The following is a 114,686-nucleotide window of genomic DNA, read 5'->3' on the forward strand; positions in this document are numbered from 1 at the left end:
TGAAACTTGAAAAGCCGACAGAAGAGAACATGCGAGACTTTGAACAGCACATCGAAGTGATTGATGAAGTGTTAGAGTGCTTTCTAATGACGGGCAATCACGACTACCTATTGCATGTAGTCAGCGAGTCGCTAAAAAGCTACGAGCAGTTTATCCGCAAGCAATTAACCCGCCTGCCCAATATTGCTTCGATTGAATCCAGCTTCGCCTTCGGTCAGGTAAAAACAAAGACCAAGCTGCCAGTCAGGTAATGAGTGTCACGATAACTTGGGTTTAAAGACCTCTAGATCATTATCGGCACATATAGAGCTCTGTCCATTGCTACTGACTCAGTGCCACCTAATTTCCGCGCCTAAGCCATTGAGTTAATCGCTTGGGTCAACGTTTATTAACCAGTCTTGGTTGCTTCCAGTATATTGAGATGCCCTAGGTCTCATTGTCGTGAATTCGGTTTTCGATATCCCGAAATTTCCTTTATTTTCAAAGCTGTTTTGTTATATTCATGTGAAACATTACTAATATAAGAAATGGCTTAAATGATAAAACAAAGTTGTACTTTTTTAACGTCACTGTCGCTGCTGCTATCCGCTAGCACTTTTGCATACGATCTTGAGATAGAAGCTTTTGAAGGCGAAGAACTCGCACTTTTAAAGAACGCAGAAACGTCTAGCGATAACGAATTGCTAATGCAGGCTGCTAACCTTTTAATTGAAGATTCAATGTATGAAGAGAACTTACAACGCGGATATGAGTACATGAATCAAGTAGCGGAATCTGGTGAGGTAAAAGCGATGATTACCTTGGCAGATAATTATTACTACGAAGAGCAATACGAAAAAGCACTGGCTTGGTACCACAAAGCTGAAACCAGCAAAGACCCTTATGTGCTCTACTCATTAGGCGTAATGTATTTTGATGGTGAAGGTACACCTATCGACCTAAAGAAAGGCAACGATTATTACCTAGCTTCTGCAAAAGCGGGGTATTCTGACGCTATGTATCAACTCGCATTTTCATACGATGAAGGTCAAGGCGTCACTCAAGACTTCTCCAAATCTGCGTATTGGTTTGAGCAATCGGCTAACTTAGGCGATGCAAGTGCTATGTACAATTTGGGTATTTCTTACCTAAATGGACAAGGCGTTGAAAAGAGTTGCTCTAAAGCGATGCAATTATTTAGCAAAGCCATTGAAGAAGATGAACATACACTTTCTTATGTGAAGATGGGTGATATTTACTCTTCTACGCGATACAAAAAACCGTGTGGTTTCAAAACTACAGACGCAAAAAAAGCATTAGAGTATTACACTCACGCCGCAATGCAGGGCAACGATTATGGTCAATATTCCGTTGGTTACGCCTACCGTAATGGTCACGGTACATGGAGCGATTTTGTTAAAGCGCTAGCATGGTTTGAAGTCGCGCAGGAATACGGAAACTCGGATGCAGAGAAAGAGATAATCGACGTGAAACAGTACATGTCGAAAGAAAACATTGCCGCAGCTGCGCAGCTTAAAGACTCTTTAATCGAAGATATCTGGTAAGGATAGTAACGACTCTAATTGTCATGGACTAGAACACTTCTATCCAATTACCCGTTAGAGATCGGTTTATTGTAACAGCCTCAAAACTAAGGCCTCACACACACGAGGCCTTAGTTTTATCTATCGAAAGGTTGTCCCCCGACTCCACCAACTTAGCCGCTTTCATCAACTTTTCATTAAACTGCTTTGGTTGCTCTAGCATATGGACATAGCCTGAACCTTCAACGTAGCTAGTAATCAATGGCCTTGACAGAGATTAGTAGGATGAAAACTTTGAAAAGGTACAGCATAACGTGCCGACACATCATAGCGTCCAGACAAATGCTGAGTGACTAAATACTGACGTTGCTCCTCATTATAAAAGTGTTGTGTTGCTTCTAGTTCAATAGCATCTCCATCCCCAGCACAAATGAAATAGTCGTCGTCCATATCTCGAAATGCTATTGGGGTTTCATCTACCAATCCATATCTATCGGTCATCTTTCTTGACCTCCAAATATCTTTAAATGTACCTAGCTCAAAGCGTTTTAAATTTCGCCATTGTACGAACATATAAGTGTCTTGCGAGGGAATCGATGGAATGTCATTCATTGCCTCGTTCGGGCTTTTACAAGTATCAAACAAAACCACAGCATTGTTCTCAACTCTAAATGGCAATCTATCTTCATCTTGTACATAAGAATCCACCGTCTTCTTAGGCCAAGACTCATTTTTCAGGCTGAGATAAAAAGAAGGAAACCTTAGGTAAGACCCAAAATCATCAGTTTTATTAGCGTCAACAATTTCATAAACAGGATTATCATGAAGTGAGTCATAGCTCGCACTATAATCGAACTCAATTTTAAACAAAAAATCTTCCATCTCGGGTTTAGTAAGAGACGTGAAAGCTTTATCGACCGACGCTTTGATTTTCTCAATGGATTTGGGGTGAGTGAGGTAAATAGGAATGAGTCCGTGTCCAGTAATGTCTAATTTACTCGGTGCTATCGTGGTGTTGGGAGGCGGAACACTGCCTATCCCTGTAAAGTTAAGCAAATTAATCACAAGGTCTGAGGCCGATAAAATATAATCACTGTCTGGGCTAAGGGTTGGAGAAGCGGGAGCGATGTGAACGACGCGAATGTTATCGGCACTGTAACCGTATTGAGATGTAACATGCTTGTACGATTCGTTTACCCACAAGTTCCCTTGTGAATGCGCGATGTAAATGAGCTTTTTTCCTTTCCACGTAAGAGAGTCATTTAAAAGATGATGCTGCATTCTAGTTTGGCTGGTTTCGGGGGCATCAACAAGTGAGGCTAGTTCTTTTAAAAATGTCGTGATGGTTGCATTGATGGTTTGGTTTGTGAAGTCGAGAACGAATCCAGCAAACCAGGTAAATGTGGCGCTGATTTTTTTGATGATAGCGCTGTTTTGCCTACCGCTTACGATGTCCCAAAAGGCCTCCCACCGGTCGAATTGTTTCTGCTCTAACTCGGAAGTTCTTTGGTCAAAGGTTTCAGCAAAATCAGCCAGTACGTTAAGGCCACTTCCTTCAATATAAGAATCGTTATAGAAAAGCTGGTATTCGACAGACTCACTTTTGTATTGGCTGATACCTAAAGTGGCTTTGATCTTCTTTTGTCCCCTTTTAGCTTGTTCTTTGGTTGTTGCTACCCCATTAAAAAAGGCGATAGTGTAACCTTCTATTTTGCATGAGTTAGCGATTGCATTGAATGGCAGTAAAACCACTAATATGAGTAATATTGTTTGCCTATTCACAATATTTTGCCTCAGCAGGAAGGAGTGTACTTACAGATCCATCTTGTAAATGATTATAAGCTAAGTACGCCATAGTACGAGCTTTGGTGTTGTAGGTGAGAGATGTGATTGTGTTGGAGGTGTTTATGCCGTCATCAATATCAATTCCTACAAACTCTTCACAGGCGAGGACTTCGTCGTACTTGTATGAAATTTCGAGGGCTTTTTTGATGTTAGCATGGGTCTTCTGTGAAAAATCGTGATAGAGGTTTTCTTGTGTGTAACGGGCATTTTGTTTTAAGGCTTTTCGGACTGGCTCGGTCACTTCTAGCGCATCAATAAACGCCTCAATGTCATCGCGGATACCATCATTGTTTGCATCCGTACCAGTAAGAGAGTCACTGCGGTCAAGCATGGGTTCAAAACGCTCATAAAGCAGCCTAAGTTGATCATCAATTGTCTCTTGTGCCTTTAATTCCGCAACTAGCTCAGGTGTTTTCTCTATGTTTGATATGACAATCGGTTGTTCCACTCCATTTTCAATTGCCTTATTAGATCCTTTACATCCTACAATTAACATCACCGATAAAGTGCAAACTAACAAATTTTTCATTTTTGTTTCCCTAGTATTTCAAATAGACACCAGAGAATACGGACAAATTAACTCACTGAATAATAAAGAGTTTGCATAGGGGCATAACAAACAAAAATAGGAAATTAGATGTTGTTACCCTCCGCCTTTTCTGTGTTTCAAAAGAGGGTTAAAATATCAATTAAGGGGGAGATTTGAACGGGGTGACTAGCTTATTCACAATATTTTGCCTCAGCAGGAAGGAGTGTACTTACAGATCCATCTTGTAAATGATTATAAGCTAAGTACGCCATAGTACGAGCTTTGGTGTTATAGGTTAGAGCTGTAATTGTGTTGGAGGTGTTTATCCTGTCATCCACATCAATACCAACAAATTCCTTACAAGCAATGACTTTGCCGTATTTATCTGAAATATATAGAGCTTTTTTGATATTAGCGTCGGTCTTTTGTGAAAAATCGTGATAGAGGTTTTCTTGTGTGTAATGGGCATTTTGCTTTAAGGCTTTTCGGACTGGCTCGGTCACTTCTAACGCATCAATAAACGCCTCAATGTCATCGCGGATACCATCATTGTTTTCATCAGTACCAGTGAGAGAGTCGCTGCGGTCAAGCATGGATTCAAAACGCTCATATAGAAGCCTAAGTTGATCATCAATGGTCGGCTGTGCCTTTAATTCTGCAATTAGTTCCGGTGTTTTCTCTATGTGAGAGATGACACTCGGTTGTTCCACTACAGTTACGTTTGGCTCATTCGATTCTTTGCACCCCGCAATTAACATCACGGCTAATGCGCAGACTAACCCATTTTTCATTTCTGTATCCCCTAGTATTTCAAATAGTTACCAGAGAATACGGACAAATTAACTCACTGAATAATAAAGAGTTTGCATAGGGGCATAACAAACAAAAATAGGAAATTAGATGTTGTTACCCTCAATCTTTTCTGTGTTTCAAAAGAGGGGAAAAATATCAATTAAGGGGGATATTTGAACGGGGGTTGGCAGTATATTATCACGAGCTTCTGGCCAAGTTATTTCGCTCGCTAAACAACACAGAAAAAAGGCCTCGCACACGCGAGGCCTTAGTTTTATCTACAGAGCAGCTTATTCGCAACCCATTATTCAATTAACCAATCAACCGCTCCAAACCCACTGAATCACTCTCAGTCCATTCGGGTAATGAAGGTTTGTTCGTCATCGACAAAAGCCACATAGTCGCCGTGATAGATAAACACTCGACCTCGCCCTTCAACGATACACGCAAGCTGTGGGTTCAAATCTTCGTCAAGATTTTCACTTTGATACGTGCCGGTATCGGTGATCACACCGCGGAGTTTAGGTAAAAATCCATAGCTGCGCTTGGCTTGATCAATCAGGCTCAATTCACTGGCGGTCGAGAAGTAAGATGGGATTGGGCCTGCATCTTCGATAAACATAGTTTTCAGTTCTTCAAAAGCTGTAATCACCAGCCAGTCGATGCCGTTAACGTGATGGATAAACATTGTCTATAAATACCTAGATTCTCGATAATTCTGATGCGGGGATTCTATCACTATCAGACGCGATTTGCGGCAGAACCGTATTTTCTTTTGTCCTCCAACCTCTAAGAGGATACATAGCTGATCTTCCTCGCGAGTTGGACGTATAGGCTCCTTAAAAGGAAGGAAAACTATGGCCAACGTCTATGTCAGCATCGGAAGCAACATTAACCGCGAACACCACGTCACAGAATCTCTCAAAGCATTGAATGACCGCTTTGCACCGCTGCACATTTCTAATTTCTACGATTGCGAGCCTGTCGGTTTCGAGGGGGACAACTTCCTAAACCTTGTCGTTGGGTTTGAATGTGATCTCCCTGTCGCAGAGCTGGTTAAGGTTCTGCATCAAATCGAAGCAGAGAATGATCGCAAGCGTCAGACCAAAGCCTATGCTTCACGCACGATGGACATCGACATCCTTCTTTATGGTAATCAAGTGGGCGTTATTGATAGCGTAGAGCTGCCTAGAGGCGAAATCACCGAGTACGCATTTGTACTCAGGCCGTTAGTCGATGTTGCCGCGCAAGAACGCCACCCCACTCTAGACATCTCATTTCAGCAGCTCTGGGAAAACTTCGATCAGTTAAGTCAGAAAACCGAACCCATCCCGTTCGAGCTCAGTTTCACTTAGCCCGTACATGACTGAAAAAAGAACTGCTGCAATAGGAACAACGGCTAAAGGAGCGACTGAACTCTTAATCACCAGAGCTTTACTGATCTTTTCTTAAAACAAGCACGTAACTGATTTCACTTTCTAAGGATTGGACACTGTTATGAATCACAACGCCATTATCACTATTACGAACCTCAGACTAAGAACCTTCATCGGCTTCAACGAAGAAGAAAAGTCTAAGCAGCAAGACATCGTCATTAATGCAGAAATCCACTACCCCGCTAACAACCTTTGCCTCTCAGATGATGTGGAGAACGCACTCAACTACAAAAATATCTGCAAGAAGATCATTCAACACGTCGAATCCGGAAGGTTTCTGCTTTTGGAAAAATTGACCAGCGACGTACTCGGCATCTGTATCGATCATCCATGGGTGAAATACGCTCAAGTGAGAATCGACAAGCCTCATGCACTACGTTTTGCTGACTCTGTTTCGCTCACCCTGAGCTATGAAGCAGACAACGACAATAATTCATAAGGAGTGCGTCATGCTAAACACAGAAGCCGAAAAAGTAAGAGAAGCTTTGCTCGCAAGAGGACTAGAAACTCCAATGACACCGAGCGAAATGAATCCCAACCAGAAGTACAACCGCATCAAAGGACTGCTGACGGAAGTGGTCAGTACGCTTGGGCTGGATTTAACCGATGACAGCCTTGCTGAAACACCTCATCGCATTGCAAAGATGTACGTCCATGAGATATTTTCAGGGCTCGATTACGATAACTTCCCGAAAATCAGTGTTATAGAAAACAAAATGTCGGTTGATGAAATGGTCAAGGTATCGGATATCGATTTAACGTCGACGTGCGAACACCACTTCATTACCATCGATGGTTTAGCGGAAGTGGCTTATATACCTGAAAACAAGATTCTTGGGCTGTCTAAAATAAACCGTATCGTTCGATTCTTTGCTCAGCGTCCTCAGGTACAAGAACGCCTTACACAACAAATCTTGGTTGCGATACAGACTCTAGTCGAAACAGAAAACGTGGCAGTGACGATTAAAGCGACGCACTATTGCGTTAAATCCAGAGGCGTCATGGATGCAAACTCTGAAACCTCAACAACCGCTCTCGGTGGTATTTTCAAAACTAACCCTCAAACCAGAGCTGAGTTTTTACGATGAGTGAAACGATATTAATAACCGGTGTGGGAAAGCGACTCGGCTTCGCACTGGCGCAGCAACTTTTAGCGGATGGATTCAAAGTGGTTGGCACTTATCGCAACGACTATCCTCAATTGCAACTGTTGCGCGACAGTGGAGCCGACTTGCAGCATGTAGACTTTTATCAGCAAAGTAGTCTAGAGAGTTTTCTTCACTATGTTGGTCAAGAATATAAGACACTCCGAGCCGTCATACATAACGCTTCAGACTGGAAACCTGAGAACAAGACAAACCCCAGTGACAATGCATCCCAAATCATGCACCAGATGATGACGATTCACGCTACCGTGCCTTATCTGTTCAACTTAACACTCAAAGACCAATTGATGTCTGGCGATAAAACCTCAGACATCATCCACATCAGTGACTACGTTGCAGAAAAAGGCAGTAAAAAACACATCGCTTACGCGGCCAGTAAAGCGGCGCTCAATAACCTGACTTTGTCGTTTTCTGCGATGCTGGCTCCCAAGGTGAAAGTAAATACCCTCTCTCCAGCCATGATTAAGTTTAATGAGCATGACGATGAGGCATACAAAACCAAAGCGCTGAAGAAAGCTCTGATTCCCACAGAAGCGGGCTTTGAGGAAATAATCGATGGCATCAAGTTTGTGTTGGCCAGTCACTACATGACAGGAAGAACCTTACACCTAGATGGCGGCAGACATTTGAAGTAATGCGCTTACATTGTCTGCTACCTAAAACGGCTGCTATATAGCGAATGCGGTTAACTAGGAACCGCTATAAGCTAGAAATTCTTATAACCTAGAAGCTGCTATAAGAATGAGGAAGACGAGTTTCTTCGTCCCAGCCTAACAATTCAATATTGATTAGTGATTTACGCTTCTCATTACACAGTGAAGCGATGTTGATGATAGGGAGCTGGCTACGAAACTGCGCGGTAAGTATGACCTTTTTATTTTCACTCAGGCTGCTTCGGCATTGCGCCAAAACCGCTTCAGTATCTAGCTGGTGTGCGCTCTCGATAATCTGGATATCGGCGTTCTCTTGATAACACTCTATCAACCAAGATACGGCAGTTGCTTCTGAGCTAGTGAGCACGATGACATCTTTTGTTGCCATAAGCTCTTGAAGTTCAAGCTCTTTTAGTTCAGTTTCCATAAATACTCTCATTCAGCAGCAAATACATTAAAGTCGATTGCCCAATTTAGCCTGTGCCAAATGGTAGCCTCTATCTATCATCTCTTGTGAACGATCAAACTCTAAGGTGCCACAGGCATTACGTGGGATCTCAAGCGTAATATCGGCGGGATAAGCGGCCAGTTTTTGACGAGCAATGGTCGATTGCATCGCATCAAACGCTTGGTTGGCAATGTCGTAGGCTGCAAAATTGAAGCTCATTTTGCTTTTTACACTGCTACCGAGATTATCGATAAAATGAACAACCTTCTCATGCAGGTTACTCTCTTTTGTTGGTAGGGAAACCGGTATCACTTCCTGTTGAACAATTTCAGGTTCGCCGCCTAAGTTCACAGCAAGAGTAAAGTCTGTCTTATCACCAAAGGTAGGCGCAATCGGTACGGGATTGAGTACCCCGCCATCAATCAGAGCTTCGCCATTAATCACATGAGGAGTGAAGAACAATGGCAAAGAGATAGAAGCGCGAATGGCATCAAACAGAGAGCCTGATTGCAGCCAAACCTCTTTTTCATCGGCGACGTTGGCAGCAACTGCGGTATAAGGGATAGGCAGATCTTCAATTGAAATCTCGCCGATCAGCCCACGCAGCGTTTCGATGATCTTGTCCCCTTTGAAGATACCACTCGATTGCCATGAAAAATCCAACATCATCGCCATATCCGATTGGTCGATACTGGTGACCCACTCTTCAAATTCATCCAACTTACCCGCCGCATAGACACCACCGATAAGTGCGCCAATTGAACAACCAGAGATGGATTTTATCTGATAGCCATGCTCAATTAACCAACGGATGATTCCAACGTGAACCAAGCCTCTTGCGCCACCACTGCCAAGTACCAACGAGATCGTTTTTTCCATCGTACTCATCCTTTAATTCATTAGCTCTTCAAAGCTTTGGGCAAAAATTATATCACTTCGTGTCAGTGTAAGCTGTGTAATGCTTTGAAAACTGCACCACCTGCGTGCCTAAATGTGTCGCGGATTGAGATCGGGCAGCTTAAGTTGATTGCTGAAACTCATAGACTTTAGACTACCGCACTAAACTAAAAGTGAGTCATTCCAGCAAGCCTAAGCGCGACTAGGAATCTGGTTTCCGTTAGCGCTTGATACAAAAAAGTCGCCCACTTGAAAGGGAGCGACCTCTTATTATTCATTGTGTTTTTGAGCTCATTCTGTAAGTGAGAACAAAGAATTACAACACGCGTAAGCACTCTTCTGGCGACAAGCTCAAGAGCGTATTGGCGAAGTTAATCTTCTCATCACGCCATCTCAATGCTGCCTCTCGACCTTCTTGTGCGTGTCTGTCGGCCTCAAAATAGCTTTTTCTTGGAAGCCCGTCTGCTGGCGTCATCACCATAGACTGTTCATTCAAGCGAAGCGTAAACAAGAACTGACCACGTTGTCCGGTTTGCGCTGCAGGGTGATGCAATGTGGTATCACAGCAATAGCGCCTATCACGCAGTGCGCGGCATGTGTACTCAAAAGCATCTTGAGCACCACGTCCAGGGAACGCGGTATAAACACTGATGCCACCACGTTGCAAAGACTGCTCACCCGCCGCGAGTTGCACCGCATGTTGGATCATCCTAAAGCCCAGAACCACGCCACCAATGCTGTTCAATCCACTGTATTGAATTGCGCCTTCTAAGCTCAGATGAAGTTTGTCTTCCCCTTCATAGAGAAAGAGATCAGGCGATGTCCAATCGCTCTTTGGAATAAGCAGTTGAGTAATATCCGAGTGTTCCATGTTGGTCTCCGCAACAATGAGTGTGTTTGAGCCCACAAGGTAACGTAATGAGAATTATTATCAATAGTTTTTAACCAAAAACGTTACCCCAGAAAGCACTCGTCGATGGACGTTATCTGATGCTTTAACGCCAAGCATTTCTTGTTAGATATTCATTTATTACCAATAAAGCTCATCGCCTACAAATAAACAGACACATACTATCTACAGGGTCTAATACTAGTCGTCCGACTCTACGACTAATGTCTAACCGACTGAGTCTATTTGTTTTTTTTGGTTTGGTATAAGGTACTAACAACTAAATGTTAATGAATTTTTAATGATAAGTTGACGCATTGTTTTTCACTTCATGCCGTGAGTCAACAACGTTTGTTGGAATAACACACCTCAGAGTGTGAACGAAAGGAATCAAAATGAGCACTACTTTAGAGTCCGCACATATACAAACAGAGAAGCCTCAAGCCAATGAGGATGAACTCACCTATGAACAACAACATAAACCAAGATCGGAATTTGATTCCCGAGAACAGTATCTAGAACACGAATTGCAAATCATGTCGCCTAAGCGCTGGCGTCCAAATTTGCCGTTTAAAGATTATCGATTTGAGATAGAAGACACCATCCCAGCGATGGCGGCGACCATTGGTAAAGTGGTTATGGTGGGCGCTATTGCAGCCACCTTTGCTGGGGCTCTCGGATTAAATGAAGACTTCATTCTAGAAAACGTTCGTTATGAACTCCTCATCGCCTCTGTTTTCATTATTATTTTCTCTGGCTTCCTGTTGCCGACCGCGAACCTCGCAGGTACACACGGCCCACTCATTCCTTTAATTCCGATTGTGGTTGCAGCAGGCGGACACCCTATGGCGTTTGGATTGCTGATTGGCGCTTTTGGCCTAATCTTAGCCATCAGTAAAGGTGGCAGTATGTTGGCCAACCTCACCAGTAAAGGCGTATGTGGCGGATTATTGCTCTACCTTGGCTTTGTTGGAACCGCTTCTCAAGTGAAAAAGCTGTTCGCTTGGGCTGAAGGAATTGGCATGAGCCACATCGCGTTTGTCGTCATCTTTTGCACCATTATCTTGTACGCGTTATTGGAACACTTCCGCAAACGTTGGTTAGCCGTACCTCTTAGTTGTTTACTGGGTGGTACGATTGCATTTGCCATGGGTGCCCCATTCGCTTTCCACACTGAGCCAGGCTTACCTAACATGAACCCTATGTATTGGTGGGGAGAAGATACAGGCTGGATGCTTGGCCTACCGACGATTGAACACTTCATGGTGGTATTGCCGTTTGCAATTCTAGCCGTGGCGATGTGGTCGCCAGATTTCTTAGGCCATCAAGTATTTCAAAAGATCAGCTACCCAGAGCGTACCGAAAAAGTACACATGAACATTGACGACACCATGACCACGGCTTCAATTCGCCAAACGTTCGGTTCTCTGCTCGGTGGTACTAACTTTACGTCTTCATGGGGTACTTATATTGTACCGGCGGCGATTGCTAAACGCCCTATTCCTGCCGGCGCATTGCTCACAGCTCTGTTCTGTATCATCGCCGCAGTTTGGGGTTACCCAATGGATTTAGCTATCTGGCAACCTGTATTGTGTGTAGCACTGATTGTTGGGGTATTTGTGCCATTGCTAGAAGCTGGAATGGAAATGACGCGTGAAGGGAAAACCACACAATCAGCAGCGATTGTTGTATTTTCTTCAGCGCTCGTTAACCCTGCATTTGGTTGGGCTCTCACCATGCTGTTGGATAACTTAGGCTTAGTCGGTTGTAAAGAACGTAGTAGTGAGCTTAGTAAAATGAGCCGTTGGGTGTTGCCTGGCATTATGTTTATTGTGCTAAGTGGTGTAATGGCGTTGGTTGGCCTTCTACCGGGGATTCCAGCGATTATCCCAAGCTTTCGTTAAGCTCGATTAATATTGAGTTTTAGCTGGAACACAAAAAGGCCTCGCACACGCGAGGTCTTAGTTTTATCTATCGAACGGTTACAGCTAATCTTTATCAGCGGCAACACCCTACTGCACTGACTTCAACGCTTTCATCAACGTTGCGTTGAACGGAGCTAACATCAAAGCCTCTCAAATAAACTTAAACGATCTCTTTAGATTAACGTTCGAGGGGGAGAGCATTCTTTGCCATTGAACATATGGCTATAGTTGTAACGATCGATGTTCAGTCACTCCCCCCCTCTCCCATTAGCTTTTACCTATACTAGCTAGAAATTAGAGATGTAAATGACCAATCTAACACTTACAAAAAATGTAAGTTGTCATCAAACCTTAAACATTAGAGCAAAAACTCAGCTTAGATAGTTCAAGTTTAAATGTTAACGTAATGTTACACATAAAAACCAACAGTACGAGATATGCAGCACGTAAAACTCTTAAACCGCAACACCTTCGCTGGGCTCGCAGCAACATTAGTTGGGAACGGTATTGGTCGCTTTGCCTACATAGCATTAATGCCTGTGCTCATTCAAAGTGGGTGGTTCTCAAGCGAAGATGCCTCCATACTCGGCGCTGCAACACTGATTGGCTATATATTCGGAGCTCCTGCATCGAGCTTTTTACAGAGATATTATTCAACAGGCACACTCATACGCGCCTCTTTGTTGTTAAGTAGCTTTAGCTATCTCGGTTGTGCCTTAAAATCTGCCCCCTTTGAATGGTTTTTAACACTTAGAACCATAGCGGGTGTATCAGGAGCCGTACTTATGGTACTCGCTCCACCCGTAATCACCAGCCTTCACCCGCAAGAAATGAAAGCAAGAATCAGTGGCGTCGTGTTTTCAGGCATTGGCATTGGCGCGATGATTTCAGGAACCATCATACCTTTGCTTATCTACCAAAGTGTTGAAAGTGCATGGTTAGGTATGGGAGCGATCGCTTTTCTCGCAACTGTCCTGACGTGGAACACATGGGCTCTTGAAGCTAAACCAAACCATTGCGATAAAAGCCCATCGACGTTTGATGCCTTATCTAAGAATAAGCGCATTAGTATTAGCTGCGTACTTTTAGCCTACACCTTTAGCGCCATTGGTTATTTACCTCATACTCTTTTTTGGGTCGACTATATTGTTCGAGAGCTAAAAATGAGTTTTGCGAGTGGCGGTTTTTATTGGGCTGTGTTTGGTATAGGAGCAGCGATTGGGCCAATAGTAACTGGTATATTAGGTGATAAGTTTGGACTTAAAAAAGCACTATTAGCGGCGTTTATTTGTAAAGCTGCCGGGGTTGCTCTTCCACTATTAAGCACCAGTGAAACAGCACTTTTTGCTTCATCTTTGTTGGTAGGTATGTTTACTCCTGGCACCGTAACACTGGTATCAACCTACACCTTAGAAATCGTCGGGACTCAGCTCCATACGAAATCTTGGGGAGCAATGACAATGGCTTTTGCTATATCGCAAGGAATAGTCGGCTTCGTTATGGCTCACTACGCCCCTCAACTCACCAGTTATAACCTCTTATTTATGATCAGTGCGAGTGCACTGATTTTGTCGATACTCTGCATTGCATTTACATCAACCAAACAGCAGACATTAAACACTGCTCAAATAAGTTCTTAGCAAAGGAATCGCTCATGAAACTGTATTTAAACGACACCTCTCCATTCTCCAGAGCAGTGCTGGCAACGGCCTATATGTGTGATGCTCCAATGGTTCTTGAATGGGTCGACCCGTGGCAAACACCCAGCACATTGGTCGCCATTAATCCATTTAGTACCATTCCAGTTCTAGAAACCAGTGATGGGGTTGCACTGACCGAGAGTTTAGCGATCTGTGAGTTCCTCATGCAAGCATACCCAACAGAAAAACTAACAGTGACCAAGGCTAGCGACACTCAACGTATATCGTTATTGGGAGTGAGTAAAACGTTGATGGAAGTGGCCTTTCGGTGCGCTGCACTGAGCCGCTTCGAAGCTGAGCAAAACGTGCTAACGATTAGGGGAAAGGAAGGTATTAAAAGAAGCGTTAAAGCACTTATCGAGCAGTTGAATAACAATGATGATTTGCTTGAACCTGACTTCTCAACATTGTACCTGCACGTCGCATTAGATTACGTCTTATTCAGGCATGCTAATTTGCTTTCAGCAGAAGAGCGCGACATCCTCACTACTGCCTTACATAATTCGCCTTTTAAAGACACATTGGCAAAACTTAGCCTAGAGTCGCTTTCAAAAAAGCTTAACTATTGCGAATACAAAAATTCTTAATCACTTTGAACAGTGTTGTGTTGAACGAGTCTAACAAGGCCTCGCACATGCGAGGCCTTGTTTTATCTAAGTTTCAACGAACGATCACCGAAGCAATTGGCGATGATAAAACCAAATCAATTAGAGAGCCATTCGTCCAGTACTGTAATGAATTTAGGATTGATTAGATAACCGATGGAAGCATGCGGATTGCTTTTTCTGTTGCGAATATTAAGGTTATAGACTGGGTGGATATCTTTCATTCCGCCGGGTATCAGATCCAGTTTGAGCATATCCTTAAAGTCATTTCTAATTTTGCTGTCATGAGAGATAAAATCATCTTCTGCCGATATGTTTATCCATTGCTGAATGTTTAAAGGGTACTTCTTCTCATCTTTCAAGCGGCTCCCCTTTAGCCTATCTTTTACGTTTTCATCGCCTAACGGTGACCCGAGCGTCAGCAATAAGTTGACCTTCTTGCCTGCTCCATAGTCGTGTCTATACTCTCCGTAATGAGACAGCTTCCACAACACGTCATAACTGATCATCGACCCAAGGCTATGCGATACAATCATCACGTCATCCTGATTATCGAGCGCTTCCTTCAGTTCAACCATGAGCCTATGCCTGACATCGCTACCAAAATAGGTATCTTCATTCCAATAGTGCGCCATGTCCGGCGCGACCTTGGTTATGAGTGTCTCAGCCACACCTAGCTTTCCAAATAGCGATGAAAAAGTATCTGCTAACGCCTCTTTTAGAAAACCAATTTTAGATACCTTGTTATACGTTGTTCTATTGAACTGGCTTGTCTTGTACTTTTTGAGTTCAGACAACGCTTGCTGTCGACTTGCTGGGTCTTCCGTTGGTTTCTCTAACAATGTGTTTGATAGTTCACCGTAATAGACAAACCGTTTATCGACATCCTTAAAGGCTTGTAACGAACTTGAGTCTCCACAATCTCGCTGCAAGCCATGTTCTATAGCCTCGTACCAGAGAGCTTGAAGGGGAGCTTTATCGGGCTTTTGAGCGCGACCATGAATGAATATGATTTTCTTAGCCATAGCAGGACGTCCTAAACGCATAGTTAAAGTGATTATTACTAGAAAGCACCTACTAGATTCGGTCAGCCCTACTAATCACAGTGGTGCTAGTTACGTATCTAGAGGTGGTTGGTAGAGCATTTATATAACTATGAGGCCGTCGTTTAAGGACCATAAAGGAGTGAACGATGCGATCATTACTCGCAAATTGGGACTGAAATTAGCTAGCAATACCTCCAACCAACAAAAAGGCCTCGCAAACGCGAGGCCTTAGTTTTATCTATCAACGATTACATCCATCATTTAACAACTACAGCGCCCTACTTCACTGACTTAACCGCTTTCATCAACGTTGTGTTGAACGGCTGTCTAAGCTCCAACCGTGAATGAAGATCAGTGCCTTCTCCCCGCTCTCACTTTTGCCATACGCAATTTGCTCACCATCGTGAGATATCGCAATACCGTACTTAACCTTTGAATCATGAGCCATGGCACTAATACTACTAAGCGTCATGAATACCAAGAGTGTGATGTTCAGAACTAAACGTTTCATAGTGTCTCTCTACTTACTTTGGAGGGAGAACAGGAAATGGCCCTTTCAATCAATAAAACACTGATTTTTTTGACTAACTAGAGATAGTGACCAAGCGCAATGTAACTTAACTCATATGTGCTACCATCCATTCATTTCTTGAATGTGAGTAAGTGTTATGTTTATCAGTGAGCTTTGTATAGAGAACTTTAGATGTTTTGGGCAAGGGCAAGATAAGTTGGTTATGCCGTTACAGCTAGGGCTTAATACTTTAGTTGGTGAAAATGATGCGGGGAAAACCGCAATTATTGATGCCATTCGTATGCTTTTAGGTACTAGGGATCAGGAGAGCCTGAGACCTAGTATCGATGACTTCCATTACGCTGAATCAAAAGACCAAGCTAAAAGTCTTTCAATTGCGGTTACTGTATAGAGACTAATGATATGAACAATAAGTAGGGACTAGGGATCAGGCTGACCTTCAAGGGATCAAGTGGGATAAAATTAGGCTTGAAGCTAGATACAGTGCGGGGTTTGAGATTTTAGGTCTTGAGCCCCGCTTGCGTTTTTGGCTGTTGAGCAATTTTAGCTGATTTGAGCAATCCTTTCTAATTTATGTGATTTAGACTATCAAAGTGAGCACTGGCTGTTTTTGTTTGTTCGCTGTTTAAATCGAGTTTAAACATTTAAAACGTGAGGCGTTAAAGTCTAACCTTTCTAATCCTCGTCATCAGGACACGCACCGCTTCACCAATGACCTCAATATCATTTAGGTCATCTCCTGAGAAAAACATTTCGTCGTACTCTTTGTTATCGCTTTTTATTTTAAGTGTCTGTTTTACATGGTTGTATTGAATTCTCTTTATGAATAAATCATCTTTCAGACGAATGACATAAACCCCTTCATGTAAAAAGCTATCTAAATTTATCCGTTGTATTAGCACCAGGTCATCTTCATAGAGCGTGGGCTCCATGGAGTCGCCCTTTACAGGAAGAATGAATAGCTCTCTACGGTTCGTTACGCCATAGAGCGATAGAAGCTCTTTCTGGATTGCTACGTATTCATTAGCTTGGTCTTGTTCGTATGGGATGCAGCCATGCCCCGCAGACACAGTGACGTCGTAGACAGGAATCTTAATAGTATCACCAAGATAGGCAACGGAAGGCTCTCGTACCTCGTTGTTTTCCAAGGAGTCTATTACTGATTGAGGAAGGCTGCTTCTGTGGTATTCAAACGCTACGCCCTTTATTTTTGTTCGTTGACGTTTCTTCCACCCTTCTTTTGATGCCTTCCTAGTGACATTGCTTGCGGTGTTTGGCATTCCCTCAAGTTGTGAAATCTCTTCAGACGTAAACCATTCCTTCATGATTTTAAAAGCTCCTATTTGGAATCATTTTGATTTCAAAAAATATAAACAGATACCACCCTTTATAATCAATCACTTAGGTGGGGCTTGGCGATATTTATTGAAATCAACTTGAATTCACTATTGATTTCAAAAAGAATTCAAACCATTCTCTTCCTAACTCGTGAGCTACTTCATGGAGTAGCTCAAATTAATAGGAAGAGGATCGCATGATATGAGCCTTAATAAAAGAGATATGGCGCGAGAAGACATCGTTGCTGAATTAAAGAAACGAAAAATTTCATTACGTTCTTTAGGAAGACAGAACGGACTTTCTCCTCATACATTAAAAAATGCTTTAGATAAATCCTACCGAAATGGCGAAATCATTATCGCAAAGGCGTTGGGAATGAAGCCTGAAGATGTGTGGCCTTCACGATATCAATCTTTTCATAACGCAGCTTAAGTGGGTGGGTTATGACTAATTGGTTTACGACAAAAGAATTGGTTGGACTTCCAGGGTTGCCAGAGCACTCTCAAAATATATCGAGAATGGCAAAGAAAAATGGATGGGAGTTTAGACAAAAAGAAGGCGTTAAGGGTGTTGCTTACGAGTTCTCAATGAATTCACTACCAATACAAACTCAAACAGCTCTGATGAAAAAACAAGGCAAAGTTCAAGTTGGGGATCAGGTTCTTGAGTTGCCGAAAAAGAAAAGCGAGCAGTCGTATTGCCGTGAAGCGCTTTGGGCTCGTTGGAGTAAGAACAACAACGCTGCCAAAGAGAAAGCACAGCAAGCATTGCGCACCGTTCAAGCTGTCTTTGCACTTAAGAATAACGGCATCAAGTTGATGGACGCTTATCAATCGGTATCTGAAGAATATGGCGTGGCACTTTCTACTTTGCGCCGCAGCTGCGCGAAGGTGAAGGGAATAGACGAATGTGATTGGGCTCCAGCTCTGCTGCCTAAAAACTTTGAATCATCCCAAACTCAAAAGCCGAATCAGTTTGCTTACATCACACCTGAAGCGTGGGAGTTTTTCAAAGCTGACTACTTGAGCCTAGAGCAACCTGCTATGTCGGTTTGTTATGAGCGCCTTATTGATACGGCTCCATCTAAAGGTTGGAAAGTACCAAGCCTAAAAAGTCTAGGACGCCGCCTTGAACATGAAGTGCCTGTGCAACAACGCATCATGCTTCGTGAAGGTGAACACGCACTGCATCAAATGTTCCCACCGCAAGAACGTACCGTTGAAGGGCTTCACGCTCTGGAATGGATTAACGGCGATGGCTATCAACACAACGTGTTTGTGAAGTGGTTTAACGGTGAAATTCTTCGTCCTAAAACGTGGTTTTGGCAAGATATCTACAGCCGCAAAATTGTTGGCTGGCGTTGTGACATTAGTGAAAACACAGACAGCATTCGCCTTTCCTTAATGGACGTTTGTGAAAAGTTCGGTGTGCCTAAAGAGCTGACTTTGGATAACACCAGAGCTGCTGCAAATAAATGGATGACGGGCGGCGTTCCTAACCGTTACCGATTCAAAGTAAAAGCAGACGATCCCCTTGGCATCATCCCAATGATGAATATCAAGTTGCACTGGTCGAGCGTGATATTAGGCAAAGGTCACGGCCAAGCCAAACCGATAGAACGTGCGTTTGGTGTGGGTGGCCTTGAAGAGTACATCGATAAACATCCACTTTGCCGTGGCGCTTATACAGGCCCGAACCCAATGGCAAAACCAGACAACTACGGAAGCAAGGCGATCGACGCGGAAGACTTTCTACAAGCCATCGCTAAAGGCGTGGAAATGTACAACGCGAGAGAGAACCGACACACCGAAGTGTGCAAAGGGTTTATGAGCTTTAACCAAGCGTTCAATGCCAGCTATGAAACGGCAGCAATACGCAAGGCAACCACCGACCAATTGCAAATGATGATGCTACAAGCTGAGGCAGTAAGAGTGTCTAAACACGGCACCATTTCACTGGACGCTGGCGGAAGTTTGAAAGGCCGCAAGAACCGCTATTACAGCGAATCGATGATGAACCATGTTGGCCAAAAACTCGTGGCACGTTTCGACCCATTAAAGCTGCATGAATCTATCGAAGTTTACACCTTGAATGGCGTTCGAATTTGTACCGCTGAATGTCTCGATAAGACTGGATTTGGTGATACGCAAGCGGCAAGAGAGCACAAACGCAAGCGCACACAATTTACCAAAGCGAACAAGATTGCTGCGCAAGCTCAAACAGAAATGGATGCACTGGAAGTGGCCGCAATGATGAAGCCGCTTGAAGAAGAAGTGCTACCTGAAACCAAAGTGGTTGAACCATTCAGACCCGTTTCGATTGGCAACACGGCGGCTAAGGCCATAGCGCTAGAAGATGAAGAAGAAGACTACGAACAGAACTTCAGCCAAAGCGTTTCAAACCTGTTTGAACAGAAATTCAAAAACAAGCTTTAAACCCTATTTAAACCTTCCATAAATGGAGATTGATATGAATACAAACGTAGTTGAACTAGGCAATGCAGAAGCGAAGCAAACCGACATATTAATGCGCATTCGTGCATTAACAGAATCGAAGGCTGTTTCAGCGTCTCAGATTGCAAAAGAGATCAGCGTATCACCTGCCACGCTAAGCCAAATCTTGAACGGTTCATACAAAGCTGACCCAGCCAAGATGATTGAAAAACTGAACCAGTGGTTACGCATGAGAGAACAGCGTAATGCCACGCCAAGTAAAGACCCTGGCTTTGTGATGACCCAAACCGCAAAACAGATTATCGATGACCTGCGTTATGCGCATGGCTCGTCAGATATTGCTTGTATCTATGGAGCCTCTGGTGTCGGCAAAACGAAGACGCTTCGTAATTACATGCAGTCAAATAATAACGTATGGATGATCACGATTAGCCCGAGCATTTCAAGCTTAGTTGGTTGCCTTTACGAATTGGCGATGGAGCTAGGGCTAACTAACGCTCCTCGAAGAAAAGATGCCTTAGCAAGGGCGATTAGAAACAGGCTCATTGGGACGAATGGATTGGTCATTATCGATGAAGCTGATCACTTGAAATATGAAGCTTTAGAGGAGTTCAGAGCGATTCAAGAGTATTGCGAGGTTGGCATGGTGATGGCGGGCAATAACAAAGTTTACACCCAGTTTACGGGGGGGCGTCGTAATGAAGATTTTGCCCGTTTGTTTTCACGTATAGGCAAGAAACGTGGCATCCACAAAACCAAGCAAGCAGACGTTCGTGCCATTGCTGATGCTTGGAACGTAAACGGCGAGTCTGAACGCGGGTTAATGCTGCAAATCAGTGAGCGTCCAGGTGGCCTTAGATTGCTAAGCAAAACACTCAAACTGGCGACGATGTTTTCCAAAGACCAGACCATTAGTGAGCAAGTGCTGCGCAAAGCGTTTGCTGAATTAGAAACCAACGATTGAGGTGAGATATGAGCGTTCGCGAAATTGAATACAAAGGTGTTGCTGGAATACCAAGTATAGCAAGGGCATTTGGTATGAGCGTGCACACATTAAGGTATCGACTCAACCAAGGTTTGGGAATCAAAGAGGCTGTTGAAAAGCCATTGCTTGGAACTATTGCTAAGCCTTCTTTAGAAAAAAAGGCTAAGAAGATTGATGGCATCAAATCACCTGTAGGTCTTAGCAACTTATGGAAACTAGCACTTGGAATGGGGAAATACCAATGATGCATCTAAATGAAAAACGTCGCGCTGTGGCTAACGCCATGTCTCGACTAGAAACGGCAGGAAGCTTGATTGTGAATGTAAGCACTGGCATTGCCATCCCTGTAATTACCATCGAGTTTCCACCTGTATGGCTTGTTAGTAAATCAAACGAAGTGCGTGAACAGGCGGGTAAGACACTTAAAGTTTCACACATCGCAAAGCTTAGCGGTTGCCTAGTTCGTTGGGTAGAAAGTGAGACCGACAATATTAACGCGAAGTACATGACTCAGTACTTAAACCCATACGCACCTGAGCTTATTGCTGTGCAGCCTAAGAATTTTTAATAAGTGAGAACTAAATGAAAACCATTAGCAAAGAAAAATACCTAGAGCTTTTAGATACGCAACGTCTGCATTTAGAAAAGAAAGTAGACATCGCGAAAGACGATTTATTCACTCTTGAAACTGCCATTGAAGTTCTAGATGCAACAGACTTCGACGAAGTTGAAGTTACCGAAAAAGACGGCGCTTTTACATTCAATATCGTGGAGAAAAACAATGACTAATCAAACCCAACCACAAGACGGTTTCCGCTTCAATGGCCAAGGCCACCAAGTACCCGTAAGCCAAATCAAAGACGTTGATTTACTGCGTGATGATGTTGTTGCCGACATCGTAAAAAAAGCGATAGCGACACAAGAAATCCTTGCGCTGTTTAAGAAAGAAGCCATGCAGAATGTCGCGGATTTTGTAGACCTAAGCTCTGCTGAATTTGATGTGAAATACGGAGGCACCAAAGGCAACGTTACGCTGCTTTCGTTTGATGGCAAATACAAGGTGCAACGCTCAATTGGAGAGCACCGCGTGTTCGATGAACGCATCCAAGCGGCTAAGGCAAAAATTGACGAATGCATTAACCGTTGGAATGAAAATTCAAGCGATGAAATTAAAGCCCTGGTTGATTTATCTTTCCGCGTAAACAAGCAAGGTCACATCGATGTTAACCAAGTACTTAGCCTTCGCCAGTTAAACATTACCGACCCTGATTGGTTAGAAGCGATGGACGCCATTGCCGACTCAATCAAGGTTATCGGTAAAACACCTTACCTACGTATTTATGAACGCCAAGGTGACGGTCAGTACAAACAAATCGCCCTTGATATCGCCAAGCTATAGCGAGGTGTAAATGTTACTGATAAGCACCCGATATGGAGAGATAAACGTCAGTCGCCATGCTATCGAAAGATGGCGACAACGTACGGGTCGCAGCCTTCCACAACTTGTAGAGGCGGTGGCGAAAGCTAACCGCCCAAGCAAGAACAGACTGCGAAGAATAATGAAATGCGAATCAGGTTGGCAGCCAAAGCGAATTTTAGAAAGTGACTGCGCCTACTTCCTAATTCGAAACAACAACATTGTCACGGTGTACGACAAGCGAAAAGAGGGTTACTCCCATGCCTGAATCTAGCTACTACATGAAGCTTGCTGAAAAGGCTTCTGAATCTGAACAACTTAGTGAGTTTGGCGTTGCTGCTGAACAGTGGTTTCAAGCGTCTGAGGTGGCGTTATCAAAAGATAATCGCTACTGGGCCATCTATAGAAACCAGTACTGCCAACAACAATTGGCTTCACTGCTGAAAGAGGAATGTGAACATGACAATGCCTAACCCACTGCAACGTTCTTTCACTACTGCCCACACTCGCAGAGTGGTTGATCTAGAAATTGAAATGGCTGAAGCCTTAATTGAAAAAGACGGCACTGCATTTCCAGATAGCACGTTTGAAGAAGGCTATATCGCAGCACTGAAGTTCATTTTAAATCAGTCCAGTTCGAACGTTCGTGAAGAGTACGAAGACATGATGGATGAACTCAATGGAAAAGACGAAAGCGAAGCGGCCTAACCAGTTAATCAAATACATCATGAAGTTTCGCCGCTGCTCTCAAATCGAAGCAGAGCAATGGGCAGATAACCACTGCGGTGATTGGCGCAATACGCCACTGCCCAAAGCGAAGCGAGTGAAATCCATATCAAGCAATGAAAAGGAATATGAAGAATGAGCAAACCAATTACAAAAGAAATGTGGGCTGAGATTGAAGCGGAAATGGCAGGTGGTTGGGTTGCTATCGCTTTTAATTACAAAGGTCATGAAGTGTCAGTACAACGCGTTCGTGAGTCTGAATCGAAAACGTGTTTACAGGTTTATATTGATGGGTTCATCAAAGGCGAATGGACAAGTTTTAGTGAAGGTAAGAACGGTATTAGTGATAAGGCCCCTGAGATATTAGCTGACGTTTGGTGCTTAAAAACCAAAGCTAAATACTCCGCAAAGCACAAAAAGGATTTAGAGAAAATTTTTGGCAAGCGTCGAGTTAAAAAATTGTATCCAGACCTACATGAGATATTTGCCTTTCATGTCCCTCACTTCTCAAAAGCTTCTGTGCTGTGTCGTCAGTTCAAAAAGCTAGAAGGGTTAGAACTGACTAAAGCAACGTGCCTTGCGGCATAAGCGAAACAAGCAAGGTTCGCCTTGCTTGTCTGCCTAGCGTGGTTGCTAGGTACTGATGAGCAGCCAGTACAACACAAAGCTATAGGAGGTTTTTATTATGTTTGGTGAATACACACCACTAATGAAATCAGGTTTATTACAACGCCGCTTAGCGAATGGTAAAGCCATACTCGATGCTGAACTAGGCTTGCAGAAATGGTGCCCTCACTGCCAAGAGTATTGGCCGCAAGACACCTTGTTTTGGTCGCCATGCAGAAGAAACCCAGACGGGTTGCAGAGTTGGTGCAAAGCTTGTCAGTTGGAATGCAAGAACGCCAAACGTAAAGCGGCTTAGGAGGTTAAAATGCAATCTGACGATCTAAAGAAGGTTAAAGGGTTTGTCGATAACCTAAACATCGTGGTTGATAAGTACCCAAGTGGCGAGACTCATTTTTGGAAAGGCAAGTATGGTGACACCTTAGCGATTGTTGATGTATTTGAAACTCATCGCAATGTCGTATTTACAGCATCAGGTAAGCGTTGTTTAGCTGATGCTAGTAAGCAATCAGCAGATTAGGAGGATTTATGGCGACACTCACTAAACAAGAAAAGGCTTGGTTTAACAAGCTTCAAAAGGTACTCAATGAATGCCCTTTTGATACAAGTGACTTTGATAGTTTTACCATCGGTGATAACGACATTACCGTTTTTAAAAATAAATGTGAAGTCGATGCTCACCATTCAAAATATGAAACGGATTTAGGGACTTCAGTAAGTGAATTAGATGCCGAAGTGTTTGAATTACAATTTCCGTTTGGCGTTGCTTCGGCAGCAGGTTAAGGGATTAGGGGAAATCAAAATGTCTAACTTACTCAAACTTGTCCAAATCGCTAAGCGTGATCTTGCCATGGAAGATGATTCTTATCGTGACGTTCTTGAGCAATGCACAGGTAAGCGAAGTGCAAAAGGCTTGAACGACATTCAACTAACCAAAGTGTTAGACAGAATGAAATCGCTAGGCTTTAAACCAAAACGCAAGCCACAAGCAAGAGCACCAGAAGTAACAAAGATTCGTGCGATTTGGCATACCATGCACAAACAAGGCTTTATCCGTAATGCGAACGACGTTGCCATTGATGCTTATGTGAAACGCATGACTACTGCATCAAATGGACGTGGCATTGAAAAGGCGGTTTGGCTTAAGTCAGCTCAGGCCGCTGAAGTGTTAGAAGCTTTAAAGAAATGGCACTATCGATTGATGGCCGAAGTGATCACTAAAAGTGGTGGTCGCATTCCATCGAACAACGATTGCACAGGCCCAGCTGGTTACGAGCTATTAGCTGAACATTATGCAAGTAACTACTACAAAACTGGTTAACGTGCCCGACCAGTAAACACTGCCATATACTACAAACACCTCGCCAAGCGGGGTGTTTTTGTATTTATACTATGTGAAGGTATGCCATGTGGATGGGAGGCAGTGATGAGTGAAGAAAACCAAGACTTGTTTGGTTACAAGAATGTAAGCCTAGAAGAAGTTGAAAAACTAGCAGACGATGAAGAGCACCAACGATGGCCAGAAGCCATGCGCCAAATCTACTGCATATTTAAAGATGAACTCGTTAAGAACGAAACCGATCCAAAGCTTGCGGTGGTTTTACTGCATCGTATTTGCAAAGAGTTTGGTGGTGTTCAGCTTTACCTTCCACGCGGCAGACAGCTCGAATCTGAAATCATGAACCTGTCTATCTGGCGTGAGTTCAATGGTGCGAATGTTGAAGAGCTGTCACGTAAATACGATAAAAGTATGCAGCATATCTATCGCGTAGTGGCTAAAATGCGCAAGATAGAAGTTAAGAACCGTCAACCGAATTTATTTTAAGGAATTGAAAATGAAAGCCATTGCTTTATTACTATCATCATTATTTTGTATGCCCGTGTTGGCAAAGGACTTACCACCAGTAAATGAAATGCTCCATCGCTTAGATGTTGCTGGTTATAGCAACGCCGATAAATGGGAAGATATTGAAGGTACAAAAAAGCAAGATTTAGAAACTGGAACATTGTTTGTTAGTCAATCGAGTGTTTCATCTATGATTCCGGTCAGTGGTAGTACCGACAATGAGTTAGTGGCTGCATTCACATTGGCCGGAATACATTGTGTAAAAACGTCATTAGAAGCGATTGATATGGCGCACCATACAAGCTTGCCAAAGAGCATGTTTAATAGTATTAATGACGCGTTAAGATCGCCTAGTCACAAAGCATCAACTTTAGTTTGGGGCTATGATTTTGAAACGGAAATCACACCAGTTAAACAGGGGATCATTGTTAACTGCACATTGAAATAATCAACAATCCGCGTTACTTCCACAAGCTATTAAATAGAAAGCACAATCAGTTAAACGTAACCCCATTACTAAACTGGTTGTGCTATGAAAACCCTAACTCTCCATCGCAATTATTTCCCTCATGGTGTTTTTTCTTATCTGTGCGATGAGAATGGAAACGCTATTCTCAAGACCGTTGAACGACCTTGGAAAAATAACCAAGCTGGCATTTCATGTGTTCCAGAAGGCACCTACGACCTGCTGCCACATGACAGCCCGAAGTTTGGCAAATGCTACGCACTAGAAGCACCTACCCTTGGTGTTACTCGATTCGGCCCTTCTCAACGAACTCATATTCTTATCCACAAAGCAAACCGAGCAGCACAGCTTGAAGGTTGTATTGCACCAGGCATGGACTTTGGTGTGGTGAATAATGAATGGGCTGTTATCAATTCAGGCACGGCCTTCGATTATTTTATGGCTCACCTTGGTGGTGAAAAAGCCAAGCTTGTTATTCGTCGAGCGTAACCATGGGACGCAATTGGGACTTTGCCAAACAACGAGGGCGCAAACAGCGCCTCGATGCCGAGTTGAATGCTTTTCAAACAGGTGCTGAAGTCCCATTAAACCCGCCTTTATTTAGCCACGATGCCACCATGCAAAGTTACTTTTCGAAAGCGTGGAGCCGTGTCTCTCAAAATGAAATTGATCGCCACCTTGGTATTGCGAAAACGCCACAAGGGAATGACCTAGTTTCAAAAATCAGGAGCTTAAGAGAATGTCACTTTCAGTCATCGCGGGGGTAGCTTCGCTTGCCATGGAATATGGCCCTGCTGCTATTCGCGGCATATCCAGTTTGTTTGGTGGTAGTGAGACGGCAGACAAAGTAGCCGAAGCGGTAGAGCAAGCCGATTCAATGTTTGGTGCTAACAAGGCACAGAAAGAGTTGGCTGTTACTCGCGCCCTACAAAACTTGCCACCTGAATCTTTGGTTGAACTTGAGAAGATTAAGGTCGAGTTAGAAAAAGAAAAGACTCGCCGCCAAGAACTCACGCTTGGCGATAAGCAAGCCGAACATCACGAAACCCAAATGACGATTCGTGAAGGTGATAAGGCTGATGATGAATACGTTCGTCACACTCGCCCTTGGGGTTGCCGTTTGAGTTTGTATTCTGCCATTGCTTATATCTTCCTGTTTGAACTGCTCGAAGCCTTTGATAAAGGAACGGGGGCAAATTGGGAAATTGCAGCGGGTTTGATGGCACCATTTCTTACTTACCTTGGTTGGCGCTCTGCTGATAAGCGTGGCATGACCAAAGGCACAGGCTCAATGGTTGGTGATGCACTTAAGGCGGTGAAAGTAAAATGACCGACCAGTTCGATAAGGCTCAAGAGCTTGAGCAAACCTTCAGAGAAAAAGCCATTGCTCATCAACGTACACGCTGCATAGAACAGCCCGACGAAGATGAACACGGTAATCGCTATTGCTTAAGTTGTGGTGACACCATCCCAACTAAGCGATTAGAAGCGATGCCAAATGCGGTGCGCTGCGTCAGTTGTCAATCACATAAGGAGCCACATTAATGGAGTTGTGGATCAAAACTTATTGGCCTATCGCATGGGCTGCGTTGAGCACGTTGGGGATGTTAGTCCTTGCCTTGCTTTCTAAAACGTACGCCAAGCGAGAAGACCTAGAAAAGGTAGGACGTAAAGTGGACGAACTACAAACGCAGATTGACAATCTACCCACTCAGCAACAAGTCACGCAGCTATTGCTTGAAATGGCAAACACACGCGGTGAGATGAAAGAGCTACGGGCACAAATACAACCTGTAGAACACCTCGCTCAACTGCTATTAGAACAACGTTTAAAAGATGATAAATAGAGTGTGATTATGGAATACGTAAGCCCTAAAGATAAGTGGTTGTACTTAATTTTAACTCTTGGTCTGTTTTGTTTCTTAGGCTTTGGGTGGGTAGTAATAGAATCCTTGATATGGCTATTTTCTCATATCAGTTTTAATTTTTAACGGAGTACTTATGGGCTTTAAAGAGTTATTAAAAGAAGACCAGCGTCTTGTGATCTTGCGTTCACTTCATGACATGACAGGGTATGAAGCGAACGAATCTATCCTTGATTCTTGCCTTGATACTTACGGTCACAACATTAGCCGTGATGCAGTTCGTACGCATTTATCTTGGCTTGAAGAGCAAGGGCTAATTAGCATTCGTACTGTATTAGATTGCCAAGTCGCAAAACTTACAGGCCGTGGTGAAGATGTGGCAACAGGCCAAGCCATTGTTCCTGGCGTAAAACGTCCACGCGCTTAGGAGTGTTGTATGTCCATTGTTAACCGTTCAGCCAGTAATCGAAAATCAAAGATAGATTTGCTGCCTGATGAAATCCGTCAAACTCTGAATGCGTTTATTCGCAGTGGGAACATGACACAGAAAGACATTCGCTTGGCCGTGAATGAAATGATTGATGATGCGGGGCTTCCAGAAGATGTGAAAATCAGTCGCACTGGATTTAACCGATACGCCAAGCGCATGGAAGAAATGGGCCAGCGTTTGAAGCAGTCTCGCGAAGTGGCGGAAGTGTGGACAACCAAACTGGGTGAAGCGCCCACCTCTGATGTGGGTAAGCTGCTGCAAGAGTTTGTGCGTACCATGGCTTTTGAAACGTCCATGACCATGATGGAAAACGCCGCTAAAGACGATGAAGTGATTCCACCCAAAGCACTCGCGCAACTCGCTTTGGTTATTCAACGTATCGAGCAAGCTTCAATGGTGAGCCATAAGGTTGAAAAAGAAATACGCGCTGCATTTGCGGCAGAAGTGGCCGATGCAACTGAAGCCATTGTGAAGCAGGCTGGCGTGACCGCTGAAACCATTCAAGACATTAAGAAAGGCATATTGGGGATTGCATAATGGGAATTAAGAAACCGACACCACCGAAGATACTTCAGTATTTTAAATACTTGCATTTACCTGATCGTTTACAAACGGTTAGCAAACCCTTCAATGAGTTGGCTTACTTAATAGCTGAAGACCTACCTGATAATGAAGAGCGTGAAATCGCATTAAGAAAGCTGTTAGAAGCTAAAGATTGCGCCGTTCGTGCAATGCTTGGATAACGCTGATGGAAAATGAAACCACATCACAAAGTCGCAGTGCGATCTTTTCTGGCGAGTTTGATAAGAATGATGTATTGCTGCCTTATCAAAAGCGCTGGATAGCGGATGACTCTCAATTAAAGATTGCAGAGAAAAGCCGACGAACAGGCGTGACATGGGCAGAAGCGGCAGACTCAGCATTGAGTGCTGCCGCCTCTGCTAATGCAGGCGGTGAAGATGTCTTCTATGTTGGTTCAACCAAAGACATGGCGCGAGAGTTTATTGATGCTGTCTCGATGTGGGCCAAAGCTTACAGCTGCGCGTGTGATGATGTCAGTGAAGAAGTCTTCGAGAATGAAGATAAAGACATTCTGACTTACGTGATCAACTTTGCGTCTGGTTTCAAAGTCAAAGCTCTATCAAGTAACCCTTCTAACCTGCGTGGTATGCAGGGCACGGTTATCATCGATGAAGCGGCCTTCCATGAACGTTTAGCCGAAGTACTAAAAGCGGCCCTTGCCTTAACCATGTGGGGTTCAAAGGTTCGCTTAATCAGTACCCATAACGGCATCGAGAATTTATTCAACACCCTAATTCAAGACAGTCGTGCAGGTAAAAAGCGTTACTCGATCCACACCATCACTTTAGATGACGCTTGCGAACAAGGGCTATACAAACGTATATGCCAGGTTAAGAAGACACCGTGGACGCAAGAACTCGAAGATGAATGGAAAGCGAACCTGCTTCGTGACACGGCCACCGAAGAAGATGCACTCGAAGAGTACCAATGTGTACCGAAGAATGGCGGCGGTGCTTATATTAGCCGTGGCTTACGTGAACGTGCTGCGCGGTTAGATGGCCCAGTATTAAGCTTCACTGGTTCTAAAGCGTTTAACGAAGCGAAAGAGCACATACGCGAAGCTGAGATGAAAGAGTGGTTAGACGAACACGTTCAGCCAGAACTCGATAAGCTCGATCCTAAACTGCGCCATTGCTTGGGTGAGGATTTTGCACGCTCTGGTGACTTAACCGTTTATGCACCCATGGCTGTTCAAAATGATGTGAAGCGCACCGTTCCTTTCTTGTTAGAACTTGGCAATGTGCCATTCAAGCAACAAGAGCAAGCGCTTTACTTTATTTGTGATCAACTCCCAAGGCGTGATGGTATTTATCTTGATGCGCGAGGTAACGGCCAGTACCTAGCCGAGCAGGCTCGATACAAGTACGGCGAAGAAGTGGTTGAGGTAATGCTCTCTGTGGGTTACTACCGCGAGAACATGCCTTCATTTAAAGCTGCGTTTGAAGATGATGAAATACTGCTTCCAAGGCATGAGGACGTGATTACTGATTTGGGACAAATCCAAATTAAAGCTGGCGTTCCTAGTATTGATTCAACACGAACCAAAGGCGAGAACGGAAACAAACGACACGGCGATAGTGCTATTGCTATTTGGTTTGCTTACTTAGCTTCTAAGGCGGATTTAACGCGTTACGGCTTGCACACCATCAAGGCCAATGTCGATGAGAACCAACGCCGCTTTCATGGCTCTGCCGAAGAAAATAACCGATTTGATGATATGCCGAACCAAGACTTACGCGGCAAAGGAATTAGACTATGACCCAAATTGTTGATGTAAACGGCCAGCCATTAAAAGCCGATAAGACACTACTGTCTGAAGACATTGCCAAAGCGTACACCACCAGTGTGCGAAACCCTCGACCTGCCAGTGTCGCCTCTACTTTAAACCCGCTTCGATTAGCGGGATTACTTCGCAGTGTGGTAGATGGAAACAACCCACAAGATTACATGACGCTTGCCGAAGAAATGGAAGAGCGCGATTTGCACTACGCGGCGCAGCTGCGCACCCGTAAGTTGGCGGTTGCTGCTATTGAGCCTACCGTTGAACCTGCCAGTGATGAGCAAGTTGATCTCGATGTGGCTGATCGCGTTCGTGACATCATGGCCGAAGACCAAATACCAGAACTGTTTTTTGATTTGCTTGATGGCCTAGGTAAAGGGTTAGCCGTTGTACAAGTGCTTTGGGATACCAAACAAACACCATGGAAACCACAAGATTATAAATGGGTAGACCCTCGCTATCTTCGTGCCGACCAAGACACGCTTGAAGACATTCTATTGATTAGTGATTCTGCGCCAAGTGGCGAGCCGTTAGAGCCGTATAAGTTTATGGTGCATACGCCTCGATCTAAATCTGGCATTGTTTGGCGTAACGGTTTAGCCCGTTTGGTTGCCGTGATGTACATGCTTAAATCGTTCACGGTTCGTGATTGGTGGGCGTTTGCTGAAGTGTTTGGTATTCCGGTTCGTGTGGGTAAGTACGGCCCGAACGCCAGTACCGAAGATATCAGTACTCTGGTGAATGCCATTGGTCGTATTGCCAGTGATGCTGGTGCGGTCATTCCTGAATCCATGAAGCTAGAGCTTATTGAAACGGCCAAAGGCAAGGGCGGTAATACGCTGTTTGAAAATATGGCCCGTTGGTGTGATGAGCAAACCAGTAAAGCGGTACTTGGCCAAACCATGACGGCTGATAACGGCAGTTCGCAATCTCAAGCCAATGTTCATAACGAAGTACGTATGGATATTGCTAAGTGGGATGCGCGCCAACTTGAAGCGTGTGTGAATGAGTACCTGGTTAAGCCCTATGTGATCCTGAACTGGGGGGTGCAAGAGCGTTACCCTAAAGTTCGCATTCGAGTGCCAGAGCCAGAAGACTTGAAAATGTTGGTCGATAGCTTGAAGCCAATGATTGAAAGTGGCATGCGCGTATCTGCAAGTGAAGTGCGTGAAAAGTTTGGGCTACGTGAACCAACCGACGATGAAGATGTGCTGATGCCAGCAAGCGCGGTACTTGCTCAAAATCTTCCTGCGACCAACCGAGGTAAATCAAAGGTAGCGATTAACCGCATAAGCAAAACGGCTGAAGCGGAAATGAACGACTTAACCGATGAGGCCATGAGCGACTGGGAAGAAGTTGCGGAAGACTTCATGAACCCGATCATCGAACTGGCCAATGCGTCAGACAGTTATGAAACGTTCTTAGAAAAGCTGCCAGAGCTTCAAGAGACATTAGGCGCTGACGTGTTTGTTGAGCAGATGGCACAATACATGTTCCAGATGCGCGGCTATGGAGACGCTAAAGATGTCTAAAGCCCTTGCGTCTGAAAACATAGTCCCTGTTGAATCGCTAGAGTGGTTCAAGAGTAAAGGAATAGAGCCTGGCTTTGACTATCGCGACGTATGGAAGCAAGAGCACAACAACGCATTCACTGTAGCAAAGATGCTGAATGCCGATCTTCTTGTGGATGTGAAAGCCATTGTTGAAGAGGCCATCGAGCAAGGCCAAACGTTCAAGCAGTTTCAAGATATCTTAAAGCCACTCTTGGTTAAGTCTGGTTGGTGGGGCATTCAAGAAATGGTTGACCCACTGAGCGGAGATTCAAAGCCCGTTCAATTAGGCAGTGAAGGCCGTGTAAAGACCATTTACAAAACCAACATGAGAACGGCACGTTCAGCTGGGCAATGGGAACGCATCGAGCGAACCAAACGCGCCATGCCTTATTTGCTTTATCAGCTTGGGCCATCCATGGAGCATCGAGTTGATCACGTTAAATGGAAAGATACGCTGCTTCCTGTTGGTGACTCGTGGTGGGATAACCACATGCCACCGAATGGTTGGGGCTGCAAATGTTGGATACGCCAAGTATCGAAGTTTGAAGCTGAGAAGCTGATTGCCGATGATAAGGTATCGACCGACTCGCCAGAGGGTGGCACTAAGCAGTGGTTAAACAAGCGAACGGGTGAGGTGGAAGTGTTACCAGAAGGCATTGAACCAGGATGGAATTACAACCCTGGTAAATCACGCCAAGAAGCGATGCAAGAAGACCTATTACAAAAAGAAACAAGAATGCGTGAGACGCTCTCTAATGGCTCTTAGTTGTAAAATGGCTACAATGTGTCGTTTAAAAAAGTTCTAACAAATCTGAGTCGATTTAAACAGTGTTTAAACATGGTTCAGTAAACTATTTTAGGTGAGATTGCACAAGTCAGCTTGATAAGCTGATTTTTTCGGGTAATCTTTAAGCCCTCAAGAAAAGTATTTCAATTCATCCTTTCCTCCAAAATAGAGCAACCGACGTTATTTCTCGTCGGTTGCTTTTTTTTTGCATTCTTAACTCCACGAAACGAGTTCATACCAACTAATCCAATGAGGAGGTTGTTATGTAAGTTCTGATTTATGGAGCGAGTAATGAAAAAAACTTACCTGGCAATGTGTTTCAACTTATCGAACAGCATGATTGATGGCCTTGGTGAAGAACAAGGTACTAACAGCGTTTGGTTGCCAATGATTCCTGCGGGTGAAGTAAAAGGCCGTGATGGTCGCATGTGGATGAACACCGAACCTGATGCGATTGTTGCAGCCTTTGATGCAAAACTTCCTTTCGACATTGAACACGCTACCGAGATTCGTGGCCCAGAAGGTAAAGACGCTGATGCTGCGGGTTGGATTCTGGCACTAGAAAACCGCGAAGGTGAGATTTGGGCGCAAGTCGAATGGAACTATATCGGCCGCTATAAAATTACCGACAAGTTATATCTGTATTACTCCCCTGCTTTTAACTATGACCAGCAAGGCGTCATTACTGCGATGAGCAGCGCTGGCTTAACCAACAAACCTAACTTTTTTGTACCTGCCCTTAATCGACAAGAGGAAACCGACATGCCGCTTTCACAACTGATTGCAGCCGCGCTTGGCCTAGCCGCAGACGCGACCGAAGAGCAAGGTGTTACCGCAATTAATTCACTTAAGTCTGAGAAAGACATTGCGCTAAACCGTGCCGCTACGCCGGACTTAACTAAGTTCATCCCAATTGAAACACACACCGTTGCACTGAATCGCGCCACCACGGCTGAAGCTCAGTTAAAAGAAATTGACGATAAGAAAGTCGATGGCTTGGTTCAGGCTGCGATTGATGAAGGCAAGATTGCGCCAGCGAACAAAGAAATGTTTGTTGGTATGTGTCGTGCTGAAGGCGGTATTGAGCAGTTCGAAGCGTTCGTTGAAACCGCACCATCTATCGCAACCAATTCACAGCACAAGACGCCTAAAGAAAAACAAGGCAACGCAAAGCTTGAAGAGCACGAATTGGCAATGTGCCGAAAAATGGGCGTGACGGAAGATGAATTCCTCGCGGCAAAAACACAAATGAATGTAGGAGCTAAATAATGGCGACTGAAGCACAAGTAATTGAAGCACTCCAAGCAACGATGTCTGCGGCATATGTAAAAGGGCTTGGTGCTGCTAAACCACAGTGGTCAAAAATCGCCACTTTAGTTCCTAGTTCCGGATCGGCTAACTTCTACGGTTGGTTAAAAGACTTACCAGGTATTGTTGAGTGGACGGGAGACCGCCAGTTGGCTGATATGGGTAAGCACGGGTACTCAATTACGAATAAGACGTTTGAAAGTTCGATCTCAATTGGCCGCGACGAAGTTGATGATGACCAAATTGGTCATTACAGCGTGATTGCTCAGAACTACGGTGATCAAGTGGCTTACTTTCCTGACACTTTGTCTTACCCGTTGCTTGCAGCTGGCTTTACCACGCTGTGTTATGACGGCCAGAACTACTTTGATACTGACCACCCATTAGAAACCACACCTGCAACAACATTCTCGAACGTGGTGGGTGACCCATCAACAGATACGGGTGAACCATGGTTCTTGATTGACGATACAAAAGTGCTCAAGCCGATTGTTTACCAAGAGCGACGTCCGTTTGTGTTCAAAAACATGAACCCAAATGAAGAATACACCTGGTTCAACAACAAATATGCAGCGGGCGTTGATGGCCGTAGCAATGTTGGCTTCTCTTTCCCTCAATTAGCGATTGGCTCTAAAGCTGCGCTAACAGAAGCGAATTATGAAGAAGCTAAGAAGAAACTTCAGAAGATGAAAAAAGTAGACGGTACTCCAATTGGTGTGCGTGCAACCAAATTGGTTGTTGGTCCTGACAACGAAGCCGCTGCTAAGAAGTTGATTGAACGTATGTTAGTTGATGGCGGTGACTCCAACGTTTATTACAACGATGTTGAAGTTGTGATTTCACCTTTAATTAGCGCTTAACCAGCAACACAGATTGGCGGTAGCAATGCCGCCAACCTTTAGGGATTTATGCCATGACTGTAAAAGTTGAACTTAATCCAAACACTTGGACGCTTATTTCTTCTGCTGCGGCGGGTTATATGGACAACCAATCAGGCAGCGTTGTGAAGTACCGTGTTGAAGACTCAGCACCATCCGATGCTGAAACGTTTGGGCATCAACTGAAGCTTGAAAAAGGCATTGGTTGGTCTCGCGCTGTAGCGAAAAATATTTACGGAAGAACGGCCAGTGCAACAGGCGATGTCATCGTTACGGAAGGTTAAGTATGTTTTTTGAAAACTCGCCATTGATAAGTCAAAGCGCTTCGCCATTGCCAGTTGATAGCTTGATTATGCGTGCAAGCTTTGTGTCTCAAGGAAGTACGATAAAACAAACACTGTCTACTGATGATATTCCTGAAACCATTCTTTTTAATAAAGAATCCTTACCGTCTCAAGATATTACCGTTGACTTGGTTACTGGTGAGGTAACAGCTGTAAAAGACTTTGCAGGAATGGCAACTCTAAGTGTCATCGCTTTAAGAGAAGGTGGTGGTGGTGGCTCACCGTTGTGGGGGGTTTTTGTTGAAGTCTATGACTCAGGCTCAGGCCAGTGGATAGCAGCTGAAGACAGCTTAAGACCAATATCTTTAAGTCGTGATCTAGAAGACGAAGTTCGCCCTATCGATTACACGTTGTCTGTTGAAATCTCAGCTGGTCAGAAGTTTCGGTGGCGTCATTACACCACAGATGCAAGCAAGAATATCTCGATAGTGGCGTATGCACCATCAAATGGAATACCAGGCTCAGCGGCTGCAATTATGAGTTTCTGGGGCATTAAACCGTAATTTAATCGCCATTAAATATTCGTTTAAAGGAGTTCACAGTGAGTGGAACTAAAAAATCAACAACTGCAAAAGTTGGAAAAGTGGAAGGAAATTCCTCCACCGCTAAAGCGGAAGCCGAACAGAAAGCATTAGAAAACGCCGATGCTGAATTAAAGGCCGAAGCGGAATCTGAAACCAAGGCTAAATTGACAGCCGACAAAAGCAAAGGTGATCAAATTGTACAAGTGGATTCAAAGAAAGATGATGTGGTTCATCCTGGGGATGGCGTTGACGCTATCGGTATTCTTGGCGCTTTCAAAGTATGCGCTAAATCAGATGCTGGGTTTTGGCGCTCAGGCGTTCAGTTCCATCGTCTCCAAGAAAAGCTGGTGCTTGTGGTGGAGCAAGAGCCGGATGCGTCTGCGCGAGTTCATGCGAAAGATCATGAACCAGAGTGCGTGGTGTTCCTCTCTCCTGAAAAGGCGAAGCGAGTACACGACGAGCCGCACCTAACAGTTGAAGTTGTTGAGCTTGAAGACGTACTCGATCTTCAAGACATGCAGCAATAACGTTTTTAAAAGGTAGTAAATACGATGGCAACTTACGCAACCAAGCAAGACCTACTTGATCGTGATGAGCAGATGCTGTGGAACTTTGCGGTAGACCGCACCACAGGCGAACTCAACGATGTTTGGATTAAACAGGCATTAGACCAAGCCGATGAAGAGATTAACTCTTTCTTAGGTCGTCGTTATGTTCTGCCACTGCCGACTGTGCCAGGCATGTTGAATAAGGTTGCCATCACTATTGCGTTCTACTGGTTAGCCGACCGTGACCAACAGGCCACGAACCTACTAGAGGAACGCTACAAGATGCAGCTTGAAACCCTGCGTGAGATAGCCAATGGCAAGCGTGAACTTGGTTTGCCAACCATCGAAGCGCCAAGCGAAAGCAGCGTGGGCAAGGTTGAGCTGATTCAAGAGAACGAGCGCCAGTTCACCCGCAACAGTTTGAGAGGCGTCTTGTAATGTCGATTGGTGTTCAAGTTACGGGAACGCAAGAGCTTGAGCGCTATCAACAGCTGCTTGAAACCCTAAGCGACCCAAAGCACAAAGTTGAATTGCTTGATTCGTTGGGTGGAATTGTAGAGAGCCAAACCAGAAGAAGAATCGCCGATGAGAAAACGTCACCTGATGGTCAGCGTTGGGATGATTGGTCTAGCAGTTATGCGAAGACTCGACATGGAAACCAATCTCTTTTGCAAGGCGAAGGCGATTTGTTGGACTCAATCCAGTACCAGGTGCAGCGCAACCAAGTTCGAATTGGATCGCCGCTGGCCTACGCTGGCGTTCATCAAGATGGCTTTTCTGGTCCGGTTCAAGTGTCTGCTCATACGCGCCTTATCACACAAGCCTTTGGTAAAGCGTTGGCGTTTCCGGTCTATCAGTCTGTAGGGGCGTTCACTCGCATGATGAACATTCCACAGCGCGAATACTTAGGGCTAAGTACCGACAATCAATCTGAAGTGTATGCGGTTATCGGTGACTTCTGGAAGGAGTTAATGAATGTCTAGACCCGACTTTACCACCAGTGGTTCTACCGTTTGGGCTGTGAATGAAATCGTTCAGTACCTTAAGCCAAAGCTTGAAGGTGGTGTGCGTGAAATAGAAAAGATCCAAACCGTTGAGCGCCACATTGGCCGCTTTGATAAGGCGGATGATATTAAGCGCTGGATGTCGAACCGTGACGGTGGCGTTCGTATTGCTGCCTTACGTGTTCCGCAATATGAAACTGTGGGTAATCGCTTAATTGGTAACGTTAACCTGGTGGCCTATGTGTTTACCACTGACCAGTTCGGTTACGAAAAAGACCTACGTGCCGAAGTGGTCGCAGGAAAGTTGGTGCGTGAACTGGTGGATAGAAGCGCACTGCCAACGGCCTATGGTCGCGTTGAAAACGTACGCAGTGACAATTTATACAGCGGTGAAATTGACAAGCTTGGTATTGCTATCTGGTCTGTCACTTGGTCGCAGCAATGGTACTTAGATGAAGAGATTGATCTCAGTACGTTAGATGACTTCATTACCTTTGGTCTGAAAGGTGAAATCGCAGATGGCGCACCCACCATTGATGGTGAAGTGAAGCTGCCTCAATAAACCGTGACACAAATATAGGACTTAATCATGTCGTTAAAAAAGAATCTGATCCCCATTAAACCCAAGAAAGCCGAAGTGCCTGTACGCAAACCTGAAGGTGGTTTTGTTAACGCAGCTGGTGAAGAAGTCGAACGCTCAGGCTACTGGGTTCGAAGAATTAATGATGGCGACGTGGTGATAGTCCCTCAAGAAGATTGGGATGCAGCCAAGGCGGTACTGGCAAAAGAAAAAGCCGATGCCATCGAGCAACAAAAGAAAGCGCTGGCGAAAGAAGCCAAGGCTACAACCTCTAAAACTGAAGGAGAATAAGCATGTCATTGGGCTCTATTCCTAACGATATTCGAGTACCACTCGTTTATATCGAGATCGACAACAGCGAAGCGAATTCAGGTACACCCGCTTTGGCTCAGAAAGTATTAGTCCTTGGCCAACAGCTGGCAACGGGCACTGCTGATGCACTTACGCTGAATCGTATTACCACAAGTGAAAGCCAAATGGATGACCTTTACGGTAAAGGTTCAATGCTTTCTCGTTCGCTTAAGAAGCTCCGCAAAACCAATGAATATACAGACGTGTATGCATTAGGAGTGGCTGACTTAGCAGCAAGTGCGGCTAAGGGTGAGATTGCCGTTACGGCAACCACGGTTAAAGCAGGTGTGATTGCGTTATTGATTGCTGGCGAAAGCGTGCAGGTAACGGTGAAAGATACGGACGATGCTGATTCTATTGCGACGGCCATCATTGCTAAGGTGAATGCTGATACCAACCTGCCTGTTACTGCTGCTTTGAAAACAGCTGAGACAAATATTGTAGAGCTGACGTGTAAATGGACAGGTATTACGGGCGACGATATCGATATCCGTTACAACTACTACGACGGTGAGTTTTTGCCTAGTGGCGTGACTATTGCGATTACTGCCATGACAGGCGGTGCAGGAACGCCAGACATGAGCGCTGTTATCGCGGCTATTCCGAACGAATGGTACAACCATATCGTGATGCCATTTAACGATACCCAATCAATGAATGACCTACGTGACGAGCTGATTAATCGTTGGGGCCCACTCAAGATGATTGAAGGCATTGCTTATACCGCGTTCCGTGGCACCTTTGCTGAGACGGGTGCGTTTGGCTCTGCGCGTAATGACTTCTTGTTTACGTGTATGGGTACGAACAGTTCGCCAAACTCGCCTTGGGAATTTGCTGCGGCTTACGCAGGCCGAGCGTCTTACTCACTGGGCATTGACCCTGCTCGCCCACTTCAAACGTTAGTGCTAACCAGTTTGCTGCCACCGGCTAAAACCGCTCAGTGGGACATGACCGAACGCAATCTACTTTTGCACGATGGCATTGCAACCTATTCCGTTACGCCAGGTAATGAAATTGCAATTGAGCGTGAAGTGTCAATGTACCGTGAGAACGTGTATGGCGACCCAGACCCAAGTTACCTCGATATCACTACGCCAGCGACATTGGGTTACTTACGTTACTCACTTCGAACCATGGTGACGAACCGATTCCCTCGCCATAAGTTGGCAGGTGACGATGTACTTGATCGCCTTGACCCTGGTCAGCCAGTTGTGACACCAAAGATTATGCGCAATGCCGTGTTAGAGCTTGCCAATACTGACTGGGTGCCAAGTGGTTTGATGGAAGACTTCGATGGTTTCAAAGAGACGTTGGAAGTGTATCGAGACACAAGTGATCAGAACCGTTTGAACTGTGTGTTTAAGCCAGACATTGTGAATCAGTTCCGTATCTTCGCCGCACTAATGCAGTTCAAACTTTAATAGGGAGTACGCACCATGGGACAAATCCTTGGTCAAGTTGTTGTTCGTGCTAACAGCAAACAACTCAAAACAAAGAAGGGTTCTACTTTGAACCCAGGTGGTTTCACTCACGTTTCTCACGCAGGGCCAAACCGTATTTGGGGTAAGTCGAAAGAGTTCACGCCTTCTACTGTGTCGGTGGTGATTGCGGCGGATGAAGATGTCGATGTTGTTGAAATCAATAACATCACAGACGCAACGCTAACTTGGGAAGGCGACAACGGTGTTGATTACATGATTACAAGTGCCTCACCACAAGCACCGTTCCAGTTAAGTGACTCTGGTGATATTACGGGCACGTTCGAAGGTAACCCAGCGGAGCGCGTTTAATGGCCATCATGACCTTTGGATTGGATCATGGTTTCAAGGTGGGCGAAGCCGTCCACCATGAAGTTGGTCTAAGAGAGTTAAGCTCTGGTGATTACATCGATGCGCAGTTAGCGGCAGAGAAAGTGATCGTGAATGATGGTGTGGCCATGGCGTACACCTCTGATGTGCTTTATGGCATCGAGCTTCTTGTTCGTCAGGTTGAGTACATTGGCAGTGTTCAGGGGCCTATCTCTATCAAGGAGTTGAGAAAGCTGCACCAGGACGACTTTAAACTGCTGCAAGAAAAAGCAAGCGAACTCGATGAGCTGATTACCAAGGAGCTTGAAAACAGGGGGCGATCTTAAGGCGCTGCCGGAAGTCTGTGAAAACTTGCAACTTGCGATGTGTTCAAAGATTCCGTTAAGCGTCACCACTGCCATGCCTTTGCGGCGACTACTCAAAACCTATCGAAAACTAAGAGAACAATCCAATGGCACAGAAACTTGAAACCGATATTGTATTAAACCTTGCTGGCAACCTAGCGGCTAAGGCACGTCAGTATGGTAATTCGATGGGTGAGTTCGCCAAGAAAAATCAAAAAGCCATGACACTCGTTAAAACCTCGACCGCCGCAGCTGGTCGGGGTATCGATGCTTTAGGTAATCGCTATGTGGGTCTGGCGGCAACCTTTGTCACTGGTGCTACTGTTCGTAATGTAGCAGCGTTTGATGCTCAGATGGTTCGTATTGGCACCAATGCCAAGCTGTCTAGCGACCAAGTGGATGTGCTGACCCAATCTATTGAAGACTTTTCTACTCAAGCCGATATCCGTATCGATACAACCACTCTCGCTACAGGCGTTGATACCTTACTTGGCAAGACAGGTGATCTTGAATTCGTAATGGACAACCTAGAGAACATGGGTGTGTTCATGCAAGCCTTTGGCGCTGATGCTGAATCGACAGGTGCGTTGTTTGCTCAGTTCAGAGAAAAAGGCATTCGTGATTCAGAAGCGGTAATGAAAACCATTGATGAACTGTACGGCCAGTTCGCCATTGGTAGTGTGAGCGTTAAGGATTTGGCAGGGATATCAGAGCAGCTTTTTGCTACCTATCAGGCCAAAGGCCCTGAAGCGATTACACAAATGTCTGCCCTTGTTCAGTTATTTGCAAAGGCAAAAGGTAACGCCAACGAATCACTAACCTCTATTCAAGCCGTGTTCGCCACTTTCTCTGATAAAAAGAAAGTTGAGTTCCTAGACAAACAAGGCATCGCTGTATTTAAAGAAGGTACCAAAGAACTACGAGAGCCAGTAGAGCTACTGCTTGAAGTGTTAGACGCTGCAAAAAATGACCCGCTAAAGTTGGGCGATGTATTCGACCAGACTTCATTGCAAGGTCTGTCCTCTATTTATTCTCAAGAGAACAAAGATCTTCTTCTACAAATGACTTCAGGTACTGGTGAGCTAGGGGCAACGCAAGAAGCGGCAGCTAAGAATGCCGCCACGTTAAATAGTGCAATGACCTCTCTGAATAACTCATTCAATAAATTTGCCAATCAAAGGCTGGCTGAACCTATTCAAGAACTCGCTGATGCCATTAACAGTGTTGATGATGAAACCATTCAAAACTGGTTGAAGTGGGGTGAGACTGCGCTATGGGTTGTCGGTGGTTTGGTCGCTGCTAAAAAAGGATTAGACATTGCCGCTTCGGTTAAGACCGTATTTGGTAAAGGTGGCGTTCCTGGTGCAGGCGGTAAAGGTGGGTTTCAAGATTTAGGCGCGATGCCTGTGTTTGTTGTAAACATGCCAGGTGGTGGCATGGGTGGTCTAGGTGGTGATCTTCCTGATGGGAAAAGCCCTAAAGGAGGTAAGCCATCTAAGTCTAGGTTTATGAGCCTTTCTAATTTAGCAGCTGCGACCACTGTAGGTTATGGACTTTCTATCATTCCTGACTTCTCTCCTATTAATGTTCGTCGCCAATCTGAAGTTGATAGAAGTCAACTGCCTGAAGGTTTCCCTGTTTCGGCTGGATTGATGGATGTGGTAGACGACTTCAAAAGTTGGTTTTCGTCGAGTTCAAGTAATGAAGGGACGGTCAACAATCCATATTTGTCTTCTAACACGGGAGGAAATATAAACGTAGATGTTTCAGTCAGTGATGACCGAATCACAACAAAGGTCACTTCCTCTTCACCAACTATTCAAATCGACCCAGATACGGGCGCAAATTAAAGGGGCTTTAAATGGCATTTGAAGATCGTTTAACCGCCTCTATTCGTGGTGTTGAATTTTTCCTAGATGATGCAAGTGGTGACTTTGGTCGCCGTGCTATCCCTCATGCTTACCCTAAGCGTGAACAAGGCTATACCGAAGATAACGGTAAAGTACTTCAGCAAGAAATGATTAATGGCCGCACTGTGGGTGATGGCTACTTTGAGAAACTACAGCAAATCATTGAAGCGATTAATACACCAGGGCCGTGTGAACTGATTCATCCTTGGTTTGGCGTTCGTAAGGTTCAGGTTGGTAAAGGCAGCTTTAAGTTAGTCAATAAAACAGACGGCTTAGCCACGTTTAGCTTTGAGGTGTTTGAGCAAGGTGAAAACCTATTCCCGAATTCAAAGCGCGATACCGCAAGCCAGGTGCAAGGTGAATCAACCAAGTCACAAGATGCGGCTAATGATGCCTTTGAAAAGGACTTCGATGAGACGGCCACGGAAGGTGTGGGCGATATGGTTGACCAGTTCTTAGATGACTTGGATGAATTCACTCGTGGTTTGCCATCACTACCCAGTGAGCTGCGTGAGTGGACAGATCGCCTTATGCGCACCAAAGATTCCATTGGCAACTTATTAGCCTACCCTGGTGAGTTAGCGCGTGAAACCATGGGCCTGTTGGAAGACGTGAAAGGCGTGGTCACTGACCCTATTCGCGCCCTCGATGTTTACCAGAACGTGCAAAACCGTTGGGATGGTATGCGTGCTGAACTGGCTGTTACTGGTGGTTTAAGTCGTAACATCGATAGTGCTGATGGCTTCGCAAGTTCGGTGCCTAGTGTGGCTGACCCTGTGAAGCAGCAAGCCGTGCTAAACAATGCCGATGCGTACAAGCGTTTGATTATGAATTCAGCAACTGTATCTAAGGCTTCTGCAATGGGTGATGCGGATATTGGTGTTGATTTGATTGATACCGATGAGTCGATTAATAGCCTTTCAGGTGCTGACCGTAAAGCCGTATTAACGGGTGAGCAGTACAAGAAGATTGGGTATGACATTGCCAATGAGTTAGCGGAGCTTTCTGCAAATGCCGTTGAACTTGGTGACTCTGCTGTGTGGCGTCAGTTTCGTGTGCTGCGTCAAGCGGTGCTGGCGGATACCAGAGCAAGAGCCGAGCTTTTGCCTCAGTTAAGTATTTACACGCCCACCAGTACGGTGCCTGTTTCTTTGGTGACATGGCAAGAGAACGGCGACACAGAAACGCGCCAGAGCATTGTGCGTCGTAATGGTCTGTCTAATCCGTCCTTTATCTTGCCTTCAGATTCCATTGAGGTGATTAGCTCATGACAACGCAGTTAGATGACATTGTATTGAAAGCTGGCGGTAATGTTTACGGTGGCTGGACTAAGGTCAGTGTGACTCGCTCAATCAATGCGATGTCTGGTTCATTTGATTTAGAACTGACTTGGAAGTGGCAAGGCTCTGATGATAAATACAAAGCCTTCATGGAGCCGATTCAGCAAGGTCAGCCTTGTGTGATTGAAATTGGTGGTGAGCGCGTGATTACGGGCTATGTGGATGATTGGGTGCCTAGCTACGATGCAAACCAGGTGATGATATCGGTGAGTGGTCGAGACAAAACCGCTGACCTAGTGGATTGCTCGATTGACTACCCTTCAGGGCAGTTCAAGAATCAAACGTTAACTCAGATTGCTAACGTGGTGTGTAAGCCTTTCGGTATCAAAGTGATCGTGAATACCGACGTGGGCGCAGCATTCCCTCGTATTCAAATCGAGCAAGGTGAAACCCCGCACGAGCTGCTTGCTCGTCTAGCGCGTCAGCGTGGTGTGCTGCTAACCAGTGACACGTTTGGCAACCTTGTGATCGTGCGTAGAAGTGCAGAGCGTGCGGGTGTGTCTTTAATCCTTGGTGAGAATGTGAAAGCAGCGCGTGGTCGCTTCAGCTGGCGTCAGCGTTTTAGTAGCTTTACGGTTAAGGCTGTCGGTGCTTCGTTTGGCTCGTGGGATGATTCCGCACTGTCAACGGTTGGCGGTATCAAAGCCGAAGTGAAAGATGCAGATATCAATCGCTATCGCCCAATGATTATTATCAACGAAGAAATCACCACTGCGGAAGGTGCTGCCAAGCGCGGCCAATGGGAACGTCAACGCAGTATTGCTACCTCTAATGGTGCTGAGTACACGGTGACAGGGTGGCGAATCCCTCAAACGGGCAAGCTATGGAACTTCAATACGGTAGTGCCAGTTCAAGATGAGATTGTAGGTTTGGATGAAGATATGCTGATTGCCTCGATCATGTTTAGCGAAGATGATTCAGGTCGTCTGGCTGTGGTCAGTGTGGTGAAACCAGAAGCGTTTGACATCCCTGCGGAAGTTGAAAAGCAAACGACATTAGGCGGTGGTCAATGGTAAATCAACGTTATATTGAACGATTGCTTGCCCCTATTAAACGCCGCATTACAGGTGCCATTACTCGCGCTGTGGTGTCTGGCGTGGTTGAAGATTTACAGCGCCAAAACTTGCAGCTTAAGATGCACGCTGATGAATCTGTTGATGACATCGAGCGTTTTCAAAACTACGGTTGCAGTTCGTTCCCACCTATAGGCTCTGAAGCCATTCTTGCGGCTATCGGTGGCAATCTAGGCAACTTGGTTGCGGTGGCCGTCGAAGATAAAAAATATCGTCCAAAGGGTGAAAGCGGTGACGTTTTCCTCTACCATTTGGAAGGTCATAAAATCCGCTTAACCAAAGATGGCAAGGTGGTTGTTACAGCAACCGACGTTATTTTTGAAGCCGCTAATTCCTTCACTATTATTTCCCCTGAAACATTGATTCAAGGCCCTTTGCATGTGACAGGTGGGATATCTACAGACCTTGGTATTTTTGCTACTGGCGGCATTACTTCTGCCAGCGTTGTTAGCGGTTCAGATTTAACCGCAGGCGGCTTTAGCTACCTTGGCCACTTCCACAAAGATGCAGAGAACAGGAATACTTCAGTACCAGTGGGTTAACTATGAGCGTGAGCATCGTGTTCGACATGATGAAAAACACAGGAATCATTATCGAGGGCGGAAGTGTCGCAGATGACACAGTTTCAGCCCTCGTTTTGATCTCGTTGTTTACCGATGCACGCGCCGATACTTCAGACCGCTTACCCGACGATTCAAACGACTTTAGAGGCTGGCCTGGTGACACGTTTTACGATGCACCATGGGGCTCTAAACTTTGGCTGCTTTACCGTGAAAAACTGACTACCGATGTGCGCAATCGTGCGGTGAAATACGCAGAGGATGCACTGGCTTGGATGTTCGTTGATAGCGGTGATGGCCAGATGGCAAAAAGCGTATCTGTGGTTGGCTCTATTCCTCGTTTTCAAACCCTTGCCTTGTCTATCAATATCACTAAACCAGACAACGAAGTCATCTCACTGACCGTTATGAAACGATGGGAGGCGCAACGTGCCGTTTAACGTTCCTACGCTACGCCAGCTTATTGAAAGCGGTTTAATCGATATTGAAGCCTCATTAGATGAGGTTTTACCTAAGTTTGGCATTGAGCAAGCGCTTAACTCTTCTGTGAGTGGCAGCGTTCGAGATCTCTACGATTACCAATCTTGGATCGTGCGTCAAATCATCCCTTCCACTGAATCTGAAGACCAGACCATCATCGATGCAGCACGCTATGAAGGCGTGATTCAAAAGCTTGCAACGAATGCCGCTGGCCCCGTTACTTTTACAGGTAGTGTGCCTATTCCCGTTGGTACTGTCATGACGCATTCTGATGGCCGCTTATATCGAGTGACGCTATCTAATGCGCCAGGCAGTGGCAGCGTTTTGGTGGAAGTAGAAGCGGAAGAATCAGGCGCGGCGGGTAATCTCGCGGCAGGTGAAACGCTGACGTTAGTGTCTACCGTGCCAGGTATTCAACCTAATGGTGTGACGGGTGAAATTTCAGGTGGTGCGGAAATAGAATCCGTTGCTGAAGTGCTTGAGCGTTTGCTGTTTCGTAAGCGTAATCCCCCTATGGGCGGCGCGGTGCATGACTACGTGGCATGGTGCCGTGAAGTGGCAGGGGTTACTCGCGCTTGGGCTATCGATGCCTATCAAGGCGGCTCGACGGTTGGCTATGCGTTCGTCTTTGATGGCCGTACCGATATTCTGCCTAATGTCACCGACCAACAAGCGATGTCTGATTACATTTATCGCCATAAAGACCCAGCAACTGGCAGTGACGTTGGTCGCCCTGCTGGCATTGAGCCAGTGCCTATTCAGTTAACGCTGAAAGTGACGGATTTAGACATCAATATCACCCCAGATAACACAGAGCTTCGCGCCAGTGTGCAGACCAGTATCAACAGCTATTTTAAAACGTTAAGCCCTGCTAGTACCTTGCTTGTGAGCGCAGTGCGCACCGCAATTGGTACAGTGCCAGGTGTTGAAGACTATTCGCTAGATCTGAATGCTGACGTTCCTGCGGCTTCGAATGAGTTACATGAGCTTGGAGTGATCACATGGGCCACTCTGTAGAGCAATGGACAAACTCAATCATGGCGCAAATGCCACGAGGTATCTTGTGGCAGCGTTCAGCATCGTTAGACCTTCATAAATACGCGGCAGGCTATGCACCAAGGATAGAAGCGGTAGAGGTTAGCGCAGACAGTTTACTGTTAGAAATGCGCCCTGAAACCACTCAGCAACTACTAGACGAATGGGAAGCGTATTTAGGGCTTCCAGAGTGCCAAGTTCAAAACCAGACGTTTGAATCACGCCGTGCTGCTGTGGTTGAAAAGTATCACCGCAAAGGTGGCTTACAAGCATGGAACATCGACAAGCTAGGCGCTGATTTAGGATTTGATATCGAGGTTGAAGAAATCTTCCCTCACCACTGTTTACGTGGTTGTACTTATCCGCTCTATGAAGAGAAGTACCGCCACTTATTACGTATTCGCGTCAAAGGCATTACACAAGCTTACGCAACGTGCCTAGACGATTGTTTAACCCCGTTAGTATCTCAAACCGCCGCTATTCTGGAATGTACGCTAAACCAGTTTAAGTTAGGCGGTAAGTACTATGAATTCATCTATGAGGAGAGCGTGTAATGCATCCCTTAAATAATGGCTCTCAGGTCGAGAACGTACCCGCGCTCAAGCCAAGAGTCGGTGCAGCTGGATACTTCAGTGAGAGCAATGACAATGGCGCACCAAGCTATCCAGGGCAAGATTGGTTTAATGCGGTGATTCGTGAGTTTCAGACGGCATTAACAGCTAAAGGGGTTGCGTTTGATCCAGACAAGTTCGACCACCTTCAGAAACTACTTGAAGCTTCGGCGGTTAATTCACTTCAATATCGCGTTGGTCAAAAGGCCGAAATCCACTCTGCACAAATCCCTGATTGGTTATTGAAGGCTGATGGTTCCATTGTTTCGAGAACAGTAGATGATGTGCTGTGGGCTCATGCGGCAACCAGTGGACTTGTTATTGCTCAATCGACTAAAGACGCTAATCCAGAGCAGTACGCGATGTATTACGGTGATGGGGATGGTTCGACTACGTTTAGCCTTCCTAACTGGTACTTAGGGCATTTTGCGCGTGGTAATCCTGCTGGCGTGGCTTTAGGAGAAACGCAAGGGGATGCTATTAGGAATATCACAGGTACTGCATCTGCCTTTTATAAAGCTGTAAATATACCCTCTACAGGAGTTTTAGAGTCTACTATATATGGAAATACCCCCGCTGCAACGGGCGTACAGGGTGGCGATCCAGGTGCAAACTTTAATATAGATATTGATGTATCCCGACAAGTGCCAACAGCCAACGAAAACCGACCTAAATCTGGTCATATTAACGTTTGTATCGAACGTGGAAAAATCCCAGCATAGAGGTATAAAATGAATCAAGCAGCACACCATTATCACCCAAGTACATTACTATACACACACTCAACGCCGCTTAGTGTGCCAGCAGGATATAAAATTCCTCTAGTGCCGCAATGTTCTTTACTAGCTCCTCTTCCGTCATATGACCCTATCACTCAAGATTTAAAAGCTAATTTAGAAGACGGCGAATGGCAGGTGTTAGACAAGTACAAAGCAGTTACGGCTTATCATAAGCAAACTAAGATTCATAAAGAGTTTGATGATAAGTCTTTAGTCACCGAAGAGTTCACTCTTAAGGAACCGCCAACCCCTTATCATGACTTTATTGATAGTGACTGGATTGCTAACAAAGAGAAGGCGTTGGGCGTTAAACGAGCAGAGATAAACAATTGGCGTACAGCTTTAGAAGGTGAAGAGACTCAAACTGTTGTAGCCATTGATAGTGAGTGGGATGCAGGGCCTAGTGCTCGTTTACGCATCGATTCAACGCTACTGACAGCTGTGATGCCACCATACTGGACAGATGCTAATAATGTAGATCATGAAAGTATGACACTTGAAGAGTTGAAGCAGGTGAAAATTGCTATTAGTGAACTTAGCTTTGCTATCCACGATAGACAGCGAACAATGAAAAAAGAAGTTGAAGCACTAACAGACTTTGATGAGATTATTAACTACCCAGTTGGCTGGCCACAAAGTTAAACACTCTTTAAACACCATTTAAGCCTAGTATTTTGAGCACTTACAGTTGTGCGCAATTCGCTAGGCTTTGTTGTTCATATCGCGAGGTGCGCTACAGTTACTTTCTTAGGGTTAACACTGCCAGAACAAATTAGTTTTGCTGAATACCTCACTTATCAGCCAGAGGATGCAGAGCAGCCTGTAGTTTTGAAGGTTACCTTACAAGCAGAGCTACGAAACGATAAGGTTCGTACAACTATATTTTCTGGTCTTCCTACTAGCTTCCATGGCCTTAAAGAAATTGACATAGAGACAAGGGATAAACTGCGCTCTACCTACCTTCGACCTCTAAGAGATGCAGAAAAAGAAATGGACGCAGGAAAGAGCTCTAGAATTTCTAAGATCTTAAAAAGGCAATCAGCGATTGATGAAGGAGAGTCGGAGCTAGATTTTTCTGCTGTGTCAGAAGATAAGTTTGGTGAAGTAGTAGAAAAGTTAGGAGTTGTTGGTATTGCACGACTAGTTAACCAATTATTAGAAGGGCACCCCGCTGTAAATTCGACCACGAGTGATCTCAACGTTAACTTTCTCAAACCCCTTCAAATGCTTGGAGATCATCTTCAAGCAAACTTGGGAATAGGTCCAAATGCTGATGATGAAATGCTGAAGAGGCAGATGCTTGAGAAAATAGGTATAGCTTTAGATAATGTTGGCGGCAAGCGAGGGCTTGGCTCAAACAATCTATTATATATAGCATGTGAAATGCTATTGCTGTCTGACTCCAAAGATGAACTTGCATTGTTGATAATCGAAGAGCCGGAAGCACACTTGCATCCTCAAAGGCAATTGAAGTTGATTCAATATCTACAAGATAAAGTGGACAAGCATAAGCAGGAACACGAGGTTCATCTACAAGTTTTGTTATCAACTCACAGCCCTACTCTAGCCTCCAAATTACCTATAAAGTGCATGACAATGGTACATAAAGGTAAGGTGCTACCTCTGAGTGAAGCAGGCAGCACGGAAGGTGACTATACATTCCTAGAACGCTTTATTGATGCGACAAAGTCAAATTTGTTTTTCTGCAGGGGGTTGATGATTGTAGAGGGGGATGCAGAAAATCTGTTATTACCTTCGGTAGCGAGAATTCTAGACCACGACTTTACAGAAAACGGTGTGTCGATAGTGAACGTAGGTCACACTGGACTTAGCCGTTATGCTAATGTTTTTTCAGGTACAAGTGAGTACCCGAACCCTGGAATTAAAGTTGCTTGTTTACACGATTTAGATTTAATCCCTTATACAGCAGCAAGGGAACTTAAACTGGAGTCAGTGAAAGACAAAACTGAACTATCTGACTTGTGGGATAGCTTAAACACATCCTTAGAAGCAGGTGAACAGGTTGACTTTGAACCTCTTGAATCACAATTGCCCCAAAATGTTATTTCGGGCTTTGAGAGCAACTCCTTCGACCAATCTAAGGTAACCAGTGTCAATAGGGAGTATAAAGGGGACTTTGTTCATGGTTTTTACTCTGGTCCGTGGACGTTAGAGTACTCGCTTGCATTTCACGGCTTAGCGAAAGAAGTTACCATCGCAGCTTGCCTCGCCAAGGCCGAACCATCCAAGCGCTACGATCAATCTAATCATGAAAAAATAGTTTCAGTTGCCGAAGATTATTATGAGTACTTGAATAGGACATACAGTGAAAGTGAAGTCTTGGCGGGTAAGGTTTATGAACTCTTTCTATCATCTGTTAACGTTTCAACGCATATTAAAAACGAACACGCTGGTTTAGTTCTTAGCAGTAAAGCATCTAAAGCCGCGGCTGGACAACATCTTGGTCAGTTGCTCGAAATGATGGACCAAAAGTTAGAAATTGATGGTTACACACAAAGGGATCGAATCGAACATTGGAAGGGTTTACTTCCAATTGCAGTGGTGGAAGCAATTGAACATGTAATCCCATTAGTGTTTTCGGAGACTGAAAGTGAGTAATATTCGAAAGCTTTTGAGCTGCAATCAAGATTTAGGCGCAAATCCATTTACGGATGATGATATCCAGTGGGTTGAACGTATTCTTGGGCTGAATAATGGGTTTGACGAGCATCAGTTGCTTGTTCTACAAAGGCTTGATGATTTAGATGTAGAGGCATGTCCAGGGAGCGGGAAAACCACAGTATTAGTGGCAAAGTTAGCGTTATTAGCTAGGTACTGGAACTCAAAAACACAAGGTATTTGTGTGTTGTCTATGACTAATGCCGCTAGAGAGGAGATTCAGGAGAGACTTGGGGAAACTGCAGAGGGCCAAAAATTACTAAGTCGCCCACATTTTATTGGGACAATACACAGTTTCTTCAGTGATTTCTTAGCGAAGCCGTATTTGAACTCCAAAGGTATTGCAATTGTTAATATTGATGACGACTTCTGCCGCTCTCAGCGGCTTAGAACACTTCAGAAAGATAATTACAGTGAGTTGGCAGATTATCTTGTAGCTCAGCAGGTTGAGAAGAAGACTTGCATCGTGACAACTAAAAGAGAGCATACTCAGGAGCATCAAAAAGCCGCTGCATGGCTAGTTGAGTATGAAGCGAAAACTCTAGAAGAAAGGAGATATGGGATTCCTTCAAGCTGGAAAATTACCGATGAGGCATATAGCTTGGTCAGCGTTAACTTTGGCAAGGAATCTGATCTTGATCTACCAGAGCCAATGGAGAATTTGCTAAAAGAGTGTATTAAGGAAGTAGCTCACAAGGGGGTATTTTGCTTCAGTGATTTATTTGTATATTCAAAGGCTCTGATGAATTCTTCAAGGGATGTATTCCGAATTCTTAGGAAACGATTCCCATTGCTGTTTATCGATGAAGCCCAAGATACATCTAGCTCACAAGCTCTTATGCTGCATGAATTGTTCTCGTCCTACATTCATGAGCTAGAACCGGTTACTAGACAGCGATTTGGTGATGCCAATCAGACAATTTATACATTTGAACCACCAATGCCTGCGGATGGAATAGATCCATACCCATCACCTGACATTGGTAGGCTCACGCTTCCAGTTAGTCATCGATTTGATATGAGTGTGTCTGATATAGCATGTAAGTTCGAAACTCACCCTCTTAACCCTAAAATGCAAGGTGTAAGGCAGGATGATAAAGGGGGAAGAGGTCACTGTATCTTGGTATTCAATGAGGACTCTAGAATGGCTGTGATTCCGGCATTCGCAGAACTTGTTGCTAAAGAAATGGAAGAGCTTAACCTTGACCTAGCAAAATTAAGAATTTGTTCTCACATACAAAAAGAAAAAGATACAGCAGTGTCTGAAGGTGACTACGCAAGAACGATTAGAGATTACTTTACCCCTTATATAGCTGACAAGATGACGAAAGATTACCAGCAACATAAAAATCTGATTAGTTACCTGCGTCATGCTCGATATTTGGTTAGGGAGACTGAATGCTTGAGTTCTGGTCTCGAAAAAATATCGGAAGGTATTTTAAAAGGGTGTTATTTGGTAAGTGTAGGTGGTGAACACACTAAAGGGACTCGTTTCGCCAAAATAAAATCAGCTCCTAATAAGTACAGGGCACTCGTTAGAGAGCTTAATGAAGATTGTGCAAAAGATTTCTCAAGTAGAATCATTGGGGCACTCACAGCAAAATCGGACGTAACTGAACATGAGTGGAATGTCATTACTTCAATCACTGCTAGGGTTATCACGTTCTTATTGGGAGTAGAAGAAATCGGTTCTTCTTTCGAGTTCCTCGTGTGGGAAAGTGAAGACGATACCTCCCCAAGCAATGACACGGGAGCCGTTGATAGAACGAATATATATAGACATGAGCTTTTGCCATCGAAACAAACATTAGATTTCAAATTAGGCACAATCCATTCAGTAAAAGGGCAAACGCATACAGCTACGTTATTGTTAGACAGTACTAATCGAGGACCGATTTTGGGCCAACTTAAGCCTTATTTTCTGGGCCTAAAATCGACATCAGAAGCGACGAACCAACAGAAAAGTTGGTTAAACACCCTATATGTAGGCTTAACAAGGCCGACACACCTAATTTGTGTGGCAATTCCTGAGTCTCATAAAGGTGTGGGGGCTCGTACAGCGACATGGACTGAAGAGGAGCTGTTAGTACTTAAATCCAATGGTTGGAAAGTCGCGAAAGTCAAAGGGGATTCGTCTTTAGAGTATTTATAAACTTTCTGGACAGGCTAAATTGACCTTCTGATGGTAGTTTAACAAACTATATAGCCAGTATCTGTCCTATTGCGAGTTAATACCCCACTCTCTAACAAAAAAGGCCTCGCTATGCGAGGCCTTTGATTTTTCTATCTATCAGAAGAGATTAGTCGCGAAGTGCTGCGCCGAATTTCTCTGAGATTGAAGCTACGATAGCATCTACTGAACCAGCGATGTCTGCATCTTCTAGTGTGCGCTCTACAGACTGTAGGCTAAGTGCGATTGCTAGGCTCTTCTTACCTTCTTCAACGCCTTGACCAACGTATACGTCGAACAGTTTAGCGCCTGTTAGGAATTCGCCACCAGCTGCGATACACGCTTCTACGATGTCGCCAGAAGCGACTGCTTCGTCAACAACTACGGCGATATCACGACGGTTTGCAGGGAACTTAGATACGGCTACTGCTTCTGGAAGCACGCGAGTGTTGATAGCTGCCCATTCGATTTCGAATACGATAGTACGGCCGTTAAGACCAAACTTACGCTCTAGTTCTGGGTGAACAGTACCAATGATACCCACTTCCCTTTCTGTTTCTAAACCAGCGTCTACCACGATAGCCGCAGTTTGACCTGGGTGAAGTGCTGGGTGCTTCGCTGCTTTGAAGCTGTATGCGATTTCGTTTGCAGAAAGCTCAAGAACGGCTTCTAGGTCACCTTTAAGATCGAAGAAATCTACAGTGTTAGTTGCAATGTCCCAGTGCTCTTCGCCACGAGTACCAGAGATAACGCCCGCAAGCATCATTTCTTGGCGCATGCCGTTTTCAGCAGTTGCTTCAGGGATGAAACGCAGGCCTGATTCGAATAGACGAACGCGAGACTGTTGACGCTTCTGGTTGTGAACAACTGTGTTTAGCAGACCTTGGATTAGGCCAAGACGCATTGCTGACATGTCCGCAGAGATTGGGAATGGCAGGATTAGCGGCTCAACACCAGGTACAACAAGCTTTTGCTGTTCTGGTTCTACGAAGCTGTATGTGATTGCTTCGTGGTAGCCACGGTCTACAAGAAGGTCACGAACGCGCTTAAGCGGTTGGTTAGCTTCTTTGTGGTCATTCATTTTAAGTGCCGCTTTAGGCGCTTGGTTTGGAATGTTATCGTAACCGTAGATACGACCTACTTCTTCAATTAGGTCTTGCTCGATTGCGATATCAAAACGCCAAGATGGAGACGTTGCCGTCCAACCTGCGTCTGTGCTCTCGCTCTCTTCAACAACAGCTACTTCACAACCTAGGCGAGTAAGAATTTCCACTACGTCTGTAGATGGGATTTCGTGACCTAGTAGGCTGTCTAGCTTAGCGCGACGTAGAGCAACTACATTTGCTTTAGGAAGATCAGCTTCAGATTCGCTGCCGTTTACTGGCGCAACTTCACCACCGCAGATTTCAACTAGAAGCTGTGTTGCACGCTCCATTGCTGCTGCTTGAAGTGTTGAATCAACACCACGTTCGAAACGTAGAGAAGAATCAGTGTGAAGGCCGTAAGCACGTGCGCGACCACGGATGTGATCCGGTGCGAAGAATGCAGCTTCAAGAAGTACATCTGTTGTTTCAGTAGTAACACCTGAATCTTGACCGCCAAAGATACCAGCGATTGCTAGTGCTTTGTTTTGGTCTGCGATAACAAGTGTGTTGCTGTTTAGTTCAGCTTCGTTGCCATCTAGAAGTGTTAGCTTTTCGCCCTGCTCTGCTAGACGAACCACGATACCGCCTTCGATCTTAGCTAGATCAAATGCGTGCATTGGTTGGCCTTGCTCTAGCATCACGTAGTTTGTGATGTCTACAACTGGGTCGATTGAACGGATACCACAACGGCGCAGTTTTTCTTGCATCCAGATTGGAGATTCCGCTTTCACGTTTACGTTCTTAACCACACGGCCAAGGTAACGTGGACAAGCATCAGTTGCTTTAATTTCAACAGATACTGTGTCTTCAATGCTTGTTGCAACAGCTTCAACTGTTGGCTCTGTAACGTCTGCGCGGTTTAGTACGCCAACTTCACGAGCAAGGCCACGGATGCTGAAGCAGTCTGCGCGGTTTGCTGTTAGGTCTACGTCGATAGTTACGTCGTTAAGCTCAAGAAGCTCACGTACGTCCATACCTAGCGTTGTGCCTTCTGGTAGCTCAAGGATGCCGTCTGACTCTACGTCGATACCTAGCTCAGAGAAAGAACAAAGCATGCCGTGCGATGGAACGCCACGTAGTTTTGCTTTCTTGATTTTGAAGTCACCAGGAAGTACTGCGCCAACTGTTGCTACTGCTACAGTTAGGCCAAGACGACAGTTAGATGCACCACATACGATGTCTAACAGCTCTTCTTCGCCGATATCAATTTTAGTTACTTGTAGTTTGTCTGCGTCTGGGTGCTGACCGCACTCAACCACTTTACCTACTTTAACGCCGGTGAATTCACCAGCAACAGGTTCTACATCGTCAACTTCCAAACCAGCCATAGTGATTTGGTGAGCTAGCTCTTCGCTGTTAATTGCAGGTTTAACCCACTCGCGTAGCCAAGATTCACTGAATTTCATAGTTTTGACTGCCCCGGATTACTTGAATTGTTTAAGGAAACGAAGGTCGTTCTCGAAGAACGCACGAAGGTCATTTACGCCGTAACGAAGCATCGTTAGACGCTCTACACCCATACCGAATGCAAAACCAGAGTATTTCTCAGGGTCGATGCCAACAGAGCGAAGTACGTTAGGGTGAACCATGCCACAGCCTAGAACTTCTAGCCATTTGCCATCTTTACGTTTCACGTCAACTTCAGCTGAAGGCTCTGTGAACGGGAAGAATGAAGGACGGAAACGCACTTCAACTTCTTCTTCAAAGAAGTTACAAAGGAAATCGTTAAGAATGCCTTTAAGTTGTGCGAAGTTTACGTTCTCATCAACTAACATACCTTCCACTTGGTGGAACATTGGCGTGTGAGTTTGATCGTAGTCGTTACGGTAAACACGACCCGGAGCAATGAAGCGGAATGGCGGTTTGCCGTTTTCCATCGTACGGATTTGAACACCAGAAGTGTGCGTACGTAGCATTAGATCAGGGTTGAAGAAGAAAGTATCGTGATCAGTACGAGCTGGGTGATCGTCTGCGATGTTTAGTGCATCAAAGTTGTGGAATGCATCTTCGATCTCAGGGCCAGACTCAGTGCTAAAGCCAAGCTCACCAAAGAACTGTTCGATACGCTCAACTGTGCGTGTAACTGGGTGAAGACCACCGTTCTCAATGCGACGACCTGGTAGGCTCACATCGATAGTTTCTTCAGCTAGTTTCGCTTCAAGCTCTGCACGTTGAAGTGCGTCTTTGCGAGCTACGATCGCTTGTTGAACAGCACCTTTCGCTTTGTTGATCTCTTGACCAGCAGTGCGACGCTCTTCAGGTGGAAGTTTACCTAGGCTTTGTAGTTGAAGAGTTAATTCACCCTTCTTACCTAAATACTGAACTCGCACTTCATCAAGTGCGACTAACGAATCTGCTGTATCAATAGCAGTCGTTGCATTAGCAATGATCTCTTCTAGATGTTGCATCATTTCCTCATCTACCAGTTGGTAGTGTCCGTATCGGATGATTAGTTTTTTTAGATAGCTACACATAGTAATCAAACACGCAACCAATGCCAAATTGAATCGCTAAAAGAACAAGTTATTGACTAAAAACACGGCAAATTTAACGTTAGAAAACAGAATTTCATTGAAATCGATTAAATCAAAGAAAAACCGATACAAAAACGTCACCAAGTGAGACAGTTTGATTACATTCACAAAACCTTGTTTGAGGGGTGATGTTAGGAAGAGAATAGTTGAAGAGTGGGATTGAGAATTGAAACCAAGGAGCGAGGTTTGAAGCCACCGATCCTTGGTTTATTCGTGGAAAAGCTAGATTGGAACGTAAAAAATCGGAGCTAAAACATCGAGCCTTTAGAAGTAATACTCCAACGCAACTTCGACAAAATCATCTTTGCGAGCGAAGAACAACAAGTCCTCTGGGGTTTCGTTCTCAAACAGCCAAGCGTTTAATCGCCACTTTAGGTTGTTGTTGATACGGCTTGAGGCTTCCAGCTTTGCACTGTAGACATCACTGTTGTCCAAGTCTTGAGTGATGCCTGTAAGCACTTCGGTGCCGTCTTCATCATTCAAGGCGAAGCGAGCCCCGAGGAACACATCGTTTTGACCGATGGTTTGGGCGTTGTTACCTCGGCTGTCATACAGGTATTCGGCAATGAAGCCGATGTCCCAATACGACTCAAGCGCCCCAACCCATGTGTATTCAAAACCGGTCGCGACACCTGTGTGGTTGTCGTAGCTATCGCGATAAATGCTTTCAAGCTTCCATAACCAATCACCCATAATACCTTGTACATCGAGTCCGAAATGCTGCATTTGCGCGTAATACGGCTTGAGTTGATTGCCTTCTACACGATAATAAGGGTCGCGATTTGTGCCGCCTAAATAACTTAAACCGACATCCCAATCGCCGTACATTTGGCTATAGCGCAGTGCCATATCAACGTGCTTTTCTTCTCTCGAAGATTCGTAAAGCGCATCATCCGATACAGGCACGGTTGGCCTTAACCGACCGTCTTCCCCAGCGAAGGTACGCTCACGAAAATACGGCAGTAACATGGCATCGATGGTTCCCCAGTCTTTGATTGAGGTAAAGTGCACCATAGGCTGACCTAACTTCGACTCACCATCGACCGATTCAATGGCATCGGTTTGATTGACCACATCGACCAAATGCGCCGATTCGGTCACACCCCAGAACACCTTGCCGACACCCGCTCGCAGTTCATAATCGTCCCAATAATTGAGATACAGAGCTTCACGAACGTCGCCATGGGTACGCTCATCGTCTTCGCTGTCTAGACGATAAAACGGCGTGAAGGTAAAGCTGCCATTGCCCTCTTGTTGCTCCCAATAAAACTCTGGTTGCAACACCAGTGAGCTTTGTCCTTTATCTTGCCCTTGCAAACCGTCACTAAAGAACTGCCTGTGTTCGAGGTTAACCTGCCCTGCTAGCTCTGGGGTGACCTGTTCTACGAACTCAGAGCTAAAACCAGCCGCCACACATGGCAACGACACCTGCATTAGCCCAACTGTCGCCGCCAAGGTTAAAGATAACTGCGTTCCTGTTAACACAATCCTTTTCATATTCTTGCCTTACTTTGCACGTTTGAGTGTGTTTTTCTGGAAATCTTTGTCCTTAAGACCGGTCTGGAACGCTAAATCTGTCGTGGTTAGTACCGTGCTCTTGCCTGTTTGGTGGTTTTGCATCGACATAGTGTGCGCGCGCCAGTATTGGTTTAGGTATTGTTTGTAATCTTGGAACGACAGGGTTTTCAGCAATGCGCCTTTACGGTCGTAAAACTCAACCTGAACGGGGCGGTAATATTGTTGGTCTAGCCATACCTTCTGCATGGTGTAGCCTGAGTTTTTATCGGTCGGAACCTGCTCCAAAACAAAGGTATCGACGCCTTCGATTTTGGCGTCTTCAATGTAGTTAAAGGTATACTTTCCTAACTCGAACGAGCTCAAGTCTTCGTAAGCAAATTCACTGCCCATAAACGGGCCCGATTTGTTGCGTGAAGAGATGCGTTTTACACGTTTCAATGCAGGCAGATACAACCATTGGTCATCCGATTTGGTGATGTGTGAATGGTTCAAGAAAGCCGTGCCTTTTACGTCGCGAGGCTCATCAAAAATGGTCAGCCCTTTATCGCCATCGTCATCCACTTCTAACGACTTCAATCGCATTAGGCGCGAGCTACTTTCGCCTTGTTTGTTGCGAAGTAGCATTTCCATGGTCGCAACAGAATCGCCCCACCCCATATCAACGGCTTTGCGTTGCTCGGCAATCTCGAGGCCTTTCGCTGGGTCTGCTAATGCAGGGAAAGCCGCCAATGCGCCTATTGTTAACGTGCCGACGGTTAATGAGCTGGCGGTCAGTAATGTGGTAACGAATGATTGTTTAACGCTTTTCATAAATTTCTCCTTGAGTCAGCCCACCGCAGCAGGCTGACGATTCCTTATTTGGTTGAAGCAGACAGTTCGCCGGCTGGGTTAGCTTGCGCTGTTTTAGATAGCTCTGTTTTAGATAACTCGGCTTTAGATAGCTTTGATTCGTGCTGAGGTTTATCTGCATAGTGCGTCTGCTTGTCGAAGATCATCAGCAAGCTCGGTAGCAAGATGAAGTCGACCACCAGCGCTATGAAAATCACAATCGCGCTGAGTAAGCCCATGTCGGAATTGAGTCTGAAGCTCGACATCGCCAGTACAGAGAAACCCGCCACAAGCACGACCGTGGTGATCCACAGTGCGCGACCAACGGTGTGGAAGGCGTAACGAACGGCTTCTTCTGCTGATTTTCCTTCCATTCTGGCGCGTTGGTATTTACTCAAGAAGTGCACCGCATCATCGACAACGATACCCAACGTGAGCGTGACCACGACTGACAAACCCAAGTTGATTTCACCAGAGATCAACGCCCATAAGCCAAAGCCGATAATCGCCGGGGCAATGTTTGGCACTAAACTGATCACACCCAAGCGAACCGAGCGCAGTGCGAAGATCATCAGGCCAGAGATAAGCACTAAGGTGATTGGCAGAGTCGATAGCATGCTCGCCATGTTGGTTTCGCCAATGTGAGCAAACATCAGAGATGGGCTCGACGCGACTACTTCATATTGAGGTGCATTGGCTGCAAACCACGAGTAGATACGCTCTTCGAGTTCCACCAATTCCACGCTGCCTAAGTTGTCGACGGTGAGTACCATTTTGATCGATGATTTATCGACGTTGATTTGGTTATTCAAGTCCAAACCATAAGGCAGAGACATCTCATAAAGTAATAAGTATTGCGCGGCAAGTTCACGGTTAAGTGGCAGTTGATAGTAGCTGTCGTCATCGCCGTGCATGTTCTTATTCAAACGCATGTAAACATCAGAAAGCGTTGCCACATGGTCGGTTTCTGGTTGAACGCGTAGCCACTCAGTAAAGTCACCAATCGCTTGTAAGAACACAGGATCAGCAATCGCTTGAGACTCGTTGGTTTTGACCGCAATACTAATGGTGGTCATGCCGCTTACAGTCTCTTCCATGAAGTCGGCCGCTTGTCTGAATTCGCTTGAGGTATCGAAATACTTCACCGATTCATCATTCACTTTGTTCAACGGAATTAACGCCGCAGCACCAACAATCACAAGAGTAGAAATAGGCAGCAGTGCTTTACGGTTAGCAACGACAAAATCGCCGAGCTTATCCATGAAGGTCACTTTATCTGCCGCCAATGGATTTGCTGGCAAGCTCTTAACTGGCAACAGTTTTAACAGCGCAGGAAGCATGGTCACAGAGAGGAAACACGCGATGATCACGCCCAATGCCGACAAGTTACCGAAGTCTCGTAATACGGGAGAATCCGACATGTTCATCATCAAGAAACCAATCGCGGTGGTCACCGAAGTAATTAAGATCGGCATCGCATTAAGCTTGATGCTGTATTGAATGGCTTGTGCTTTCTCCATCCCGCGCTGCATCGCTTGTCTCATGGTCACAATCACGTGAACACAATCAGCAACGGCAAGAGTTAACACTAAGGTTGGAACGTTAACCGTTGCGGTGCTGAGGAACATCCCTGCCCAGCCAGACAAACCCATGGTCGCGACAATCGAGGAGATAATCACAACTAAGGTAGCCACCACACTAAAGAACGAGCGCAACATAAAGGTGAGGAACACCAACACCACCAACAGCATTAACGGCACGAGCGTTGAGCTGTCTTCTTGGGCCGACATCATAAACGCGTTGTTCATGGCAATGATGCCCGCTTTATGGAATTCGACATTCGGATAATCGGCTTGGTACTTACCAATCATGGTGTTGATGGCCGCGATCACTTCTTGCACTTCAGCAGTTTTATCCACTTCGGGCAATTGCACGGTGACGTTAACAATCGTCACATCACCAGAGGCCGACACCAATGCGTTCTTGAGCAGTGGTTCGTTGAGCGCGATCTGTTTTACTTTGGCGATTCGCTCGGGCGTGTGCTCATATTCTTCGTACAGCAAGTCTTCCACCAAGAGGTCGTCTTCAACCGCTTCGGTATGCTGATAATTGGCAAGCGAATCGACACGGCTTGAGTACGGGATCTGCCACGCATCGACCGTGAGGTTTTGAATTAAGGTAAGGGTTTCTGGGGTGAAGACATTGCCATCTTCAGGTGCAACAACAATCGCGAGGTTGTCGGTTTTTGCAAAGGTAGTTTGGATCTCGTCAAACGCCATCAACTGTTTGTTGGTGCCTTCAAAGAAAATGTTGTAGTCCCCTCTAAAGTAGAGGTTCTTCGCCCCAAAAGCAGAGAGCATGATGATTGAAAAAACCACCAGCAGAACGATAAACGAACGCTTGGTCGGTATTGAGTGCCAACTGTTATTTAGATTATGAGCCCGTTGACCTGAGTTAGACGATTGACTATCTAAATCGGGTTTTTTAGTTAAACCGAGGTTACTAGTTAAATTGGGCTTCTGGCTGTCATGTTCCATCACAGTCTCCATTTGTGACGATTCGTCATTGTTGTGTCTTAAAAAGCCAGCCGAAGCTGACAAAAAACACAATTCTTAGTCATACACTCAAGAAAACCAAAACCACGTTAGGCCAACTTAAGTTTATGACGAATCGTCACAAATGGTTATTAATAAACCCACATGAGTGGGCTTAATGGAAGCTTATCGACCTACTGATTCTAAGTAGGTGATTTCTTCACTGAACAGTTCTTGTTCTACACGACGCCAAGTTTTGCGGTAATCCCAATCGCTAGAAAGGGGCTGCCAATTTAGGCCGTCTAGTAGCATGTTCGCGTTGTGTAATACTGAATACGGGTCTTGTAACCGCTTAATACAATGGCTGTTTGATGCGTTCTGTGACAAAGCATTTGAACCAAATGCGATTGACCAGTTAGCAAACACGATGGCATCTGAACCCACACCAGAAGAGAACTTAAGGTCACCGGCTTCTACTGCTCGGTTTACCATTGAATCGGCTTGTTCAATCACCAACTCTTCCAGTTCATTCATCTCGGTTACACGTACACTAGACGCTTTCTCTAGTACCCACGGGCTTTTCGCCATGATCGCACAGGTTGATAGTACCGGTTCCATGCGAGCATAGATTCGGTAAGCAACGTGCAGTGCGACAATCTTTTCACGTGTGTTGCCTTCAAACTCTCCAGAACGAGCAAACATCAATGCCTCGGTCTTTAAAGAGTGAATACACAAGGCTAAAACCACGTCTTCTTTGCTGCAAAAGTGATTGTATATCGTACCTTTAGAATAAGAACTTGCTGCCGTTAGCCTATCCATCGTGAGGTTTCCGAACCCTTGTTCTCGAACCAGATCTTTTGCTAACAACATCAATTCTACTTCTCGGTCTGCTATAGACTGCTGCTTTTTAGACAACACGCCTTTGCAACCAAAGATACCTTGTTTATCGCCTTTACAACCAAAGCCAAACATAATTTCTCAGTCCGTATTTGAGCTTAGCTATCATCTAAGCTTCGCCAGTATTTAAAACGCTCCTATCCAATATATTAACACGAATAGTAAATTCATGTAGTTAACCATTTTGTGACGCTTCGTCATTTCTGACTTATCGTCATAATAGCGCAAATATTGATCATATCAAGGTGTTTCATAAAATTAAATTCACTTTATGAATAGATGAGAAAACCATCAATAATCACATCGCGTTACTCACCAGCCTGCCGTCATTAACTGGCATAGCATCAGTAACCAACATAAGATCAATAACCGACACAGCATCACTAACCAACGCGGCATCACTAAACAACGCAACATCACTAACCAACGCAGGAAGAAGCGCCTTAGTTTGGCGAAACCAATACAAGCCCATTACGCTGTCTTCATCTAAATAGAGCATGATGGTTTAGGACAGTCAGCTATTCGAGCCGAATGGAGGGGTACGTAAACCACGAGAATGAGTGAGTTCAGGTTCACTTTTTGGTGCAGACCTCTCCTTATGGTTAATATTTGGCTTACTAATGCCGTTTTCTACTAAGTTGCTATAAATTAGGTAAGGGGTGACTTACAATAGTGACAACGACTTACCTTTTTTGAGAACACGATATTGAGCGCCAAATATTCTTATTTAGCTTGGCAAGTGAATACTTCTAGCCCAGCAGAAAAGCTTGTTTTATTGATGCTTGCAGACGGTGCTGACGAATTCGGCTACACCAATGTGTGCTTACAAACAGCAGGTCAACGTTGTGCTCTCTCTACGTTTGGTTTAGCCGACTGCCTTAAGTGTTTAGTCGACCAAGGTTTTCTCGATAAGGTAAAAGTAGATTATCGAGATCAAAAAGAGATTCACGTTTTCAAAATGCTCATTGAGCAAGAGCAAGCTACGGCGCACGTTGAGGTTCAACCGACCAACAGTATTCCTGTCTACTCTACGGCACCTGCACCTGCACCTGCACCTGCACCCAAGTTTCAGCCTGCTCCGGCACCGATGCAACACATTCAGCATGCCCCTCGCCCACAAGGCCGAGGCTCAATGAACAGCAACACCGTATCTACTCATGATCTCAACGAAGAAGAGATACCATCATGGGCAGAACGTGCGTTTAAATTCTCCGGTTTGACCGGTGACCATAGTTTAGTATGGAAGAAATTTGTCCTCTGGTATAAAGCCAAAGCCAATGAATTAATGCCACTATCTCGGATTGAATCCAAGCTGCAGTACTGGCTAGTTAACGAGAAGCAAAATGAAAGACAACAACAGCAGAAGACCTCTCAATATTCAGGAAATGCAGGACAAGCTCAAGGAAATGGGTATAGACAAAAGCTTAGCCCATCTGAACGCTTCAGGCAGCAGCTCATTCAAAAAGGCAAAAAGCCAACCTTCTGAGCCAGCTTCACCTGTTGTTCCTGACTCTACAGGCTCAGTAGTACCTGAAGTTATTGAAGCACAGAGCACTGAAGTAGCGACACCCAATGCTGCCAGCACGGGTTCGTCTCAACAAGTGCCTGTTGTTGACCAAGATCCCGCTGAGTTGGAGCTGACCGATTGGTGTATCCATGTTTTCGGTTCTTTCTTAAGCGTGTACGAAACTCAGTGGGAATACCAATACGGTAGTGAGCCAAGCGGAAAGTTTCTTGAGTTTGCGCACTCTGTAGACTCAGACGGCCTTAACCGCGTGCTAATGCACTGTCATGAACGTATTCAACTTGGCAACAGTTGGCCGCCGCAAATGGGTGAGCTTTGGATTCTAAAGGATTCATTAACAGAAGAAGAGCTGCTTGATAGCCGCATTCGCGTGTTGTCACGCACAGCTGTTAACAACATTGAAAAGTGGCTTATCCAAAACAAGCTGTACGACTTGAAACGCACCGCTGAAAACAAGCTTGATGGCCTGTTTAAGAAGTACTATTTGGAAGCAAAACGTTTAGATGAGAAAGGCATGCTAGAAACTGAATTACCGCAGTTCCTTCTTGCTGCTAACTCCGTAAAGAACCTGAACGATTTAAAACGTGAAGAGTACGAAAGCCAACACGGCAAAGCGATTAACCCAAGAATTCAGAAAATTCTAAACAGTAAAAAGTAGCCTTCTACGGTCTACGGTCTACGGTCTACGGTCTACGGTCTACGGTCAGAAAATACCGTCAAGATTACCCGGTCAATAGATACAAAAATGCCAGCTATCAAGCTGGCATTTTTTATGAGTTTTACTAACCCATCAAACAATTATCCGACCGCTATTTACGATCGCCTTACTGATTAATTACAGTAGGTGGATAGTTGCGTTTAGAGAGAAAACGCCTGAGTCGTCATCTTTCATGTTGAAGTTTTGGTAGCTAGCGCCTACAGATAGTGGGCCAAAGATGAAGTATTCTGCGCCTACACCGTACATGATATCAACTTCGTCTTGCTTGAAGCCGTTCGCTTTAAGCTCATAAGAGTGAAGACCACCCTTCGCGTATACGTGAAGAGGACCAAAGTCGATGCTTGGTTTGATTGCTAGGTAAGTTGTGCTTGCGTCTAGTTTAGTCAGTGTTTGGTTGCCGTATTTAACACTGTCGAAAGAACCTAGATCCCAGTAACCCGCTTCAACACCAATAAATGGAAGGATGCCCGTACCCACGTGGATACCCATCGCTGTCTCTTCTTGATTACCTAATGAGTTTTGACCACCCATTGCGCCGCCGTACAACCAAGAATCAGCCATCGCTGTTGAAGATGCACCTAGCAGTGCTAGAGCCAATAACGTTTTTTTCATATTCGACCTTTTTCGTCCTGTTGGCAGGCCTTGCGTGGTAATGAATTGCCACCAAGTCGCCCTGTATGTAATAACTATTCAATTAGTAATGCAATAAGCAAGATTTATACCCAAACCTTGCCATTGCGTCTAGCTTTATTCGTTTAGCAAGCATCAATCGCGTTTTTAACACGCTTATCTGATACTGGGTAAGGTGTACCGAGTTGCTGTGCGAAGAAGCTTACACGAAGCTCTTCTATCATCCAACGCACCTCTTTTACATTTTCTGGAACCGCGATCCCTTTTGGAATTTTATTCAGCAGCTCTTTGTAATCATTCATTACTGAGTCCACTTTGATCATATGAAGGCGATCTTTATTCGGGTCAATCGGCAGTTTTTCCATTCGGCGCTCTATCGCTTTCATATAGCGTAGAATATCCGGCAAGCGTTTCCAGCCACATTCTGTGGCAAACCCCTTAAAAATCAAACCTTCTATTTGAGCTTTAATGTCTGAAAGCGCAAATGCCATTGAAAGATCCACACGCCCTTTCAGCTTCTTACTGATGGCGAATGCCGTGGTTAAGATGGTTTCTACCTGTTGAGCAATCTCAACAACTGTGTCATCCAACTCTGCACGTACGTGTTCTTTTAGAGCTTCAAACTGCTCTGGCTCCCAAACTATGCCGCCCTTCTGCTCAATCAGCTTATCAATACCACAAGCGATACAGTCATCGATAAGATCGAGCACCTGTCCGTATGGGTTGAAGTACAAACCGAGCTTAGATTTGTTCGGTAAATTCGAGTGCAAGTATTTGATCGGCGATGGTACGTTCAACAGAATTAAACGACGCTGACCCGATTTCATTGCAGTGATCTGCTCTTGCTCGGTTTCGAACAATTTGATCTCTACGCTGTCTTTGGTGTCCACCAGTGCTGGGAAGGCTTTAACATCATAGCCACCACGTTTCTGCTGGTAGACTTTTGGTAACTCACCAAAGCTCCACGTATGCAGGTTTTGCTGCTCGATGTCATCGTCTGCCACTTTAGAAAGTGTTTCTTGAACCTTGTCTTTCAGGCTCTCTTTCAACTCATGCAGGTCTTTCTGCTCTTTCAGTTTGCGCTTGCGATGATCCACAGCACGGAATGTTACCTTTAAGTGCTCTGGAATCTGGTCTAACTTCCAGTCATCACGTACCACTTCCACACCGGTCATACGGCGCAGCTCTTTCTCAAGGGAATCCAATAGTGGAGCTTCAAGCGGCGTAACACGAGCCAAGAACGCATCAGCGTAGTTTGGCGCAGGCACAAAGTTACGGCGTAGCGTTTTTGGTAACGACTTAATTAGGCTAATCACCAGTTCCTGACGTAGGCCTGGGATCTGCCAATCAAAACCGTTCTGGTCTATTTGGTTCAAGATAGGCAGCGGAATGTGTACCGTTACACCATCGTTGTCATCGCCCGGCTCAAATTGGTAGCTCAGCTTCAGCTTGATACCGTTTTGGTGCCAGAAGTTCGGGTAATCCAAATCAGTAACGTGGCTTGCATCACCGCGGAACAGCATCGACTTTTCGAAGTTAAGCAGCTCTGGTGTTTTCTGGCTGGTTTGCTTCCACCATGTATCGAAGTGACGGCCTGAAACAGCCTCTTCGCCAACACGTTGGTCATAAAAGTCGAACAGTTCATCATCGTCGATCAAAATGTCACGACGACGCGATTTATGTTCTAGCTCTTCTACTTCTTGCAGTAGCTTGCGGTTCTGTTTGAAGAAGGCATGTTTGGTTTCCCACTCTCCCTCTACCAATGCGCTGCGTACAAACAACTCACGGCTGACAGTGGCATCAATGGCACCGTAATTAACCAAACGTTTCGGAATGATTGGAATTCCGTAAAGCATCACTTTTTCGTGTGCCATTACCGCCGCTTGTTTCTTCGACCAATGAGGTTCGCTGTAGCTGCGTTTAATCAGGTGTTTCGCTAGTGGTTCAATCCATTCAGGTTGAATTTTGGCGATAACACGGCCCCAAAGTTTTGAGGTTTCCACCAGCTCAGCAGACATGATCCACTTAGGCTGTTTCTTAAATAGGCCTGACGCAGGGAAGATATGGAATCGTGCGTTACGAGCACCTTGATATTCATTCTTTTCTTGGTCTTTCATACCGATGTGCGAAAGCAGACCTGCGAGCAGTGACATGTGAATGCCATCGTAGCTGCCCGGCTCCGTATTCAGCTTGGTATCTAATTCACGCATTGCTTGGTGAATTTGGAAGTACACATCTTGCCATTCACGGATACGTAAATAGTTTAAATAATCTTGCTTACACTGTTTGCGGAACTGGTTACTCGACAGCTCTTTTTGTTGCTGCTTAACGTAATCCCAAAGGTTCACAAACGTGATGAAATCCGACTCTTTATCGAAGAAGCGCTTGTGCTTATCGTCAGATGATTGTTGCTTGTCTGATGGACGCTCACGCGGGTCTTGAATCGACAATGCAGAGGCAATCACCATTACTTCGTGCAAACAGCGGTTGCTTGGCGCTTCAATCACCATACGCGCTAAACGTGGATCAATCGGCAGCTTAGCGAGCTTACGACCAATTGCCGTTAGCTTCTTCTTATCGTCGCCATGGTTCTTGTTTTTGTTCGCTGACGGTTCAACGGTCGCGATCGCACCCAACTCTTCAAGCAGCCTTACACCATCTTGAATATTGCGCTTATCGGGCGCTTCAACAAATGGGAATGCTTGAATGTCGCCTAGGCCTAACGCTGTCATCTGAAGGATAACCGATGCTAGGTTAGTACGAAGAATCTCAGGGTCAGTAAACTCTGGGCGTGATTCAAAATCTTCCTCAGAGTACAGGCGAATACAGATACCTTCAGCAACACGACCACAACGACCTTTACGCTGGTTAGCACTCGCTTGAGACACTGGCTCAATCGGTAGGCGTTGTACTTTAGTACGGTAGCTGTAACGGCTAATACGCGCCGTACCCGGGTCGATGACATACTTAATACCCGGAACCGTTAACGAGGTTTCTGCCACGTTGGTCGCCAGAACAATGCGTCGACCAGTATGAGACTGGAAGATACGGTTCTGTTCACCCGCCGATAGACGTGCGTAAAGCGGAACAATTTCGGTATCACGCAAGTTACGTTTACTTAAAGAGTCCGCGGTATCACGAATCTCACGCTCACCGTTCATGAAGATCAAGATATCGCCTTGGCCTTCATCACACAGCTCATCAACGGCTTCAAAGATACCTTCGATTTGATCGCGGTCTGAATCACTGTCATCACCACCTAGTGGGCGGTAACGCGTATCTACTGGGTAAGTACGGCCTGACACTTCAATGATCGGCGCGTTGTTAAAGTGCTTCGAGAAACGCTCAGGATCGATAGTCGCCGACGTGATAATCACTTTCAAGTCAGGACGCTTTGGTAGAAGCTCTCTCAAGTAACCCATGATGAAGTCGATGTTCAGGCTACGTTCGTGCGCTTCATCGATAATGATGGTGTCGTACTGGCTTAAGAAACGGTCGTGTTGAATTTCCGCCAGTAGAATACCGTCGGTCATCAATTTGATTTGGGTGTTTTCAGAAATTTGGTCGTTGAATCGAACCTTGTAACCAACGAACTCACCCAACTGCGTTTCCATCTCTTCCGCAATACGGTTTGCAACCGAACGCGCCGCAAGACGACGAGGCTGAGTATGACCAATTAGGCCAAAACGACCTCGGCCAAGCTCAGAACAGATCTTGGGTAACTGAGTAGTTTTTCCCGAACCCGTTTCACCCGCCACGATAACCACTTGGTTTTCAGCAATGGCTTTCGCAATATCATCGCGCTTTTGGCTTACTGGGAGAATCTCTGGGTATTCGATGGTTGGTTTCTGCGCAGCACGCTGAGTTGCCGTCATCATTGACTTGGCAATATCTAACGCAATCTCATCGAAGACAGCGTGCTTAGATTGTTCGTTCTTGATTTTACTCGCGCCAGTAATTCGCTTACTCAAACGGAAGCGATCACGCATCATACATTCGTGGAGCGCTTTACGAAGAGATACTGGGCTATTCTGAGATGATTTTGTCTTTGTCGCTGACTGTTCAGCTTTCTTGGCATTTGCTTGTTCAGCATTTAATTGTTTAGCAGGTCGGTTCGATGCAGGCTTATTTGATTTCGCTTCGTTCTGTGGAGAACTTGGCTGTGCTGCATTCTTGTTGTTATCTGCTTTTTCCGGAGACGAAGTCAAAGCGTGTCCTATTCTTGTACTTATTAAACTCGCGCGATTATATCACAAGTCTCAAACAAAAAAGCCTGACAACAAAGGGAAAACCTTTTGCTATCAGGCTGATTAGTCACTCTCACGTTAGTAAAAGCGATGGAAGCGTGACGAACGCAAACCGAATGTTTCAAAAATCACAGTTAAAAACTAAACGCTAAAAACGCCTGTTATAAACTGCCTGCTAAAAAACGCGCTTAAAACTCGTACTGTAGATAAACCGTGTTGTAGTTACTGCCGCCTTTGATTCGACCAAACTGAGAGGCGTTTTCAAAAATAGCAGAACGGTGATGCAACGAATAGCCGAACCATAAGTTGTTCAGGTCATTCTTACCCACCAAATCGCCTACGTTTACATCGACCGAAAAGTCGAGATAATTAAGCAAGTGGCTCCCGTTATAACCCTTCTCTTTCATCTCTTTAGCTTCGATGTAAGTCAGCGAATCGATGTAAGACATACCTTCTGCCACACCAACACGCCATTGTGTCGGCCAGTCGAAAGTGTAATACGCTTTGATAGCGACAATGTATTCAGTGCTGCTTGACTGAACCTCTGAATTCCAGTGATGCGCGATACCCGGTGTTAAGTAGATGTCCAATGGGAAACCGAAGATCTCATCGGTTAACGGGTGACCATAGAAAAAGGAGGTCAACTGGTTGTTGTATTCGTCTTTCTCCCTGTTGAATTTCATGATGTCGCCAATATTCGATGGCGTCGCCCAGCCGTGCGCAACACGTAAATACGGCGCATTGCTCAGCTTAGGTTTTGGCGCTTTGGTTTTATCATTGAAAAAGCCAAAACCAAGGTAAAGTTCGCCTTGATAACGGTCTTCGACAATCGACGAATCGTAAGCGTTGTCATCCAGTCGAGTTACACTGGTTGAACCCAATAAGTATAAGTTCGAAACCACATGGTAACGCGCTTCTACACCGACATTCAGGTCCACACCTGCGCCGATGGTTTCATTGGCTGCTGAGTAATACTCGCTGTTGAAATCCGCACTTTTATAGCGCAGTGTCGCACGCGGAGTGAACTCCCAGTCTCCGGTTTCATACTTAGCTTTCGCACGTAAGTTACCGTGAAAATTGAATTCACTGTCGCTCATTAACTCCGTTTCGACAGACCAAGGCCCATCAAGTTGGTGAGTCAGTTGAGCACCAAAGTCCGTCGTATCACCTTCAATTTCATTCTGCTCAGAAGCAGGGATATCAATAAAGCGCATGCGAGAGATAGCATTAAGAGACCATTTCTCGTCATCGGGTTGATAAAGGTAAGCACCCATCTCAGTTCCATCAATGAACACATAGTCGTTCTTGAAAAATAGCATTGGAACAAAAGAGCTAACCGTTTGGTCGCCACCTGACGTGTCGTAAGGAATACTTGCCGTACGAAACATTGCAGCGATGCCCCACTCTTGCTCTTCAGCGGCCCACGCATTCGCACTTAGGAAAACGCTACTGACGAAAACAACGCCCGACGAAGCGAGAGTCGGTAAATATTTGAGCTTCATTCTTATGTAATTACTCTTTGTAATAAATTTTGTGTTACTGAATAGACATTTATTAGCCATAACGGCTAACTAATTTTAGGTTTGAGCGGCATTGACCGTTACAATGTAGAATATTCTCGGTTAAATGAAAGCATTGTGAAAGTCTCCGAATTACAAAACATTATAGATCACTTACCCAAAGATTCCGATCCGGATATTGTTATTGGTGAGGCATGGTTGCCCGAACGTTTGGTGAATACCAACCTAGACGGCGACATGCTATTTCTTGAGTTCGACAATGCCCCAGAAGACAATCAAGGGGATGAAGAAGGCCGTGGTTTTGTTGAACACGAAATTGCTATGATTCGTGAAAAACTGGAGCAAGTGTTAGACGACACATCCGATACCAAGACCAAAGCCGATGCCCTATTGGCAATATTTCTAATGGGTCATGAACTTTCTAGCTCGGAAGTTATCGAACTCCTTGAAGCAGATGGTTCTGAAACACCTGAGTCTGAAATGATCGCGCCTGACATAACAGAGCCTGAAACGAACAAGCTCGAAACAAAACAACACCACGACGACTAGCCACCAACGATTTTAGGTACCGTATTGAAACCCTCTACGACATCATCTCTTCCCCTGTTACTCGCCGGACCCATTTTAAGAAAAACGACTGCAACTGAAGTCGTACTTTGGTTAGCCACCAGCTCGCCTCTGACAGGCAGAGCCGAACTGTATACCCGTAATTCTGACGTAGAGCCAGACCAACCGTTTTATACCTCATCGCTTGAAGATCATGATTCGATTCAAATCGGTACACATGCGTGGGTAACGCTCATCCGCTTACAAGGCGAGTTCCCGACTAATACACTTCTAGAGTATGACGTTCACACAGAGTCAGGCTCATTAAAAGAGCTTGCCCCTCACCTTGTTTACAACGGTAAATCTCGCGTTGAGTTTAAGATATCGACCTCGGCTGATTACATTCTTCATGGCTCTTGCCGTAATCCACATCATCCAAGCAAAGACAGCCTAGTCGCAGCAGATAACAAGATTGCCGATCAAACCGTCGCTGAAAGACCCGATATGCTGATGATGAGCGGCGATCAGATCTACGCTGACCATGTGGCAGGCCCAACACTTGATGCTATTCAGCAAGTGATTCAATTGCTTGGCCTAGTGGGAGAGAGCTTACCGACTGACTCGCAAGTTAACCGAATCAACAGCAGTGACGCCTTGTTTGAGAGCGAATATCACTTATATCAACGTGATAAGTACTTGCCACACCACACCACTTCAGAATCCATGCTCGATAAGCTCTTCCCGAATCGTGGCGTACCGATTTTTAGCTCTACCGATTGTGAAAACCACTTGGTCACGCTGTCTGAGTTTATCGCGATGTACCTATTAGTTTGGTCACCGACACTGTGGCAGTGTGTCAATCGAGAGCGTTTAATTGAGAATAACTTCACTCAAGGCGGACGCCAATTAACACCGACTGAGCAGCAACAGTGGCGTAATGAAAGCGTCATCATGGATGATTTCATTGCTGGCTTACCGCAAGTACAACGTCTGTTCGCGCATATTCCAACGTACATGATCTTTGACGATCACGATGTGACCGATGATTGGAACCTTACCGTGGGTTGGGAACATGCCGTAGACCAAAACCAGTTCGCAACTCAAGTCATTGGTAACGGCCTTGCGGCCTACTGGATGTGTCAGGGCTGGGGAAATAAACCGGAGAGCTTCGACGAGACATTCATCGAGCAAGCAAAACAGCTTTTTGTCGATCAACCGCGCGTTCTTAAACAAACGCATGACGTTGAACAAACGGACAACCTTAAACAAACGAACAGTGAAACCGGCGATGCCGCGACTACTCACTCTGCTAGCGACATCGAGCCAAACAAGCATCGAGCCTTCATTGAAATGCTGAGTCGCTTTGAGGAGTGGCATTACACAATAGATACTTCACCCAAAGTCATTGTGTTGGATACCCGAACCCGTCGCTGGCGTTCGGAATCTCGTATGAATAAACCTTCAGGTTTGATGGACTGGGAGGCCTTGATTGAATTTCAACATCAATTGATGCATCAAGATAAAGTCGTGATCGTTTCAGCTGCACCGATGTTTGGCGTGAAGTTTATTGAAACATTGCAAAAGATGGCGACTACAATTGGTAAGCCATTGGTGATTGACGCTGAAAACTGGATGGCACATCCGGGCAGTGCCAATACGCTGATCAGTATCTTTACCCATACCAAAACACCGACCAATTTCGTGGTGCTTTCGGGCGATGTTCACTACTCCTTTGCTTACGATATCAAGCTTAGATACCGCCGAAATAGCCCGAACATTTATCAAATCACCTGTAGTGGCATTAAAAATCAATTCCCAGCGCCGCTGCTTAAATTCTGTGATGTGTGGGACCGCCTGTTATACAGTCCTCGCTCAGTTTTGAACTATTTCACCAAGCGAAAGCGCTTAAAGATCGAGAAGCGAAGCCCAGACAATCAAACCTTCTATCGCCTTTCAAACCGAAGTGCGATTGGTGAATTAAGGCTAGATGAGGATGGTAAACCACAGTCGATCACAACACTTAGTGGTGACGGTAAAACCACCCGCTTTCCTGAACCTTACTAGGGCGTGTTGACCTTTCGAGCTAATTTTTGCAGCGAGTTGCTGGGTATTTATACAAGGCAGAGGCTTCGATGTGTAGCTAGCCTACATGAGAAGCCGATAACGTAGTAGAAATGACCAGCAAACGCTGCCCGAAGGGTTCGGCTAAAAGCGTTTTACTCTTTGTTGAGGGAGATTTGCTTAGAATGACTAGGCTACTTCCCCCTCGCCGCGATTAAAACGCTTTTATCTCGAACAAAGTTTAACCGCGAAAGGTCAACACGCCCTAAACAAGTGTTCCTTATTGCAGACCTCTTCGTAATGTCAGTTTTAAGTAAAGACGCTTGCGATCACACTCCGTAGGCCCAATAGTAATAATATTCACCATAACTGGAAGGCTCTTATGTTTAACTCACTTACCTCGTTATTTAAACAATTAGTTGACGGCTCTGATTTAGGCAAAACGCCCACTGCCTCACCTAACTTAGCCATCGCCAGCTTGTTATGCGAAGTCGCTGGTGCAGACCACGCGATCAACGAATCAGAGCAACAAGCCAAACTGCACTTACTTCAGCGTTTACTGAACATAACCGAAGAAGAATCAAAAGCTTTATTAACACAAGCTGAGCCTCAAGTTGAACAATCTGTTTCTCTGTACGATTTCACTTCTCAACTGCGAGAGCTTTCGCAGCCGGTTCGCATAGAATTAATCAAAGCTATGTGGGAAGTCGCGCATGCGGATGGAGAGATTGACCCACTTGAAGATTCAGTGATCCGTAAAACCGCAGAACTGCTCTACGTTGACCACAGTGACTTTATCAAAACTAAGCTGAACGTCATCGGTAAAAGCTAACCAAAGGCTCGATACTCACGTTAAGTGACTGGATCAACGTAAACGGTCGCCATGCATGATGCCTTTGAGCTCTAGCGGCGTGCCCTTCTTAGTGACATAAAGGCCGCGCTGATTTGATACCAACACACTGCGCTTGCCTTGTGTTTGTTGAATGTATAAGTGCTTGATATTGAATGTCTGCTTATCTTGGGCCTGATCTTGATCCAATTGATAAAAGTAGTAATGATTCCCCCAGCGCAAGAACACGCCAAACATCTGCTTAGTTTGAGCGATATTCCCATCGATATCGTAACCAATGTACTGCATTTTGACTCGACCATTTTCCAATCGAAGTGATATTTTTTCCCAGCCTACCATCGGGTATTCTGCGGAAAATTTATAAGTACTTTTGGTTGCGAGCCCAGAAATTAAGCCTACATTTAGAATCACAAAAAACGTGAGTAAGATAGGCATCCAAAACTTACGATTCATATCACTCACCCTCGCTCATCGTCATTATCGTCATCGCAAGACAAAGATTTAAACTGGTGACTCATCTCTTTCCAGCGCCCGTTTATCAATGCGACGGCTTGGATATTCTGGCACCCAACTCCGATGCGATGCAGATAAAGCGAATCAACACCGAGTTCTGAGACGGTATTGAGTTCGGTTAATAATTCTTGATCAAAATTCAAACTGTCGTGATAAACATCCATGCCACGATAGCTCGTTTTATCCATAAAAAAAACGAACTGATAAAACAGCACGAGAAGAAGCGCGCTGACGACCATCCCTACGATACGAGATTGGTGACGAGTGAGAAAACTCTTAACCCTTCGCTGTTTATGAAGTTCCCGTTGTTGGGGTAATACAGACTCGCTTTTACTGTCATCACTGCGATCACTGTCAGTATTAAAAACCTCTAGCTCAACGGTTTCATTAGGAACATTAACTTGAGCTACTTGAGTTTGAATAGCAGAAATGGGTGTTGATAGATAACCACCAAGCTGTTGAGGTCTGCTAAAACTGTACCCTTGCTTCTGAACCGTTAAAATTTTGCACTCACAGTTCAGTTCATTCAACGCTGTACGAATGTTCTTTATCGCTACGTTTAGCGAGCTTCCTGTCACCACCCGCCCAGGCCAGCAATGTTCAAGAAGGAAGTCTCGGCCAATCGCTTTCGGGCTATTCATCACCAAATGTTCAAGGATCAAACTTTCGGATGAAGACAAGGTGACCTGCTTGTTAGAGCTCGAATTAATGAGAGTATTGTTATTCAATTCGATACCCGAAGCGTCTAAGGTGATCTTATCAGGGCTATTGGCGTTCATTTCGGCGAGGCGTTCATAAATAAAAGGTCATCAAAAAGGTGTTTATTTGGTCGAGCTAATACCAAACCATACATGGAAAAGAAGAGTAATAAGTTTAGTCAATAATTAAGCCAAATATAAGCTCAGCAAGTAACAAGATAAAATAACAACAAGGTGAGCCAGTCACGAAAACTCACTCACCTATGAACATAGCCAAGTTTAACTCTAAACTTGTCATAGTCCTATATTAAGACCTCGTCGTTACGCAATCTGAAAACGAGGTCACAATTCTGTTCTAGCGAAATTATAGTTCCAGTTTGAATCCAAGTTCACTAATCATAACTTCAGCGAAGCCTAACTTTACTGCATTCAACTGACTGGCAACTCCGCGAGCTTGTTCTTCGTTTTTAGCCAATATTGCCATTGAGTAAATGGGTCTGATCATCGCTTTTTGGTTTGGCTTCTCTTGAGCTATTTCTTGATGTTTTAAGTAAGCAGAAGTAATCACGCCTTGAGCGCTCCAATCGACAACCATTTGTAAATCTTGGCTGATAATCTCATCGACAATGAATTGATTCTCAGGCTCTGTCCAAGCGAGTTCGACTGCGTAGTTTTTGAAAGCGACGTCAGTGTTTAACCACTTATTACCGATGTCTCTGATTTCAGTCACCTCGACAAGCTCTTTAAATTGGAATGGTAGGTTACCAATCAACTCTCGAACGTGCTGTTCACTGTTCGCTTCAATCACAAACTTAATCATCGGAAATTTCTTGTCTCCGATAAAGCTTTCCGATACGAACATATCGTGTACCAAGCCCGCGTCAATTAAGTTAGCAAATGCTTTTTTCTGATGAGGCATCGCCTCAAATACCGCTTGAGCATCGTCGGTTTTCCAAGCGACTGACACACCGTATGCCGCAGCATGGGCATGGGTTGAAAAAAGAGTCGCTGAAAGTAGAAAGCTAAAAATAGCTAAAAAGGTTCCTAGAGTTGTTTTCATTATGTGGTTTCCTGATTAGTCGCGAATAATTTCATACAAGTTAGGGTCAGCAGAAACCCCTTCGATTTTTAAAGGTGGTAGCTCTTTTCTCATCACTTGTATTGCATCATGGAATTGCTTCTTACTCTCCCATTCAGCGACATTGATAAAGCGGTATGTCGCGTCCGAGCTTAAAGAGCGGTGCAGTTTGGTCGATAGGTATCCGGGTTGCTTCATCAATACGTCTCGCGCATTTTCCCAATACGTTAATGTAGCGGCCTCATGGGCCGGCTCGACTGAAAAGGTATTTATCAATACAACGGGTTGTGCCGAAACCAACGCACTTACGCTTAGCGCCCCCAGTGCCAATCCATACTTAATAATGTTCTTCATCCTATTCTCCTTGTTTTGGGTGAGCTAACGCTACCACCTAGCCCTACCCAATCAAGGTCGAGACCTGCGATTTAATATTAATTAAAAAGCTAAATTTCAAACCAATATTATTCACTCGTAAAATAAGCGATGTAGCCATTCACTATTGATAAACCACTTGTTGAAATTAGGTTTCTTGGGATAGTCATTGCCCTTAACGTGAATAGTCATTGCCCTCAATTTGGATCGTCATTACCCTCAAATAACAGGCACAAAAAAACCACCTAATAAGTAGGTGGCTCTTCATTTTAATAACTCACAAGATTCAGGCTAACTTTAAGTATTTAACCTTTCAGTATTTAACCAAGCGCCTCTCTGAAATACAAACGATTACAACATAGTCAGCGCAAGCTTTGCCAAGTTATAAGCGTCAACATAACCAGAGTGCTGACGACCTTCCCACTCAATGTTTTTCGCTTCTTGAGCAGCACGGTGACCAATACGTTTTTCTTTCAATCGATTCTGAACTCGATAAAGCGTGGCGATATTCAAGAACTCGCTGAACGGAGGTTCGATGCCTTTCTCAATACACTCTTTGTGTAAGATAAGGTCGTCACGTCCCCACGCTGCATAGATTTTTTTTGGTCCACCGAAGTTCTTAATCATCGACTTGATGACAGATTCTAATGGACGACCTTGCTTTTCGATTTTACGAGGTGTTATGCCCGTTAGCTCGGCGCAGAACAGAGAGACTTCGTCTTTCTCTGGCTTAACGTAGTATTGTGCTCGCTTGACGATAGTGCCAGATGCTAGATCAATTTCAGCAAGACCAACTTCAATGATCTCGCCTGTTGTTCCCACACCGTCTTCGCTCCAACAGCACATTTCCAAATCGAAACATACCACTCGATTGTGATTCATACGTCGCCTAATTCTCTCGTCAAAAATTTTGTCAAATTGTACATGAGCCCAATACAGAACTCGACCCTAGTTGCATCAAGTGCTCATTTAGCCTGCAATTGTAACGCGATTTCGGCCATTTGACTTACTTAGGTAAAGCATACTATCGGTTTTTTGAAGGAGCTCTTCGATGTCTTCTTTACTGCGGATGGTAGCACCGATACTTAGAGTACAACTCAATAGTTGACCTTTATGCTCACAGTGAGACTCGCTCACCGTATCTAAAATACATTCTAAATAACGTGCCAGCGCGTCGTGTTCAATGACGCTCGAAATGATACCAAACTCATCTCCTCCCATACGGAAGACATGATCGCCCTCTTTCAAACTGCCTGAAATCAACTGAATTACATGAACCAGTAAGGCATCACCAGCCGGGTGGCCAAATTGATCATTAATCCCTTTAAATTTATCGACATCAAATCCAATCAAGCTAAACGGCTTGTCACCTTGTATCGCTTTATCGAGCACCTTATTAAAGGCTCGTCGATTATAAATCTCTGTGAGGCTGTCATGATTGGCAAGAAAACGGAGTTCTTCCGTTCTTTCATCAATCATTTTATACAGGCGTACTTTTTCTTGGACTTGCAGTTTAACGATATAAGAAAGCAACAGTGAAATAGTCGTGCCCACGAGGGCAATCCCGGCCAACACCAGGTAACCATTAAACGAAATGCATGAGTCTATCTTGAAGTCGACAACCCATTCACGGTTAGTGAGTGTGATTTTCTTGGTGATATGTTGTCCAGTCACACCCTCATAACCTTTCGTTTCGAACAAGACAGGTGCATCTTCGGCTTCAAAACCGACATCACTAACGCGGACATAAACATTCATATCCCCAACCGTCGAAGCCAGCAAGTTCTCAAAATAGTATGTGGTGCGAACCACACCAATTACAACGCCGAGTAAGTTGTCACTCTCTCCCTCAAAGACAGGGTGATACACCAACATGCCACTCTTTTTTGTGTCTTTATCTAGCCCATCTTGTATCAAGCGAACTTTGTCTGAAATATTCGCCTTACGTGTCTGTTTGATATTATCTAGAACGAGATCAAATCGCTCTCTAGAAGAGTAAAAGCCAAGAACTTTGTTGTTTGGTTCTGTATTGGGGAAAATATCGCTAGCAACGAAAGCTGGCTGACCATCCAAAATGTAGCCATAGATTTTTGCTTGGTTCTTAGGAATGGTATACAGCTTAAAGAATGGGTACTTTTCTTTCATTTTCGCCGTGTGCTCAGCTATCTCGTCTGCGGGCACTTTTTGCATCCACTGCAAGGCAATTAAACTCTTTGAATCATCTATGGTTTGCTTAGCAAAGCGATCAAACTTATCCCAATTTTCAGGGTCATTTGCGTAGAAAAAATTAGCACCAGACCCAATATATGCCACATCATTATCTATAAAGGCTTCCAAGCTCAATGTCTGGTGAGTAGCAAAACTATCCAAATTCATATTCAGCGCACGCTTTTGATTAAGCATGACTAATACAAAGCACAAAACAGTAATCAAAAAACTGACCGAAAATACGACCAACGGGAGAGTTTGTCTCTTCAACCCTGTTAGTGGGTCAGTAGTTTGGGGCATGCGGGTTCCAAATAGGCTCTATTGAATGAAAAGTATATAACGGACGGAAATAATGCTCCATTCATGTTTAGTCCTAAATGTCACATTAAACGGGCATTTTGTAAATTTTACTGACCCCCATGACCAATAACCAGACAAATCTCGACTAAATTTCAAGCTAACACACTAAAAAGCCACTTGTTTGAAAACATTAAATACACCTCTTAAGCCTTGAATATGCTAGTATCCACCCATATTTATAGCTTGAAAGCGACCGTTTCAGTCTCGTGCTACCGAGTTTCTTTCCAATCTGTATATTCCTTTAAACCGACGAATATACCGTTAAATCAATTTTAAAGAGAAATCACTATGATCGTTGATTTGAACCTAATCCCACAAACGTTTGATATGCTTCACGCAGGCCTAACTGCATCAAGCGTTTTACTACTGCTTATTGCCGTTTCTCGTAAAACCCAAGTGGTTGAGAAAGTCGTAGAAAAGCCAGTAGAAAAGATCGTTGAAGTTGAAAAGCCAGTTGAGAAAATTGTCGAAGTAGAGAAAGTTGTTGAAGTTGAACGTGTAATCGAAAAAATCGTAGAAGTTGAATCTAAGCTGGCAACAGCACCAACAGATTCTGCAATGCAGCTACTGTCTATCATGCAGCAAGAAGCTCGTTTAATTGACTTCCTAAAAGAAGACCTAACTTCATTCTCTGACGAAGAAGTTGGCGCAGCAGCACGTGTAATTCACACTGGCGGTAAAAAAGTGTTAGCCGATTACGTGACGCTTTCTCACATCCGTACTGAAGATGAAGAAACGCGCATCACGGTTGTTGAAGGTTTCAACCCTCAAGAAATTCGCCTAACAGGCAACGTAACGGGCAATGCACCGTTCAATGGCACATTGGTTCACAAAGGTTGGAAAGCAACTGACATGAACCTGCCTAAGCTTGCTGAGAACTACGATGCATCTGTGATTGCACCGGCAGAGGTGGAGCTATAATGGAACACCAAACTCAGCCATCATCACACGAGTCTTCTTCTCAAGAACATACGCCGCAGACGCATTCACAAGAGCTATCTTCTCAAGAGCAACAGCAAGCGCCTAAGTTCAGTGTCGGTATCGATTTAGGTACTACACACTGTGTTTTGTCTTTCATCGACACAACAAATGAAGACGCTCGCGTTGAGGTGATGCCAATCCCTCAATTGACGGCTCCAGGTACCGTAGAAACTCGCAGCCAACTTGGCTCGTTCCTATACCAGCCGCACGAACATGAAATGAATGCGGGCTCTCGCGTTCTTCCTTGGTCTTCTGAACCTAAAGCGCTAGTCGGTGCGATTGCTCGTAACCTAGGTTCGAAAACCCCTATCCGTTTGGTCGCAAGTGCAAAATCTTGGCTATGCCACGGTGGTGTTAACCGTCGTGATGCGTTTCTTCCAGCAGGCAGCCCTGAAGAAGTTGAAAAGGTATCTCCGCTTAAGACAACTGAGTTGTACCTTGAGCACCTTAAAGATGCTTGGAACCACGCTAACCCAGAACACAAACTGGCAGACCAAGATGTAACGATCACCGTTCCAGCTTCGTTTGATCCAGCGGCTCGAGACCTAACGGCTGAAGCTGCGCGTAATGTTGGTTTTACTCACCTAACGCTTCTTGAAGAGCCACAAGCAGCTCTTTACAGCTGGATTGATAACAGCAACGATACTTGGCGCGATGAAGTGAACGTTGGTGACATCGTTCTAGTTGTCGATATCGGTGGTGGTACAACCGACCTTTCGTTAGTTGAAGTAACACAAGACGAAGGCAACCTAAGTCTGAACCGCATCGCGGTAGGTGAGCATATCCTACTTGGCGGCGACAATATGGACTTAGCGTTAGCTTACCGTCTGAAAATGAAGTTAGCTCAAGAAGGTAAAGAACTGGCTCCTTGGCAGGTTCAAGCGATGACTCATGCGTGTCGTGATGCGAAAGAAGCATTGCTAAATGATGCTGAACTTCAATCTGTGCCCATCGTTGTTCCAAGCCGCGGCTCTAAGCTACTTGGCGCAACACTGAAAACAGAACTGACTCAACAAGAAGTACAACAAACATTGGTTGACGGCTTCTTCCCACAAGTCGCTGTAACGGATCACCCGGTACAGAAAACTCGTGGTGCATTGACTCAAATGGGTCTACCTTACGCTCAAGATGCGGGTATTACTCGTCATATTGCCGCGTTCCTTTCTAAGCAAGCCAATGCGCTTTCTGGAAATAGCGAAACCGCTCAACAAGATTTCAACCCGTTTGCAAACATGCCCGGTATGCCCGGTACAGAAGCGCAAGGGTCAGAAGCGCCAGCAGCAGACTTCATCAAACCAACAGCGGTACTGTTCAATGGTGGTGTTCTAAAATCTAACCTACTTGCTGATCGTCTTTCAGACACGATCAATGAATGGCTAATTAATGCCGACGCTGAATTCGCTAAAAAGCTTTCAGGCTTAGACTTAGATCTAGCGGTTGCAAGTGGCGCTTCTTACTACGGCGAAGTACGTCGTGGCCAAGGCGTTCGTATCCGCGGTGGTATCGCTTCTTCTTACTACGTAGGAATTGAAAGCGCGATGCCAGCTATCCCAGGTATGGCTCCTCCAATGGAAGCACTGTGTGTTGCACCATTTGGTATGGAAGAAGGCTCAAGCGTTCAAGTTCCTAGCCAAGAGTTCGGTCTAGTGATTGGTCAGCCAGTACACTTCCAATTCTTCGGTTCAACAACACGTCGTGAAGACCAAGCAGGTACGCACCTTGATCACTGGGCTCCAGAAGATCTTGATGAGCTTCCTGAAATCCAAGTGACACTGCCTGTTTCTGAAGGTCGTCGCGAAGGTGAAGTGGTTCCGGTGACTTTGGCGTCTCGTGTTACTGAATTAGGCACGTTATACCTAGAAGCGATTGCCACTGACAATGGTCAGAAATGGCACGTTGAGTTCGACGTTCGTGAAGACTCGAATAGCGACTCAAACGAACAAGCATAATGAATCAACGGCACCTTAACGGGTGCCGTTACTTTATCAATGCGATTCCCTAGCCCTGTATTAAAAGCATTCCAAAGACAATAATAAGACCAAGACTATCCATTAACTGGTCATCACTTTGGCAGAATAAGGTTTTGTATGGCATCTCCTCGTTTTTTAGTCGGCATTGACTTAGGCACAACCAACACTGTGGTTGCCTACTGTGAAATCAACGACGACCTACAACATGCTCCCGTTTCTCTTTTCGATATTGACCAACTCATCGGCCCCGGTGAAGTGGTTCGCAAGCCGCTACTTCCATCATTTCGTTATCATCCCGCACAAGGTCAGATCTCCCCTTCCGATCTCACCATGCCTTGGGAACCGAACTTAGTTGAAGGCGATATTCAAAACGTCATCGTTGGTGAGTGGGCTCGCGAACTGGGCGCAAAAGTTGAAGGCCGCCAAGTATCCAGTGCTAAGAGCTGGTTATCTCACCAAGCGGTTGATCGTAACTCCGACATTCTTCCTTGGGCAGGCGCAACTGACGTCGATAAGGTGTCTCCTGTTGTCGCAAGTGCAAGCTACCTGAACCACATCCGTCAAGCATGGAACTACCGTAATCCAAGCAATAAGCTTGAAGACCAAGACGTTGTAGTCACCGTTCCTGCTTCATTCGATGAGACAGCACGTAAGCTGACACTCGAAGCCGCTGCTCTGGCTGGCTTAGGTAAGATTCTATTGCTCGAAGAACCTCAAGCCGTTTGTTATGACTGGTATGCACGCCACCAACAAACCGCTGCAGATGAACTTCAACAGATCCCGCTGATTCTAGTGTGTGATGTTGGTGGCGGTACTACCGATTTAAGTTTGATCGAAGCTAGCTTCAACTCAAGCAATAGCGATGACCAAGAGCTCGCACTCGACCGTATCGGGGTCGGCGAACACTTGATGCTAGGGGGTGATAACCTCGATTTGGCCCTTGCTCACCTTGCAGAGCAACGCTTCAATCAAAACAAAAAGCTGAATGCGTCTAGCCTAACCAAGCTTATTCAGCAGACTCGCGCCGCAAAAGAGAGCCTGCTTTCTGCTGATGCGCCAGACGATGTAAAGATCACCATGCTGGGCAGTGGTTCAAAACTGCTTGGTGGTACCAAGAGTATTGGTTTAACCAAACAAGAAGTTCATCAGATTGCTCTGGAAGGTTTCTTCCCACTTTCTGAATTCACTGAAGTGCCAGACAAACGCCGCAGCGCGGTGGTTGAGTTCGGCCTGCCCTACGCAGCAGATCCTGCTGTAAGTAAGCACGTTGCCGAATTCCTAGCGACCCACCAGCAAGTATCTAAAGCCGCATTGGAAAAGTCAGACTCTGTTGAGTTTGATGATACCAAACCTGCAATTCCTGTTGGTGTGCTACTCAATGGTGGTGTGTTCAACAGTGAACTGGTAACAGAGCGAATTACTCAGTTACTTGGCAATTGGAACGGTGCACCAATCACCGTCTTAGATAACCCTCACCCTGACTGGTCTGTAGCCCTTGGTGCTGTAGCTTTTGGTAAAGCACGCCGTGGTGCACAACTGAAAATCGGTGGCGGTGCCGCTCGTTCTTACTTCTTGCATCTACAAGAGAAGAACAAGATGGGCAAAGCGCTTTGTCTGCTTGCCAAAGGTACTGAAGAAGGCCAAGAGATACGCTTAAACAGCCGTCGTTTCTCGCTGACTTTAGGTGAGCCAGTACGATTTAATCTACTGACTTCAACCCACGATCAAATTGCTCATGACACCGCTATTCAAAATGGTGTGATGGTCAATGTCGACGCTGACTTGTTCTCCCCTCTTCCACCGTATATTTCAACACTGGAAGGTTCAGGTACTGCAGAGCTCCAAGCCAACCAAAAAGAGCGTGTTGAAGTGTTGCTTGCTTGTCAGTTAACCGAAGTCGGCACATTGAAAATGGAATGTGTGAGTACGGAAGATGACACTAAGCGTTGGTTGCTTGAGTTCGAAGTAAGAAACAAGCAAGGTGATGAGTCTGATACCGCTAAACTTCACCCAAGACTGGATGAATGTAAGGAATTGATTTCTCGTCTGTACAGCGGCAACAAGAAGAGTGCTGAATCGAAAGAGATCAAAACACTATCGAAAGATCTTGAGAAGCGACTCGGTAAGCGTGATGAATGGGACTTCACGACCCTTCGCCATCTGTTTGATACCTTTTCATTAGGTCGTAAACGCCGTCGTCGTTCAGAAGCACACGAGAAGAACTGGCTGCGTTTGGCGGGTTACTCGCTGCGTCCAGGCTTTGGCGATCCGACTGACTCATGGCGTATCGAACAAATTTGGGGCCTTTACCAACAAAACATTCAGTTCCAGAACCACCAAGGTTGGACGGACTGGTGGGTATTCTGGCGTCGTGTTGCGGGTGGCCTGAATCAAGAACAGCAAGAAACCATCTTGGCTGATATCGCGAAGTACCTTCACCCAGGTGCAATGAAGAACCCTAAGACAGCGAAAGATGCGCAAGACAATGGCTATGAAGCCATGGTGAGATTGGCAGCGTCCCTTGAGCAACTCGAGGTGGAAGATAAAGTTCTATTGGCTACATGGTTCTTGAGCAAAGCAATTAACCATAATCAGTTCGAACAGGCTCACTGGTGGGCTCTGGGTCGCTTAGCGTCTCGTACACCTTTATACGGAAGCCAACACAGCGTCATTCCAAGAGAGCAAGCAGAACAGTGGTTACCAAAGCTGCTTGACCAGAATTGGCAGAAAGAGCAAATGATTGCTTTCGCGGCAGTGATGATTTGCCGCAAGACAGGTGACCGACAGTTCGATATCTCTGATGACTACCGTGCTCAAGTTCTTGATAAATTAAAGCAAAGCAAGGTACCTGATTCATGGCTAACGCTAGTGAGTGAAGTCACTGAACTTTCTGAGAGCGAGTCTAAACGCGTATTTGGTGATGCATTACCAAGCGGCTTGAGCCTGATTAATAACTAGGTTTAAAAACGATTAGCTTTAGTTGTTAATGAGTAAAGAAGCTAACGAGAAAAGAAAAAGCCACTTTCGATTCGTTGAAAGTGGCTTTTTTATTGGTGGCTTAAGGCTGGTATGTTTAGTCGACTTATCGCATCTTGGTTAAGAGCCTTAGCCGTATTGCAGTTCATCATTGTTAATGTTTCGTTCCTGTTGGGTTGATAGGAAAATCCGTATTTTCATAAATATCAGATAACTTTTTCGGTTTCTTCTCTTTAGCTCCTTGGTTCAATTGATTATGAGTTTCGCTTAAAAGCCATTCCTCATGCATTTTTGCTGAATCCAAAAACTCTGGATCTTCCATTGCTTCCTTGCGAAGTTTATTTACACGTTCGAGAGTATCCCAAATCATAATACTTCACCTCCACTAAGGCAGTAATATAAAGATAGCTCAACCCCACAAAACTTCAACTAAGCCAATGAGATAGCGATCTCAATTTCGAAATTTAACTGCCTCTATGTCTGTAAAAATAGTCATCCTCAGCTGAGGTAAAATAATCGTTTCCTCCCGGTGATCTTCGAAGATCGTTAGGCATAAAAAAAGCGAGCTCAATGCTCGCTTTTTGTCTGTCTATCTGTTGATTGGATCGTCAACACTCGCTCGATTAAATCACACCGAACTTAAGCACGGTTGCCAATTTTAACGGTACCATTTGTAGCAAACCAAAGTGCTTCTGAACGGCGGCGACCTAGTAGAATCGGGCCATCATCGTAGAACAAAAAGTTTTTCCAATGCTTCTTGAAAACCGACCACTTGGTTTCAAGTACATTGTATTTTTCATAGCAAAAATAAACAGTTACGTCATCTTGCCAATCAATGAAGTTAAGGATTTCTTCTGGCATTTCAGGTTCATCGGCTTCCCAATTTGCCATCCAGCTGATCTCTTCATTCCAGTTCGACGCTTTGCTTGGCCAATCTTGCGAACTTAGTCTTTCTGCATCCGGGCTTTGAGGGCTCACGTTCTCTTTCCAAAACTGAGATGCTCTCGCCTGTGTCATTGGTTTTATCTTTTCCAAATCTTCAGCGGGTAGTGGCATTGACTGGTGAGTGAAAATCCATTTTCTTTGGTATTCTTCCAAAGTTGTATATGACATCAAAATTCCTCAAATATCTACTCAGGCTTATGGGCTTACCATGCCTATATGTTCTTTCGATACAGCGATGACTTCATTTTATTTATGTTCTCCGCTGTATCTAAATTCAATGTTTTACACTCACACGGAGCGTTTATCTTGCCAGTTTGGGTTTACCAGTGCCGTCAACACGTGATCTTCCCATTTACCGTTAATCTGTAGGTAATCTTTGGCAAAACCTTCTCGAACAAAACCAAGATGCTCTAATACACCCGCACTTCGTTCGTTGTGAGGCATATAGCCCGCCATTAAGCGGTGCATGTTCTGCACATCAAACATGTAGTCTTTAGCCATGCTCAAGCCTCTGCGCATGTAACCGTGGCCCTGTGCACTTTGCGCCAATGAGTAACCGACATTACAAGCGTAGAACGGGAAACGAGACAAATTACTGAACGATATGGTACCTAACATTTCATTTGAATCGGCATTAATCAACAAGCAATAATAGCCTAGCCCCAATTTATGGAGTTCGTTTAACTTAATCAGCCGTTGAGCCCAATCAGCTCTGTCAAAGAACGCATCCTCTCGGGTCGGTTCCCAAGGCTTAAGGTACTCTCTGTTCACCTGAAAGTACTCACTGATCATGCTCGCATCATAGATCTCAGCCGTTCGTAAAATTAGGTTGCCATCACGTTTATCAATACGTTGCTGCGTACTCGAATCTTCCATAGTCTTGTTCTTATTTTTGTCTCTTTTTACGTTACCGCCTCACTCTTACCGAATTTAGCAGTCTAATATCATCAACTCTTTCTGATACCGTAATCACGAAGCTTATTCGCTATTGAGGTGTGAGAAACATTCAGACGTTTAGCAAGCTTACGGCTTGATGGGAAAGACTGATAAAGCTTCTCTAAAATCTGAGATTCATAGTCTTTCATGATCTCGTCAAGCGAGCCGTCTAAGCTTAAGTTCGCCATTCCAGCAGTCATAGTGTCAAGCTGTGGCAGGTGGAATTGCTCAACCGTTAACGTATCTGAATCCAACTCTGTTAGTGCACGTAGAACCATGTTGTCTAACTGACGAATATTGCCCGGCCATTGGTAGTTGCCTAATTGATCGATTAGTTCTTGAGTCAACTTTGGTTTCAACATACCTAACTGCTGTGCGTACTTTGCAACGAATAGCTCCAGTAATGGCGCAACATCGTTTGAACGTTCACGCAAAGCAGGAATCGACAAAGTCAGTACGTTCAAGCGGTAGAACAGATCTTCACGAAACGAGCCCGAGTCGGCTAATTCAGAAAGGCGATGGCGCGTTGATGCGATAATACGAACATCCGCGTGCATCTCTTCTTCTTCACCAACACGACGGAATGAACCATCTTGTAGGAAACGCAGCAGTTTGATTTGTAGATGCGGGCTCATTTCGCCGATTTCATCTAAGAATACCGTACCGCCATTCGCTTGTTCAAAGATGCCTTTATGACCTTGCTCATGGTTGAATGAGCCCGGTGCATGTCCAAACAATTCCGTTTCTGCTACGTCATCAGGCATTGATGCACAGCTTAGAATCAAAAATGGAAAAGAAGATCGATTTGAACGGTTATGACACGATTTCGCCAGCATCTCTTTACCCGTACCTGTATCCCCTTCAATAAGCAGAGGTTGATCTAGCATAGCCAGTTTCTTAGCTTGACTGATCAAGGCTTTATGGCGATTAGAGACACCAACAAAGTGTTCAAAACCTAGGTTATTCTGTTCAGGGATGGCGTCTGGCGCGTTCATTTCTTGGTTACAAGAACGAATCGTCATTACTGCACTCGCCAGTACCGCCTCGTTGACATCACCACCTAGATAAATAGGCAGAATTTCAATAGAAAAATCTAGGCCATCTAGCACCACGACTTCACGATGACGCGTTACATCGCCTTCAATCCAACGAGCGAAGTTGAAGCTAGGAACGAACGTCGCTAGTGGCTCACCGATCACTTCTTCTTCTTGTTTGTTGAAGAGGTTCAATGCAGCGTGGTTTGCCATGTCGACTGAGCCTTTAAGGTCAATCGCAATCACAGGATCAGGTAGGTTTGCCAGCAGGGCAATCAGTTCTGTGTTATGCCTTTCGCTTGGCATAAACTGGATTTTACGTACATCCTTCACACCTGAAATTCGGCGAATTTCAGCCATAAGTTCACTAAAAGCATCAAAATTAATATCCGGGCAATTTAGGTAAATAATACCTTTAACATCAATTTCGATTCCTCTTAAATCAATGCTTTTTGAGGCCAAGATATCGAGCAACTCACGTGTTAAGCCGAGTCTGTCTTCACACAATACTTCAAGACGCACAAATAGTCCTATTATAGGTGTCAGGATAAGTTGACAGTAGTGTGAATTAAGCTCTAAGTTCAGTCAAGAAGAAGAGTAAACATATGTTTACTCTTCGCTCGCAAATCACTCAACTTCCTTGTGTATATAGACTTTATAGGAAGGTAATTCGCTTTATTTCCTACATTTCAATTTTAAGCACTTCGCTTTACTTTAAGGTAATGCGCTTTATTTCAGAAAGGACGGCTTTGCGAAGGTCGGATAGTTTTACTTTTCGCTCACTATGCCAAGGCATAGGACGCAGCAATGTCATGGCTTTTAAGCCCAGTCTCGCAGTGAGGATGCCGACACCGAGCCCCTGCCCAGCTCGAGCTGAGACTTTGCCTGCAAGATCCATCGAGACGAGATCCATACTCGCATCAATCGCGAGTTCACTGGCTCCTGCAGCGGCCATGTTGATTAACACCAGTTTAAATAGCTTTATACGAGACCAGTAGCCAAGCTCAATGCCATACACATCAGCAAGCTTGTCTATCATGGTGAAATTACGCCACGCCACCAGCAACATATCAGCAGCAGCCAATGGACTCACTGCAACCAAAGCCGCCGATTCGGTCGAGAACTTAGTGACGATTTGAGTCGCCACTTTATCTTGCTGAGCAACAACCAACGCATCGTACATATCCAACACTTCTGCATCACTGTGCGCCGGATTAATACTATTTCGCCACTTATCGTACGAAGGAGACTCAGCCACTATACCGCCCTGCTTAGCAATGTTTTCACAGAACGCTTTACCTTTACCAACACTCTGGCTTTGCAGTAGCTCTTCACTCTGCTCTTGCACACTGAAATGGTCTTTCAGCGAACGCAGCTTCCACAACTCTTTGCCTATTGCGCCTAAACCTAATGAAGCAATGGCAGCGATAAAACCAGCCCAGCCTAAAGCTAGCCAGTCAGCGGTTTGAATAGCTGTAATGACAGAGTCAATCGCCTGCCATCCGACTAGGCCAGAGAAAGCGACAAGTAAGCCCGTTCCAAACCACTTCTTCTTTTTGCTCGGTCGAATCACTTGTTCCAATTGCAGCTCAGCGTCTCCATCAAGGTCGGTTTCCACTTGTGGTGCAACGGGCACAAACTTCTCTTGTTCCGTGAATAACTTTTGAGCACCCAAATCTGGGGTAACTTCATTCTTATCCGGCTCATCGAACGAGGTCTTTAAAGGTTCATCAAAGACCTGTTTCGTTTTTAATTCACTCATTTTGATTACCTCAATTACTTCAACTTGTCGCCAATGAGATACTCTAAAACCTTGTCGACTCTCAGATGCTGACAAGGCTCGTCAGAGTGCTGCTCCATCGGCCTAAAGCTCGTAAAATCAAACTGGTTGGTTTCCCAATACTGTTTGTTTGGCAGTTTACGCGGCACCTCTCCCGGATACATGGTTTGAGGGACATTATCCAAAGTCACACCTTGCAACGCCGGAACATTGTCTGAGCCTGACGAGATATAACCCGCGCTGGTCGCTTGAATAGACGCAATGCTCATGCAACTCATGTCGATGTGTTCAAACGCCGCCTGTTGCCAAGCAGGGTGTACCATCTGCTGTAACAGCGATACCAAGTTCGGATGTTGATCCGGTGTCACATGGTCAGCCTTAGTGGCAGCAAACAAGATCTTGTCAATCTTCGGCGCAAACAAGCGTCTTAGCATATTGCTTCGCCCGTACTTAAAGCTCTTCAATAACTGTTCTAACGCACCACGCATGTCCATGAAAGAGTCATAGCCTGCGTTAAGTGGTTGTAAGCAATCCACCAGCACGATTTGTCTGTCGAACGTGGCAAAGTGATTCTTATAGAACGCCTTTACGACTTTCTGTTGATACTCTTCATAACGCGCTTTTAAAACCGCATAGTTGCTGGTTTTTGAGAACTTACCCTCGGGAGCAGCGCACGGGAAAAATTGCAGCACAGGCGCGCCTTCAAGCTCACCCGGCAACACGAATCGACCCGGTTGTACCCAGTGCAATCCGTTATCCTTACAAGTATGAAGGTACTGAGTATAGCTATCGGCAATCGCGACCAGTTTCTTTTCTTCTGCTTCGGCTAGCAAGTCAATGTCGCCACGTATTGTGTTCCACTGTTGCGAATAGGTTTCTCTATCGTCTTTCAACGCGGCAAATTGAGATTGACTCCAAGTATCAAAATCCATGTCCAACAAAGGTAAATCAAGCAGCCATTCGCCCGGATAATCAACAATATCGAGATAAAGGGTGCTGTTTTTGCTCAGCAGCTTCTTTGCGCCTTTAGCTGGCTTATATTTAATTGCTAGACGAATCTCACTAACATCTCGCGTTGGCACTGGCCATTCTGGTGGTTGTGCATTCAACGACTCCATTGCTTCATCATAAGAGAAACGTGGGATCATCATGTTTTGTTGCGGGATGCGCTTTGCGCCAATAATTCTGCCATCTCTCGCCGATGCAAGTAGAGGCAGATTTTTGTGGGTAGACGTATGAAGAAGCTGATTAACCAGCGAAGTAATGAATGCTGTCTTACCCGCACGAGAAAGCCCCGTGACCGCTACTCGAATGTGAGAATCCGTTCCTCTGCTTATAAAGTCACTCATTTCTTGAGTTAGGTGTTTCATTTGAACGACTCCGTGATAATTAGGCCAGTCGGTTATGATAATAGATAGGCTAGCCTATGTTCTTTCCCTATTAGGGTTGTTTGTATGCTTTTGCTTTTTCTTTTGCTTGTTCTTTTACTAATAGTGGTGAGTATGCAATACCCATTCTTAATGCTAGATGAATAAAAGCCCCTGACTACATTCATAATCAGGGGCTTTAGAATTTGTCTGCGATATCTGACTCTTAATCGTCTTCAATCAACTTGTAGATAACAAACAGTGCAATCTCTGCGATTAGCCAAAGTGCACAAGTAATCGTCACGTATTTGTTATCAAAGATACTGATCCCTTTCAAGATCAGGTCGTAACCAACAAAAGCACCAATCACCACTGCCAAGATAATCTGTAGGATCTGAATAAAACGAGGCATTCCTCTCTCCTATGTTCTTATATCAAACTATGTGTTTATCACTATATCATTGATAATAAGACAAAAGTGCAAATAATGCTGCACTTTTGTCTTCAACTTTCTGTCAAGATTTGCAATTCAAACGCTGAAGTTAGCGACAATTACAATTTTTTGGCGTCGGTTAATTATGCTTTTTCAGCTTCAGCAATTTTCACTTTCCACGTGTCAGGGCCGATCTGGTGCGCGTTCACGCCATTAGAGTCAACCGCAACCGTTACCGGCATATCTTCAACTTCAAACTCGTAGATCGCTTCCATACCGAGATCTTCAAACGCAACCACACGTGCTTTCTTAATTGCTTTTGCAACAAGATAAGCGGCGCCGCCAACAGCCATTAGGTAAACTGACTTATGTTGTTTGATTGATTCAACGGTCGCAGGGCCACGTTCTGCTTTACCAATCATGCCCATAATGCCAGTTTCTTCTAGCATCATGTCGGTGAACTTATCCATACGAGTAGACGTTGTCGGGCCAGCAGGACCTACCGCTTCATCACCCACAGCATCAACAGGGCCAACGTAGTAAATGAACTTACCTTTCAGGTCGACGCCTTCTGGTAAACCTTCACCACTTTCAAGCATGCCTTGAATACGCTTATGCGCTGCATCACGACCCGTTAAGATCTTTCCTGATAGAAGAACCGTTTCGCCGGTCTTCCAATCTTGAACGTCTTCTTTAGTAATTTCATCAAGGTTAACACGGCGTGTATTTGCGCCTGCTTCCCAAGTTATATCTGGCCACTCTTCTAACTTAGGTGGTGTTAGCTCTGCAGGGCCGCTGCCGTCTAGAGTGAAGTGTACGTGACGCGTTGCCGCACAGTTCGGGATCAAGCAAACAGGCTTAGAGGCTGCGTGCGTTGGTGCTGTTTTGATTTTCACGTCAACCACAGTCGTTAGACCGCCAAGACCTTGTGCGCCAATGCCCAGTTTGTTTACACGGTTGAAGATATCTAAACGAAGCTCTTCTTCTGCGTTCTCTGGGCCTTTGTCGATAAGCTCTTGGATATCGATGTGTTCCATCAGAGATTCTTTAGCGAGTACCGCGGCTTTCTCAGCCGTACCACCAATGCCTATGCCTAGCATGCCCGGTGGACACCAGCCTGCACCCATTGTTGGTAGCGTCTTCTCTACCCACTCTGCAATATCATCAGAAGGGTTCAGCATAACCATCTTGGTTTTGTTCTCAGAACCGCCGCCTTTTGCCGCGATTTGAATTTCAACTTTGTTGCCTGGAACCATATTAATGTGAACAACCGCTGGTGTGTTGTCTTTGGTATTAATACGCTTACCTGCAGGGTCCATTAGGACAGATGCACGCAATGGGTTATCTGGATTGTTGTAAGCTTGACGAACGCCTTCATCAACCATCTGTTGTACTGTTTGATCCGTTTCCCACCTAACATCCATACCGATGTTCACGAAACAAGTAACAATACCCGTATCCTGACAAATTGGACGATGGCCTTCCGCAGACATACGCGAGTTGATAAGAATCTGAGCAATAGCATCTTTAGCTGCTTGGCTCTCTTCTTTCTCGTACGCTTTTTCTAGGGCTTGGACAAAGTCTAAAGGGTGATAATAAGAAATGTACTGAAGTGCGTCAGCGACACTGCTGATCACATCTTGCTTACGAATAACCGTCATTGCATGCCTCTTTATTGTTCTGGTTCCATGTGGGGTCTTGGTTTGACTGTTTTTGTCTAACCGGATTAGTTGGCTTAGCTTTTTATTATGTTGAGCTGTATTTAGTTGCTTTAGCAATCGCTTGCATAGCTGTAAACTAAACCATGTAGTTTGCACCGTTCTAATCAAGAACCCATTTTATTTTCAATTTATGATACTCTTGCTTCCTCTCACACGCCATGCAGTGATCGAACTCTTTGTCACAAATTAAACAAATGAATAACAACGAATTTCGCTCTATCCAAATCAAGCCGCTTGAATATCAATCAACTTTAGCTAAACAGCTGTTTTCTCATATTGAAAGCGTGCCGTGGGCAATGCTATTACGGTCGGCCTCAGAAAGCCACGTTGATAGTCGATACGACATTTTAGTTGCTCAACCCATCGCCACCTTCGAGACAATCGGTGCAAAAACGACCGTCAATGTTAATGAGACGTGCGAGGTTTCAGAGTCAGACCCTTTCGAACTACTCGACCAATATCAGCAGCAATTACTACCCGCAATCAGTGAGCACCCTGAACTGCCTTTCGTTGGTGGTGCTTTAGGGTATTTTAGTTACGATTTAGGGCGACGAGTAGAAGCTCTTCCCTCTCTTGCTAAGCGTGATATTTCTGCACCAGACATGGCGGTTGGATTGTATGAATGGGCTGTGATTGTTGATCATAAGCTTAAAGCTGCGTTTCTTGTTGGGCAAAACATTGATACCCATTGGGATTGGTTAACTCAACAACAATCGCCAAGCCAACAAGCAGAACAAACTCATCAGAAGTTTGGATTAACCACCTCATGGCAATCCAATATGACTGAACAAAGTTATGCCAATAAATTCGATAGCGTTCAAGAGTACTTGTTGTCGGGTGACTGTTATCAGATAAACCTTGCTCAGCGCTTCAATGCCCAATACCAAGGCAGTGAATGGCTCGCTTATGAAAAGTTAGAGCAGTACAACTCAGCTCCATTCTCTGGTTTTATCCGTTTAGCAGGCTGCACCATTCTCAGTGTCTCCCCTGAGCGTTTTTTAGAGCTCAATAGTGGCACCATTGAAACCAAGCCGATCAAAGGGACACGTCCTCGTTCTGAAGATTCCATGATTGATGACGCCAATGCTCAAGACCTGTTAACTGCAGAGAAAGATCAGGCAGAAAACCTGATGATTGTCGACCTGCTTCGTAATGATATTGGCCGAGTCGCAAAGCCGGGATCGGTTCATGTACCAAAGCTATTCGATATAGAGAGTTTCCCTGCTGTGCACCACTTAGTGAGCACGATAAGGGCAGAGCTTGATGTCCAATATTCAGCACATGACCTATTAAGGGCTTGCTTTCCCGGGGGGTCGATTACCGGCGCTCCAAAAGTTCGCGCGATGCAGATCATTGAGGAGCTAGAGCCTCATCGTCGCTCGGCGTATTGCGGTAGCATTGGTTATATCAGCCGTAATGGCAGAATGGACACCAGCATTACGATTCGTACGTTAGTGGCAGAAAACAATACGCTTTATGCTTGGGCTGGAGGAGGTGTAGTATTTGATAGTGATTGTGCTTCTGAGTACCAAGAGACTCTTGATAAGCTGAGTAGAATATTGCCTGTACTGGCTGATAGATAAATTTAATCTAGATTTATTAAAACGGGTTATTAAAAACAGCTAAAAAGCCAATCTGGAAAGTACTTTAATATTAAAAAAGCTAAGTGGGCAATCACCTACTTAGCTTTTCAATAACACTAGTCTAGAAGGTGTATGTTGTAGCCAAATAGAATGAGCCTAGTGTGTGAACGTTAGATAACTCTTTGTTCTTTTCATCTTTCACTTTGATATCAGCTGCTTCCCAATCAATACCTGCACGTAATGCTAGAGCTGGTGCAGCAGGAATTGCATACTCTACGCCCACCCCCATTTTTATACCAGATACGGTTGATGACTTAGTCGCAAAGTATTTATTATTACCACTGTTTTCAATTTCTGAATTTAAAAAGCTATAACCTAAAAGTGCATAAGGTCGAAGACCAATATCGAACGTATAACCAACATTCGCAGCAACGCTAATTGAACTAAAATCTGTTGTGAATGCTTTTGAACTGCCTACTTTTGTTGTAGACGTTCCATATTTAGTATATTGGCCTTCGATACCAATAATACGGTTGATCTGATAACCGGCAATGAGTTTATAAGAAGGTGATTCAGTTTCAGTTGTTGTGGTTTTGCGAGTTATGGCCTTACCAAAACCACCATCATCAAGTTCAGTTGAACCAGCTCCTACTCCGATATAGAAACCATTTGGGTCTTTTTGTGCAGCCACTGCAGATAAAGGTGCAATTAGAGCAAGCGTCACTATCATTTTTTTCATATCGAATCCATTTTTATAGTTTTTCAAACCTCCTTAATATAATTAATAAAAGCGACCAATAAAGTAAGTGAACGTATAGCATTGTCAGCTCACTTGTTACATTGACAATATACTCAAGACATTAGAGACAAATCAATAACGTTACATATTCACTCACTACAAAGGCAATGATATTTATTAGCCCCACTTATTCAGCATTATCACTAAGTCGTTAGCGGTATAGGGTTTACTCAATATATCGTCCATACCAGATTCAATACACAACTCTCGCTCTTCTTTTGTCGTACCAGCGGTTAATGCAATAATTGGTTGGCTATATCCTGAACTTCGCAGTTTCTTCGTCGCTTCAAAACCATCCATGACTGGCATCCGGCAATCCATAAACACAATGTCATACTCATTATTCGACGCTAATTCCAACCCTTCTATACCATTACCGGCAATCGCTGGCTCTATTTCGTATTTGCGTAGCATTTGTTGGATGATGATCTGGTTCATCTTAATATCATCAACCACCAGCACTTTAAGCAATGTCAATTCAACCTCAGACTCAAAACCTTTGGCGACACTATCGCGCTCAGCCAGTGTATCGACAACTTGAAGAGGGAGTGAAATGGTAAATGTCGTACCCGAACCAACAATACTGCTCACCTCAATGTCTCCCCTCATTAACGCAGCTAGCTTGCGACAAATTGCTAAACCAAGCCCTGTCCCTTCGTAATTTCGGCTACTTGAGTTATCGGCCTGTGTAAAAGGTTCAAACAGTGTCTTAATAGCAGATTGAGCAATACCAACGCCACTATCCTCAACAGAAAAAATAAATTGGTCGTTAAGCCATTTTATCTCTACGCTCACATGGCCTTGATCGGTGAATTTAATTGCATTGCCGATTAAGTTCACGAACAATTGAGTAATACGCTCTAAGTCACCGTAGAAGTGACTGGGTACCCCATCGGTTACATTGACATCAAACTGGATCTGCTTTTCAATCGCTCGATTGGTAAAAATACTATCAATGGTATTTTTCAAATCTTGGAGTGCAAATGTTTTGGGAATTAATTCCAGCATACCCGCATTGATTTTACTGTAATCGAGAAGGTCATTAATGATGGTTCTAAGAAACTCACCGGATTGGCTCAAGTTATTCACGATCTCACGTTGAGAACTGCTCAGTTCGGTGTCGCTTATCAACTCCGCACTACCAAGAAGACCATTGAGTGGGGTTCTCAATTCATGGTTAATCATGGCGACAAAGTCACGCGTTGCCCTTTCGGACTCTTCCGCTCGTTTACGTGATTCTATATTTCGGTTAATCGCAAGTTGATGAGTTAACGCACTGCAGATAAGGTCCGTCACTAACAACAGTTGGCTTTGGATGAATTCGTAGTCTTGATCTAACAACCTGACCTGAACGATTAACGCGCCCACAATCACTTTTTCGACCTCTAATGGCACGGTAAGCAAGCAACCTTGCCAATGAGGTTCTTGAATGTCTTTCTCTATTACCTCGACTGTTTCATCACCATAGTCATGGGTTTGTAACTGAGGGATTAGATTGGGGGGTAACACCAAGCGACTGGCTTCAATTAGATAACTGTTAGTTACACTCGCCGTCAATTGGGACAACATCACGTCATCGAGATCACTCCTCAGAAACGCGCGTCCGAAATCAATCAACAGGTTGTCGATTTGTTCTTGGAATTCGATCCGTCGAATATTCGCATTTGAACGCTTTTCTAATTGGCGCAACGCAAGTTCAAGCTGTTGATTGGCCTCAAACAGTTCGAGACTCTTTTGCTCCAACAAGGCTTCAGCCGCTTTCCGTGCTGCTATTTGACGTTTCAGTTTTTTCTCTTGGGCAGATGCCAGATCCATATCACTTTTCTACTTTGAGATTAAACCTAACCACACTTTGGTCATCATTCTGAGGTGTCATTTCTACCACGATGGTTTCACCATGATAGTCAGCACACCCCTCGATTAATCCCAAACAAACGTGAGACATACATCGTGCGCTTTTATAGTCAAAAACAAGTTGCGCTTCGGTCGTGGTGATAAAGCTAAATTGTGGAGGCTCAGCATCTGGGTAGAGCTTCTTCACTTCTACGTGAATGTAACGCTCTACGTGCTGAATAAATTGAAAAGTGGTGTTGCTATGGGCGAGGCTCGCTTTATTCGGTAATGAGGCCAGTAAGTTCTTAAAAACCGATTGTCCAAAAACACGTTGCAGGCTCGCTGCATCAATATCGGTTTTCTTACTCAAGTTTATAATCAATCGAACAAGATCTTTGTGGTCGTAACTTCCGACTGATGTGTAGATCCCTTCATCTTCTGACATCTCTAGAACTTCTTCCAAAAGCTCTAACCCAAACTTGTCTTCAACAAGCTCTAAAAATTCGGTGAATATGATTCCTTTCATTTCATACCTTTTCTTCTATTTCTTTTTAGAATGGTCCACTAAGTCATTGTTATCAAATTCTTAAACAGAAAATGTACGTTTCATCACCCAATTTATGACATGGATAACGCTTACTAGTAGAAGTACACATATTCAAATATAGCAAAATCCGTCACTCTTAGAAGATTGGGAACATTTACCTTGAAAAACGCCGCTACCCAGTCCCTTCTTATTTCCAGTTATTGCCGGTACTAACGGAGGAAAGTGAAGGCAAATTCGAAATTGGTAATCAACACACGGTTATGACTATACTTAAAATCATAATAATCAATATATTGGCTTTATATGAACAAAGATAACTTCCTTCAACAATTCCAGCTCAACTCTACCGTTGGCTATCACCCAGAATCCGTTGAGCGCGTTTCACATATCAATGACGATCAATTGCGTAAAGCAGCAGTGGTAGTCGGCTTAGTGGAACGAGAGGATGGTTTACATATTATTTTTACGAAAAGAGCCGCTCATTTAAAACATCACCCTGGTCAAATCAGCTTTCCTGGAGGGAAACACGAACTCTCCGATCCTTCTATGCAATTCACCGCACTTAGAGAACTTCACGAAGAGGTCGGAATTCGATCGGATCAGGTTAAAATTGTTGGGCAATTACCTACTTTGAGTACCATTAGTAAATTTTTAGTTACACCGATTGTTGTAGTGGTCGATTCGGACTATAAACCCATCATCGATGAGAACGAAGTTGCTTCGATTTTTGAGGTGCCCGCCACCTATGTTTTAGACCAAGCCAAGTTACACAGCCACACTGTTAACTTAAAAAAAATCAAGCATCGTGTTTTTGCCATGCCCTTCCAAGAGCACCTAATTTGGGGCGTTACGGCTCAAATCATCCAATCACTGCAGCAACACGTAGTGCAACAGATTACATAGAAACTACGTTTTGTTTAATCCTTGTTAACAAACACAGCCTTTTCCATGGAACAGATTTATTAATCCAATTTTACGCAAACGTTTCCCTGGTATAATTCTGTACAACCCCGCCTTTCGCATAAGATAAACTAATAGCAAGCATGAGCATAAATCACCTGTGGCACGCTATTTTCGTGATCAAAAATCCGTTTTTCGCATATCATGTGACACGCCGTTTCATTACATGATTTAGATCTATTTTTTGTAGAAGAAAATTCTGCAGAATTAGCCCCGACTTATTTCCTGTTCCCAAAAAATGAGTAATTTAACATGAACACAACAACTTCTTCGGCAAATGCCGTTACAGATACAAGCAAGTTTAACTATAAAGATTTTACCTGGTGTCTATCACTATTCGGTACAGCAGTTGGCGCTGGTGTACTATTCCTTCCAATCAAAGCTGGTGCGGGTGGTTTTTGGCCACTAGTTATCCTAGCTTTAATCGCGGCACCAATGACTTGGTTCGCACACAAATCTCTAGCTCGTTTCGTACTGTCTTCTAAGAACCCTGAAGCAGATATTACAGACACAGTTGAAGAACACTTCGGTAAGACTGGCGCGAACCTTATTACTTTCGCTTACTTTTTCGCTATCTACCCAATCGTTCTTATCTACGGTGTTGGTATTACAAACACAGTTGACTCTTTCCTAGTAAACCAAATGGGCATGGAATCTATTCCTCGTCCTCTTCTTTCTGGTGCACTTATCCTTGCTATGACAGCAGGTGTTGTATTCGGTAAAGAGCTGATGCTTAAAGCAACTTCAGCAATGGTTTACCCACTAGTATTCATCCTACTAGCATTGTCTTTCTACCTAGTTCCTGATTGGAACACTTCAATGATGGAAACAAGCCCAGAATGGTCAGCAATGCCTTCTATTATCTGGCTTGCGATTCCAATCATCGTGTTCTCTTTCAACCACAGCCCAATCATTTCACAGTTCTCTAAAGAGCAACGTCGTGTATACGGTGAAGACGCGGTTAAGAAAACTGACGCGATCACTGGTGGCGCAGCAATGATGCTGATGGGTTTTGTAATGTTCTTCGTTTTCTCTGTAGTACTTTCTCTATCTCCAGAGCAACTAGCAACAGCGCAATCTCAAAACATCTCTGTACTTTCTTACCTAGCTAACGTTCACGAGTCTCCACTTATCTCTTACATGGGTCCTCTAGTAGCGTTCGCAGCAATCACTTCTAGCTACTTCGGTCACTTCCTAGGTGCTCATGAAGGTCTTGTTGGTCTAATCAAGTCTCGCTCTGGTTCTTCAATCAGCACGATTGAGAAAGCTTCTCTAGCGTTCATCGTTGTTACAACTTGGATTGTTGCGGTAGTTAACCCAAGCATCCTAGGCATGATTGAAACAATGGGTGCTCCAATGATTGCAGCTATCCTGTTCCTAATGCCTGTATTCGCAATGAACAAAGTACCAGCTATGGCTAAGTACAAAACTTCAGCACCTGTGCAAATCTTTACAGCTTTATGTGGTCTAGCGGCTATTAGTTCTGTAATCTACGGCGCTCTTTAATCTCAAGCCCTTGTTATAAGATGACATTCATCTTATATGGCGAGGTTAGACAAAAAATATAATGATAATAAATGAGCCTCCCTACTCCCCTTGGGAGGCTCTCTTTTTGAGGTAATCGCTATGATTAGTGTATTTGATATCTATAAAATCGGTGTTGGTCCATCGAGCTCACATACAGTTGGACCAATGAAAGCGGGTAAAGAATTTATTGATGACCTACGTTCAATGGGAAAATTGCGCGACATCACTAAAATCACCGTGGACGTATATGGATCACTATCACTGACAGGGAAAGGTCACCACACAGATATCGCAATCATCATGGGTCTTGCTGGCAATACTCCTGAGCGTGTTGATATCGATTCTATTGCAGGCTTCATTGCTCGAGTAGAAGAAACTGAACGTCTACCTGTCGGTATGCACTGTCATACTGTTTCGTTCCCTCGCGACGGCGGAATGAACTTCCACACTAGCAACCTTTCTCTACACGAGAATGGCATGAGCATTCATGCTTGGGTTGATGACGAAGTCGCATATTCAAAAACGTATTACTCAATTGGTGGTGGTTTCATCGTTGACGAAGAGAACTTCGGCAAAGAAGAAGAAAACCCAATTAAAGCACCTTACGAATTCACAACAGCGGAAGAGCTGGTTAATCAGTGTAAAGAAAGTGGTCTTTCTATCAGTACACTGGTTATGAAAAACCAAGCGGCTTTCCACTCAGACGAAGAGTCTCGCACTTACTTCGCTAACATCTGGAAAACGATGCGTGAGTGTATGGATCGCGGTATGAATACTGAAGGTATCCTGCCTGGTCCACTGCGTGTACCTCGTCGTGCAGCAGCACTTCGCCAACAACTGATCACGTCAGAAAAAACAACTAACGATCCAATGACGGTTGTTGACTGGGTGAACATGTTTGCTTTCGCAGTAAACGAAGAGAACGCAGCTGGCGGTCGTGTAGTAACGGCACCAACAAACGGCGCATGTGGCATCATCCCTGCTGTATTGGCTTACTACGATAAGTTCATTCAAACAGTAACAGAGAAAGACTACATCCGTTACTTCGCAGCTTCTGGCGCGATCGGTGGTCTTTACAAGCGTAACGCTTCTATCTCTGGTGCTGAAGTTGGCTGTCAGGGTGAAGTTGGCGTGGCGTGTTCTATGGCTGCTGCTGGTCTTGCTGAGCTTATGGGTGGTAGCCCAGAGCAAGTATGTATGGCTGCAGAAATCGGCATGGAGCACAACCTAGGTCTAACGTGTGACCCAGTTGCTGGCCAAGTACAAGTTCCATGTATCGAGCGTAACGGTATTGCTGCAGTTAAAGCAATCAACTCGACTCGTATGGCACTTCGTCGCTCTTCTGCTCCGACTGTTTCTCTAGATAAAGTTATCGAAACAATGCTAGAAACCGGTAAAGACATGAACGCTAAATATCGTGAGACATCTCAAGGTGGTTTGGCAGTTAAGGTTGTTTGTTAATTAGCATTAGTTTATTAATAGCTTTCGAATCAATCTGCTTTTAATGAGCAGATAATAAAAAGGAACGCATATGCGTTCCTTTTTTTATGTCTCAATATCAGTTGCTGTCCGGCACAGCAACTGAAGCGATTGGTTAAATCACTTGAGAGATAAGCAAGAAGCAACCAAACAACAATGAGAAAAGCATCATTGGTCGACCACCTTCAGCACTGTATCTGTCTTCCGCTACCTTCATAAAGCGTTGCTTATGAACCATCACCAGAGGAACAAACACGGCTAAGAACACTAAGATGATACCTGCATAGTTCAACACTTGTAGGAACTTATCTGCAGCAAGCAGTGAACCCGCCAGCGGCAAGATAAAACTAATGCAGTAAGTGACCGCTGTGTTTTGGTTAAACATGTCTCTGTTCTGGTTGAACAAAGACATCGCTACACCAAAGAAAGAGGTCAACAACGCCAAGCCAGTGAAGGTAGACAGAACGTTACCCACCCAAGGAGACTGAGCCTCAAACGCCGCCATCAAATCTGATACGTTCTTGAAGCTTCTGAATTGCTCTTCGCTCAAGTTACCCACTACCGCAAACAACCAACATAAGTAACACACTAATGGGATCAGAGAACCGACGATCACCATGTTACGCAGCTGTTTGTCTGTCGCTTCGTGGTTGTAAGAAACCAAGGTTGGAATCACAACCATAAAGCCAAAGCTCGTAAACAGGATGGCACTGGTTTTGATTAGATCAACATGGTCATGGCTGGTTACCTGCATCAAGTTTTCTTGAGTCATGCTCGGCGCTAAGAACACCATGGTTGCAAACAAGCTAGCAAGCATAACGAAGAACAAAGCACGGTTGAGTTTATCAATCACACCGGTGCCACTTGCGACGACAGCGCCAGCAAGTAACGTAAACACGACTTGGCTCGTGGTCGCGGTGAGTTCAACGCCAAAGTTAGACAGTAACTTACTCAGCAAGTCACCTGCGCCCAGAATGTAGGCCATCAATAGGCAAATCAATAACGCGTAAAGTAGGCCGTTGGTAATCAACTGCCCTTGTTTGCCCAAGGTTTTTCGGGCAATTGAGTTTAATCCTAGACCGCCACCGGCTTTGATGGTCGCTTCTAGAAGTAATAATGCTGCGTAAGTGGTACCAAAACAGATCAGAACCATCAGCAGTGTGCCGTAAAGCAATCCGAATTGAGCTAATACCATTGGGATCGCAAGCATACCAGCACCGAGAGCGGTACCAGCGATAATTAGAGAGCTACCCATCATTTTAATATTCATTGTTTTTAACTTATTTGTTTAGTTTTTATAGGTGTGAGTCTTCGTACATCAAGCGGATGACAAAGGAGTTCAGATAGAAACAAAGTTATAAAACGAATAACAATAGGAGCGATAAGCAGTAAAGAAGCGTGCAGAGATGTTGTCGAACAAGGTGTTCAAAGGGGAGCTTGTCTTAAAAGAGGTAAAACGAGAAGCGTGAGTTTGCGTTAAGTGATGTGGTGAACCTTCTGTAGGTTCAATAATCGGCGATGTAATCTTGAATTTCATGTATGTGTCCAATAATTAAGTCACATTCCATAGTATTTGAAGCAGCGTATCCATTGCTGCCCTACCTCTGTCATTAGAGGTATTTTCATCTTATCGAATGAGCTTTGAAACACAACGCTATAACCACATTTTTTGCTATTAAATTGAACAAAACAGACATTTGGATACAAATCGACCACCAAACCGCGTAAAACAATAATCATTATTAATAAAAAGCGGAACTATAACCCCCCCACCCCATTAACAACAAAGCTTGTATAAAGAGCACCCAAACATATATGACAGCTACAAAAAAGGCGCTCTTGTAAGCGCCTTTCGTTCGATTATAGCTTTTAAGGCTATAACCTTGAAAGCTATAGTATTGAAGACTGTTGCCTTGATAGCTGTATCTTTGATAGCTGTATCTTTGAAATCTACAGCATCGAAGACTTTAGCATCACAAACTACAGCATCGAAACCTTATTCACCGCGGTAGATACAACCCGCTGTACATGTTTCTTTAATCTCAACCTTGCTCAAAAGTGGCAAGCTTGGTTTAAGTTCATTCCAGATCCACTTAGCCAATACTTCACTTGTCGGGTTTTCTAAACCTTCAATGTCGTTTAGGTAGTAGTGGTCTAAACGGTCGTAAATTGGTTTGAATACAGCTTTAATTTCAGAAAAGTCGATTACCCAACCTGTATGCGGGTCAACTTCGCCTTCTACGTACAAACGAACAAGAAAAGAGTGACCATGCAAACGACCGCACTTATGCCCTTCTGGCACGTGTGGAAGATGGTGGGCTGCTTCAAACATAAACTCTTTGTATAACTCAGTTCTCATTGTGTTTCTCAGGCTAAAAAAATGACACGCAATATTACGTAAAACCAATACACACTACAAGTTCTATCACCACTGTACGGCCTTATTAGCTGCAAGGGTTCCCCTCAAAAGTTACCGTATCAGTGGTCAAAACGAGGTGCATATTCACATCATGAAAAGTGCTCGCATAGTTCATCAATAAACACCTTCACCTTACGCGGAGTATTCACTCTCTCTCGGTAAAGTGCATAAACCGTTCTCTCTTTAAGCGTGTACTGCGATAGGATTTCCACAATTGCGCCAGACTCTACATCTTCTTCGGCTAATTGCCTTGGCAGCATTGCAATACCATAGCCAAAACGAACCGCGACCTTTACTGCTTGCACGCTGTTTACCGTGAGTGTTGGCTTAAGATTTACATCATGGAAATACCCACCAAACTCAAACCTCCACACACCATCATTCTTAAGGTTTGGATCTTCAATTATGGTGTGATTAGCTAAATCAATTGGCGTTGTAATCTCTGTATTATTTTCTAGGTATTTAGGTGAAGCACAAACCAAGTTCTGATTTACAAAGATAGTGCGCGCGATCATGCCTAAGTCTTTCGAAACTAAATCACCAGAACGAATCGCAATGTCATAACCAACCGTCGCGAGATCTTGAACACCATCTGAAAGCATGAGATTGAACGCCACATCTGGGTATTTGTTTGAAAATTTCAAAATGAAGGGCATCAACATGATCTCAGTGAGACCTTTAGGCGCCATAACACTCAAAGAGCCAACCATTTCTGAACTATCAAACCTCAAAGAATCATTTAAATCTTCAATGCCGTCGACCAACCCATGAGCCTCATTAAAATAGCGACGACCAACCTCAGTTAAGGACAGTGACTTGGTAGAGCGATTCAATAAGCGAGTATTTAGGTAAGCCTCAAGCTCTCTTACATGGCGACTAACTAAAGACTTCGACACTCCGATCTTCTTAGCCGCACCTGTAAAACTGCCCTCCTCAACAGTCACAATAAATGACTTAATAGACGTTAATACGTTCATGAACTCACCCCACTGTTTACATATTGTCGACAGACTATCTACAAAATGGGCTCTACTCAAGGCAGTAACGTTCCATTAGATTGTTGGCACTCAACAAACATAAGGATAGAAACTATGACAAGCAAACAAGTTCAGGTTGTAAAAGACTACTTTAAGCATTGTGTAGACGGTAAACAAACTCACCGTATTGGCGAATATTTCGCTGAAAATACGATGATCCATAGACCTGATTGCAATAAGATAATTAACGGCCTCTCTGAGTTCGAAGCCATGTTAAAAGTTCACGTTACTGAACGATATGAATCACTGGAAACGACGTTTCAAAAAGTCGTAGAAGACGGCCATCAAGTTGTTGTTGCGCTCACTCACAGAGCTAAAGGTGCTGATGAGTGGAAAGGCTACCAACTGAATGGAAAAAACGTTACTTGGACTAGCCTTACTTACTTCCGATTCAATGATGAAGGCAAAGTTGTCGAGGAGATTGTTGAACGCAATGAGCTAAGCATGGCACTTCAACTGGGCTTAAACCTAACTAGTTAAAAGCTCACTGGAATGATACTGACTCAGCAGTTAAGCCAGATTGAATAATACGAAGAAGGCATCTATTAGGTGCCTTTTAGAAAGTGATTTTTATTTAAGTTATGTACGTTTATTGGGCTTTAATACCCTTCAAATTTAGCGATAAACTCCCATCCATTCGCCCAAAGAACATCATTACAAACCCGCTACATCACAGAAACATAACCACAACCGGAGTATGGTCACACAATCGGTTATACCCCATAGGTGGTAGAGCCGCTTACACGTAAAGTATGCATGTCATTATACTTAATAAAAACAAACACCTTATGCGCTCAACAATCACCTTTAAAATCCTAGTAGCCCTCGCCATTGTGTTCACTTTCTTGCTTGCAATATCGACTTACTTTCAATATTCGCAGCAAAAGCAACTTGTAAACTCGGTGTTAAGTGAGCAGCTTCACGATAAGGCAAGCAACTATTTCGATAGCCTTAATATGATGATGCTGACTGGCACCATGGCACAAAAAGAGACCCTTCGTCAGAAAGCGTTAGCGCAAGAAGGCATTGAAAATGTTCGTGTACTGCGCGCCGATGCAGTGAGCAAATTGTACGGACCTGGCAATGACAACCAAACACCTATTGATGATATCGATAAACGAGCGCTAGCAGGCGAAACTGTTATCGAACCCTTTTCTGCCGATTGGGGTAAAGGCTTGGTTATTGCTCTGCCAATGAAGTCGAGCGAGAACTATCGCGGCACCAATTGTGTGGCATGTCATATGGCACCAGAAGGTGAAGTATTAGGCGCGATTCGCCTAGAATATAACCTCAGCCACGTTAACGCGCTGATCAACACTCAAACCATGGCTGCTATAGGCATTATGGCGGTTATCTCCTTCGCCGGGTTTGTTCTTACGATGGGATTAATTCGTAAGATTATCGTTCGCCCTCTTCAACAGACTTCGCGGTTTATGACCCAAGTAAGCAGCGATAAAAACCTGTCCACTCGTTTGCCCGAACAAAGTAAAGATGAGATTGGCACGCTGGCTAACGCCATCAACTCGTTCATGGGAACCGTTTCTAACAGCTTAGAAAAGGTACAAGATACTTCGCACAAACTGAATGCGTCAGCCAATCAACTGACTAGCGTTGCTCAAATTACCGAGCAAGCCGCCAGCGATCAACAAAACGAAACCACAGAAGTGCAAAACAATGTCGAAGGAATACAAGCACAACAGGTCAATGTAGAACAAGCCACTTTAACCGCGTCAGAACTCATCAATCACACCTCAGATGTGGCATGTAAGAGTGCTAACCAAGCACATGATGCAAGTAGTGAGATTAAGAATCTAGTGAGCAGTATCGAAGAAGTGAAACACAAGATACAAACACTTAATGAGCAAACTGGAGAAGTCTCTTCAATATTGAGTGTGATTCGTGGCATTGCCGACCAAACCAACCTTCTAGCCTTGAATGCAGCGATTGAAGCGGCCCGTGCGGGAGAACAAGGTCGCGGCTTTGCCGTAGTGGCAGATGAAGTTCGTAATCTTGCATCACGAACGGCAGAGGCTACTGGCAGTATTGAGTCTATCATTCATCAGTTCCAACAAGGCAGTGAAGAATCGCTGAATTCTGCTGACCGCGTTTGCGAACAAGCACATCAAAGCTCGACAGATATCGACGCACTGTCCGTTGAGATGAACGGTGTCGTTGAAGAGATGAAACAAGTGTTAGCTCATGCACAAAATATTCAGCAACAGACGCAATCCACCACACAAGCAACCCAAGATGTGCAACAAAAAGTTGAAACCATCACTTCTCACGCCGACAACACATCGCAGTCTGCAGCTGAAACTCGTGGAATCAGTAATGATTTAGAAGAGCTGTCGGATCACCTTGAATCTCTTATCAACCAATTCACCTTATCGAACTCAAATACCAACGATAAAGGTCAGTCATAGGCCGTTAGAACTCCCCTAGCGACATCAACAAAAAAGCGCTCAAAGATGAGCGCTTTATCTTCATAACAATGTCTAGTTCAGGCTTTAAGATTTTAAGAGCACCTTAAACCACGATTAGTGCGTAATGGAAACCGCGGTTAAATCTTTATGCTTGTGGTACATCGCGTGCTTGAATATCAGATTCGCACTCACGGTATCCATTCCTGCGACCTCTACATAAGCACCCTTTTTTCGGAACTTAAACACGACCTTATCAAGCGCCTCAACCGACGTGTTATCTAGGAACGATGCATCCGATATATCGATCGTCACTAAAGACGTGGCCTTGTCATAGTCAAATAGATCGACAAACGCATCTGAAGAAGCAAAAAAGACATGGCCTTTTACTCGATGGGTGGTGTGCAGTTCGTTAGTCACCACTTCATCAGATATAAAGACCATCGACTTGCTGGCATGCGCATAAAACAAAGCTGACAACACCACGCCAACTGCAACACCTATCGCGAGATTGTGCGTAAACACCACCACCGCTACGGTCGCTAGCATCGTCACATTAGTAGGGAGCGTGTGATCTTTAAGTTCAACAACAGAACGCCATGAAAACGTGCCAATTGAAACCATGATCATCACAGATACTAAAGCCGCCATCGGTATCAGCTTCAACCAATCAGAAACAAACACCACCATTAGCAACAAAACAACCCCAGCGATCATACTAGATAATCGGGTTAAGCCACCTGATTTGATGTTAATGATCGACTGACCGATCATCGCACACCCCGCCATACCACCAAATAGTGAGGCAACGATGTTCGCTACTCCCTGCCCTTTACACTCATTGTTTTTATTGCTTTCAGTATCGGTCAGATCATCGACTATGGTCGCTGTCATCAAAGATTCCAGTAAGCCAACCAGAGATAGAGCGATAGAGTATGGCAGGATGGTTGCAAGCGTATCGAACGTGAATGGGATATTAGGAATCAAGAATACCGGCAGTGAATCGGGAAGCTTGCCCATATCGCCAATCGTTCTGACATCTAAACCAAATAACAAACTAATGATTGTCAGGGCAACAATAGCGACCAATGGAGAAGGTATTGCACGACCAAACTTGGGAAAATATGGAAGCAAGTAGATGATCGCCAAACCCAAAGCGACTAACACGTAAACACTTGAAGGAACGTTGATCAACTCAGGAAGCTGGGCCATGAAAATGAGAATCGCGAGCGCGTTAACAAATCCAGTAATCACCGATTTGGAAACGAAATTCATTAGGTTACCAAGCTTAAGATACCCGGCTGCGATTTGAATGACGCCAGCTAAAGATGAAGCAGCGAGTAGATATTCTAGTCCGTGCTCTCTCACCAAGGTGACCATTAATAGCGCCATAGCGCCTGTTGCACCGGAAATCATTCCCGGACGACTGCCAACCAAAGCAGTGACGACACAAATACAGAACGAGGCATAGAGCCCTACTTTAGGGTCAACGCCTGCAATAATTGAAAATGCGATGGCTTCAGGGATCAATGCGAGTGCAACCACAATCCCAGATAATGAATCTCCTTTAACGTTTGATAACCAGTGTTTTTTTAAATAATTAAGCATGTAATTCTCTTTTACTTGTACAGCCAGCCCTGCCTTGTTGAGACATAATTTGATCGACTGTTTTTCTTGAATGAGCGAGCGCTCGAAAAGTGCGGGTGTAGAGAGAATGCAGGGGTTAAGGCGGCGTAATTAACACGTGAACATTAAACTCCTTTAGTGGGTGATTGTTTAGTAGAACGAAATCAACACCTGTGCTTTTTTTTATCGCGTTTGTCCTACACAGGTCAGAATGGCTGACAATATAGAGTGAGTGCCACTTTAATCACACGACCAATATTGCAAACAAAGGTTTCGAATATTAACGATTTCTGAACAAACCAAAACTGTTAATGCCCTTCAGTCCCGTCGTTTGAACTACTCTAATTACAGCAGATCAACAAGTAATGAAAATCCTTAACCATTCGCACTAGTCCACTCCCCTAGTTCTCTAAAATCAACAATCACAAGGAAAAATCGAACAAAAAACACACCCTCAAACACATTTATTGTCAGTACACACAATATTTCTTTCACCAAGCAAGAATAAAGGTTGAAGCTGTCGGTATGACAGGTAATATGTTCAATCGATTTAAAAAGTTTATACAACTTAATGTTTCGGCTAATTATTGTGCAAATGTATGTTTATTTGCAGCAATGCCAGAGACTTTGAGTTGAATTTGTCCCTCAATGGAGAATGAAATCAACATGACTTACGCGCCTGTAACAGACGTACTTGGCGGCAAGCTAGCGGTAGACAGTGAAGTAACTGTTCGCGGCTGGATCCGTTCACGTCGTGATTCCAAAGCTGGAATCTCTTTCCTTGCCATTTATGACGGCTCTTGTTTCGACCCGATTCAGGCCGTGGTTCCTAATAATCTTAATAATTACGAAGACGAAGTATTAAAGCTAACAACTGGCTGCTCTGTTGAAGTAACGGGTAAGATTGTTGAGTCTCCTGCGAAAGGTCAAGACTTCGAACTAGCAGCAACTGACGTTAAAGTTGTAGGCTGGGTTGAAGACGCTGACACTTACCCAATGGCTAAGACACGTCACTCTATCGAATACCTTCGTGAAGTTGCTCACCTACGCCCACGTACAAACGTGATCGGCGCAGTAGCACGTGTACGTAACTGTTTATCTCAAGCGATTCACCGTTTCTACCACGAGCAAGGTTTCTTCTGGACTTCAGCTCCGCTTATCACTGCATCTGATGCAGAAGGCGCTGGTGAAATGTTCCGCGTATCGACGCTAGACATGGAAAACCTACCTCGCACTGACGAAGGCAAAGTTGACTTCAACGAAGATTTCTTCGGTAAAGAAACTTTCCTTACAGTATCTGGTCAACTTAATGCTGAAGCTTACGCTTGTGCACTAAGCAAGGTTTACACGTTCGGTCCTACGTTCCGTGCTGAAAACTCAAACACAAGCCGCCACCTAGCTGAATTCTGGATGGTTGAGCCTGAAGTTGCGTTTGCAGACCTTGACGATGTAGCAAAACTGGCTGAAGACATGCTTAAGTACGTTTTCGCTGCTGTTCTTGAAGAGCGCCGCGACGACCTTGAGTTCTTCGCTTCTCGCATCGACAAAGAAGCAATCACTCGTCTAGAGCAATTCGTAGACGCTGATTTCGCACAAGTTGACTACACTGACGCAATCCAAATCCTACTAGATTCTGGTAAGAAATTTGAATTCGACGTTGAGTGGGGCATCGACATGTCTTCAGAGCATGAGCGTTACCTAGCTGAAGAGCACTTCAAAGCACCTGTTATCGTTAAGAACTACCCGAAAGACATCAAAGCTTTCTACATGCGCTTAAACGACGACGGCAAGACAGTTGCAGCAATGGACGTACTTGCACCAGGCATCGGTGAAATCATCGGTGGTGCACAACGTGAAGAGCGTCTAGACATTCTAGACGAGCGCATGATTGGTATGGGTATCGACCCTGAGCACATGAGCTGGTACCGCGACCTACGTAAATACGGCACAGTGCCTCACGCTGGCTTCGGTCTTGGCTTTGAGCGTCTAGTGTCTTACGTAACAGGTATGGGCAACGTTCGTGACGTTATCCCGTTCCCACGTACACCACGCTCTGCGAACTTCTAATATCGGCTTGCTTCTTCTTTAACGAAGTCAGTATCAGATAAATAAAAACCTCCGTATATACGGAGGTCTTTTTATTCCCCGAGATTATTTCCGTTACCCACAACCTCCCTTCCCCACCCACAAATTCTCCTGCGTATTCTCGATTCAAAAGCGGTTAGACGCGAAGATAACAAATCAACAAATCAACATCATATAGTTAAGCACTGTAATTTTATGTAATGAACACCTGACAAAGTCATACAGTATTGATGTCCTGTATAAATTATTCTTCTTACTAATTAATTTGTGAATATAAATTTTTAGGGACCCCAATGAAAACAAGCATTTTATCTGCAGCTCTACTAATCACTTTAACCGGATGTGGCGGAGGAGGCTCATCGACTCCCGCGAAAAAACCAACAGTTAAGCCAACGCAAAAGCCAGTGGTATTTATCTCTAAATGTTCGCAACCCTTACAAGGGGATACAGCCTTAACCTTCAAGATTAAGGGTACAATAGCGAGTGTCAATGGCGTTGCATGTAGTGGTAGCCCCAAAGCATTTGACGATATGATCAAAGCTCACCCGAATACAAAAACGCTGAACTTCATCGATATGGGTGGCTCTATGAATGATGATGCCAACATTCAACTAGCGTACAAAGTAAGAGCGAAAAAATTAGACACGTACATTAGCTCTATTGGACATGTCGCTTCGGGGGGAACTGACCTTTTCGCTGCGGGTGTGAAAAGAACGATTGAACCAGGTGCTCGATTAGGCGTTCACTCATGGGCACAAGGGTCTTTACAAGGGGCTTCATTGCCTGTTGGTCATAGTGAGCATAAACCCTACATTGATTATTATAAAAAGATGGGATTACCAGATCCGAGCGGCTTCTACTGGTTTACACTGAAAGCTGCTCCGGCTCAAGGAATGCATTATATGACTTCTGCTGAAGTATCTAAGTATGGCTTAGCATCTATTTCAAAAGACCTTAGAGCAAATTACACTCCTAAAAACAGCCTTTTGAACAACAACCTGCTGGACGTTGTGAGCGATAGCCTGAAAGCTGTAGCGGTTGAAAACCACGTGAGAAAAAGTGTATATGCACTTGATCATGTCTCTTCACTATTATTCAAGCAATTTAATGTATCAAACCGAGATGAGTTAATAACCTACTTAAAGGGTAATGGTAAACTAGATCCTGTTACCAAATCGTATGTATTCAAAGCTACATCAACTCAGCCGACGACTGTCTATAACTCAAAAACGGACACAATAAATACAGCATATAGGTCCGATGATAAGTACCGTGTCGCTCCTAAGCCCTTAATTGAAACGGGTTTGATGATCGAAAATTATGGCATTGAAACATCACACACATCTGTTCAGGTTGAATTGAACAAAAGCGCGCTCCAAGTTGAGATTGCAGATGAACAATTTACCCTAGTTAAAGACCCATCAGTCAACACAATTAACTACTGTAAAAAAATCAAGTTCAAAGTCGCATCAGGGAAACTGGTCACTGTTGCTAACTGCTTAGAGAGCACTCTCAAAGGTGACCAAGTTCAACTTGTCAATTACGAAAGAACGACAAAGAGAGATATGCTAGGTAGCGTAGCTCCGACCGTAACCAAATCGGTAACCAAGACTTCGAACTTTGAATTCAATGCTAAGCAAAGTACGCTAATTACTAAGTAATTTTACAATGTGTAAAAAAAGCCCTACTTAACATAAGTAGGGCTTCCTTTTTATTTATTGCGCTTAAGTTTCATTTAAGCTGTCCAGACTAAATTAGTCAGCCTTGCGTACCAAAAAGTGATCGAGCATAATTTTTTCACCTGTACTTTGAAGAGGCTTAAATTCAATGACTAACTGATCGCCTTTCTGTTCAAATGCATTCACTTTCAAAAACAGACTTTCTTTGTCCGCTTTAATGTTATGAGCGACCTGACGACCATTAACAAACACATCAAATGCAGGCGCTTTAGAATTTACAGGTATCACTGTTTCAAAAGTGTACTTTTCCCCTTCTATCGCATAAGCGGTGTTATAAATACCACCATCCGCCGTCCAGTAAGTGCCATTGAAATCCATACTATCCGCGTTCCAATAGCTGTAAAATGCATGCAGATTTTCAATATCGTTCTGAGTTGTTGACGTCCACTTTACGTCAGAGAGGTTTACTGGTTTCGTGTAACTAAAGCGTATCCGCCCCATGAACCCACGGGGCGACTTGTCAGTGTTTGAAGTTCCAAGGTA

At 44.6% G+C, this 114,686-nt stretch carries 120 protein-coding genes, 1 other RNA gene and 1 pseudogene; 79 read left to right on the plus strand and 43 right to left on the minus strand.

Annotation, left to right across the window (positions count from 1 at the left end):
* On the plus strand, window positions 1-251 hold a 251-nt coding region (locus ACED60_RS11900; RefSeq protein ID WP_371727616.1), incomplete at its 5' end, for an Lrp/AsnC ligand binding domain-containing protein.
* A 285-nt stretch (window positions 252-536) separates the two neighbouring features.
* Entirely contained in the window at window positions 537-1,544 is a 1,008-nt protein-coding gene (locus ACED60_RS11905) for a tetratricopeptide repeat protein (RefSeq protein ID WP_012604167.1), read from the plus strand.
* A gap of 237 nt (window positions 1,545-1,781) precedes the next feature.
* On the opposite strand, the gene ACED60_RS11910 is transcribed toward ACED60_RS11905, so the two are convergent.
* The 4 genes from ACED60_RS11910 to ACED60_RS11925 all read right to left on the minus strand — a co-directional run bounded on the left by ACED60_RS11910 (window position 1,782) and on the right by ACED60_RS11925 (window position 5,377).
* Complete coding sequence (locus tag ACED60_RS11910; RefSeq protein ID WP_371727618.1) at window positions 1,782-3,305, minus strand: hypothetical protein; 1,524 nt, start codon at window positions 3,303-3,305, stop codon at window positions 1,782-1,784.
* Window positions 3,298-3,897, minus strand: coding sequence for a chromosome partitioning protein ParA (locus tag ACED60_RS11915; protein WP_371727619.1), 600 nt, complete (start codon window positions 3,895-3,897; stop codon window positions 3,298-3,300). The genes ACED60_RS11910 and ACED60_RS11915 overlap by 8 nt, the downstream gene beginning before the upstream one ends.
* A 191-nt stretch (window positions 3,898-4,088) precedes the next feature.
* The gene (locus tag ACED60_RS11920; RefSeq protein WP_371727620.1) at window positions 4,089-4,688 is read right to left on the minus strand and encodes a chromosome partitioning protein ParA; all 600 of its coding nucleotides are present in this window, start codon (window positions 4,686-4,688) and stop codon (window positions 4,089-4,091) included.
* A gap of 350 nt (window positions 4,689-5,038) precedes the next feature.
* Window positions 5,039-5,377, minus strand: a complete 339-nt coding sequence (locus ACED60_RS11925) for a hypothetical protein (RefSeq protein WP_009846986.1) — start codon at window positions 5,375-5,377, stop codon at window positions 5,039-5,041.
* Between the two features lie 169 nt (window positions 5,378-5,546).
* On the opposite strand from ACED60_RS11925, the gene folK reads away from it, so the two are divergent.
* The 4 genes from folK (at window position 5,547) to folM (ending at window position 7,926) form a co-directional block, all read left to right on the plus strand.
* Window positions 5,547-6,044: a 2-amino-4-hydroxy-6-hydroxymethyldihydropteridine diphosphokinase gene (gene folK, locus ACED60_RS11930; RefSeq protein ID WP_371727621.1), complete on the plus strand. Its 498-nt coding sequence runs from the start codon at window positions 5,547-5,549 to the stop codon at window positions 6,042-6,044.
* A 142-nt stretch (window positions 6,045-6,186) separates the two neighbouring features.
* On the plus strand, window positions 6,187-6,564 hold the full coding sequence (gene folX, locus ACED60_RS11935) for a dihydroneopterin triphosphate 2'-epimerase (protein ID WP_017096429.1): 378 nt from the start codon (window positions 6,187-6,189) through the stop codon (window positions 6,562-6,564).
* A 10-nt stretch (window positions 6,565-6,574) separates the two neighbouring features.
* Complete coding sequence (gene folE / locus ACED60_RS11940) at window positions 6,575-7,213, plus strand: GTP cyclohydrolase I FolE (protein WP_017099742.1); 639 nt, start codon at window positions 6,575-6,577, stop codon at window positions 7,211-7,213.
* Window positions 7,210-7,926 carry a dihydromonapterin reductase gene (gene folM, locus ACED60_RS11945; protein WP_231900036.1) on the plus strand — a complete coding sequence of 239 codons (717 nt, stop codon included), beginning with the start codon at window positions 7,210-7,212 and terminating at the stop codon, window positions 7,924-7,926. The genes folE and folM overlap by 4 nt, the downstream gene beginning before the upstream one ends.
* An 88-nt stretch (window positions 7,927-8,014) precedes the next feature.
* On the opposite strand, the gene ACED60_RS11950 is transcribed toward folM, so the two are convergent.
* The 3 genes from ACED60_RS11950 to ACED60_RS11960 all read right to left on the minus strand — a co-directional run bounded on the left by ACED60_RS11950 (window position 8,015) and on the right by ACED60_RS11960 (window position 10,160).
* Window positions 8,015-8,383, minus strand: coding sequence for a hypothetical protein (locus tag ACED60_RS11950; RefSeq protein ID WP_371727623.1), 369 nt, complete (start codon window positions 8,381-8,383; stop codon window positions 8,015-8,017).
* Window positions 8,384-8,398: 15 nt separating this feature from the next.
* Entirely contained in the window at window positions 8,399-9,271 is an 873-nt protein-coding gene (locus ACED60_RS11955) for a patatin-like phospholipase family protein (protein ID WP_009846992.1), read from the minus strand.
* A gap of 334 nt (window positions 9,272-9,605) precedes the next feature.
* Window positions 9,606-10,160 carry a hypothetical protein gene (locus ACED60_RS11960; protein WP_371727624.1) on the minus strand — a complete coding sequence of 185 codons (555 nt, stop codon included), beginning with the start codon at window positions 10,158-10,160 and terminating at the stop codon, window positions 9,606-9,608.
* A 413-nt stretch (window positions 10,161-10,573) separates the two neighbouring features.
* On the opposite strand from ACED60_RS11960, the gene ACED60_RS11965 reads away from it, so the two are divergent.
* The 3 genes from ACED60_RS11965 to ACED60_RS11975 all read left to right on the plus strand — a co-directional run bounded on the left by ACED60_RS11965 (window position 10,574) and on the right by ACED60_RS11975 (window position 14,390).
* A complete protein-coding gene (locus ACED60_RS11965) occupies window positions 10,574-12,082 on the plus strand; it encodes a DUF3360 domain-containing protein (RefSeq protein ID WP_017087374.1) in 1,509 nt (502 codons plus the stop codon).
* Between the two features lie 458 nt (window positions 12,083-12,540).
* Window positions 12,541-13,743 carry a YbfB/YjiJ family MFS transporter gene (locus ACED60_RS11970; protein ID WP_371727625.1) on the plus strand — a complete coding sequence of 401 codons (1,203 nt, stop codon included), beginning with the start codon at window positions 12,541-12,543 and terminating at the stop codon, window positions 13,741-13,743.
* Window positions 13,744-13,757: 14 nt separating this feature from the next.
* Complete coding sequence (locus ACED60_RS11975) at window positions 13,758-14,390, plus strand: glutathione S-transferase family protein (RefSeq protein ID WP_371727626.1); 633 nt, start codon at window positions 13,758-13,760, stop codon at window positions 14,388-14,390.
* Between the two features lie 116 nt (window positions 14,391-14,506).
* Here ACED60_RS11975 and ACED60_RS11980 read toward each other — a convergent pair whose 3' ends face one another.
* Together ACED60_RS11980 and ACED60_RS11985 are read right to left on the minus strand one after the other, a co-directional pair.
* Window positions 14,507-15,433 carry a hypothetical protein gene (locus tag ACED60_RS11980; RefSeq protein WP_371727627.1) on the minus strand — a complete coding sequence of 309 codons (927 nt, stop codon included), beginning with the start codon at window positions 15,431-15,433 and terminating at the stop codon, window positions 14,507-14,509.
* A 325-nt stretch (window positions 15,434-15,758) separates the two neighbouring features.
* Window positions 15,759-15,965, minus strand: a complete 207-nt coding sequence (locus tag ACED60_RS11985) for a hypothetical protein (protein ID WP_371727629.1) — start codon at window positions 15,963-15,965, stop codon at window positions 15,759-15,761.
* A 157-nt stretch (window positions 15,966-16,122) separates the two neighbouring features.
* Here ACED60_RS11985 and ACED60_RS11990 point away from each other — a divergent pair, with 157 nt between their 5' ends.
* Window positions 16,123-16,377 (plus strand): AAA family ATPase, encoded by a 255-nt coding sequence (locus tag ACED60_RS11990; RefSeq protein ID WP_371727630.1) that lies wholly within the window; start codon window positions 16,123-16,125, stop codon window positions 16,375-16,377.
* 268 nt (window positions 16,378-16,645) lie between these two features.
* On the opposite strand, the gene ACED60_RS11995 is transcribed toward ACED60_RS11990, so the two are convergent.
* Complete coding sequence (locus ACED60_RS11995; RefSeq protein WP_371727631.1) at window positions 16,646-17,311, minus strand: S24 family peptidase; 666 nt, start codon at window positions 17,309-17,311, stop codon at window positions 16,646-16,648.
* Between the two features lie 214 nt (window positions 17,312-17,525).
* On the opposite strand from ACED60_RS11995, the gene ACED60_RS12000 reads away from it, so the two are divergent.
* The 53 genes from ACED60_RS12000 to ACED60_RS12260 all read left to right on the plus strand — a co-directional run bounded on the left by ACED60_RS12000 (window position 17,526) and on the right by ACED60_RS12260 (window position 53,206).
* Window positions 17,526-17,756: a helix-turn-helix domain-containing protein gene (locus tag ACED60_RS12000; protein ID WP_016076459.1), complete on the plus strand. Its 231-nt coding sequence runs from the start codon at window positions 17,526-17,528 to the stop codon at window positions 17,754-17,756.
* 11 nt (window positions 17,757-17,767) lie between these two features.
* Complete coding sequence (locus ACED60_RS12005; protein ID WP_371727632.1) at window positions 17,768-19,759, plus strand: transposase domain-containing protein; 1,992 nt, start codon at window positions 17,768-17,770, stop codon at window positions 19,757-19,759.
* A gap of 34 nt (window positions 19,760-19,793) precedes the next feature.
* Window positions 19,794-20,741, plus strand: coding sequence for an AAA family ATPase (locus ACED60_RS12010; RefSeq protein ID WP_371727633.1), 948 nt, complete (start codon window positions 19,794-19,796; stop codon window positions 20,739-20,741).
* A gap of 8 nt (window positions 20,742-20,749) precedes the next feature.
* Window positions 20,750-21,007, plus strand: a complete 258-nt coding sequence (locus tag ACED60_RS12015) for a hypothetical protein (RefSeq protein ID WP_371727634.1) — start codon at window positions 20,750-20,752, stop codon at window positions 21,005-21,007.
* Window positions 21,004-21,330 (plus strand): hypothetical protein, encoded by a 327-nt coding sequence (locus tag ACED60_RS12020; protein ID WP_371727635.1) that lies wholly within the window; start codon window positions 21,004-21,006, stop codon window positions 21,328-21,330. The genes ACED60_RS12015 and ACED60_RS12020 overlap by 4 nt, the downstream gene beginning before the upstream one ends.
* Window positions 21,331-21,344: 14 nt before the next feature.
* Window positions 21,345-21,551, plus strand: a complete 207-nt coding sequence (locus tag ACED60_RS12025; RefSeq protein WP_371727637.1) for a hypothetical protein — start codon at window positions 21,345-21,347, stop codon at window positions 21,549-21,551.
* Window positions 21,544-22,161 carry a DUF3164 family protein gene (locus ACED60_RS12030; RefSeq protein ID WP_371727638.1) on the plus strand — a complete coding sequence of 206 codons (618 nt, stop codon included), beginning with the start codon at window positions 21,544-21,546 and terminating at the stop codon, window positions 22,159-22,161. Before ACED60_RS12025 ends, ACED60_RS12030 begins: the two co-directional genes overlap by 8 nt.
* 10 nt (window positions 22,162-22,171) lie before the next feature.
* Window positions 22,172-22,447, plus strand: a complete 276-nt coding sequence (locus ACED60_RS12035) for a hypothetical protein (protein ID WP_102367796.1) — start codon at window positions 22,172-22,174, stop codon at window positions 22,445-22,447.
* Complete coding sequence (locus tag ACED60_RS12040) at window positions 22,440-22,652, plus strand: ANR family transcriptional regulator (RefSeq protein WP_016076452.1); 213 nt, start codon at window positions 22,440-22,442, stop codon at window positions 22,650-22,652. The genes ACED60_RS12035 and ACED60_RS12040 overlap by 8 nt, the downstream gene beginning before the upstream one ends.
* Window positions 22,639-22,887, plus strand: a complete 249-nt coding sequence (locus ACED60_RS12045; RefSeq protein ID WP_371727639.1) for a hypothetical protein — start codon at window positions 22,639-22,641, stop codon at window positions 22,885-22,887. The genes ACED60_RS12040 and ACED60_RS12045 overlap by 14 nt, the downstream gene beginning before the upstream one ends.
* Window positions 22,859-23,044, plus strand: coding sequence for a hypothetical protein (locus ACED60_RS12050; RefSeq protein WP_102533485.1), 186 nt, complete (start codon window positions 22,859-22,861; stop codon window positions 23,042-23,044). The genes ACED60_RS12045 and ACED60_RS12050 overlap by 29 nt, the downstream gene beginning before the upstream one ends.
* A complete protein-coding gene (locus ACED60_RS12055) occupies window positions 23,041-23,493 on the plus strand; it encodes a hypothetical protein (RefSeq protein WP_371727640.1) in 453 nt (150 codons plus the stop codon). Before ACED60_RS12050 ends, ACED60_RS12055 begins: the two co-directional genes overlap by 4 nt.
* Window positions 23,492-23,562: hammerhead ribozyme type II (locus ACED60_RS12060), an RNA gene on the plus strand. The genes ACED60_RS12055 and ACED60_RS12060 overlap by 2 nt, the downstream gene beginning before the upstream one ends.
* Window positions 23,563-23,590: 28 nt before the next feature.
* A complete protein-coding gene (locus ACED60_RS12065) occupies window positions 23,591-23,827 on the plus strand; it encodes a hypothetical protein (RefSeq protein ID WP_102367791.1) in 237 nt (78 codons plus the stop codon).
* Between the two features lie 9 nt (window positions 23,828-23,836).
* On the plus strand, window positions 23,837-24,049 hold the full coding sequence (locus ACED60_RS12070) for a hypothetical protein (RefSeq protein WP_371727641.1): 213 nt from the start codon (window positions 23,837-23,839) through the stop codon (window positions 24,047-24,049).
* Between the two features lie 8 nt (window positions 24,050-24,057).
* The gene (locus ACED60_RS12075; protein ID WP_371727642.1) at window positions 24,058-24,312 is read left to right on the plus strand and encodes a hypothetical protein; all 255 of its coding nucleotides are present in this window, start codon (window positions 24,058-24,060) and stop codon (window positions 24,310-24,312) included.
* 19 nt (window positions 24,313-24,331) lie between these two features.
* Window positions 24,332-24,850, plus strand: a complete 519-nt coding sequence (locus ACED60_RS12080; protein ID WP_371727643.1) for a gp16 family protein — start codon at window positions 24,332-24,334, stop codon at window positions 24,848-24,850.
* Between the two features lie 105 nt (window positions 24,851-24,955).
* The gene (locus ACED60_RS12085) at window positions 24,956-25,354 is read left to right on the plus strand and encodes a Mor transcription activator family protein (protein ID WP_069669238.1); all 399 of its coding nucleotides are present in this window, start codon (window positions 24,956-24,958) and stop codon (window positions 25,352-25,354) included.
* Window positions 25,355-25,364: 10 nt separating this feature from the next.
* On the plus strand, window positions 25,365-25,823 hold the full coding sequence (locus ACED60_RS12090) for a hypothetical protein (protein ID WP_371727644.1): 459 nt from the start codon (window positions 25,365-25,367) through the stop codon (window positions 25,821-25,823).
* 84 nt (window positions 25,824-25,907) lie between these two features.
* Window positions 25,908-26,330: a DUF5675 family protein gene (locus ACED60_RS12095; RefSeq protein WP_102551325.1), complete on the plus strand. Its 423-nt coding sequence runs from the start codon at window positions 25,908-25,910 to the stop codon at window positions 26,328-26,330.
* A 2-nt stretch (window positions 26,331-26,332) separates the two neighbouring features.
* Window positions 26,333-26,608, plus strand: coding sequence for a hypothetical protein (locus tag ACED60_RS12100; RefSeq protein WP_102558893.1), 276 nt, complete (start codon window positions 26,333-26,335; stop codon window positions 26,606-26,608).
* Window positions 26,581-27,171, plus strand: a complete 591-nt coding sequence (locus ACED60_RS12105) for a hypothetical protein (RefSeq protein ID WP_102572871.1) — start codon at window positions 26,581-26,583, stop codon at window positions 27,169-27,171. The genes ACED60_RS12100 and ACED60_RS12105 overlap by 28 nt, the downstream gene beginning before the upstream one ends.
* Entirely contained in the window at window positions 27,168-27,386 is a 219-nt protein-coding gene (locus tag ACED60_RS12110; protein ID WP_016076439.1) for a TraR/DksA family transcriptional regulator, read from the plus strand. The genes ACED60_RS12105 and ACED60_RS12110 overlap by 4 nt, the downstream gene beginning before the upstream one ends.
* The gene (locus ACED60_RS12115; protein ID WP_016076438.1) at window positions 27,386-27,688 is read left to right on the plus strand and encodes a DUF2730 family protein; all 303 of its coding nucleotides are present in this window, start codon (window positions 27,386-27,388) and stop codon (window positions 27,686-27,688) included. The genes ACED60_RS12110 and ACED60_RS12115 overlap by 1 nt, the downstream gene beginning before the upstream one ends.
* A gap of 154 nt (window positions 27,689-27,842) precedes the next feature.
* Window positions 27,843-28,133, plus strand: a complete 291-nt coding sequence (locus tag ACED60_RS12120) for a hypothetical protein (RefSeq protein WP_016076437.1) — start codon at window positions 27,843-27,845, stop codon at window positions 28,131-28,133.
* Between the two features lie 9 nt (window positions 28,134-28,142).
* The gene (locus ACED60_RS12125) at window positions 28,143-28,733 is read left to right on the plus strand and encodes a DUF3486 family protein (protein ID WP_102572870.1); all 591 of its coding nucleotides are present in this window, start codon (window positions 28,143-28,145) and stop codon (window positions 28,731-28,733) included.
* Entirely contained in the window at window positions 28,733-28,939 is a 207-nt protein-coding gene (locus tag ACED60_RS12130; RefSeq protein WP_102367786.1) for a hypothetical protein, read from the plus strand. Before ACED60_RS12125 ends, ACED60_RS12130 begins: the two co-directional genes overlap by 1 nt.
* A gap of 5 nt (window positions 28,940-28,944) precedes the next feature.
* Window positions 28,945-30,537 (plus strand): terminase large subunit domain-containing protein, encoded by a 1,593-nt coding sequence (locus ACED60_RS12135; RefSeq protein ID WP_371727645.1) that lies wholly within the window; start codon window positions 28,945-28,947, stop codon window positions 30,535-30,537.
* Window positions 30,534-32,090 carry a DUF935 domain-containing protein gene (locus ACED60_RS12140; protein WP_371727646.1) on the plus strand — a complete coding sequence of 519 codons (1,557 nt, stop codon included), beginning with the start codon at window positions 30,534-30,536 and terminating at the stop codon, window positions 32,088-32,090. Before ACED60_RS12135 ends, ACED60_RS12140 begins: the two co-directional genes overlap by 4 nt.
* The gene (locus ACED60_RS12145) at window positions 32,083-32,877 is read left to right on the plus strand and encodes a phage minor head protein (protein ID WP_102572868.1); all 795 of its coding nucleotides are present in this window, start codon (window positions 32,083-32,085) and stop codon (window positions 32,875-32,877) included. Before ACED60_RS12140 ends, ACED60_RS12145 begins: the two co-directional genes overlap by 8 nt.
* 312 nt (window positions 32,878-33,189) lie before the next feature.
* A complete protein-coding gene (locus ACED60_RS12150; protein ID WP_371727647.1) occupies window positions 33,190-34,167 on the plus strand; it encodes a phage protease in 978 nt (325 codons plus the stop codon).
* Entirely contained in the window at window positions 34,167-35,066 is a 900-nt protein-coding gene (locus ACED60_RS12155; RefSeq protein ID WP_371727648.1) for a Mu-like prophage major head subunit gpT family protein, read from the plus strand. Before ACED60_RS12150 ends, ACED60_RS12155 begins: the two co-directional genes overlap by 1 nt.
* 53 nt (window positions 35,067-35,119) lie before the next feature.
* The gene (locus tag ACED60_RS12160; RefSeq protein ID WP_371727650.1) at window positions 35,120-35,368 is read left to right on the plus strand and encodes a hypothetical protein; all 249 of its coding nucleotides are present in this window, start codon (window positions 35,120-35,122) and stop codon (window positions 35,366-35,368) included.
* 2 nt (window positions 35,369-35,370) lie between these two features.
* A complete protein-coding gene (locus tag ACED60_RS12165) occupies window positions 35,371-35,931 on the plus strand; it encodes a hypothetical protein (RefSeq protein ID WP_017098625.1) in 561 nt (186 codons plus the stop codon).
* A 38-nt stretch (window positions 35,932-35,969) separates the two neighbouring features.
* Window positions 35,970-36,479 (plus strand): hypothetical protein, encoded by a 510-nt coding sequence (locus tag ACED60_RS12170; protein WP_371727651.1) that lies wholly within the window; start codon window positions 35,970-35,972, stop codon window positions 36,477-36,479.
* 24 nt (window positions 36,480-36,503) lie between these two features.
* The gene (locus tag ACED60_RS12175; RefSeq protein ID WP_371727652.1) at window positions 36,504-36,938 is read left to right on the plus strand and encodes a gp436 family protein; all 435 of its coding nucleotides are present in this window, start codon (window positions 36,504-36,506) and stop codon (window positions 36,936-36,938) included.
* Window positions 36,938-37,483, plus strand: a complete 546-nt coding sequence (locus ACED60_RS12180) for a phage virion morphogenesis protein (protein ID WP_171383985.1) — start codon at window positions 36,938-36,940, stop codon at window positions 37,481-37,483. The genes ACED60_RS12175 and ACED60_RS12180 overlap by 1 nt, the downstream gene beginning before the upstream one ends.
* Window positions 37,476-38,066: a hypothetical protein gene (locus ACED60_RS12185; RefSeq protein ID WP_102506871.1), complete on the plus strand. Its 591-nt coding sequence runs from the start codon at window positions 37,476-37,478 to the stop codon at window positions 38,064-38,066. The genes ACED60_RS12180 and ACED60_RS12185 overlap by 8 nt, the downstream gene beginning before the upstream one ends.
* Before the next feature lie 27 nt (window positions 38,067-38,093).
* Entirely contained in the window at window positions 38,094-38,375 is a 282-nt protein-coding gene (locus tag ACED60_RS12190; protein ID WP_371727653.1) for a DUF2635 domain-containing protein, read from the plus strand.
* Between the two features lie 2 nt (window positions 38,376-38,377).
* Entirely contained in the window at window positions 38,378-39,856 is a 1,479-nt protein-coding gene (locus ACED60_RS12195; protein WP_371727654.1) for a phage tail sheath subtilisin-like domain-containing protein, read from the plus strand.
* Window positions 39,857-39,871: 15 nt separating this feature from the next.
* The gene (locus ACED60_RS12200; RefSeq protein WP_102367777.1) at window positions 39,872-40,225 is read left to right on the plus strand and encodes a phage tail tube protein; all 354 of its coding nucleotides are present in this window, start codon (window positions 39,872-39,874) and stop codon (window positions 40,223-40,225) included.
* Entirely contained in the window at window positions 40,225-40,569 is a 345-nt protein-coding gene (locus ACED60_RS12205) for a phage tail assembly protein (RefSeq protein WP_327784350.1), read from the plus strand. The genes ACED60_RS12200 and ACED60_RS12205 overlap by 1 nt, the downstream gene beginning before the upstream one ends.
* Before the next feature lie 125 nt (window positions 40,570-40,694).
* A complete protein-coding gene (locus ACED60_RS12210; protein ID WP_371727655.1) occupies window positions 40,695-42,437 on the plus strand; it encodes a phage tail tape measure protein in 1,743 nt (580 codons plus the stop codon).
* Window positions 42,438-42,448: 11 nt separating this feature from the next.
* Window positions 42,449-43,768, plus strand: coding sequence for a DNA circularization protein (locus ACED60_RS12215; RefSeq protein WP_371727656.1), 1,320 nt, complete (start codon window positions 42,449-42,451; stop codon window positions 43,766-43,768).
* Window positions 43,765-44,853, plus strand: a complete 1,089-nt coding sequence (locus ACED60_RS12220) for a phage baseplate assembly protein (RefSeq protein ID WP_371727657.1) — start codon at window positions 43,765-43,767, stop codon at window positions 44,851-44,853. The genes ACED60_RS12215 and ACED60_RS12220 overlap by 4 nt, the downstream gene beginning before the upstream one ends.
* A complete protein-coding gene (locus ACED60_RS12225) occupies window positions 44,847-45,452 on the plus strand; it encodes a phage baseplate assembly protein V (RefSeq protein WP_371727658.1) in 606 nt (201 codons plus the stop codon). Before ACED60_RS12220 ends, ACED60_RS12225 begins: the two co-directional genes overlap by 7 nt.
* Before the next feature lie 2 nt (window positions 45,453-45,454).
* Window positions 45,455-45,910, plus strand: coding sequence for a phage GP46 family protein (locus ACED60_RS12230; RefSeq protein WP_371727659.1), 456 nt, complete (start codon window positions 45,455-45,457; stop codon window positions 45,908-45,910).
* On the plus strand, window positions 45,900-46,967 hold the full coding sequence (locus ACED60_RS12235; protein ID WP_371727660.1) for a baseplate J/gp47 family protein: 1,068 nt from the start codon (window positions 45,900-45,902) through the stop codon (window positions 46,965-46,967). Before ACED60_RS12230 ends, ACED60_RS12235 begins: the two co-directional genes overlap by 11 nt.
* A complete protein-coding gene (locus ACED60_RS12240) occupies window positions 46,952-47,539 on the plus strand; it encodes a YmfQ family protein (protein WP_371727661.1) in 588 nt (195 codons plus the stop codon). Before ACED60_RS12235 ends, ACED60_RS12240 begins: the two co-directional genes overlap by 16 nt.
* The gene (locus ACED60_RS12245; protein WP_371727662.1) at window positions 47,539-48,318 is read left to right on the plus strand and encodes a hypothetical protein; all 780 of its coding nucleotides are present in this window, start codon (window positions 47,539-47,541) and stop codon (window positions 48,316-48,318) included. The genes ACED60_RS12240 and ACED60_RS12245 overlap by 1 nt, the downstream gene beginning before the upstream one ends.
* Before the next feature lie 9 nt (window positions 48,319-48,327).
* On the plus strand, window positions 48,328-49,017 hold the full coding sequence (locus ACED60_RS12250) for a DUF4376 domain-containing protein (protein ID WP_371727663.1): 690 nt from the start codon (window positions 48,328-48,330) through the stop codon (window positions 49,015-49,017).
* Between the two features lie 48 nt (window positions 49,018-49,065).
* Window positions 49,066-50,994 (plus strand): ATP-dependent endonuclease, encoded by a 1,929-nt coding sequence (locus tag ACED60_RS12255; protein ID WP_371727664.1) that lies wholly within the window; start codon window positions 49,066-49,068, stop codon window positions 50,992-50,994.
* Entirely contained in the window at window positions 50,987-53,206 is a 2,220-nt protein-coding gene (locus ACED60_RS12260; RefSeq protein ID WP_371727665.1) for a UvrD-helicase domain-containing protein, read from the plus strand. The genes ACED60_RS12255 and ACED60_RS12260 overlap by 8 nt, the downstream gene beginning before the upstream one ends.
* Window positions 53,207-53,354: 148 nt before the next feature.
* Here ACED60_RS12260 and pheT read toward each other — a convergent pair whose 3' ends face one another.
* The 7 genes from pheT to ACED60_RS12295 form a co-directional block, all read right to left on the minus strand.
* Window positions 53,355-55,775: a phenylalanine--tRNA ligase subunit beta gene (gene pheT / locus ACED60_RS12265; RefSeq protein WP_371727666.1), complete on the minus strand. Its 2,421-nt coding sequence runs from the start codon at window positions 55,773-55,775 to the stop codon at window positions 53,355-53,357.
* An 18-nt stretch (window positions 55,776-55,793) separates the two neighbouring features.
* Window positions 55,794-56,777, minus strand: a complete 984-nt coding sequence (gene pheS / locus ACED60_RS12270; protein ID WP_065676958.1) for a phenylalanine--tRNA ligase subunit alpha — start codon at window positions 56,775-56,777, stop codon at window positions 55,794-55,796.
* A 390-nt stretch (window positions 56,778-57,167) separates the two neighbouring features.
* On the minus strand, window positions 57,168-58,400 hold the full coding sequence (locus ACED60_RS12275; protein WP_371727667.1) for a hypothetical protein: 1,233 nt from the start codon (window positions 58,398-58,400) through the stop codon (window positions 57,168-57,170).
* 9 nt (window positions 58,401-58,409) lie between these two features.
* Entirely contained in the window at window positions 58,410-59,231 is an 822-nt protein-coding gene (locus tag ACED60_RS12280) for an outer membrane lipoprotein-sorting protein (protein ID WP_371727668.1), read from the minus strand.
* A 44-nt stretch (window positions 59,232-59,275) separates the two neighbouring features.
* A complete protein-coding gene (locus ACED60_RS12285; protein WP_371727669.1) occupies window positions 59,276-61,849 on the minus strand; it encodes an RND family transporter in 2,574 nt (857 codons plus the stop codon).
* Between the two features lie 120 nt (window positions 61,850-61,969).
* Window positions 61,970-62,755, minus strand: a complete 786-nt coding sequence (locus ACED60_RS12290; protein WP_371727670.1) for a TetR/AcrR family transcriptional regulator — start codon at window positions 62,753-62,755, stop codon at window positions 61,970-61,972.
* Between the two features lie 223 nt (window positions 62,756-62,978).
* On the minus strand, window positions 62,979-63,179 hold the full coding sequence (locus ACED60_RS12295; RefSeq protein ID WP_371727671.1) for a hypothetical protein: 201 nt from the start codon (window positions 63,177-63,179) through the stop codon (window positions 62,979-62,981).
* A gap of 207 nt (window positions 63,180-63,386) precedes the next feature.
* On the opposite strand from ACED60_RS12295, the gene ACED60_RS12300 reads away from it, so the two are divergent.
* Together ACED60_RS12300 and ACED60_RS12305 are read left to right on the plus strand one after the other, a co-directional pair.
* Window positions 63,387-64,166: a hypothetical protein gene (locus ACED60_RS12300; RefSeq protein WP_371727672.1), complete on the plus strand. Its 780-nt coding sequence runs from the start codon at window positions 63,387-63,389 to the stop codon at window positions 64,164-64,166.
* Complete coding sequence (locus ACED60_RS12305) at window positions 64,087-64,863, plus strand: hypothetical protein (protein WP_009847007.1); 777 nt, start codon at window positions 64,087-64,089, stop codon at window positions 64,861-64,863. Before ACED60_RS12300 ends, ACED60_RS12305 begins: the two co-directional genes overlap by 80 nt.
* Before the next feature lie 177 nt (window positions 64,864-65,040).
* On the opposite strand, the gene ACED60_RS12310 is transcribed toward ACED60_RS12305, so the two are convergent.
* From ACED60_RS12310 to ACED60_RS12320, 3 genes are all read right to left on the minus strand, one after another.
* Window positions 65,041-65,535 carry an outer membrane beta-barrel protein gene (locus ACED60_RS12310; RefSeq protein WP_009847008.1) on the minus strand — a complete coding sequence of 165 codons (495 nt, stop codon included), beginning with the start codon at window positions 65,533-65,535 and terminating at the stop codon, window positions 65,041-65,043.
* A 143-nt stretch (window positions 65,536-65,678) separates the two neighbouring features.
* Window positions 65,679-69,761 (minus strand): ATP-dependent RNA helicase HrpA, encoded by a 4,083-nt coding sequence (gene hrpA / locus ACED60_RS12315; protein ID WP_371727674.1) that lies wholly within the window; start codon window positions 69,759-69,761, stop codon window positions 65,679-65,681.
* A 227-nt stretch (window positions 69,762-69,988) separates the two neighbouring features.
* The gene (locus ACED60_RS12320) at window positions 69,989-71,302 is read right to left on the minus strand and encodes a MipA/OmpV family protein (protein ID WP_371727675.1); all 1,314 of its coding nucleotides are present in this window, start codon (window positions 71,300-71,302) and stop codon (window positions 69,989-69,991) included.
* An 81-nt stretch (window positions 71,303-71,383) separates the two neighbouring features.
* Between ACED60_RS12320 and ACED60_RS12325 the strand changes: the two genes are divergently transcribed.
* The 3 genes from ACED60_RS12325 (at window position 71,384) to ACED60_RS12335 (ending at window position 74,759) form a co-directional block, all read left to right on the plus strand.
* Window positions 71,384-71,869, plus strand: coding sequence for a hypothetical protein (locus ACED60_RS12325; RefSeq protein WP_017101161.1), 486 nt, complete (start codon window positions 71,384-71,386; stop codon window positions 71,867-71,869).
* 24 nt (window positions 71,870-71,893) lie between these two features.
* A complete protein-coding gene (locus ACED60_RS12330; RefSeq protein ID WP_371727676.1) occupies window positions 71,894-73,930 on the plus strand; it encodes an alkaline phosphatase family protein in 2,037 nt (678 codons plus the stop codon).
* A gap of 379 nt (window positions 73,931-74,309) precedes the next feature.
* On the plus strand, window positions 74,310-74,759 hold the full coding sequence (locus tag ACED60_RS12335) for a TerB family tellurite resistance protein (RefSeq protein ID WP_009847013.1): 450 nt from the start codon (window positions 74,310-74,312) through the stop codon (window positions 74,757-74,759).
* A gap of 33 nt (window positions 74,760-74,792) precedes the next feature.
* Here ACED60_RS12335 and ACED60_RS12340 read toward each other — a convergent pair whose 3' ends face one another.
* From ACED60_RS12340 to ACED60_RS12365, 6 genes are all read right to left on the minus strand, one after another.
* Window positions 74,793-75,230 carry a hypothetical protein gene (locus ACED60_RS12340; protein ID WP_029222865.1) on the minus strand — a complete coding sequence of 146 codons (438 nt, stop codon included), beginning with the start codon at window positions 75,228-75,230 and terminating at the stop codon, window positions 74,793-74,795.
* Window positions 75,231-75,235: 5 nt separating this feature from the next.
* A complete protein-coding gene (locus ACED60_RS12345; RefSeq protein WP_032499115.1) occupies window positions 75,236-75,934 on the minus strand; it encodes a helix-turn-helix domain-containing protein in 699 nt (232 codons plus the stop codon).
* Between the two features lie 418 nt (window positions 75,935-76,352).
* Window positions 76,353-77,048, minus strand: coding sequence for a hypothetical protein (locus ACED60_RS12350; RefSeq protein ID WP_371727677.1), 696 nt, complete (start codon window positions 77,046-77,048; stop codon window positions 76,353-76,355).
* A 15-nt stretch (window positions 77,049-77,063) separates the two neighbouring features.
* On the minus strand, window positions 77,064-77,420 hold the full coding sequence (locus ACED60_RS12355; protein ID WP_012604199.1) for an antibiotic biosynthesis monooxygenase: 357 nt from the start codon (window positions 77,418-77,420) through the stop codon (window positions 77,064-77,066).
* A gap of 369 nt (window positions 77,421-77,789) precedes the next feature.
* Entirely contained in the window at window positions 77,790-78,320 is a 531-nt protein-coding gene (locus ACED60_RS12360) for a 3'-5' exonuclease (protein WP_009847018.1), read from the minus strand.
* An 87-nt stretch (window positions 78,321-78,407) separates the two neighbouring features.
* Window positions 78,408-79,946, minus strand: a complete 1,539-nt coding sequence (locus ACED60_RS12365) for a diguanylate cyclase domain-containing protein (RefSeq protein WP_371727678.1) — start codon at window positions 79,944-79,946, stop codon at window positions 78,408-78,410.
* 348 nt (window positions 79,947-80,294) lie between these two features.
* On the opposite strand from ACED60_RS12365, the gene ACED60_RS12370 reads away from it, so the two are divergent.
* From ACED60_RS12370 to ACED60_RS12380, 3 genes are all read left to right on the plus strand, one after another.
* The gene (locus tag ACED60_RS12370; protein ID WP_009847020.1) at window positions 80,295-80,927 is read left to right on the plus strand and encodes a DUF2760 domain-containing protein; all 633 of its coding nucleotides are present in this window, start codon (window positions 80,295-80,297) and stop codon (window positions 80,925-80,927) included.
* A complete protein-coding gene (locus ACED60_RS12375; RefSeq protein ID WP_371727679.1) occupies window positions 80,927-82,936 on the plus strand; it encodes an Hsp70 family protein in 2,010 nt (669 codons plus the stop codon). Before ACED60_RS12370 ends, ACED60_RS12375 begins: the two co-directional genes overlap by 1 nt.
* A gap of 138 nt (window positions 82,937-83,074) precedes the next feature.
* Window positions 83,075-85,915: an Hsp70 family protein gene (locus tag ACED60_RS12380; protein WP_371727680.1), complete on the plus strand. Its 2,841-nt coding sequence runs from the start codon at window positions 83,075-83,077 to the stop codon at window positions 85,913-85,915.
* A 172-nt stretch (window positions 85,916-86,087) separates the two neighbouring features.
* On the opposite strand, the gene ACED60_RS12385 is transcribed toward ACED60_RS12380, so the two are convergent.
* The 8 genes from ACED60_RS12385 to ACED60_RS12420 all read right to left on the minus strand — a co-directional run bounded on the left by ACED60_RS12385 (window position 86,088) and on the right by ACED60_RS12420 (window position 94,089).
* On the minus strand, window positions 86,088-86,303 hold the full coding sequence (locus ACED60_RS12385; protein ID WP_009847023.1) for a hypothetical protein: 216 nt from the start codon (window positions 86,301-86,303) through the stop codon (window positions 86,088-86,090).
* A gap of 269 nt (window positions 86,304-86,572) precedes the next feature.
* Window positions 86,573-87,046, minus strand: coding sequence for a DUF2947 domain-containing protein (locus ACED60_RS12390; RefSeq protein ID WP_029223788.1), 474 nt, complete (start codon window positions 87,044-87,046; stop codon window positions 86,573-86,575).
* A 120-nt stretch (window positions 87,047-87,166) separates the two neighbouring features.
* A complete protein-coding gene (gene rimJ, locus ACED60_RS12395; RefSeq protein WP_009847025.1) occupies window positions 87,167-87,754 on the minus strand; it encodes a ribosomal protein S5-alanine N-acetyltransferase in 588 nt (195 codons plus the stop codon).
* Between the two features lie 71 nt (window positions 87,755-87,825).
* Complete coding sequence (tyrR, locus tag ACED60_RS12400; RefSeq protein ID WP_102249796.1) at window positions 87,826-89,370, minus strand: transcriptional regulator TyrR; 1,545 nt, start codon at window positions 89,368-89,370, stop codon at window positions 87,826-87,828.
* Window positions 89,371-89,557: 187 nt separating this feature from the next.
* The gene (locus tag ACED60_RS12405; protein ID WP_371727681.1) at window positions 89,558-90,610 is read right to left on the minus strand and encodes a YcjF family protein; all 1,053 of its coding nucleotides are present in this window, start codon (window positions 90,608-90,610) and stop codon (window positions 89,558-89,560) included.
* 14 nt (window positions 90,611-90,624) lie between these two features.
* Window positions 90,625-91,998 carry a YcjX family protein gene (locus ACED60_RS12410; RefSeq protein ID WP_371727682.1) on the minus strand — a complete coding sequence of 458 codons (1,374 nt, stop codon included), beginning with the start codon at window positions 91,996-91,998 and terminating at the stop codon, window positions 90,625-90,627.
* Window positions 91,999-92,221: 223 nt separating this feature from the next.
* Window positions 92,222-92,407, minus strand: coding sequence for a hypothetical protein (locus ACED60_RS12415; RefSeq protein ID WP_004734731.1), 186 nt, complete (start codon window positions 92,405-92,407; stop codon window positions 92,222-92,224).
* 164 nt (window positions 92,408-92,571) lie between these two features.
* Entirely contained in the window at window positions 92,572-94,089 is a 1,518-nt protein-coding gene (locus ACED60_RS12420) for a fumarate hydratase (RefSeq protein WP_029222862.1), read from the minus strand.
* Between the two features lie 254 nt (window positions 94,090-94,343).
* Here ACED60_RS12420 and pabB point away from each other — a divergent pair, with 254 nt between their 5' ends.
* A complete protein-coding gene (gene pabB, locus ACED60_RS12425; RefSeq protein ID WP_371727683.1) occupies window positions 94,344-95,732 on the plus strand; it encodes an aminodeoxychorismate synthase component I in 1,389 nt (462 codons plus the stop codon).
* Window positions 95,733-95,853: 121 nt separating this feature from the next.
* On the opposite strand, the gene ACED60_RS12430 is transcribed toward pabB, so the two are convergent.
* From ACED60_RS12430 to ACED60_RS12440, 3 genes are all read right to left on the minus strand, one after another.
* A complete protein-coding gene (locus ACED60_RS12430; RefSeq protein WP_009847031.1) occupies window positions 95,854-96,471 on the minus strand; it encodes a porin family protein in 618 nt (205 codons plus the stop codon).
* Between the two features lie 177 nt (window positions 96,472-96,648).
* A complete protein-coding gene (locus ACED60_RS12435) occupies window positions 96,649-98,346 on the minus strand; it encodes an ATP-binding protein (protein ID WP_009847032.1) in 1,698 nt (565 codons plus the stop codon).
* A 1-nt stretch (window position 98,347) separates the two neighbouring features.
* Window positions 98,348-98,890, minus strand: a complete 543-nt coding sequence (locus tag ACED60_RS12440) for a heme NO-binding domain-containing protein (RefSeq protein ID WP_017096742.1) — start codon at window positions 98,888-98,890, stop codon at window positions 98,348-98,350.
* Window positions 98,891-99,214: 324 nt separating this feature from the next.
* Between ACED60_RS12440 and ACED60_RS12445 the strand changes: the two genes are divergently transcribed.
* The 3 genes from ACED60_RS12445 to ACED60_RS12455 all read left to right on the plus strand — a co-directional run bounded on the left by ACED60_RS12445 (window position 99,215) and on the right by ACED60_RS12455 (window position 102,859).
* On the plus strand, window positions 99,215-99,814 hold the full coding sequence (locus tag ACED60_RS12445; protein ID WP_371727684.1) for a CoA pyrophosphatase: 600 nt from the start codon (window positions 99,215-99,217) through the stop codon (window positions 99,812-99,814).
* A 309-nt stretch (window positions 99,815-100,123) separates the two neighbouring features.
* A complete protein-coding gene (locus ACED60_RS12450) occupies window positions 100,124-101,377 on the plus strand; it encodes an aromatic amino acid transport family protein (RefSeq protein ID WP_009847035.1) in 1,254 nt (417 codons plus the stop codon).
* A 120-nt stretch (window positions 101,378-101,497) separates the two neighbouring features.
* Window positions 101,498-102,859 (plus strand): L-serine ammonia-lyase, encoded by a 1,362-nt coding sequence (locus ACED60_RS12455; protein ID WP_009847036.1) that lies wholly within the window; start codon window positions 101,498-101,500, stop codon window positions 102,857-102,859.
* Window positions 102,860-102,992: 133 nt separating this feature from the next.
* Here ACED60_RS12455 and ACED60_RS12460 read toward each other — a convergent pair whose 3' ends face one another.
* From ACED60_RS12460 to ACED60_RS12475, 4 genes are all read right to left on the minus strand, one after another.
* A complete protein-coding gene (locus ACED60_RS12460) occupies window positions 102,993-104,135 on the minus strand; it encodes an amino acid permease (protein WP_009847037.1) in 1,143 nt (380 codons plus the stop codon).
* Between the two features lie 81 nt (window positions 104,136-104,216).
* Window positions 104,217-104,414 carry a hypothetical protein gene (locus ACED60_RS12465; RefSeq protein ID WP_017103791.1) on the minus strand — a complete coding sequence of 66 codons (198 nt, stop codon included), beginning with the start codon at window positions 104,412-104,414 and terminating at the stop codon, window positions 104,217-104,219.
* A 459-nt stretch (window positions 104,415-104,873) separates the two neighbouring features.
* Window positions 104,874-105,236 (minus strand): 6-carboxytetrahydropterin synthase QueD, encoded by a 363-nt coding sequence (queD, locus tag ACED60_RS12470; protein ID WP_009847038.1) that lies wholly within the window; start codon window positions 105,234-105,236, stop codon window positions 104,874-104,876.
* 149 nt (window positions 105,237-105,385) lie between these two features.
* The gene (locus ACED60_RS12475) at window positions 105,386-106,273 is read right to left on the minus strand and encodes a LysR family transcriptional regulator (protein ID WP_009847039.1); all 888 of its coding nucleotides are present in this window, start codon (window positions 106,271-106,273) and stop codon (window positions 105,386-105,388) included.
* 114 nt (window positions 106,274-106,387) lie between these two features.
* Between ACED60_RS12475 and ACED60_RS12480 the strand changes: the two genes are divergently transcribed.
* The gene (locus ACED60_RS12480) at window positions 106,388-106,813 is read left to right on the plus strand and encodes an ester cyclase (RefSeq protein WP_371727685.1); all 426 of its coding nucleotides are present in this window, start codon (window positions 106,388-106,390) and stop codon (window positions 106,811-106,813) included.
* A 308-nt stretch (window positions 106,814-107,121) separates the two neighbouring features.
* Complete coding sequence (locus ACED60_RS12485) at window positions 107,122-108,756, plus strand: methyl-accepting chemotaxis protein (protein WP_371727686.1); 1,635 nt, start codon at window positions 107,122-107,124, stop codon at window positions 108,754-108,756.
* 114 nt (window positions 108,757-108,870) lie between these two features.
* Here ACED60_RS12485 and ACED60_RS12490 read toward each other — a convergent pair whose 3' ends face one another.
* Complete coding sequence (locus ACED60_RS12490; RefSeq protein ID WP_102249789.1) at window positions 108,871-110,361, minus strand: SulP family inorganic anion transporter; 1,491 nt, start codon at window positions 110,359-110,361, stop codon at window positions 108,871-108,873.
* A 684-nt stretch (window positions 110,362-111,045) separates the two neighbouring features.
* Here ACED60_RS12490 and asnS point away from each other — a divergent pair.
* Window positions 111,046-112,446 carry an asparagine--tRNA ligase gene (asnS, locus tag ACED60_RS12495; RefSeq protein WP_004734710.1) on the plus strand — a complete coding sequence of 467 codons (1,401 nt, stop codon included), beginning with the start codon at window positions 111,046-111,048 and terminating at the stop codon, window positions 112,444-112,446.
* A gap of 311 nt (window positions 112,447-112,757) precedes the next feature.
* Window positions 112,758-114,125 carry a hypothetical protein gene (locus ACED60_RS12500; protein WP_371727687.1) on the plus strand — a complete coding sequence of 456 codons (1,368 nt, stop codon included), beginning with the start codon at window positions 112,758-112,760 and terminating at the stop codon, window positions 114,123-114,125.
* 93 nt (window positions 114,126-114,218) lie between these two features.
* Here ACED60_RS12500 and ACED60_RS12505 read toward each other — a convergent pair.
* Window positions 114,219-114,686, minus strand: a pseudogene (locus tag ACED60_RS12505) (hypothetical protein); the annotation flags it as partial.

The sequence above is a fragment of the Vibrio sp. 1F279 genome (genome assembly GCF_041439815.1).
Lineage (GTDB): Bacteria > Pseudomonadota > Gammaproteobacteria > Enterobacterales > Vibrionaceae > Vibrio > Vibrio tasmaniensis_A.

Excerpts from the sequence above, each read along its gene's own strand:
- ACED60_RS12500 (WP_371727687.1), top strand. The coding sequence starts at position 112,758 with ATGAAAACAAGCATTTTATCTGCAGCTCTACTAATCACTTTAACCGGA.
- ACED60_RS12430 (WP_009847031.1), bottom strand. The coding sequence starts at position 96,471 with ATGAAAAAAATGATAGTGACGCTTGCTCTAATTGCACCTTTATCTGCA.
- ACED60_RS12380 (WP_371727680.1), top strand. The coding sequence starts at position 83,075 with ATGGCATCTCCTCGTTTTTTAGTCGGCATTGACTTAGGCACAACCAAC.
- ACED60_RS11975 (WP_371727626.1), top strand. The coding sequence starts at position 13,758 with ATGAAACTGTATTTAAACGACACCTCTCCATTCTCCAGAGCAGTGCTG.
- ACED60_RS12100 (WP_102558893.1), top strand. The coding sequence starts at position 26,333 with ATGGGACGCAATTGGGACTTTGCCAAACAACGAGGGCGCAAACAGCGC.
- ACED60_RS11920 (WP_371727620.1), bottom strand. The coding sequence starts at position 4,688 with ATGAAAAATGGGTTAGTCTGCGCATTAGCCGTGATGTTAATTGCGGGG.
- ACED60_RS12375 (WP_371727679.1), top strand. The coding sequence starts at position 80,927 with ATGGAACACCAAACTCAGCCATCATCACACGAGTCTTCTTCTCAAGAA.
- ACED60_RS12065 (WP_102367791.1), top strand. The coding sequence starts at position 23,591 with ATGTTTGGTGAATACACACCACTAATGAAATCAGGTTTATTACAACGC.
- ACED60_RS12025 (WP_371727637.1), top strand. The coding sequence starts at position 21,345 with ATGAAAACCATTAGCAAAGAAAAATACCTAGAGCTTTTAGATACGCAA.
- ACED60_RS12220 (WP_371727657.1), top strand. The coding sequence starts at position 43,765 with ATGACAACGCAGTTAGATGACATTGTATTGAAAGCTGGCGGTAATGTT.
- ACED60_RS11960 (WP_371727624.1), bottom strand. The coding sequence starts at position 10,160 with ATGGAACACTCGGATATTACTCAACTGCTTATTCCAAAGAGCGATTGG.
- ACED60_RS12475 (WP_009847039.1), bottom strand. The coding sequence starts at position 106,273 with ATGAACGTATTAACGTCTATTAAGTCATTTATTGTGACTGTTGAGGAG.
- ACED60_RS12125 (WP_102572870.1), top strand. The coding sequence starts at position 28,143 with ATGTCCATTGTTAACCGTTCAGCCAGTAATCGAAAATCAAAGATAGAT.
- ACED60_RS12245 (WP_371727662.1), top strand. The coding sequence starts at position 47,539 with ATGCATCCCTTAAATAATGGCTCTCAGGTCGAGAACGTACCCGCGCTC.
- ACED60_RS12110 (WP_016076439.1), top strand. The coding sequence starts at position 27,168 with ATGACCGACCAGTTCGATAAGGCTCAAGAGCTTGAGCAAACCTTCAGA.
- ACED60_RS12160 (WP_371727650.1), top strand. The coding sequence starts at position 35,120 with ATGACTGTAAAAGTTGAACTTAATCCAAACACTTGGACGCTTATTTCT.
- ACED60_RS12310 (WP_009847008.1), bottom strand. The coding sequence starts at position 65,535 with ATGAAAAAAACGTTATTGGCTCTAGCACTGCTAGGTGCATCTTCAACA.
- ACED60_RS11915 (WP_371727619.1), bottom strand. The coding sequence starts at position 3,897 with ATGAAAAATTTGTTAGTTTGCACTTTATCGGTGATGTTAATTGTAGGA.
- pheS (WP_065676958.1), bottom strand. The coding sequence starts at position 56,777 with ATGCAACATCTAGAAGAGATCATTGCTAATGCAACGACTGCTATTGAT.
- ACED60_RS12465 (WP_017103791.1), bottom strand. The coding sequence starts at position 104,414 with ATGAAATTCAAGATTACATCGCCGATTATTGAACCTACAGAAGGTTCA.
- ACED60_RS12450 (WP_009847035.1), top strand. The coding sequence starts at position 100,124 with ATGAACACAACAACTTCTTCGGCAAATGCCGTTACAGATACAAGCAAG.
- ACED60_RS12445 (WP_371727684.1), top strand. The coding sequence starts at position 99,215 with ATGAACAAAGATAACTTCCTTCAACAATTCCAGCTCAACTCTACCGTT.
- ACED60_RS11925 (WP_009846986.1), bottom strand. The coding sequence starts at position 5,377 with ATGTTTATCCATCACGTTAACGGCATCGACTGGCTGGTGATTACAGCT.
- ACED60_RS12080 (WP_371727643.1), top strand. The coding sequence starts at position 24,332 with ATGTCTAACTTACTCAAACTTGTCCAAATCGCTAAGCGTGATCTTGCC.
- ACED60_RS12350 (WP_371727677.1), bottom strand. The coding sequence starts at position 77,048 with ATGAAAACAACTCTAGGAACCTTTTTAGCTATTTTTAGCTTTCTACTT.
- ACED60_RS12405 (WP_371727681.1), bottom strand. The coding sequence starts at position 90,610 with ATGAGTGAATTAAAAACGAAACAGGTCTTTGATGAACCTTTAAAGACC.
- ACED60_RS12230 (WP_371727659.1), top strand. The coding sequence starts at position 45,455 with ATGAGCGTGAGCATCGTGTTCGACATGATGAAAAACACAGGAATCATT.
- ACED60_RS12105 (WP_102572871.1), top strand. The coding sequence starts at position 26,581 with ATGTCACTTTCAGTCATCGCGGGGGTAGCTTCGCTTGCCATGGAATAT.
- ACED60_RS12135 (WP_371727645.1), top strand. The coding sequence starts at position 28,945 with ATGGAAAATGAAACCACATCACAAAGTCGCAGTGCGATCTTTTCTGGC.
- ACED60_RS11980 (WP_371727627.1), bottom strand. The coding sequence starts at position 15,433 with ATGGCTAAGAAAATCATATTCATTCATGGTCGCGCTCAAAAGCCCGAT.
- ACED60_RS12415 (WP_004734731.1), bottom strand. The coding sequence starts at position 92,407 with ATGCCTCGTTTTATTCAGATCCTACAGATTATCTTGGCAGTGGTGATT.
- ACED60_RS12180 (WP_171383985.1), top strand. The coding sequence starts at position 36,938 with ATGTCGATTGGTGTTCAAGTTACGGGAACGCAAGAGCTTGAGCGCTAT.
- ACED60_RS11965 (WP_017087374.1), top strand. The coding sequence starts at position 10,574 with ATGAGCACTACTTTAGAGTCCGCACATATACAAACAGAGAAGCCTCAA.
- ACED60_RS11970 (WP_371727625.1), top strand. The coding sequence starts at position 12,541 with ATGCAGCACGTAAAACTCTTAAACCGCAACACCTTCGCTGGGCTCGCA.
- ACED60_RS12205 (WP_327784350.1), top strand. The coding sequence starts at position 40,225 with ATGGCCATCATGACCTTTGGATTGGATCATGGTTTCAAGGTGGGCGAA.
- ACED60_RS12030 (WP_371727638.1), top strand. The coding sequence starts at position 21,544 with ATGACTAATCAAACCCAACCACAAGACGGTTTCCGCTTCAATGGCCAA.
- ACED60_RS12420 (WP_029222862.1), bottom strand. The coding sequence starts at position 94,089 with ATGACGGTTATTCGTAAGCAAGATGTGATCAGCAGTGTCGCTGACGCA.
- ACED60_RS12120 (WP_016076437.1), top strand. The coding sequence starts at position 27,843 with ATGGGCTTTAAAGAGTTATTAAAAGAAGACCAGCGTCTTGTGATCTTG.
- folX (WP_017096429.1), top strand. The coding sequence starts at position 6,187 with ATGAATCACAACGCCATTATCACTATTACGAACCTCAGACTAAGAACC.
- ACED60_RS12460 (WP_009847037.1), bottom strand. The coding sequence starts at position 104,135 with ATGATGGGTAGCTCTCTAATTATCGCTGGTACCGCTCTCGGTGCTGGT.
- ACED60_RS12000 (WP_016076459.1), top strand. The coding sequence starts at position 17,526 with ATGAGCCTTAATAAAAGAGATATGGCGCGAGAAGACATCGTTGCTGAA.
- ACED60_RS12370 (WP_009847020.1), top strand. The coding sequence starts at position 80,295 with ATGATCGTTGATTTGAACCTAATCCCACAAACGTTTGATATGCTTCAC.
- folM (WP_231900036.1), top strand. The coding sequence starts at position 7,210 with ATGAGTGAAACGATATTAATAACCGGTGTGGGAAAGCGACTCGGCTTC.
- asnS (WP_004734710.1), top strand. The coding sequence starts at position 111,046 with ATGACTTACGCGCCTGTAACAGACGTACTTGGCGGCAAGCTAGCGGTA.
- ACED60_RS12410 (WP_371727682.1), bottom strand. The coding sequence starts at position 91,998 with ATGAAACACCTAACTCAAGAAATGAGTGACTTTATAAGCAGAGGAACG.
- ACED60_RS12320 (WP_371727675.1), bottom strand. The coding sequence starts at position 71,302 with ATGAAGCTCAAATATTTACCGACTCTCGCTTCGTCGGGCGTTGTTTTC.
- ACED60_RS12280 (WP_371727668.1), bottom strand. The coding sequence starts at position 59,231 with ATGAAAAGCGTTAAACAATCATTCGTTACCACATTACTGACCGCCAGC.
- ACED60_RS12435 (WP_009847032.1), bottom strand. The coding sequence starts at position 98,346 with ATGGATCTGGCATCTGCCCAAGAGAAAAAACTGAAACGTCAAATAGCA.
- ACED60_RS12485 (WP_371727686.1), top strand. The coding sequence starts at position 107,122 with ATGCGCTCAACAATCACCTTTAAAATCCTAGTAGCCCTCGCCATTGTG.
- ACED60_RS12090 (WP_371727644.1), top strand. The coding sequence starts at position 25,365 with ATGAAAGCCATTGCTTTATTACTATCATCATTATTTTGTATGCCCGTG.
- ACED60_RS12175 (WP_371727652.1), top strand. The coding sequence starts at position 36,504 with ATGGCAACTTACGCAACCAAGCAAGACCTACTTGATCGTGATGAGCAG.
- folE (WP_017099742.1), top strand. The coding sequence starts at position 6,575 with ATGCTAAACACAGAAGCCGAAAAAGTAAGAGAAGCTTTGCTCGCAAGA.
- ACED60_RS12365 (WP_371727678.1), bottom strand. The coding sequence starts at position 79,946 with ATGCCCCAAACTACTGACCCACTAACAGGGTTGAAGAGACAAACTCTC.
- ACED60_RS12250 (WP_371727663.1), top strand. The coding sequence starts at position 48,328 with ATGAATCAAGCAGCACACCATTATCACCCAAGTACATTACTATACACA.
- ACED60_RS12240 (WP_371727661.1), top strand. The coding sequence starts at position 46,952 with ATGGGCCACTCTGTAGAGCAATGGACAAACTCAATCATGGCGCAAATG.
- ACED60_RS12385 (WP_009847023.1), bottom strand. The coding sequence starts at position 86,303 with ATGATTTGGGATACTCTCGAACGTGTAAATAAACTTCGCAAGGAAGCA.
- ACED60_RS12165 (WP_017098625.1), top strand. The coding sequence starts at position 35,371 with ATGTTTTTTGAAAACTCGCCATTGATAAGTCAAAGCGCTTCGCCATTG.
- ACED60_RS12305 (WP_009847007.1), top strand. The coding sequence starts at position 64,087 with ATGGGTATAGACAAAAGCTTAGCCCATCTGAACGCTTCAGGCAGCAGC.
- ACED60_RS12355 (WP_012604199.1), bottom strand. The coding sequence starts at position 77,420 with ATGAAGAACATTATTAAGTATGGATTGGCACTGGGGGCGCTAAGCGTA.
- ACED60_RS11985 (WP_371727629.1), bottom strand. The coding sequence starts at position 15,965 with ATGAAACGTTTAGTTCTGAACATCACACTCTTGGTATTCATGACGCTT.
- ACED60_RS12455 (WP_009847036.1), top strand. The coding sequence starts at position 101,498 with ATGATTAGTGTATTTGATATCTATAAAATCGGTGTTGGTCCATCGAGC.
- ACED60_RS12005 (WP_371727632.1), top strand. The coding sequence starts at position 17,768 with ATGACTAATTGGTTTACGACAAAAGAATTGGTTGGACTTCCAGGGTTG.
- ACED60_RS12390 (WP_029223788.1), bottom strand. The coding sequence starts at position 87,046 with ATGTCATATACAACTTTGGAAGAATACCAAAGAAAATGGATTTTCACT.
- ACED60_RS12200 (WP_102367777.1), top strand. The coding sequence starts at position 39,872 with ATGGGACAAATCCTTGGTCAAGTTGTTGTTCGTGCTAACAGCAAACAA.
- ACED60_RS12095 (WP_102551325.1), top strand. The coding sequence starts at position 25,908 with ATGAAAACCCTAACTCTCCATCGCAATTATTTCCCTCATGGTGTTTTT.
- ACED60_RS12015 (WP_371727634.1), top strand. The coding sequence starts at position 20,750 with ATGAGCGTTCGCGAAATTGAATACAAAGGTGTTGCTGGAATACCAAGT.
- ACED60_RS12010 (WP_371727633.1), top strand. The coding sequence starts at position 19,794 with ATGAATACAAACGTAGTTGAACTAGGCAATGCAGAAGCGAAGCAAACC.
- ACED60_RS12490 (WP_102249789.1), bottom strand. The coding sequence starts at position 110,361 with ATGCTTAATTATTTAAAAAAACACTGGTTATCAAACGTTAAAGGAGAT.
- ACED60_RS12155 (WP_371727648.1), top strand. The coding sequence starts at position 34,167 with ATGGCGACTGAAGCACAAGTAATTGAAGCACTCCAAGCAACGATGTCT.
- ACED60_RS12215 (WP_371727656.1), top strand. The coding sequence starts at position 42,449 with ATGGCATTTGAAGATCGTTTAACCGCCTCTATTCGTGGTGTTGAATTT.
- ACED60_RS12085 (WP_069669238.1), top strand. The coding sequence starts at position 24,956 with ATGAGTGAAGAAAACCAAGACTTGTTTGGTTACAAGAATGTAAGCCTA.
- ACED60_RS12360 (WP_009847018.1), bottom strand. The coding sequence starts at position 78,320 with ATGAATCACAATCGAGTGGTATGTTTCGATTTGGAAATGTGCTGTTGG.
- ACED60_RS11955 (WP_009846992.1), bottom strand. The coding sequence starts at position 9,271 with ATGGAAAAAACGATCTCGTTGGTACTTGGCAGTGGTGGCGCAAGAGGC.
- ACED60_RS12115 (WP_016076438.1), top strand. The coding sequence starts at position 27,386 with ATGGAGTTGTGGATCAAAACTTATTGGCCTATCGCATGGGCTGCGTTG.
- ACED60_RS12055 (WP_371727640.1), top strand. The coding sequence starts at position 23,041 with ATGAGCAAACCAATTACAAAAGAAATGTGGGCTGAGATTGAAGCGGAA.
- queD (WP_009847038.1), bottom strand. The coding sequence starts at position 105,236 with ATGAGAACTGAGTTATACAAAGAGTTTATGTTTGAAGCAGCCCACCAT.
- rimJ (WP_009847025.1), bottom strand. The coding sequence starts at position 87,754 with ATGGAAGATTCGAGTACGCAGCAACGTATTGATAAACGTGATGGCAAC.
- ACED60_RS12185 (WP_102506871.1), top strand. The coding sequence starts at position 37,476 with ATGTCTAGACCCGACTTTACCACCAGTGGTTCTACCGTTTGGGCTGTG.
- pabB (WP_371727683.1), top strand. The coding sequence starts at position 94,344 with ATGAATAACAACGAATTTCGCTCTATCCAAATCAAGCCGCTTGAATAT.
- pheT (WP_371727666.1), bottom strand. The coding sequence starts at position 55,775 with ATGAAATTCAGTGAATCTTGGCTACGCGAGTGGGTTAAACCTGCAATT.
- ACED60_RS12195 (WP_371727654.1), top strand. The coding sequence starts at position 38,378 with ATGTCATTGGGCTCTATTCCTAACGATATTCGAGTACCACTCGTTTAT.
- ACED60_RS12275 (WP_371727667.1), bottom strand. The coding sequence starts at position 58,400 with ATGAAAAGGATTGTGTTAACAGGAACGCAGTTATCTTTAACCTTGGCG.
- ACED60_RS12210 (WP_371727655.1), top strand. The coding sequence starts at position 40,695 with ATGGCACAGAAACTTGAAACCGATATTGTATTAAACCTTGCTGGCAAC.
- ACED60_RS12075 (WP_371727642.1), top strand. The coding sequence starts at position 24,058 with ATGGCGACACTCACTAAACAAGAAAAGGCTTGGTTTAACAAGCTTCAA.
- ACED60_RS12050 (WP_102533485.1), top strand. The coding sequence starts at position 22,859 with ATGGAAAAGACGAAAGCGAAGCGGCCTAACCAGTTAATCAAATACATC.
- ACED60_RS12020 (WP_371727635.1), top strand. The coding sequence starts at position 21,004 with ATGATGCATCTAAATGAAAAACGTCGCGCTGTGGCTAACGCCATGTCT.
- ACED60_RS12190 (WP_371727653.1), top strand. The coding sequence starts at position 38,094 with ATGTCGTTAAAAAAGAATCTGATCCCCATTAAACCCAAGAAAGCCGAA.
- ACED60_RS12290 (WP_371727670.1), bottom strand. The coding sequence starts at position 62,755 with ATGTTTGGCTTTGGTTGTAAAGGCGATAAACAAGGTATCTTTGGTTGC.
- ACED60_RS12070 (WP_371727641.1), top strand. The coding sequence starts at position 23,837 with ATGCAATCTGACGATCTAAAGAAGGTTAAAGGGTTTGTCGATAACCTA.
- ACED60_RS11905 (WP_012604167.1), top strand. The coding sequence starts at position 537 with ATGATAAAACAAAGTTGTACTTTTTTAACGTCACTGTCGCTGCTGCTA.
- ACED60_RS11990 (WP_371727630.1), top strand. The coding sequence starts at position 16,123 with ATGTTTATCAGTGAGCTTTGTATAGAGAACTTTAGATGTTTTGGGCAA.
- ACED60_RS12145 (WP_102572868.1), top strand. The coding sequence starts at position 32,083 with ATGTCTAAAGCCCTTGCGTCTGAAAACATAGTCCCTGTTGAATCGCTA.
- ACED60_RS12440 (WP_017096742.1), bottom strand. The coding sequence starts at position 98,890 with ATGAAAGGAATCATATTCACCGAATTTTTAGAGCTTGTTGAAGACAAG.
- ACED60_RS12130 (WP_102367786.1), top strand. The coding sequence starts at position 28,733 with ATGGGAATTAAGAAACCGACACCACCGAAGATACTTCAGTATTTTAAA.
- ACED60_RS12335 (WP_009847013.1), top strand. The coding sequence starts at position 74,310 with ATGTTTAACTCACTTACCTCGTTATTTAAACAATTAGTTGACGGCTCT.
- ACED60_RS12040 (WP_016076452.1), top strand. The coding sequence starts at position 22,440 with ATGCCTGAATCTAGCTACTACATGAAGCTTGCTGAAAAGGCTTCTGAA.
- ACED60_RS11995 (WP_371727631.1), bottom strand. The coding sequence starts at position 17,311 with ATGAAGGAATGGTTTACGTCTGAAGAGATTTCACAACTTGAGGGAATG.
- folK (WP_371727621.1), top strand. The coding sequence starts at position 5,547 with ATGGCCAACGTCTATGTCAGCATCGGAAGCAACATTAACCGCGAACAC.
- ACED60_RS12225 (WP_371727658.1), top strand. The coding sequence starts at position 44,847 with ATGGTAAATCAACGTTATATTGAACGATTGCTTGCCCCTATTAAACGC.
- ACED60_RS12340 (WP_029222865.1), bottom strand. The coding sequence starts at position 75,230 with ATGAATCGTAAGTTTTGGATGCCTATCTTACTCACGTTTTTTGTGATT.
- ACED60_RS11950 (WP_371727623.1), bottom strand. The coding sequence starts at position 8,383 with ATGAGAGTATTTATGGAAACTGAACTAAAAGAGCTTGAACTTCAAGAG.
- ACED60_RS12295 (WP_371727671.1), bottom strand. The coding sequence starts at position 63,179 with ATGCTCTATTTAGATGAAGACAGCGTAATGGGCTTGTATTGGTTTCGC.
- ACED60_RS12045 (WP_371727639.1), top strand. The coding sequence starts at position 22,639 with ATGACAATGCCTAACCCACTGCAACGTTCTTTCACTACTGCCCACACT.
- ACED60_RS12150 (WP_371727647.1), top strand. The coding sequence starts at position 33,190 with ATGAAAAAAACTTACCTGGCAATGTGTTTCAACTTATCGAACAGCATG.
- ACED60_RS12480 (WP_371727685.1), top strand. The coding sequence starts at position 106,388 with ATGACAAGCAAACAAGTTCAGGTTGTAAAAGACTACTTTAAGCATTGT.
- ACED60_RS12035 (WP_102367796.1), top strand. The coding sequence starts at position 22,172 with ATGTTACTGATAAGCACCCGATATGGAGAGATAAACGTCAGTCGCCAT.
- ACED60_RS12140 (WP_371727646.1), top strand. The coding sequence starts at position 30,534 with ATGACCCAAATTGTTGATGTAAACGGCCAGCCATTAAAAGCCGATAAG.